The organism is Paraburkholderia sp. SIMBA_053 (assembly GCF_046534895.1).
GTDB lineage: Bacteria > Pseudomonadota > Gammaproteobacteria > Burkholderiales > Burkholderiaceae > Paraburkholderia > Paraburkholderia caledonica.
Genome location: NZ_JAWRXU010000005.1, coordinates 230,687 through 344,462, shown reverse-complemented (window position 1 = coordinate 344,462; position 113,776 = coordinate 230,687). Strand labels below are relative to the sequence as shown.

At 63.0% G+C, this 113,776-nt stretch carries 104 protein-coding genes, 1 tRNA gene and 1 riboswitch (2 of these 106 cut by a window edge); of the genes, 45 read left to right on the top strand and 60 right to left on the bottom strand.

What is annotated here, in order from left to right; translation table 11 throughout:
- Window positions 1-493: the final stretch of an EAL domain-containing protein gene (locus SB753_RS19230; protein ID WP_410801338.1), read on the top strand. It extends 2,618 nt beyond the left edge of the window; the window shows 493 of its 3,111 coding nt (coding positions 2,619-3,111); its start codon lies beyond the left edge, outside the window; the stop codon is at window positions 491-493.
- Between the two features lie 76 nt (window positions 494-569).
- Here the strand turns inward: SB753_RS19230 and SB753_RS19225 are convergent, their stop codons facing one another.
- Window positions 570-1,184: a glutathione S-transferase gene (locus SB753_RS19225; RefSeq protein ID WP_410801336.1), complete on the bottom strand. Its 615-nt coding sequence runs from the start codon at window positions 1,182-1,184 to the stop codon at window positions 570-572.
- 158 nt (window positions 1,185-1,342) lie between these two features.
- Here SB753_RS19225 and SB753_RS19220 point away from each other — a divergent pair, with 158 nt between their 5' ends.
- Window positions 1,343-2,263 (top strand): LysR substrate-binding domain-containing protein, encoded by a 921-nt coding sequence (locus SB753_RS19220; protein ID WP_410801334.1) that lies wholly within the window; start codon window positions 1,343-1,345, stop codon window positions 2,261-2,263.
- Window positions 2,264-2,365: 102 nt separating this feature from the next.
- On the opposite strand, the gene SB753_RS19215 is transcribed toward SB753_RS19220, so the two are convergent.
- Window positions 2,366-2,761 (bottom strand): acyl-CoA thioesterase, encoded by a 396-nt coding sequence (locus SB753_RS19215; protein WP_087750867.1) that lies wholly within the window; start codon window positions 2,759-2,761, stop codon window positions 2,366-2,368.
- A 309-nt stretch (window positions 2,762-3,070) separates the two neighbouring features.
- Between SB753_RS19215 and SB753_RS19210 the strand changes: the two genes are divergently transcribed.
- Window positions 3,071-4,960 carry an ABCB family ABC transporter ATP-binding protein/permease gene (locus tag SB753_RS19210; protein WP_087750866.1) on the top strand — a complete coding sequence of 630 codons (1,890 nt, stop codon included), beginning with the start codon at window positions 3,071-3,073 and terminating at the stop codon, window positions 4,958-4,960.
- A 60-nt stretch (window positions 4,961-5,020) separates the two neighbouring features.
- Here SB753_RS19210 and murU read toward each other — a convergent pair whose 3' ends face one another.
- On the bottom strand, window positions 5,021-5,728 hold the full coding sequence (gene murU / locus SB753_RS19205; RefSeq protein ID WP_392392636.1) for an N-acetylmuramate alpha-1-phosphate uridylyltransferase MurU: 708 nt from the start codon (window positions 5,726-5,728) through the stop codon (window positions 5,021-5,023).
- Window positions 5,729-5,737: 9 nt separating this feature from the next.
- Window positions 5,738-6,850: an aminoglycoside phosphotransferase family protein gene (locus tag SB753_RS19200; protein WP_410801331.1), complete on the bottom strand. Its 1,113-nt coding sequence runs from the start codon at window positions 6,848-6,850 to the stop codon at window positions 5,738-5,740.
- Window positions 6,851-7,071: 221 nt separating this feature from the next.
- Here SB753_RS19200 and SB753_RS19195 point away from each other — a divergent pair, with 221 nt between their 5' ends.
- The 4 genes from SB753_RS19195 (at window position 7,072) to rsmA (ending at window position 12,785) form a co-directional block, all read left to right on the top strand.
- On the top strand, window positions 7,072-9,438 hold the full coding sequence (locus tag SB753_RS19195) for an LPS-assembly protein LptD (protein WP_410801329.1): 2,367 nt from the start codon (window positions 7,072-7,074) through the stop codon (window positions 9,436-9,438).
- 67 nt (window positions 9,439-9,505) lie between these two features.
- Complete coding sequence (locus SB753_RS19190; protein ID WP_020069649.1) at window positions 9,506-10,870, top strand: peptidylprolyl isomerase; 1,365 nt, start codon at window positions 9,506-9,508, stop codon at window positions 10,868-10,870.
- A gap of 5 nt (window positions 10,871-10,875) precedes the next feature.
- On the top strand, window positions 10,876-11,886 hold the full coding sequence (gene pdxA, locus SB753_RS19185) for a 4-hydroxythreonine-4-phosphate dehydrogenase PdxA (RefSeq protein ID WP_410801327.1): 1,011 nt from the start codon (window positions 10,876-10,878) through the stop codon (window positions 11,884-11,886).
- Between the two features lie 68 nt (window positions 11,887-11,954).
- A complete protein-coding gene (rsmA, locus tag SB753_RS19180) occupies window positions 11,955-12,785 on the top strand; it encodes a 16S rRNA (adenine(1518)-N(6)/adenine(1519)-N(6))-dimethyltransferase RsmA (RefSeq protein WP_020069651.1) in 831 nt (276 codons plus the stop codon).
- 115 nt (window positions 12,786-12,900) lie between these two features.
- Here the strand turns inward: rsmA and SB753_RS19175 are convergent, their stop codons facing one another.
- Window positions 12,901-13,827 carry a DMT family transporter gene (locus tag SB753_RS19175; RefSeq protein ID WP_410801325.1) on the bottom strand — a complete coding sequence of 309 codons (927 nt, stop codon included), beginning with the start codon at window positions 13,825-13,827 and terminating at the stop codon, window positions 12,901-12,903.
- 368 nt (window positions 13,828-14,195) lie between these two features.
- Between SB753_RS19175 and SB753_RS19170 the strand changes: the two genes are divergently transcribed.
- The 3 genes from SB753_RS19170 (at window position 14,196) to SB753_RS19160 (ending at window position 16,256) form a co-directional block, all read left to right on the top strand.
- Window positions 14,196-15,308 (top strand): porin, encoded by a 1,113-nt coding sequence (locus tag SB753_RS19170; RefSeq protein WP_204522783.1) that lies wholly within the window; start codon window positions 14,196-14,198, stop codon window positions 15,306-15,308.
- A 122-nt stretch (window positions 15,309-15,430) separates the two neighbouring features.
- Window positions 15,431-15,817, top strand: coding sequence for a lactoylglutathione lyase (gene gloA, locus SB753_RS19165; protein ID WP_020069654.1), 387 nt, complete (start codon window positions 15,431-15,433; stop codon window positions 15,815-15,817).
- Between the two features lie 40 nt (window positions 15,818-15,857).
- Entirely contained in the window at window positions 15,858-16,256 is a 399-nt protein-coding gene (locus SB753_RS19160) for a DUF4440 domain-containing protein (protein ID WP_088173131.1), read from the top strand.
- Window positions 16,257-16,331: 75 nt separating this feature from the next.
- Here SB753_RS19160 and SB753_RS19155 read toward each other — a convergent pair whose 3' ends face one another.
- From SB753_RS19155 to SB753_RS19120, 8 genes are all read right to left on the bottom strand, one after another.
- Window positions 16,332-17,219 carry a M48 family metallopeptidase gene (locus SB753_RS19155; RefSeq protein ID WP_408413402.1) on the bottom strand — a complete coding sequence of 296 codons (888 nt, stop codon included), beginning with the start codon at window positions 17,217-17,219 and terminating at the stop codon, window positions 16,332-16,334.
- A gap of 44 nt (window positions 17,220-17,263) precedes the next feature.
- Window positions 17,264-18,022, bottom strand: a complete 759-nt coding sequence (locus SB753_RS19150) for a lysophospholipid acyltransferase family protein (RefSeq protein WP_410801322.1) — start codon at window positions 18,020-18,022, stop codon at window positions 17,264-17,266.
- 40 nt (window positions 18,023-18,062) lie between these two features.
- Window positions 18,063-18,617, bottom strand: a complete 555-nt coding sequence (gene gmhB / locus SB753_RS19145; RefSeq protein ID WP_027777871.1) for a D-glycero-beta-D-manno-heptose 1,7-bisphosphate 7-phosphatase — start codon at window positions 18,615-18,617, stop codon at window positions 18,063-18,065.
- 10 nt (window positions 18,618-18,627) lie between these two features.
- Window positions 18,628-20,730: a glycine--tRNA ligase subunit beta gene (gene glyS / locus SB753_RS19140; protein WP_410801320.1), complete on the bottom strand. Its 2,103-nt coding sequence runs from the start codon at window positions 20,728-20,730 to the stop codon at window positions 18,628-18,630.
- A 15-nt stretch (window positions 20,731-20,745) separates the two neighbouring features.
- A complete protein-coding gene (gene glyQ, locus SB753_RS19135) occupies window positions 20,746-21,753 on the bottom strand; it encodes a glycine--tRNA ligase subunit alpha (RefSeq protein ID WP_084690169.1) in 1,008 nt (335 codons plus the stop codon).
- 146 nt (window positions 21,754-21,899) lie between these two features.
- Complete coding sequence (locus tag SB753_RS19130; protein WP_288824505.1) at window positions 21,900-23,510, bottom strand: FMN-binding glutamate synthase family protein; 1,611 nt, start codon at window positions 23,508-23,510, stop codon at window positions 21,900-21,902.
- A gap of 179 nt (window positions 23,511-23,689) precedes the next feature.
- Window positions 23,690-24,835: a tRNA 2-thiouridine(34) synthase MnmA gene (gene mnmA, locus SB753_RS19125; protein WP_027777874.1), complete on the bottom strand. Its 1,146-nt coding sequence runs from the start codon at window positions 24,833-24,835 to the stop codon at window positions 23,690-23,692.
- Window positions 24,836-24,905: 70 nt separating this feature from the next.
- Window positions 24,906-25,385 (bottom strand): NUDIX hydrolase, encoded by a 480-nt coding sequence (locus SB753_RS19120; RefSeq protein WP_410801318.1) that lies wholly within the window; start codon window positions 25,383-25,385, stop codon window positions 24,906-24,908.
- A 292-nt stretch (window positions 25,386-25,677) separates the two neighbouring features.
- On the opposite strand from SB753_RS19120, the gene SB753_RS19115 reads away from it, so the two are divergent.
- The 3 genes from SB753_RS19115 to SB753_RS19105 are packed head-to-tail and all read left to right on the top strand — an operon-like array spanning window position 25,678 to window position 28,630.
- Window positions 25,678-26,820, top strand: coding sequence for a Re/Si-specific NAD(P)(+) transhydrogenase subunit alpha (locus SB753_RS19115; protein ID WP_020069664.1), 1,143 nt, complete (start codon window positions 25,678-25,680; stop codon window positions 26,818-26,820).
- Window positions 26,821-26,846: 26 nt separating this feature from the next.
- Window positions 26,847-27,176, top strand: coding sequence for an NAD(P) transhydrogenase subunit alpha (locus SB753_RS19110; RefSeq protein WP_006047931.1), 330 nt, complete (start codon window positions 26,847-26,849; stop codon window positions 27,174-27,176).
- Window positions 27,176-28,630 (top strand): NAD(P)(+) transhydrogenase (Re/Si-specific) subunit beta, encoded by a 1,455-nt coding sequence (locus tag SB753_RS19105; protein WP_087750850.1) that lies wholly within the window; start codon window positions 27,176-27,178, stop codon window positions 28,628-28,630. The genes SB753_RS19110 and SB753_RS19105 overlap by 1 nt, the downstream gene beginning before the upstream one ends.
- Before the next feature lie 111 nt (window positions 28,631-28,741).
- Here the strand turns inward: SB753_RS19105 and SB753_RS19100 are convergent, their stop codons facing one another.
- The 7 genes from SB753_RS19100 to SB753_RS19070 all read right to left on the bottom strand — a co-directional run bounded on the left by SB753_RS19100 (window position 28,742) and on the right by SB753_RS19070 (window position 35,809).
- Window positions 28,742-29,482, bottom strand: a complete 741-nt coding sequence (locus SB753_RS19100; RefSeq protein ID WP_410801316.1) for a helix-turn-helix transcriptional regulator — start codon at window positions 29,480-29,482, stop codon at window positions 28,742-28,744.
- Between the two features lie 71 nt (window positions 29,483-29,553).
- Entirely contained in the window at window positions 29,554-29,937 is a 384-nt protein-coding gene (locus SB753_RS19095) for a VOC family protein (RefSeq protein WP_087750848.1), read from the bottom strand.
- Between the two features lie 335 nt (window positions 29,938-30,272).
- A complete protein-coding gene (locus SB753_RS19090) occupies window positions 30,273-31,562 on the bottom strand; it encodes a class I SAM-dependent RNA methyltransferase (RefSeq protein ID WP_020069668.1) in 1,290 nt (429 codons plus the stop codon).
- A 382-nt stretch (window positions 31,563-31,944) separates the two neighbouring features.
- On the bottom strand, window positions 31,945-32,724 hold the full coding sequence (locus SB753_RS19085) for a PqiC family protein (protein WP_410801314.1): 780 nt from the start codon (window positions 32,722-32,724) through the stop codon (window positions 31,945-31,947).
- Window positions 32,721-34,379 carry an intermembrane transport protein PqiB gene (locus tag SB753_RS19080; protein WP_087750846.1) on the bottom strand — a complete coding sequence of 553 codons (1,659 nt, stop codon included), beginning with the start codon at window positions 34,377-34,379 and terminating at the stop codon, window positions 32,721-32,723. The genes SB753_RS19085 and SB753_RS19080 overlap by 4 nt, the downstream gene beginning before the upstream one ends.
- A complete protein-coding gene (locus tag SB753_RS19075) occupies window positions 34,372-35,022 on the bottom strand; it encodes a paraquat-inducible protein A (RefSeq protein ID WP_020069671.1) in 651 nt (216 codons plus the stop codon). The genes SB753_RS19080 and SB753_RS19075 overlap by 8 nt, the downstream gene beginning before the upstream one ends.
- Window positions 35,023-35,029: 7 nt before the next feature.
- Entirely contained in the window at window positions 35,030-35,809 is a 780-nt protein-coding gene (locus SB753_RS19070) for a paraquat-inducible protein A (protein WP_410801312.1), read from the bottom strand.
- A 375-nt stretch (window positions 35,810-36,184) separates the two neighbouring features.
- Here SB753_RS19070 and SB753_RS19065 point away from each other — a divergent pair, with 375 nt between their 5' ends.
- The 4 genes from SB753_RS19065 to SB753_RS19050 all read left to right on the top strand — a co-directional run bounded on the left by SB753_RS19065 (window position 36,185) and on the right by SB753_RS19050 (window position 39,551).
- Entirely contained in the window at window positions 36,185-36,745 is a 561-nt protein-coding gene (locus tag SB753_RS19065; RefSeq protein ID WP_410801310.1) for a cytochrome b, read from the top strand.
- A gap of 8 nt (window positions 36,746-36,753) precedes the next feature.
- On the top strand, window positions 36,754-37,317 hold the full coding sequence (locus SB753_RS19060) for a YceI family protein (RefSeq protein WP_410801308.1): 564 nt from the start codon (window positions 36,754-36,756) through the stop codon (window positions 37,315-37,317).
- Window positions 37,318-37,380: 63 nt separating this feature from the next.
- On the top strand, window positions 37,381-37,953 hold the full coding sequence (locus tag SB753_RS19055; RefSeq protein ID WP_020069675.1) for a YceI family protein: 573 nt from the start codon (window positions 37,381-37,383) through the stop codon (window positions 37,951-37,953).
- 320 nt (window positions 37,954-38,273) lie between these two features.
- Window positions 38,274-39,551, top strand: a complete 1,278-nt coding sequence (locus tag SB753_RS19050) for an MFS transporter (protein ID WP_020069676.1) — start codon at window positions 38,274-38,276, stop codon at window positions 39,549-39,551.
- 136 nt (window positions 39,552-39,687) lie between these two features.
- Here the strand turns inward: SB753_RS19050 and secF are convergent, their stop codons facing one another.
- The 5 genes from secF to queA form a co-directional block, all read right to left on the bottom strand.
- Window positions 39,688-40,638, bottom strand: a complete 951-nt coding sequence (gene secF, locus SB753_RS19045) for a protein translocase subunit SecF (protein ID WP_020069677.1) — start codon at window positions 40,636-40,638, stop codon at window positions 39,688-39,690.
- A gap of 18 nt (window positions 40,639-40,656) precedes the next feature.
- A complete protein-coding gene (gene secD / locus SB753_RS19040; RefSeq protein WP_410801306.1) occupies window positions 40,657-42,714 on the bottom strand; it encodes a protein translocase subunit SecD in 2,058 nt (685 codons plus the stop codon).
- Window positions 42,715-42,831: 117 nt separating this feature from the next.
- Window positions 42,832-43,161: a preprotein translocase subunit YajC gene (gene yajC, locus SB753_RS19035; protein WP_020069679.1), complete on the bottom strand. Its 330-nt coding sequence runs from the start codon at window positions 43,159-43,161 to the stop codon at window positions 42,832-42,834.
- A gap of 198 nt (window positions 43,162-43,359) precedes the next feature.
- Window positions 43,360-44,550 carry a tRNA guanosine(34) transglycosylase Tgt gene (gene tgt / locus SB753_RS19030; RefSeq protein ID WP_131317799.1) on the bottom strand — a complete coding sequence of 397 codons (1,191 nt, stop codon included), beginning with the start codon at window positions 44,548-44,550 and terminating at the stop codon, window positions 43,360-43,362.
- Window positions 44,551-44,653: 103 nt separating this feature from the next.
- Entirely contained in the window at window positions 44,654-45,721 is a 1,068-nt protein-coding gene (gene queA / locus SB753_RS19025) for a tRNA preQ1(34) S-adenosylmethionine ribosyltransferase-isomerase QueA (RefSeq protein WP_088173121.1), read from the bottom strand.
- A 167-nt stretch (window positions 45,722-45,888) separates the two neighbouring features.
- Between queA and recG the strand changes: the two genes are divergently transcribed.
- From recG to ubiA, 7 genes are all read left to right on the top strand, one after another.
- Window positions 45,889-48,279 carry an ATP-dependent DNA helicase RecG gene (gene recG, locus SB753_RS19020; RefSeq protein ID WP_410801303.1) on the top strand — a complete coding sequence of 797 codons (2,391 nt, stop codon included), beginning with the start codon at window positions 45,889-45,891 and terminating at the stop codon, window positions 48,277-48,279.
- Between the two features lie 147 nt (window positions 48,280-48,426).
- Entirely contained in the window at window positions 48,427-49,386 is a 960-nt protein-coding gene (locus tag SB753_RS19015) for a LysR substrate-binding domain-containing protein (RefSeq protein ID WP_020069683.1), read from the top strand.
- Window positions 49,387-49,604: 218 nt separating this feature from the next.
- On the top strand, window positions 49,605-49,742 hold the full coding sequence (locus SB753_RS19010) for a hypothetical protein (RefSeq protein WP_408200745.1): 138 nt from the start codon (window positions 49,605-49,607) through the stop codon (window positions 49,740-49,742).
- A gap of 82 nt (window positions 49,743-49,824) precedes the next feature.
- Window positions 49,825-51,279, top strand: coding sequence for a catalase (locus tag SB753_RS19005; protein ID WP_410801301.1), 1,455 nt, complete (start codon window positions 49,825-49,827; stop codon window positions 51,277-51,279).
- A 78-nt stretch (window positions 51,280-51,357) separates the two neighbouring features.
- Window positions 51,358-51,519, top strand: a complete 162-nt coding sequence (locus tag SB753_RS19000; protein ID WP_020069686.1) for a hypothetical protein — start codon at window positions 51,358-51,360, stop codon at window positions 51,517-51,519.
- Between the two features lie 278 nt (window positions 51,520-51,797).
- Window positions 51,798-52,286: a Dps family protein gene (locus SB753_RS18995; protein WP_006047907.1), complete on the top strand. Its 489-nt coding sequence runs from the start codon at window positions 51,798-51,800 to the stop codon at window positions 52,284-52,286.
- A 297-nt stretch (window positions 52,287-52,583) separates the two neighbouring features.
- Window positions 52,584-53,447 (top strand): 4-hydroxybenzoate octaprenyltransferase, encoded by an 864-nt coding sequence (ubiA, locus tag SB753_RS18990; protein WP_020069687.1) that lies wholly within the window; start codon window positions 52,584-52,586, stop codon window positions 53,445-53,447.
- Between the two features lie 146 nt (window positions 53,448-53,593).
- Here the strand turns inward: ubiA and proC are convergent, their stop codons facing one another.
- From proC to SB753_RS18960, 6 genes are all read right to left on the bottom strand, one after another.
- Window positions 53,594-54,409 carry a pyrroline-5-carboxylate reductase gene (gene proC, locus SB753_RS18985; protein WP_088173114.1) on the bottom strand — a complete coding sequence of 272 codons (816 nt, stop codon included), beginning with the start codon at window positions 54,407-54,409 and terminating at the stop codon, window positions 53,594-53,596.
- Between the two features lie 108 nt (window positions 54,410-54,517).
- The gene (locus SB753_RS18980; RefSeq protein ID WP_410801298.1) at window positions 54,518-55,216 is read right to left on the bottom strand and encodes a YggS family pyridoxal phosphate-dependent enzyme; all 699 of its coding nucleotides are present in this window, start codon (window positions 55,214-55,216) and stop codon (window positions 54,518-54,520) included.
- A gap of 37 nt (window positions 55,217-55,253) precedes the next feature.
- Window positions 55,254-56,480, bottom strand: coding sequence for a glycolate oxidase subunit GlcF (gene glcF / locus SB753_RS18975; RefSeq protein ID WP_410801296.1), 1,227 nt, complete (start codon window positions 56,478-56,480; stop codon window positions 55,254-55,256).
- A 7-nt stretch (window positions 56,481-56,487) separates the two neighbouring features.
- On the bottom strand, window positions 56,488-57,576 hold the full coding sequence (gene glcE / locus SB753_RS18970) for a glycolate oxidase subunit GlcE (RefSeq protein ID WP_410801294.1): 1,089 nt from the start codon (window positions 57,574-57,576) through the stop codon (window positions 56,488-56,490).
- 136 nt (window positions 57,577-57,712) lie between these two features.
- Complete coding sequence (locus SB753_RS18965) at window positions 57,713-59,206, bottom strand: FAD-linked oxidase C-terminal domain-containing protein (protein ID WP_020069693.1); 1,494 nt, start codon at window positions 59,204-59,206, stop codon at window positions 57,713-57,715.
- Window positions 59,207-59,346: 140 nt separating this feature from the next.
- A complete protein-coding gene (locus SB753_RS18960) occupies window positions 59,347-60,762 on the bottom strand; it encodes an FAD-linked oxidase C-terminal domain-containing protein (RefSeq protein ID WP_408421441.1) in 1,416 nt (471 codons plus the stop codon).
- A 599-nt stretch (window positions 60,763-61,361) separates the two neighbouring features.
- On the opposite strand from SB753_RS18960, the gene SB753_RS18955 reads away from it, so the two are divergent.
- The 3 genes from SB753_RS18955 (at window position 61,362) to SB753_RS18945 (ending at window position 63,455) form a co-directional block, all read left to right on the top strand.
- Window positions 61,362-61,916, top strand: coding sequence for a cob(I)yrinic acid a,c-diamide adenosyltransferase (locus tag SB753_RS18955; protein WP_087750898.1), 555 nt, complete (start codon window positions 61,362-61,364; stop codon window positions 61,914-61,916).
- Between the two features lie 104 nt (window positions 61,917-62,020).
- Entirely contained in the window at window positions 62,021-63,226 is a 1,206-nt protein-coding gene (gene hmpA / locus SB753_RS18950; protein ID WP_410801292.1) for an NO-inducible flavohemoprotein, read from the top strand.
- Window positions 63,227-63,239: 13 nt separating this feature from the next.
- The gene (locus tag SB753_RS18945; protein ID WP_410801290.1) at window positions 63,240-63,455 is read left to right on the top strand and encodes a hypothetical protein; all 216 of its coding nucleotides are present in this window, start codon (window positions 63,240-63,242) and stop codon (window positions 63,453-63,455) included.
- An 8-nt stretch (window positions 63,456-63,463) separates the two neighbouring features.
- On the opposite strand, the gene aroG is transcribed toward SB753_RS18945, so the two are convergent.
- The 4 genes from aroG to SB753_RS18925 all read right to left on the bottom strand — a co-directional run bounded on the left by aroG (window position 63,464) and on the right by SB753_RS18925 (window position 71,684).
- Window positions 63,464-64,537 carry a 3-deoxy-7-phosphoheptulonate synthase AroG gene (aroG, locus tag SB753_RS18940; RefSeq protein ID WP_020069697.1) on the bottom strand — a complete coding sequence of 358 codons (1,074 nt, stop codon included), beginning with the start codon at window positions 64,535-64,537 and terminating at the stop codon, window positions 63,464-63,466.
- A gap of 345 nt (window positions 64,538-64,882) precedes the next feature.
- Complete coding sequence (tldD, locus tag SB753_RS18935; RefSeq protein WP_088173110.1) at window positions 64,883-66,349, bottom strand: metalloprotease TldD; 1,467 nt, start codon at window positions 66,347-66,349, stop codon at window positions 64,883-64,885.
- Window positions 66,350-66,448: 99 nt separating this feature from the next.
- Window positions 66,449-67,225: a carbon-nitrogen hydrolase family protein gene (locus SB753_RS18930; protein WP_288824668.1), complete on the bottom strand. Its 777-nt coding sequence runs from the start codon at window positions 67,223-67,225 to the stop codon at window positions 66,449-66,451.
- Window positions 67,226-67,496: 271 nt separating this feature from the next.
- Window positions 67,497-71,684, bottom strand: a complete 4,188-nt coding sequence (locus tag SB753_RS18925) for a YhdP family protein (protein WP_408484358.1) — start codon at window positions 71,682-71,684, stop codon at window positions 67,497-67,499.
- Window positions 71,685-71,888: 204 nt separating this feature from the next.
- Here SB753_RS18925 and glnE point away from each other — a divergent pair, with 204 nt between their 5' ends.
- Window positions 71,889-74,687 (top strand): bifunctional [glutamate--ammonia ligase]-adenylyl-L-tyrosine phosphorylase/[glutamate--ammonia-ligase] adenylyltransferase, encoded by a 2,799-nt coding sequence (gene glnE / locus SB753_RS18920; RefSeq protein ID WP_408484356.1) that lies wholly within the window; start codon window positions 71,889-71,891, stop codon window positions 74,685-74,687.
- Window positions 74,688-74,812: 125 nt separating this feature from the next.
- On the opposite strand, the gene recN is transcribed toward glnE, so the two are convergent.
- Window positions 74,813-76,483, bottom strand: a complete 1,671-nt coding sequence (recN, locus tag SB753_RS18915) for a DNA repair protein RecN (RefSeq protein ID WP_087750891.1) — start codon at window positions 76,481-76,483, stop codon at window positions 74,813-74,815.
- Window positions 76,484-76,549: 66 nt separating this feature from the next.
- Window positions 76,550-77,452, bottom strand: a complete 903-nt coding sequence (locus tag SB753_RS18910) for an NAD kinase (protein ID WP_027804895.1) — start codon at window positions 77,450-77,452, stop codon at window positions 76,550-76,552.
- Window positions 77,453-77,794: 342 nt separating this feature from the next.
- Here SB753_RS18910 and hrcA point away from each other — a divergent pair, with 342 nt between their 5' ends.
- The 3 genes from hrcA to SB753_RS18895 all read left to right on the top strand — a co-directional run bounded on the left by hrcA (window position 77,795) and on the right by SB753_RS18895 (window position 80,468).
- A complete protein-coding gene (gene hrcA / locus SB753_RS18905; protein ID WP_020069705.1) occupies window positions 77,795-78,814 on the top strand; it encodes a heat-inducible transcriptional repressor HrcA in 1,020 nt (339 codons plus the stop codon).
- Between the two features lie 167 nt (window positions 78,815-78,981).
- Complete coding sequence (gene hemH / locus SB753_RS18900; protein ID WP_214877296.1) at window positions 78,982-80,052, top strand: ferrochelatase; 1,071 nt, start codon at window positions 78,982-78,984, stop codon at window positions 80,050-80,052.
- 8 nt (window positions 80,053-80,060) lie between these two features.
- Window positions 80,061-80,468 (top strand): RNA-binding S4 domain-containing protein, encoded by a 408-nt coding sequence (locus tag SB753_RS18895; protein ID WP_020069707.1) that lies wholly within the window; start codon window positions 80,061-80,063, stop codon window positions 80,466-80,468.
- Here the strand turns inward: SB753_RS18895 and SB753_RS18890 are convergent.
- On the bottom strand, window positions 80,440-80,601 hold the full coding sequence (locus SB753_RS18890) for a hypothetical protein (RefSeq protein WP_006047884.1): 162 nt from the start codon (window positions 80,599-80,601) through the stop codon (window positions 80,440-80,442). The genes SB753_RS18895 and SB753_RS18890 overlap by 29 nt on opposite strands.
- Before the next feature lie 380 nt (window positions 80,602-80,981).
- On the opposite strand from SB753_RS18890, the gene grpE reads away from it, so the two are divergent.
- The 5 genes from grpE (at window position 80,982) to pabB (ending at window position 87,534) form a co-directional block, all read left to right on the top strand.
- On the top strand, window positions 80,982-81,566 hold the full coding sequence (gene grpE, locus SB753_RS18885; RefSeq protein ID WP_027804896.1) for a nucleotide exchange factor GrpE: 585 nt from the start codon (window positions 80,982-80,984) through the stop codon (window positions 81,564-81,566).
- Window positions 81,567-81,655: 89 nt separating this feature from the next.
- Window positions 81,656-82,096 carry a thioredoxin family protein gene (locus SB753_RS18880; protein ID WP_088173104.1) on the top strand — a complete coding sequence of 147 codons (441 nt, stop codon included), beginning with the start codon at window positions 81,656-81,658 and terminating at the stop codon, window positions 82,094-82,096.
- A 152-nt stretch (window positions 82,097-82,248) separates the two neighbouring features.
- The gene (dnaK, locus tag SB753_RS18875; protein ID WP_088173103.1) at window positions 82,249-84,207 is read left to right on the top strand and encodes a molecular chaperone DnaK; all 1,959 of its coding nucleotides are present in this window, start codon (window positions 82,249-82,251) and stop codon (window positions 84,205-84,207) included.
- A gap of 269 nt (window positions 84,208-84,476) precedes the next feature.
- Entirely contained in the window at window positions 84,477-85,619 is a 1,143-nt protein-coding gene (dnaJ, locus tag SB753_RS18870) for a molecular chaperone DnaJ (protein ID WP_020069711.1), read from the top strand.
- A gap of 25 nt (window positions 85,620-85,644) precedes the next feature.
- Entirely contained in the window at window positions 85,645-87,534 is a 1,890-nt protein-coding gene (gene pabB / locus SB753_RS18865; protein WP_408484352.1) for an aminodeoxychorismate synthase component I, read from the top strand.
- Between the two features lie 47 nt (window positions 87,535-87,581).
- On the opposite strand, the gene panB is transcribed toward pabB, so the two are convergent.
- The 7 genes from panB to SB753_RS18830 all read right to left on the bottom strand — a co-directional run bounded on the left by panB (window position 87,582) and on the right by SB753_RS18830 (window position 93,855).
- Window positions 87,582-88,397, bottom strand: coding sequence for a 3-methyl-2-oxobutanoate hydroxymethyltransferase (gene panB / locus SB753_RS18860; protein WP_410801286.1), 816 nt, complete (start codon window positions 88,395-88,397; stop codon window positions 87,582-87,584).
- Window positions 88,398-88,430: 33 nt separating this feature from the next.
- The gene (locus tag SB753_RS18855; RefSeq protein ID WP_020069714.1) at window positions 88,431-89,111 is read right to left on the bottom strand and encodes a deoxynucleoside kinase; all 681 of its coding nucleotides are present in this window, start codon (window positions 89,109-89,111) and stop codon (window positions 88,431-88,433) included.
- A complete protein-coding gene (gene folK / locus SB753_RS18850; protein WP_410801284.1) occupies window positions 89,108-89,641 on the bottom strand; it encodes a 2-amino-4-hydroxy-6-hydroxymethyldihydropteridine diphosphokinase in 534 nt (177 codons plus the stop codon). Before folK ends, SB753_RS18855 begins: the two co-directional genes overlap by 4 nt.
- Before the next feature lie 48 nt (window positions 89,642-89,689).
- Window positions 89,690-91,288, bottom strand: coding sequence for a polynucleotide adenylyltransferase PcnB (gene pcnB / locus SB753_RS18845; RefSeq protein WP_410801282.1), 1,599 nt, complete (start codon window positions 91,286-91,288; stop codon window positions 89,690-89,692).
- Window positions 91,285-91,971, bottom strand: a complete 687-nt coding sequence (locus SB753_RS18840) for an HAD family hydrolase (RefSeq protein ID WP_410801280.1) — start codon at window positions 91,969-91,971, stop codon at window positions 91,285-91,287. Before SB753_RS18840 ends, pcnB begins: the two co-directional genes overlap by 4 nt.
- The gene (gene hda / locus SB753_RS18835) at window positions 91,964-92,707 is read right to left on the bottom strand and encodes a DnaA regulatory inactivator Hda (RefSeq protein WP_020069718.1); all 744 of its coding nucleotides are present in this window, start codon (window positions 92,705-92,707) and stop codon (window positions 91,964-91,966) included. Before hda ends, SB753_RS18840 begins: the two co-directional genes overlap by 8 nt.
- Before the next feature lie 71 nt (window positions 92,708-92,778).
- A complete protein-coding gene (locus tag SB753_RS18830) occupies window positions 92,779-93,855 on the bottom strand; it encodes an AI-2E family transporter (RefSeq protein ID WP_020069719.1) in 1,077 nt (358 codons plus the stop codon).
- A 145-nt stretch (window positions 93,856-94,000) separates the two neighbouring features.
- Here SB753_RS18830 and purM point away from each other — a divergent pair, with 145 nt between their 5' ends.
- A complete protein-coding gene (purM, locus tag SB753_RS18825; RefSeq protein ID WP_410801278.1) occupies window positions 94,001-95,068 on the top strand; it encodes a phosphoribosylformylglycinamidine cyclo-ligase in 1,068 nt (355 codons plus the stop codon).
- A gap of 144 nt (window positions 95,069-95,212) precedes the next feature.
- Here the strand turns inward: purM and miaA are convergent, their stop codons facing one another.
- Together miaA and mutL are read right to left on the bottom strand one after the other, a co-directional pair.
- Window positions 95,213-96,172 carry a tRNA (adenosine(37)-N6)-dimethylallyltransferase MiaA gene (gene miaA, locus SB753_RS18820; RefSeq protein ID WP_410801276.1) on the bottom strand — a complete coding sequence of 320 codons (960 nt, stop codon included), beginning with the start codon at window positions 96,170-96,172 and terminating at the stop codon, window positions 95,213-95,215.
- Between the two features lie 43 nt (window positions 96,173-96,215).
- Entirely contained in the window at window positions 96,216-98,261 is a 2,046-nt protein-coding gene (gene mutL / locus SB753_RS18815) for a DNA mismatch repair endonuclease MutL (protein ID WP_410801274.1), read from the bottom strand.
- A 191-nt stretch (window positions 98,262-98,452) separates the two neighbouring features.
- On the opposite strand from mutL, the gene SB753_RS18810 reads away from it, so the two are divergent.
- On the top strand, window positions 98,453-99,118 hold the full coding sequence (locus SB753_RS18810; protein ID WP_087751566.1) for a DedA family protein: 666 nt from the start codon (window positions 98,453-98,455) through the stop codon (window positions 99,116-99,118).
- A gap of 106 nt (window positions 99,119-99,224) precedes the next feature.
- On the opposite strand, the gene SB753_RS18805 is transcribed toward SB753_RS18810, so the two are convergent.
- The 11 genes from SB753_RS18805 to ydfG form a co-directional block, all read right to left on the bottom strand.
- Window positions 99,225-100,037 (bottom strand): mechanosensitive ion channel family protein, encoded by an 813-nt coding sequence (locus SB753_RS18805; protein ID WP_410801272.1) that lies wholly within the window; start codon window positions 100,035-100,037, stop codon window positions 99,225-99,227.
- A gap of 175 nt (window positions 100,038-100,212) precedes the next feature.
- On the bottom strand, window positions 100,213-100,587 hold the full coding sequence (locus tag SB753_RS18800; protein ID WP_410801378.1) for a hypothetical protein: 375 nt from the start codon (window positions 100,585-100,587) through the stop codon (window positions 100,213-100,215).
- 388 nt (window positions 100,588-100,975) lie between these two features.
- Window positions 100,976-101,051 (bottom strand) — tRNA-Lys (locus SB753_RS18795).
- Window positions 101,052-101,252: 201 nt separating this feature from the next.
- Complete coding sequence (ybgF, locus tag SB753_RS18790) at window positions 101,253-102,002, bottom strand: tol-pal system protein YbgF (protein ID WP_027777926.1); 750 nt, start codon at window positions 102,000-102,002, stop codon at window positions 101,253-101,255.
- 19 nt (window positions 102,003-102,021) lie between these two features.
- Window positions 102,022-102,531, bottom strand: coding sequence for a peptidoglycan-associated lipoprotein Pal (gene pal / locus SB753_RS18785; protein ID WP_013338115.1), 510 nt, complete (start codon window positions 102,529-102,531; stop codon window positions 102,022-102,024).
- A 31-nt stretch (window positions 102,532-102,562) separates the two neighbouring features.
- The gene (gene tolB, locus SB753_RS18780) at window positions 102,563-103,855 is read right to left on the bottom strand and encodes a Tol-Pal system beta propeller repeat protein TolB (RefSeq protein ID WP_087751565.1); all 1,293 of its coding nucleotides are present in this window, start codon (window positions 103,853-103,855) and stop codon (window positions 102,563-102,565) included.
- Window positions 103,856-103,992: 137 nt separating this feature from the next.
- Window positions 103,993-105,021, bottom strand: a complete 1,029-nt coding sequence (tolA, locus tag SB753_RS18775) for a cell envelope integrity protein TolA (RefSeq protein ID WP_410801270.1) — start codon at window positions 105,019-105,021, stop codon at window positions 103,993-103,995.
- Window positions 105,018-105,464, bottom strand: coding sequence for a protein TolR (tolR, locus tag SB753_RS18770; protein WP_025601528.1), 447 nt, complete (start codon window positions 105,462-105,464; stop codon window positions 105,018-105,020). The genes tolA and tolR overlap by 4 nt, the downstream gene beginning before the upstream one ends.
- A 10-nt stretch (window positions 105,465-105,474) precedes the next feature.
- Window positions 105,475-106,152 (bottom strand): protein TolQ, encoded by a 678-nt coding sequence (gene tolQ, locus SB753_RS18765; protein ID WP_006047860.1) that lies wholly within the window; start codon window positions 106,150-106,152, stop codon window positions 105,475-105,477.
- Window positions 106,153-106,309: 157 nt separating this feature from the next.
- Window positions 106,310-106,789: a tol-pal system-associated acyl-CoA thioesterase gene (gene ybgC, locus SB753_RS18760; protein ID WP_410801268.1), complete on the bottom strand. Its 480-nt coding sequence runs from the start codon at window positions 106,787-106,789 to the stop codon at window positions 106,310-106,312.
- A 59-nt stretch (window positions 106,790-106,848) separates the two neighbouring features.
- Window positions 106,849-107,595 carry a bifunctional NADP-dependent 3-hydroxy acid dehydrogenase/3-hydroxypropionate dehydrogenase YdfG gene (ydfG, locus tag SB753_RS18755; RefSeq protein WP_288824428.1) on the bottom strand — a complete coding sequence of 249 codons (747 nt, stop codon included), beginning with the start codon at window positions 107,593-107,595 and terminating at the stop codon, window positions 106,849-106,851.
- A gap of 237 nt (window positions 107,596-107,832) precedes the next feature.
- Window positions 107,833-107,941: riboswitch (ZMP/ZTP riboswitch) on the top strand.
- 166 nt (window positions 107,942-108,107) lie between these two features.
- Here ydfG and glyA point away from each other — a divergent pair.
- The 7 genes from glyA (at window position 108,108) to SB753_RS18720 (ending at window position 112,943) form a co-directional block, all read left to right on the top strand.
- Window positions 108,108-109,355, top strand: a complete 1,248-nt coding sequence (gene glyA, locus SB753_RS18750) for a serine hydroxymethyltransferase (protein WP_020069732.1) — start codon at window positions 108,108-108,110, stop codon at window positions 109,353-109,355.
- A gap of 6 nt (window positions 109,356-109,361) precedes the next feature.
- Entirely contained in the window at window positions 109,362-109,844 is a 483-nt protein-coding gene (gene nrdR / locus SB753_RS18745) for a transcriptional regulator NrdR (protein WP_020069733.1), read from the top strand.
- A 203-nt stretch (window positions 109,845-110,047) separates the two neighbouring features.
- Entirely contained in the window at window positions 110,048-110,608 is a 561-nt protein-coding gene (locus tag SB753_RS18740; protein WP_410801266.1) for a GspH/FimT family pseudopilin, read from the top strand.
- On the top strand, window positions 110,605-111,063 hold the full coding sequence (locus SB753_RS18735) for a prepilin-type N-terminal cleavage/methylation domain-containing protein (RefSeq protein ID WP_410801264.1): 459 nt from the start codon (window positions 110,605-110,607) through the stop codon (window positions 111,061-111,063). Before SB753_RS18740 ends, SB753_RS18735 begins: the two co-directional genes overlap by 4 nt.
- Window positions 111,063-111,872, top strand: a complete 810-nt coding sequence (locus SB753_RS18730) for a PilW family protein (RefSeq protein ID WP_410801376.1) — start codon at window positions 111,063-111,065, stop codon at window positions 111,870-111,872. Before SB753_RS18735 ends, SB753_RS18730 begins: the two co-directional genes overlap by 1 nt.
- A gap of 155 nt (window positions 111,873-112,027) precedes the next feature.
- Window positions 112,028-112,501: a hypothetical protein gene (locus SB753_RS18725; protein ID WP_410801262.1), complete on the top strand. Its 474-nt coding sequence runs from the start codon at window positions 112,028-112,030 to the stop codon at window positions 112,499-112,501.
- Window positions 112,502-112,511: 10 nt separating this feature from the next.
- Window positions 112,512-112,943: a type IV pilin protein gene (locus SB753_RS18720; protein ID WP_410801260.1), complete on the top strand. Its 432-nt coding sequence runs from the start codon at window positions 112,512-112,514 to the stop codon at window positions 112,941-112,943.
- A 100-nt stretch (window positions 112,944-113,043) separates the two neighbouring features.
- On the opposite strand, the gene SB753_RS18715 is transcribed toward SB753_RS18720, so the two are convergent.
- Window positions 113,044-113,517, bottom strand: coding sequence for a DUF3318 domain-containing protein (locus SB753_RS18715; RefSeq protein ID WP_410801258.1), 474 nt, complete (start codon window positions 113,515-113,517; stop codon window positions 113,044-113,046).
- A gap of 185 nt (window positions 113,518-113,702) precedes the next feature.
- On the bottom strand, window positions 113,703-113,776 hold the 3' portion of the coding sequence (locus tag SB753_RS18710; protein WP_410801256.1) for a phage holin family protein. It continues 313 nt past the right edge of the window; the window shows 74 of its 387 coding nt (coding positions 314-387); its start codon lies beyond the right edge, outside the window — the gene reads right to left on this strand; its stop codon occupies window positions 113,703-113,705.

Below are 113,776 nucleotides of genomic sequence, written 5' to 3'. Positions count from 1 at the left end.
TGTGTTCCAGCAGCGCGATATTGCAAAACTCGTCATGCAGGTGCTCGACGAGACCGGCCTCGAGCCGCAATACCTCGAACTGGAACTGACCGAGAGCGCGATCATGCGCAACGCCGAAGAAGCGGTGTCCATGCTCAACGAGCTGCACGCGCTCGGCATTGGCCTTGCCATCGACGACTTCGGCACGGGTTATTCGAGCCTCAGCTACCTGAAGCGTTTCCCAGTGGACCGGCTGAAGATCGACCGCTCGTTCGTATCCGACATCGGCATATCCGGCGACGACGAGACGATTACCTCGGCCATCATCGCGCTCGCTCATTCGCTGAAGCTGCAGGTGATAGCCGAAGGCGTCGAAACGTCGGCACAACTCGACTTCCTGAAGGAGCGTGCTTGCGACGAGATGCAAGGCTTCTACTTCGCGAAGCCTTTGTCCACCGAGGCAATTTACGACTTGATGCAAGGCGGCGCGGCGCGCGAACTCGCGCTGGTTTGAATGCGGCGGCGGCGCGGGCGGTCGCTGCTGCTGGATCGGTCGCGATACACCTACGCCCGCGTTAACGCCGCCGACCTCACACTGCCGGCGTGCTCGCGAAAACCGGCAACTGCTCCGCCGCAGCCGAAAATGCCTGCAAATGCGGATGCGCACTGGCGCGCACGATCTGCGGCAGCATTGCCTGAGTGAAGTTCCACGCGACCGCGAGCGTCACTTCCGCCGCGCCGAGGCGCTCCGCCTCGGTTGGCAACGGCGCGGCCGCGGCTTCCTGTTCGAGTTCGGCATACGCGGCGAGCATCTGCCCGCGCACCCGCTCCATCCACGGCTCGTGCTGCTTGTCCACCGGCCGCAGATTGCGTTCGTAGACGATCTGCACCGTCTTGTCGCACGCGGCGAGCGAGAGGCCCGTCAGGCGCGCGGCGCGCAGGCAGTCGTCGGGACTGGACGGAAATAGCCGCTGCCCGGAACCGGCGAGCGACGCGAGATATTGAAGGATGACCGTCGAATCCATCACCGTCTTGCCGTTGTCGGCGACGAGCGTCGGCGCCTTGACCACCGGGTTGATGGCCGCGAACTGGTCGTAGGTACTGAACACGGAAATGGGCGCGTGTTCGAAATCCAGCTTCAGCATCTTCATGCAGATAGCCACCCGGCGCACGTAAGGCGAGTCCAGCATTCCGATCAGTTTCATATTGCTCCCGTTAGAAGTTCTATCGCGATGCGCGGGCGCTCGCGGTGGCGTGCATGTGGCCGCCGGTGCAGTATGGCGCGCGTCAGGGCAATAGATTAAGCATCTCCGAGCGGCAGAAAAAGCGAAATTAATCGACGGTTTACGTCAGAATCTCTTACATGAAACCGATCCCGCCTTTGACCGCTCTGCGCTGCTTTGAGGCCGTCGCCCGGCTGGGCGGCGTCACCCAGGCCGCGCGCGAATTGCATGTCACGCATTCGGCGGTGAGCCAGCAGATCAAGGTGCTCGAAGATGTAATGGGCGTCGCGCTTTTCGTACGCGAGGCGCGCGGGTTGCGCCCAACCGAAGAAGGCCGCCTCTACGCACTCGATATACGCGCGGCGCTCCGCGACATTACACAGGCCACGCGACGCGCGCAGGCTCGTCCGCATGACAGCGAACTGGTGATCGCGACGTTGCCGTCGTTCGCGCAGCATTGGCTCGTGCCGCGTCTGCAGAACTTTCGTGAAGCGCATCCGTACTATCGCGTGCGTCTTGCCACCGGCTTGCAACTCGAAGACTTGCGCCACGGCGTGAGCGATATCGCCATTCGTATGGGGCAGGGCCATTGGCCCGACGTCGCGCAGCAAAAGCTATTCGACGATGAAATGGTCGTGGTCGCGGCACCGCATTTCGGGCTCGGGCCGGACGGGCGCTTTCCCGTCACCGCCGAAGACGTGGTCGCGTGTCCGCTGATTTCGAGCCCCGACGCGCCGTGGGGCGACTGGTGCGAAGCGGCGAAGGTCGCGCAGCCGGTTGCCGCGCGCATGGTGTTGTCCGCGAACGACTCGAACGTGGTGATCAGCGCGGTGTTGCTGGGCCAAGGTGTCGCCCTGGAGCGGCGCAGTCTCGTCTCGCATGCGCTGAGCCGGGGCGAACTGGTGCAGATCACGTCGATTCGCGTGCCTTATCGCTACCCGTACTGGCTCGTGTGGCAGCAACGCGAAACGCTCACTGCCCAGCAGGCGCATTTTGCGCAGTGGATAGAAGGACAAGTCGACGCATATCTGCGCGCCGATGGTGCGCTGGCGTCTCAATAGCGGCGGGTGCCGGTTCGTGATTGCGCAATACGTGCGCCATACGTGCGCGATACATGCGCTATTGAGCGCCGGCATGCAGTGTCTCAATGAACCCGGTCGAGTTCAATCGAGTGCGGGCAGCGCGCGCGGACGGCGGTCGCTGTCGGTAGCGACGTAGGTAAGGATCGCCTCGGTTACCTTCACGAGATCTTCTGTGAGGCTCATACGTTGCGCGTAGACCTCGACGGAAACGGTGACCGACGTATTGCCCGTCTTGACGATGTCCGCGTAAAAGCTCAGCAGATCGCCGACGAACACTGGTTGCTTGAACACGAACGAGTTGACCGCGATGGTCGCGACACGTCCATTCGCGCGGCGGCTCGCCGGAATCGAACCGGCAATGTCCACTTGCGCCATGATCCAGCCGCCGAACACGTCGCCGTGAACGTTCGCGTCCGACGGTTGCGGCATGACGCGCAGTGCGCATGGCTTTTGCGGGAGTTGGAGAATATCGGTCATTGGTACCCTGGAAACGCGTGTTGATCTGTTTGGCTCTGTCAGCCGGCCCAGCAGGTGGACTACGCGGCAACCGCTCCACGCAAGCTGCGGACATCGCCAGACGGCACGCCCGCTCGGTCAACCTTCGACCGAATGCCCGGATAGCCCACGAAAAGCGGCGCCGGCCGGCTTCTGCGACAATAGGAAGATCAGGAATTGTACGGGAAAGCGCCCAGCGAGGTTGCGCCGCCAGGCGAGGTGCCACGTGCACACAATGGCCGGCGTACCGCTGTGAACTCCGGCATTTCCACCTCCTCCCCAGCCAAATCCATGCGCCGCTCGCTTCCGTCAGAACCCTCGCCCATTTCCACCCAACCGCGCAACGACTGGCAGACCATCCTGTCGCTGCTGCCTTACCTTGCGACCTACAAGTGGCGCGTGATCTTCGCGCTCAGTTGCCTGATCGGCGCGAAGATTGCCAATCTTGGTGTGCCGATCGTGATGAAGCGTATCGTCGACAGCCTCGCGTCGGTGCAGCATCTGACCGCACTCGGCCGCGCGCACGATTCGCCGGGCATCGTGCTGCTCGGCGGCGTCGGCCTGCTGGTGGTCGCGTATGCGGTGGTCCGGCTTTCTACTTCGCTCTTCACCGAATTGCGGGAAATCCTGTTTTCGAAAGTGACAGAAAGCGCGGTGCGGCAGCTTGCGCTCAAGGTGTTCCGGCATCTGCATGGCTTGTCGTTGCGCTTTCATCTGGACCGGCAGACGGGCGGCATGTCGCGCGACATCGAACGCGGCACGCGCGGCATCACGCAGCTCATCTCTTATTCGCTGTACAGCATTCTGCCGACGCTGGTCGAAGTCGGGCTCGTGCTCGGGTTTTTCGTCGTCAAATACGAGGCGTATTACGCGGTGGTCACGTTCGTGGCTCTTGCGGTGTACATCGTGTTCACGGTGAAGGTGACCGAGTGGCGCACGCATTTTCGCCGCACGATGAACGAACTCGATTCGAAAGCGAACTCGCGCGCAATCGACTCGCTGCTGAACTATGAGACCGTCAAATATTTCGGCAATGAAGAGTGGGAAGCGAGCCGCTACGACGAAAATCTGAAGCGCTATCGCACGGCTGCGATCAAGTCGCAGCGTTCGCTGTCGGCGCTGAATTTTGGACAGCAGGCGATTATCGGCACGGGGCTCGTGTTCATTCTGTGGCGCGCGACCGAAGGCGTGATGGCCGGACGCCTCACGCTCGGCGATCTCGTGCTGATCAACACGTTCATGCTGCAGCTTTATATTCCGTTGAATTTTCTTGGCGTGGTCTATCGGGAACTGAAGCAAAGCCTCACCGACATGGACCGCATGTTCACGCTCCTCGGGGCCGCGCAGGAAGTGCCGGACCTTCCCGACGCGCCCGCGTTGCAAGTGAGCGGCGCGCAAGTCCGCTTTGACCGGGTGAACTTCTCATACGAGCCGGCGCGACAGATTCTGCACGACGTGAGCTTTACGATTCCAGCTGGCACCACCACGGCGGTGGTCGGCCATAGCGGCTCGGGCAAGTCGACGCTCGCGCGGCTCATGTTCCGCTTCTACGACCTGGACCGCGCGACGGGCGGCGCAATTACCATCGACGGTCAGGACATTCGTGACGTGGCGCAGGCTTCGCTGCGTGCTTCGATCGGCATCGTGCCGCAGGACACGGTGCTGTTCAACGATTCGATCTACTACAACATCGCCTATGGACGGCCGTCCGCGACGCGCGACGAAGTGATCGCGGCGGCGCGCGCCGCGCACATTCATGAGTTCATCGAAGGACTGCCGAAAGGATATGACACGCCCGTCGGCGAACGTGGGCTGAAGCTCTCGGGCGGCGAGAAGCAGCGTGTCGCGATCGCGCGGACCATCCTGAAGAACCCGCCGATCCTGTTGTTCGACGAAGCCACGTCGGCGCTCGACTCGCGTTCAGAGCGCGCCATCCAGCACGAGCTCGATCAGATCGCACGCGAACGTACGACGCTCATCATCGCGCACCGGCTTTCGACGGTGGTACACGCACAGCAGATCATCGTGATGGACAAGGGGCGCATTGTCGAGCGCGGCACGCACGCCGAACTGTTGCGCGCGAATGGCCTGTTCGCTCAGATGTGGGCGTTGCAGCAGCAACGCGCGGCCGAAGCCCCGGAGTCGGCGGAGATTGTGGGGGCGGGCAATGGCGAGGCGTGAAGCGGCTGGCGGCGCGCGTAGGGCGCCGCGCGGCTGAAGCGCGCTCTCGCTCGGCGTCGCTCAGCGCTCGACCAACCGCTGATTCAGCGCCTGAAGCTGCGCCGGCGTTCCGACGTTTTCCCACAGGCCTTCGTATAGCTCGCCAGTGGCGAGACCGCGCGCGATCGTCTCGCGGTAGTACGGCTTGAGTGCACGCCGCGTACCGCGCGGGAGATCGCGGAACATGCGCGTGTCGTAGAGCCCGATATTGCCGAACGTGAAGCGCGGGTCGGCGTCGAGCGACAACACGCCGTCCGTGAGCGCAAAGTCGCCGTTCGGATGAAACGCCGGATTGGGCACCATCACCAGATGCATGCCCGGCTCCGCCAGCGACTTCATTGCCTGCGCATGCGCATTCAATGCGCGATAGTCGAAATCCGCGTACACGTCGCCGCTTACAGCGAGGAACACCTCGCTCACGCCGTTATCCTCGATAAGCGGCAGCGCGTTGACAATGCCGCCCGCCGTCTCGAGCGCTTCCTGCTCGGGCGAATAACGCAACTGCACGTGCCAGCGCGAACCGTCGCCGAGCGCGGCTTCGATCTGCTCGCCGAGCCAGGCGTGATTGATGACAATCGTCTCGAAGCCCGAGCGGGCGAGCCGCTCGATCTGCCACACGATCAGCGGTTTGCCGCCTACTTCGAGCAAAGGCTTGGGGCACGCGTCGGTCAACGGACGCATGCGCTCGCCGCGGCCCGCGGCGAAAATCATCGCTTTCTTCAGAGACATTGTGTTGGGTCAGAACGTGTAGCCGACTTCGTTCGAGCGGCCTTCGAGATCGTCGAGCAGCTTCGCGAACGGACGCAGCGGCGCATAACGCTCGGCCACCTTGCGCGCATAGCCGATGAAGCGCGGCAGATCTTTCATGTAGTGCGGTTTGCTGTCGCGGTAATTGATGCGGCAGAACAGACCCAGCACCTTGATATGCCGTTGCAGTCCCATCCACTCGATCTGGCGGTAGAACTCTCCAAAATCGGGATCGACGGGCAAGCCGGCTTTCTTTGCGCGCTCCCAGTAATACACGAAGCAATCGAGCTCGAACTCCTCGTCCCAACTGAGGAACGCGTCGCGCAGCAACGACGCGACGTCGTAGGTAATGGGGCCGTACACCGCGTCCTGGAAGTCGAGCACGCCGGGATTGGCCTTGGGACTCGCTTCGCTCGCCGCGTTCGGCGCGGCGCAGACCATCAGATTGCGCGGCATGAAATCGCGCAGCATGAACGCTTGCGGCTGCGCCCGCGCGCTCGCTATCAGCAATGCGAACGTGCGGTCGAGCAGGCCGCGGGTGTTGTCGTCCACCTCGCGGCCAAGGTGCCGGCCGATGAACCACTCGGGCATCAACTCCATCTCGCGGCGCAGGAAGGCTTCGTCGAACGGCGGCAGCGCGTCTTCGCGCGACGTGAGCTGCCAGCGGATCAGCGCGTCGATTGCGTCGCGCATCAATGTGCGGGCGCGGCGCGGGTCGTTGTCGTTTTGCGCGGCGGTGAGTGCGCCGAGGTACGACTCGGTGCCCAGGTCGGTGACGAGCATGAACCCGGCGTCGAAGTCGGCCTCCAGCACGCGCGGCACGTGCACGCCAGCGTCGCCGAGCAGATGCGCGACCTGCACGAATTCCCGGCACTTTTCGGGCGGAGGGGCGTCGACCGCGATCAGCGTGCCGGCGCTTTCTCCTTGCGCCGCCTTACCGGCGAGCCGGAAATAGCGGCGAAAACTGGCGTCGGACGAAGCCGGCGCGAGCGTGCCCAGATCGAGCGAATAGCGCGCCGCGTGGCTTTGCAGCCAGGCCTCGAGCAGTTCGAGGCGGCGGTCGGCGGAGTGGTGTGTGAAGTCTTGGGAAGGGGGCAGCGTCATGAAAACCGGCGGCAAATTCAGGGGGGCAACGTCTTGCCATATAATACCCCACGACTTTTTTGACGCGACTCACGCCAGCTTTCGCGTATTCCGCTTTACCGCCCGCCTCACCGTTCGAAGATTGTAAATATTGATGTGCAGCCGACTGTCACGGTCGTGGTGTGCAGGCGGTGGATCGTGACTGCAGAAGCTGACGGACGGGCCGATTCGCCAAACGATACATGCCGCCTAGACAGCTTTCCCAAACGATTCCCTCTTGTGCCGCGGTGCCGCGCAAAAGGCGGCTCGTCGCGGCGTTGATCGCCGTTCCGGGTCTCATGCCCGCGCTCGCTCACGCCCAACTGGCGGGCGAGGCCGCGCAGCCGCAGCCCATCGACCCGCCCTGGGGCATGCAGCTCGCCCCGCAACTCGAAGATCATGTGCTTCAGCCGGGGCAGAAGCCGGCCACGTTCGTCCTCGGCGATTCGACCAACGGCACGACCGATCAGGACGTGGCCGTCAAGGGCTCGGCTGAAGTGCGCCGCAATACTGTCGTGATCAAGGCCGACGCGCTGCATTACGATCAGGACACGGACATGGCCGACGCATACGGCCAGGTCCGCATGAACAACAACGGCACCACGTTCGCCGGACCGGAAGCGCACATGCGCGTGGATTCGAGCGAAGGCTTCATGACCGCGCCGAAGTACCACTTCAACGTAACGGGCGGTTCGGGCAGTGCGGAGCGCGTCGACCTGCTCGATAACGAGCGCTCGGTGTTCACCAAGGGTACTTACACCGCCTGCGCGTGCGCGGACGATCCGGCTTGGTACATCAAGGGCAGCGAATTCGACTTCGACACCGGCGCCGACGAGGGCGTGGCCCACAACGGCGTGCTGTTCTTCCAGGGCGTGCCGGTTTTCGCGTCGCCGTGGCTGTCGTTTCCGCTGTCCGGCGAGCGGCGCAGCGGTATCCTGCCGCCCACGTTTTCGCTCAGTTCGACGAACGGCTTCGAACTGTCGGTGCCGTATTACTTCAACATCGCGCCAAATCGCGATCTGACGGTTACGCCGCGCATCATTTCGAAGCGCGGTGTGCAGTTGCAGAGCACGTTCCGCTATCTTTCGCCTACGTATTCCGGGTCGATCTCCGGCGAGTTCCTGCCGGACGACCGGCTGACCAAGACGAACCGCTACGCGCTGTACATCCAGCACAACCAGAACTTCGGCAACGGGTTCGGCGGCTACATCTACTACAACAAGGTTTCGGACAACACGTATCCGGAAGACCTGTCGTCGTCGGTCAATCAGTTCATGAACGGCACCCAGCTCCTGTATCAACAGGAAGCCGGGTTGACGTATAACAACGGCCCGTGGTCGGTGCTCGCACGCGAGCAGCACTGGCAGACGCTGACGCCGTCGGTCGCGCCGTATGGCCGCGAGCCGCAGTTGAACGTGAAGTACTCGAAGTACAACGTGGGTGGGTTCGACTTCGGCGCCGAAGCTGACTACACGAACTTCCGCATTACGACCGCGGACATGACCGAAGGTCAGCGGGTGCTGTTCAACCCGTACATTTCGTACTCGGTCGTCGGGCCCGGCTACTTCGTCACGCCGAAGGTGCAATGGCATTTCGCGTCGTATAACCTGCGCAACATCAGCGGCGACGTGCCGGTCGGGACGCCGAAGAATTTCACTGAATCAATCCCGACGCTGAGCTTCGACACGGGGCTCATTTTCGACCGTTCGGTCCGGCTCTTCGGCGAGGATTACATCCAGACGCTCGAGCCGCGTCTGTACTACGTGTACACGCCGTATCGCAATCAGGAGTCGGCGCCGCTCTTCGACACCGCCGAATCGGACTTCGGGCTCGCGGAAATCTTCACGCCGAACACCTTCGTCGGCAACGACCGCATTGCGGACGCGAACCGTCTGACCGCGGCCATCACCACGCGCTTCATCAACCCCGCAACGGGCGACGAACGCGCGCGTTTCGTGATCGCGCAGCAGTACTACTTCCAGGATCAGCGTGTCACGCTGCTCCCGAATCAGACGAGCACGCAAGCCACGCATTCGGACCTGATCGTGGGCGCGTCGCTCAAGCTCGGGGCTGGTTTCGCGTCGGAAACCGCGTTCCAATATAATGCCGACAACAATCAGCTGGTCAAGACGAGCGTCGGTTTCGGGTTCAGTCCGGCGACCGGCAAGGTGCTCAACGTCGGGTATCGCTACACGCGTGCGAACACCACGCTGGAGAATCAGCCTATCAATCAGGTGCTGGTGTCGGGGCAATGGCCGCTCACGCATCGGGTATTCGGGGTCGGGCGGTTCAATTACGATCTGGGGGGGCATCGGATCGTCGACGGGCTCGTGGGCTTGCAATACGACGCGGACTGCTGGACGCTCGGCGCCGGTATCCAGCGCTACGCAAACGGCCTGAATACGTCGGGGCAGCATCAGTCGAGCACGCGTTTTCTCGCGCAGTTGACGTTCAAGGGCTTGTCGAGCGTCGACAACGGGCTGATTTCCGCGTTCCGCAGCAGCGTGGCGGGCTACACGCCGCTGCCGCCTCCGCCGCCGCCCGAGTCGCGGTTCATCAATTACGAATGACGCTCGCCCGGTCGTTCATCGAATGCGAAAAGACGGGCCAGGCGTGCCCGACATCATTGGAGTATCTGTGGCAATCATGAAAAAGCTTCGCTTGGCAACGCTCGCGGCAGGTCTTGCCGCCGCGGCGTCTTTCCTGTCGGTTGCGCCGGTACAGGCGCAGGCGCTGGGCGGCAACCGCGGCGGCCAGACCGTCGACACGATCGCCGCAGTGGTCAACAACGGTGTCATCACACGGCGCGAGCTCGAAGAGCGCGTGGGCCTGATTACCCGGCGTCTGAGCCAGCAGAACGCCCCGATTCCGCCGGCCGATCAGTTGCGTCAGCAGGTGCTCAACCAGATGGTGCTGGAGCGCATCCAGTTGCAGAAGGCGAAAGAAGACGGCATCAATATCGACGACGCAGCGGTGCAGAAAACGCTCGAGCGTCTTGCGCAGGCGAACAACCTGTCGCTCGACGTGTACCGTTCGCGGATCGAGGCGCAAGGCGTGCCTTGGGCCACGTTCACGAGCGACGCGCGCACCGAGCTCACGCTTTCGCGTCTGCGTGAAAAGGAAGTGGACAGCAAGGTCACGGTGTCGGACGCTGAAGTCGCGAACTACATCGCCAGTCAGCGCGGCCCGAATGCCGGCGCGACGAGCGACCTGCACATGCAGCATATCCTGCTGAAGGCGCCGCTGAACGCGCCGCAAACGGATATCGAAGCGGCCCAGAAGAAGGCCGAGGCATTGCTCGCCGAAGCCAAGGGCGGCGCCAACTTCGAGAAGCTCGCGAAATCGAATTCGCAGGCGCCGGACGCATCGAAGGGCGGCGACATGGGTTTCGCCGCGCCGTCGAAGCTGCCGCCGGAATTCGTCAAGGCCGCCTCGGCGTTGCGTCCGGGGCAGGTCAATCCGGAAGTGATCCGCACCAACGACGGCTTTGAAGTCGTGCGCCTTGTCGACCGTCGCAGCGGTCAGGGCACGAGTTCGGACGCGCCGAAGCTCGTGCAAACGCACGTGCGGCACATCCTGCTGCGCGTGGGCGACGGCATGTCCGAGCCGCAAGCGCGCCAGAAGCTGCTCGAAATCAAGAAGGAAATCGCTGCGGGCGGCGACTTCGCGAAGTTCGCTCACACGTATTCGCAAGACGGTTCGTCGTCGCAAGGCGGCGACCTGGGCTGGATCAGCCCGGGCGAGACGGTGCCCGAATTCGAGCGCGCGATGAACACCTTGCAGGACGGTCAGATCAGCGACCCGGTGCGCAGCGAATACGGCTATCACCTGATTCAGGTGCTGGAACGCCGCGAGTCTGAAGGCTCCATCGCGCAGCAAATGGATCTTGCGCGCCAGGCCATCGGTCAGCGCAAGGCGGAGCAGGCTTACGCCGACTGGCTGCGCGAACTGCGCGACACCGCCTACGTCGAAGTAAAGCCCGACCTGTCTCGCGTTCAATAAACCTCATGAATTCCGCCGCCCCGTCAGCCAGCTTGCCGTTGCAGATCGCGATCACGACGGGCGAACCCGCCGGCGTCGGTCCCGAGCTGACCGCGCAGGCGCTTGCGGGCGCGGCGGCACACTGGCCCGGCGCGCGGTTCACCGTGCTGGGCGATGCGGCTCTTGTCGCCGAACGGGCGCGCTCAGTCGGCGTAGATTGGCCGGCGCTCGTGGCCGACGCGTCGCACATTCAGATGCAGCACCGGCCGCTCGGCGCGCCGGCTGTCGCGGGCAAGCTCAACGCGGCCAATGGACGCTACGTGCTGGATCTGCTGGATAGCGCGATCGACGGCGCAATGGCCGGCACATTCGACGCGATCGTTACCGCGCCGCTGCAAAAGAGCACCATCAACGACGCGGGCGTGCCGTTCACCGGCCACACCGAGTATCTCGCCGAGCGCACGCGCACGCCGCGCGTGGTGATGATGCTGGCGGGCACCGGCGAGCGTCCGTTGCGGGTTGCGCTCGCCACCACGCATCTGCCGCTGAAGGACGTTTCCTCCGCGCTTTCGGTGGAGGGCATCGTCGAAACGCTGCGTATTATCGATCACGATTTGCGGCATCATTTCGGGTTGCCTGCGCCGCGCATTCTCGTCACGGGATTGAACCCCCATGCCGGCGAGAACGGTTATCTTGGTCGCGAGGAAATCGACGTGATCTCGCCGGCGCTCAAGCTCGCGAACGGTGAAGGCATCGACGCGCGCGGCCCGTATCCGGCGGACACGCTGTTTCAGCCGCGTTATCTGGACGAGGCCGACTGCGTGCTCGCGATGTTCCACGATCAGGGCTTGCCGGTGCTCAAGTACGCGACGTTCGGCGAAGGCATTAACGTCACGCTGGGCTTGCCGATCATCCGCACGTCGGTCGATCACGGTACCGCGCTTGATCTCGCCGGCACGGGCCGCGCCGACGCGGGCAGCCTGATCGCCGCCATCGACACGGCCGTTCTCATGGCGCAACATCGCCGCGCGGGCTGATTCAACGTCGCATCGGCGCCTCGCGCGTAATCATTTCCAGGCAGTTTTCTTTCTTTAGCGTTTCTTCGATGTCCACCAGCAGACAGCAGCAGGGCCGGCACCAAGGCCATATCGCGCGCAAGCGTTTCGGGCAGAACTTCCTGGTCGACATGGGCGTGATCGATTCGATCGTCGATGTGATCGGGCCGCAGCGCGGCCAGCGCATGGTCGAAATCGGGCCGGGGCTCGGCGCATTGACTGAACCGTTGATCGAGCGTCTCGCGACGCCCGAGGCGCCCTTGCACGCGGTCGAGCTTGACCGCGATCTGATCGGGCGTCTGAAGAACAAGTTCGGCGAGCTGCTCCAGCTGCACGCCGGCGACGCACTCGCGTTCGACTTCGGCTCGCTCGCCGCGCCGGGCGACGAGCCGTCGCTACGTATTGTCGGCAACTTGCCGTACAACATTTCGAGCCCGCTGCTGTTTCATCTCACTGCGTTTGCGCACCGTGTGATCGACCAGCACTTCATGCTGCAGAACGAAGTGGTCGAGCGGATGGTGGCCGAGCCAGGCACCAAGGCCTTCAGCCGTCTCTCGGTGATGCTGCAATACCGCTACGTCATCGACAAGCAGCTGGACGTGCCGCCCGAGGCATTCCAGCCGCCGCCCAAAGTCGATTCGGCAATTGTGCGAATGATCCCGTATGCGCCGCACGAACTCACGCCCGTGGACCAGCGCGTACTCGGCGAAGTGGTGACGGCGGCTTTCTCCCAGCGTCGCAAGATGTTGCGCAATACGTTGGCTGCGTTGCGCGATACCGTCGATTTCGACGCCATTGGCTTCGACCTGCAGCGCCGCGCCGAAGACGTGCCGGTGGCCGAATACGTGCGCGTCGCACAGATCGTGGCGGGTAAGCGTTAAGCGGTGGGCGCGGGGGGTAGAGCGCTGGGGTTCGTGGGCTGAAGCGTCGGCAGGAGTTCCGAGCCGTTGAGCCGGGAGTTCAGGCGCAATGGTTACGGACGAAAGCTCGAGCCGTTCAGCGCTTTCCCGGCGCATTGACCAGCGCGATGCCGGTCAGCACGAGTGCTGCGGCCATCAGAAACCGCAAGCTGAATGACTCGCCGAGCAGCAGCACTCCGAAGGTGACCCCGAACATCGGTGTGAGAAACGAGAACACCGACAGGCGCGAGGCGACATAGCGCGTGAGCAGCCAGAACCACACCAGATAGCTGACGAACGCGACCACCACCGCCTGATACGCGAGGCTCGCGATCGCCAACGGCGTAACCGTGTCCACGTGTGCCTCGCCGAACGCAAGCGCCAGCACAAGCAGCACCACGGCGGATACCGCCAGTTGATAGAAGAGCGTCTTGCTTGCGCTGGAGTGCGCAAGCCGCGTCGCGCGCACCACGACGGTCGTCGCCGCCCAGGCAATGCCTGCGAGCACGCCGAGTGCGTCGCCGGCTACAGCGGCCAGCGACGCGCTGCGCGCCGTTGCGCCATGCAGGAAGCCATCCGCGAAAGCCAGCGTGATGCCGGCAAAAGCCACGAAAATGCCGAGCCATTGAATGCGCCGCATCCGCTCGCCATCGACGAACCAGTGCAAGCCCAACGCCGTAAAGCAAGGTGCGGTGTACAGAAAAACCGCCATGCGCGACGCACTCGTGAGTGTGAGTCCGAGGAAGATGCACACGAACTCGGCAGCGAACAGGACGCCCGCCAGCAGACCAGCGCTCAGCGTGCCGTCGTCGCGGAAAAGCGGCGTGCCGCGCGAGCGCGCCCAGCCCCAGACCAGCAGCGTGGCGATCGCCGAACGCAAGCCCGCCTGGAAAAGCGGTGGCAACGCGGCGTTGGCGCTTTTGATCGCCACTTGCTGGAATCCCCAGATCGCGCACAAGCCGACCATCAGCAGGATGGCGAAGCCGTCGGGGGTGCGTCGCGTGGGAAGGGCAGTGGTGCTCATGGCGTTGTGGTGACGAAAAGGGCAGGACGGGGTTGTCCGGCGCAGCGCGTACGATACCAAACCCGCTCGCGCGTCCATTCGATGACCCCACCGCCTACGCGTGCTTCCGACAAGTCGCAAGTCATTTGCGAATTCCGGGACGCCTGCGCAACTCCCGCGCAACACCTCGCGCAACATCTATTTCTTACCATCCTGATTTCGCGCTAAGGTTCGACGACATGTTCTGTCGGTACTTTCGTACGCGCTGCGTCGCGGAATCGGGCTTCAGCAGCTTCAGTCGCTTCAGTAAGAAGCCGGCCACCGGGCGATGCGTCGCGTGAGCAGACAAACTCCATCCGCGCAAAGCGGAGCCTGTACGAGGAAACGGCATGAAGACCCTCAGCAGAGGCGCGGCGGTCGTGGCGTTGGTATCGTTCGGTTGTCCAGTTGCGCAAGCTCAATCGAGCGTGACGCTTTACGGCGTGGTCGACGAGAGCGTGCGCTACCTGACGCATGCCAACAAAGCGGGCGACTCTTCTCTCGGGCTGGGCACGGGCGGCATGACGCAAAGCCGCTGGGGGCTGAAAGGCGTCGAGGACCTTGGCGGCGGGTGGTCTACCTTCTTCAAACTCGAAAATCGCCTGTACATCAACAGTGGACAGAGCGATCCGACCTTGCCGTTCTTCAACGAAGCGCAGGTCGGTGTGCGCTCCACTTCCTACGGGCAGGTCATTTTGGGCCGTCAGTACAACGTGATGATCGAGGGCATCACGGTAGGCGGTTACGGCAGCAATCCGTGGATTCCTTACGACTTCAGCTTTCAGCCCGAGGTGACGATGACGGGCGGCATCTGGACCAGTAATCAGGTGCAGTACCAGGCAAAGTACAACGGCTTGAGCTTCGCGGCGGGCTACGCGTTCGGCGGCAACGCCGGCAATTCGTACGGCAGCCAGATCGGCGCGGCGGCCGCTTATGCGCCCCCGGGAGGACCATTCACCGTCGGCGGCGCATACGAGGAGTCGAAAGACTCGGTCAACGGAGCCTCGGCCAAAGCGTGGACATTCGGCGGCTCGTACACGTGGAACAAAACGCGCTTTGCGCTGGGTTACATCGTCAATCGGGCCGACGCCGGTTTCTCAACTTTCGCGAACGGACCGTTTACGGCTGCCGCGCTGACCGCGCTGAAATACACGGACTTTTCGCGACGACGCATGTTCATGGGCGGTATCACGCAGCAGGTGGGCGACGCCTGGCACCTCGCGGCCAACGTCTGGCGCACGCTGCAGGACGGCAAGACCGCGGCCAAAGACGGTTCGGCATGGCAATATCAGCTCGTCGCGGACTACAACCTGTCAAAGCGCACTGATGTGTATGTGGAAGGCGATTATTCGCTGTATCGCGGCGATCTGATCGGCGCGCAACTGCAAGGCGTGAATGGCGTCGGGCTCGCGCAAAAAGGCTCGCAAATCGGCTTGATGGCGGGGCTGCGGCATCAGTTCTGACATATGGGTACAAGGCGGCGCGGCGCGCGCTCCACGCCGCCCGCTGAGCGCCGGCGTCCCTGCAACGACGGTCGATTCCGGGTACATTTACGGTCTCGACATCAAGCAACAGGGAGTACACGATGCGCCTGCTTCACACCATGCTCCGGGTCGGCGACCTGGACCGTTCGATCGCGTTCTACACCGAACTGCTCGGCATGAAGTTACTGCGCCGCGAAGATTATCCGGACGGCAAATTCACGCTGGCGTTCGTCGGCTACACGGACGAGCGCGACGGCACTGTCATCGAGTTGACGCACAACTGGGACACGCCGGCCTATGACCTCGGCAACGGCTTCGGGCATCTCGCCGTCGAGGTGGAAGACGCCTATGCCGCATGCGACAAAATCAAGGCGCAAGGCGGCACGGTTGTGCGCGAAGCGGGGCCGATGAAACACGGCACCACCGTCATTGCGTTCGTCACCGATCCGGACGGCTACAAGATCGAGTTCATCCAGAAGAAAAAATAAGCGCCGGCGCCTGCGAGCCGAGGTCTCATTCGATCACGTCATGAACAACAACAATCCCTACTTCAACGAACTCGATGCGATCCACGTCGAAATCGAGGCCTTGTTCGACGGTTCCGCGGACGACCTCGCGCTCGAACGGATCATGGCGCGCTTCGCGCCGCAGTTCACGTTGATCATGCCGTCCGGCGCCGCGCTCGATCGCGCCGCGCTGCGCGAGACGTTCGCGAGGCTGCGCGGCGCGCGGCCAGGCTCGCAGATCGACATTCGCGACAGGGAGATCGTCGTCGAATATCCGACTGGCGCGGTCGTGAAATATCGCGAGTATCAGCGGGACAATGCGGGCAATGCGAACGTGCGGCGCTCAACCGCAGTGATGGACGTCGACGCGCAAGGCAAGGTGACGTGGCGTCATCTGCACGAGACGTTTTGCACGGAGTAGGTCGCGCGGCGTTGATCACTGTCCATGCCGCGTCGGCCATTCACGTGCTGCGGGAAAACACGAGAAACGCCGGCTCTAGAGCGTCGGCAGCAGTTCCGGCGGATGCGACTTCAGCGTCTGCCGCGCTTCGCGGAATTCCGGAAAAATCGATTCGACCGTTTGCCAGAAGCGCGGGCTGTGATTCATTTCCCGCAGATGCGCCAACTCATGCGCGACGACGTAATCGATGATGGAAAGCGGAAAGTGAATCAGCCGCCAGTTCAGGCGAATCTTGCCGTCACTCGAACAACTACCCCAACGCGTGGCCGCTGAAGAAAGCGCATACGCGCGATAGTTGACGCCCAGCTTCTCCGCGTAAATGGCGAGGCGCTCGCCGAACACACGCTTCGCTTCGTTCTGCAACCAGCCTTGCACGCGGTCCTTGATCTGCTGCGGGTCCGCTTGCAGAGGCAGCGGCACTTGCAAGGCGGAGTCGGTCGCGCTAAATGCGAGCGTGCCTTGCGGCGAGCCGAGCGTTACGCGCACCGGCTGCCCGAGATAGGGCACCTCGGCGCCGTCTTTCCAGTCGACCTTCGGCAACGCGCGCTGTTCGACGCGCGTTTGCCATTCGATCAGCTTCGTGAAAATCCAGCGCTGTTTTTCGGTGATCGCGGTTTCGATATCGGCGAGCGTGACCCAACGCGGCGCAGTGATCGTTAGACCGGTGCTGTCGATTGCGAAGCCGATCGAGCGGCGCGCCGAACGCTTGAGCGCGTAATGCAGCGTGCGCGACCCGATGACGAGACTGCGCAGCTTGCTGCCGTCTGGTGCAAGCGGCACCGCGGGCTGCTGACCCTGAGGCGTTGCCGAAGGCGCGGACGGTGAAGGGGACGACGAAGTCGACCCCGGCTCTGCGAAGAGCGGGAGATCGAGTTGCCGGTTATCGAGCGCCGCAGCGGGCTGCGGCGTAGGAGACTTCTGCATCGGATTCGGCTTCGCGCAAGTACGCCTTCGAGGGCGTGGGCGCGTCAGATAGGTGCGGCGGCGGAACTGCTTCCCGCCGCGCGATACGCAGTAGGATCGATGCGACGCATTTCAGCTTCGATCCACTGTTCGACGCGCGTGTTCACTTCGTCGGGCGTGAGCCCCGTGGTCTCGATCGGCTTGCCGATCGACACTGTGACTATACCCGCATATTTGATAAACGAGTTGCGAGGCCACACGCGTCCGGCGTTGTGAGCGATCGGCACGACCGGCGCGCCGGTTGCAATCGCAAAACGCGCACCGCCGGTTTTGTACTTGCCCTGCTTGCCAGTCGGCGTGCGTGTGCCTTCCGGAAACATGATCACCCAGGCGCCTTCCGCCATGCGTGCCTTGCCTTGCCTGATCACCGATTCGAACGCGTACTTGCCTTCTTTACGGTCGATATGAACCATCTTCAGGAGGCCGAGCGCCCAGCCGAAAAACGGCATATACAGCAACTCGCGCTTGAACACGTAGCACAGCGGCCGAGGCATCAAGGCGGGAAACGCCAGCGTTTCCCATGCCGATTGATGCTTCGACAACAACACCGCCGGACCGTTGGGCAGGTTCTCCATGCCCTCGATCTTGTAGCGGATACCGTTGAGCCAGCGCACCGCGTTGAGCGTTGCACGGCACCAGCCGGCCGCCATCCAGTAGCGGCTATCGGCGCGCATGAACGGGAACGCAATGAAGCATGCGGTCGCGTACGGCACCGTGAACACGATGAAGTAAATCAGCAGCAGCAAAGAACGAATGAAGCGCATCGGCGTGGTCAGTAAGAGGTGGGGACTCGCGTGGTACGCATCACTCTTGAGCGTCGGCGAGGAAGTCGAGCGCGAACGCTCGCAGGTCGTCGTGGACGACGGTGCCATCCGGCAGGCCGCCCGCCGTGAGCGTCTTGCGGCCTTTGCCCGTGAGCACCAGATGAACCGGGTGGCCGAGCGCCGCGCCCGCTTGCAGGTCGCGCATCGCGTCGCCGACCACCGGCGTGTTTTCCGGGTCGACCTCGAAACGCTCGTTGATCATCTTCAGCATGCCGGGCTTCGGCTTGCGACATTCGCAGTGGTCTTCCGCCGTGTGCGGGCAGAAGAACACCGCGTCGATGCGCCCGCCTACGGACGCCGCCATGCGATGCATCTTGAGATGCATTGCGTTGAGTGCGTTCATGTCGAACAGGCCCCGGCCGATGCCCGACTGGTTCGTTGCGACCGCTACGCGATAGCCCGCCTGGCTGAGACGCGCAATCGCTTCGAGCGAGCCCGGCAACGCGACCCACTCGTCCGGCGACTTGATGAACGCGTCGGAGTCGGCGTTGATCACGCCGTCGCGGTCGAGGATCACCACTTTTTTGGTCGGCATGGCGTGCGGCTCAGGCGGCGAGTCGGGAAATGTCGGCGACGCAATTCATCTGCTGATGCAGCGCGCCGAGCAACGCCAGACGATTCGCGCGCAGCGCCGGATCTTCAGCGTTGACCATCACGTCGTTGAAGAACGTGTCGACCGGTTCGCGCAACGCGGCAAGCGCGGTAAGCGCGCCCGTGTAATCGCGTGCGGCGAGTTGCGACTGCACGCGCGGCGCTACCTGCTCCAGCTGCGCATGCAAGGCCTTTTCCGCCGGTTCGAAGAGCAGCGTGACCTGCACGCCGCCGGTGGCGGTCGCGCCTTCCGACTTCTTCAGGATGTTCGAGATGCGCTTGTTGGCTGCCGCGAGCGATGCCGCTTCCGGCAATGCCGCGAACTCGCGTACTGCATCGAGGCGCGCGACGATATCGTCGAGACGCGTCGGGTTGAGCGCGAGCACCGCGTCGATTTCGCCCGGCGCGTGACCGCGTTCGCGCAACAAACCACGCAGACGATCCATGCTGAAGTCGTAGATGGCTTGCGTCGAATCGACGACGTTCGGCACTGCGGCAAATTGCGCGTAAGCGGTGCGCAGCAGTTCGACGAAGTCCACGGCCAGTTGCTTCTCGACCAGAATGCGCAGCACGCCGAGCGCGTGACGGCGCAACGCGAACGGGTCTTTCTCGCCGGTGGGTTGCAAACCGATGCCCCAGATGCCGACCAGCGTTTCGAGCTTGTCGGCCAGCGCGACGACCGTGCCGGTTGCCGTGCCCGGCAACGCGTCGCCGGAAAAACGCGGCTGATAATGTTCCGAGCATGCGAGCGCGACTTCTTCCGGCTCGCCGTCGTGGCGGGCGTAGTAGGTGCCCATCGTGCCTTGCAGCTCGGGGAACTCGCCGACCATGTCGGTGATCAGATCGGCCTTGGCCAGACGCGCGGCGCGCCTGGCGAGCGCCACGTCCGCGCCGATCAGTTCGGCGATCGCGCCGGCCAGCGATTCGACACGCTCCACGCGTTGCAGCGCCGAGCCGAGCTTGTTGTGATACACGACGTTCGCAAGCAAGGGCACGCGGTCGGCGAGCGGCTTCTTCTTGTCCTGCTCGAAGAAGAATTTCGCGTCGGCCAAACGCGGGCGCACCACACGCTCATTGCCTTCGACGATATCGCCAGGCGTGGACGTTTCGATGTTCGACACGATCAGGAAGCGCGAGCGCAGCTTGCCGTTCTCATCCGTCAACGCGAAGTATTTCTGGTTCGTCTGCATGGTGAGGATCAGACATTCCTGCGGCACTTGCAGGAATTCGTCCTCGAAACGGCATGCGTAGACCACCGGCCATTCGACCAGCGACGTCACTTCGTCCAGCAGCGATTCAGGCATCACGACCTGATCGCCGTCAGCGTGCGCAAGCAGATGCGTGCGGATGGTTTCCTTGCGGTCGGCGAAGTTCGGTACCACACGGCCTTTGTGCATCAGCGTGTCGGCATATGAATCCGCGTGCTGAATCTGCACGAAGCCTTCGGACAGGAAGCGATGACCAAGCGTGGTGTCGTCAGCGTCGATGCCGAGCGCACTGACCGGAACGATCTGCTCGCCATGCAGCGCGGTCAGGCGATGCGCCGGCCGCACGAACTGCACGTTCGTGCCGTCGGGGCGCTGGTAGGTCATGACCTTGGGAATAGGCAGCTTGGCAAGCGTTTCGTCGAGCGCAGCCTGCAGGCCTTCTGCCAGCGTGGCGCCCGGCGCGGCGTAGCGCAGGAAGAAGGCTTCGGCCTTACCGTCCTGCGCGCGCTCCAGGTCGTTCACTGAAAAGTCGGGGAAGCCGAGCGCAGCGAGCTTTTTCGCGAGCGGCGCGGTGGGCTGACCGTCTTTATCGAGCGCGACGGAAACCGGTAGAACCTTTTCGCGCACATGCTTTTCCGGCGCAACCGTACGCACGTTTTTGATTGTGACTGCGAGGCGGCGCGGCGTCGCATAACGCTCGAATGACAGCTCGCCTTCGATCAGATCGCGCGCCGCGAGGCGCTCCGCAATACCTTCCGCGAAGGCGTCGCCGAGACGGGCAAGCGCTTTCGGCGGCAGTTCCTCGGTCAGCAGTTCGACCAGCAGCGTAGCTTGATGGGATTGAGTCATTTCTTGATGTTCTCGTCAGTCCGGGTCGATCTTGCGTTCGACTTTCAGCGGCGGCGCCCACGCGGGCATGGCGGCGTCCTGCTCGTCGGTGGTGAGGCCGGGCACGGCGTGCACCGGATTGCCGAGCATCGGGAAACCGAGCTTCTCGCGTGAATCGTAGTAGGCCTGCGCGACCAGGCGCGACAGCGCGCGAATCCGGCCGATGTAGGCCGCGCGCTCCGTGACCGAGATGGCGCCGCGCGCGTCGAGCAGATTGAATGTGTGGCCGGCCTTCAGCACGAGCTCATAGGCGGGCAGCGCGATCTGCGCTTCGATCATGCGCTTCGCTTCGGCTTCGTAGCTGTTGAAGAACGTGAACAGAAGATCGACGTTCGCGTGCTCGAAGTTATACGTGGACTGTTCCACTTCGTTCTGGTGGTACACGTCGCCATAAGTGAGGCGGCGCGTTTCCGGGCCGTTCGGGCCTTGCTCCTCCCACTCGGTCCAGACGAGGTCGTAGACGTTCTCGACCTTTTGCAGATACATCGCGAGGCGCTCGAGACCGTACGTGATTTCGCCGAGCACCGGCTTGCAGTCAAGGCCGCCGACCTGCTGAAAATAAGTGAACTGGGTCACTTCCATGCCGTTCAGCCACACTTCCCAGCCGAGTCCCCACGCGCCGAGCGTGGGATTTTCCCAGTCGTCTTCGACGAAGCGCACGTCGTTCTGCTTCAGGTCGAAGCCGAGTGCTTCGAGCGAGCCGAGATACAGATCGAGGATGTTCTCCGGCGCCGGCTTCAGCACCACCTGATACTGGTAGTAATGCTGCAGGCGGTTCGGGTTCTCGCCATAGCGGCCGTCTTTCGGGCGGCGCGACGGCTGCACGTAGGCGGCGCGCCACGGTTCCGGGCCGACCGCGCGCAGGAAAGTGTGGACGTGCGAGGTGCCCGCGCCGACTTCCATGTCGATCGGTTGGAGCAACGCGCAACCCTGCTTATCCCAATAGGATTGCAGTGTCAGAATGATTTGCTGAAACGTGAGCATGAAGTGCCTTTCGGGCATGAGGCCGCGCCGCGAGCGCGTGAGCGCGCGAGGCGGCCGTGGAGCGAAGTGCTAAACCTGCGATTTTAACGGAAAGGCGGGGGGGCGTCCGGTTTTGGGGAGGGACTGGCAGGACGAGCGGCGCTCCCTCACGCCACCGCCAACTCCGCCTTCGGCGAAAACGAATCGCTTTGTGCCACCGGCCACCACTTCTCATACAACGAGTAGCGGTATTTCCCGTTGAGCAGATCGTCCGGTTCGAGATACTTGAGCAACTCGGACATCAACTGCACCTCATGCGACGACACTCGCCGCACGATGTGATGCGCGCGCAACTCGGCGGGGTGTTTCAACCCGGCGGCCTGAATGATTTCCTTCAGCGCATGCAGCGTGTTGTGGTGGAAGCTGAACACGCGGTCGGCCTTGTCCGGTACGACGAGCGCACGCTGGCGCACCGGGTCTTGCGTCGCGACGCCGGTCGGGCAGCGTCCCGTGTGGCAGGTTTGCGCCTGAATGCAGCCCACCGCGAACATGAAGCCGCGGGCCGCGTTGACCCAGTCCGCGCCGATTGCGAGTGTCTTCGTGATGTCGAACGCGGTGATCATCTTGCCGCTCGCGCCGATGCGAATCCGTTGCCGCAAGCCGATGCCGACCAGCGTGTTGTGCACGAGCAGCAGGCCTTCCTGCAACGGCACGCCGACGTGATCGGTGAACTCGAGCGGCGCTGCGCCCGTGCCGCCTTCCGCACCGTCTACTACGATGAAGTCCGGCAGAATGCCCGTCTCCAGCATCGCCTTGGCAATGCCGAAAAATTCCCACGGGTGCCCGATACATAGCTTGAACCCGGTCGGCTTGCCGCCCGATAACGTGCGTAAGCGGTCGACGAATTCGAGCAGCCCGCGCGGCGTCGAAAACTCCGAGTGCGTGGCCGGCGAAATGCAGTCGCGGCCCATCGGCACGCCGCGCGTCTCGGCGATTTCAGGTGTGATTTTGGCGGCCGGCAACACGCCGCCATGACCCGGCTTCGCGCCTTGCGACAGCTTGACCTCGATCATTTTTACTTGGGGTTCGGCCGCCTGCTTCGCGAATTTTTCCGCGCTGAAGGTGCCGTCGTCGTTACGGCAGCCGAAATAGCCCGACGCGATTTCCCAGATGATGTCGCCGCCGTGCTCGCGGTGATACTTCGACATCGAGCCTTCGCCGGTGTCGTGCGCAAAGTTGCCTTTCTTCGCGCCGAGGTTCAGCGCCATGATCGCGTTCGCCGACAGCGAGCCGAAGCTCATTGCCGAGACGTTGAAGATCGACATCGAGTAAGGCTGCGCGCGTTCGGCGCCGACGACGATGCGGAAATCGTGACTATCGAGCGTGGTGGGCGCAAGCGAGTGGCTGATCCATTCGTGCGCGACGGCTTTGACGTCGACCTCGGTTCCATACGGGCGGCTATCGACGTCGTTTTTCGCGCGCTGATAGACGATGCTGCGTTGAGCGCGCGAAAACGGCTTTTCGTCGGTATCGCCTTCGACGAAATATTGGCGGATTTCCGGGCGAATGAACTCGAACAGAAAACGAAGATGGCCCCACAGCGGATAGTTGCGAAGAATTGCGTGCCGCTGCTGACCCAGATCGAAGAGGCCGAGCGCGACGAGCGCGAGCGGCACGGCGATCCACAGCCACGACATATGATGCGTCGCGGCGAGCGCCGCGCAAACGGCGAGGAGCGCGACTGCGCTCCACATGGCCAGATAACGTCGAGCAAACATGGGGACTCCGGTGCAGTGAAGATCGTCGCGGAGGGATCGCCGGCGCCGGCGGCGCGGACGGATCCACCGCGAAAGAAAACGAGCGACTGCCCGTCGGGAAAAGCGGACTGCCGGGAAAAGCGGACTGCCGGGAAAAGCGGACTGCCGGGAAAAACGGACTGCCGGAGACGCGAGCGGCTTTAACGCACGCTCAGCAACGCCGCTTTTTGCGGCTCGCTCGCGGTCGGCTGCGCAGTCGCAGCATGTTCGATGATGCCGCCGCCGAGGCACACGTCGCCATCGTAGAGCACCGCCGATTGCCCCGGTGTGACAGCCCATTGCGCATCGTCGAAATTGAGTTCGAAGAGGCTTTCGCCGTAGTTCGCTGTGGTGAACGTGCAGCGTGCATCTGCCTGCCGGTAGCGGGTCTTCGCGCCGCAGGCGAAGCCTTCCGCCGGCGGTTCGCCCGCGACCCAGCTCGTGTTGCCCGCGCTGAGCGTATGACTCAGGAGCCATGGATGATCGTGACCTTGCGCGACGTACAGCGTATTCGACGCGATGTCCTTACCCGCCACGAACCACGGCTCGCCGCTGCCTTCCTTGCTGCCGCCGAGACCGATGCCCTTGCGCTGTCCGAACGTGTAAAACGCGAGTCCGATATGCTCGCCGACTGTTTTGCCGTCGGTGGTTTTCATCGGGCCCGGCCTGGTCGGCAGATAGCGGTTCAGGAAGTCGCGGAACGGCCGTTCGCCGATAAAGCAGATGCCGGTGGAATCTTTCTTCTTCGCATTGGGCAGCGCGATCTGTTCGGCGATTTCGCGCACCTTCGTTTTGGGAATTTCGCCGAGCGGAAACAGCGTCTTCGACAACTGCGCCTGGTTCAACCTATGAAGAAAGTACGACTGATCTTTCGTATGGTCGAACGCCTTCAGCAGTTCGAAGCGGCCATTGTTCTCACGCACGCGCGCGTAGTGGCCGGTCGCGATGGTTTCCGCGCCGAGCGACATAGCGTGGTCGAGAAAGGCCTTGAATTTGATTTCGGCGTTGCACAGCACGTCCGGGTTCGGCGTGCGTCCCGCGGAATATTCGCGCAGGAACTCGGCGAACACGCGGTCTTTGTATTCGGACGCGAAGTTGACCGCTTCCACGTCGATGCCGATCAGGTCCGCGACCGACACCACGTCGATCCAGTCCTGGCGCGTCGAGCAGTACTCGCTGTCGTCGTCGTCTTCCCAGTTCTTCATGAACAGGCCGACCACGTCGTAGCCCTGTTCCTTGAGCAGCCACGCGGTAACCGACGAATCGACGCCGCCCGACATGCCTACTACGACTTTCTGCTTGCTCATAAGATGCTCACTGGGTACTGCGAAACTTCATGGATCGTGGGTCGATGCTGACGCGCGGTTTTATCCGCGGTTACCTTTTCGGCCCGACCGAATGCGTATGCACGAAGTCGAGCGGGAAACGCCGGCCTGCCAGGTAATCGTCGATGCATTGCATGACGAGCGGCGTGCGGTGCCGTTCGGGGCAGGCGCGCAGTTCGTCGGCGCTCATCCACAACGTTCGCACAATGTCGGGATCGAGCGCGCGTGTTGCCTCGCGTTCGCCGCCGGTGCCGCAATAAGTGAAGCGCAAATACGTGACGCCTTCACTGTCCGGCCGCTCGAAATGCGTCATGTACATGCCGACCAGTGCCTTGGGCGTGAACGGGTGCGCGGTTTCTTCGAGCGTTTCGCGGACCACTGCTTCCAGCAACGTTTCGCCGGCTTCCAGATGGCCGGCCGGCTGATTCAGGCGCAGACCGGCCGCCGTGTGTTCCTCGACCACGAGAAAGCGCCCGTCACGCTCGACGATGGCCGCGACGGTCACGTGCGGCAGCCAGGTTTCCGGTTTCATGGGTGCGCATTTTACCGTTTATAGGCACTCGCTGCCGGGAAGCGGGCGGCCGGCACGCCGGGCGGTTGGATCGCAGGCTGCGGGGCGCGCGGCTCGGACGCGACCCAGAACGGCCGCCGAACCCCGACACGCACGGTCCCGGGCGCGCCAGGCCACCGGCACCCCCGGATTGTCCCCGATTTCTGCGGCCCCCCATGTTTCGGGTAAAGTGAGGCGTTAGCCGTTGCACTTGCAAGCCGGCGTGCCTCGTCGGCCGATCTGTCGTCAAACAGTAAGTCGAGGAGGAAGCACGATGCACATCGGAGTGCCAGCCGAGACGCGCGCGCACGAAACCCGCGTCGCCGCGACGCCCGAAACGGTCAAGAAGTACGTGAGCCAGGGCCATCGGGTCACCATCCAGAGCGGCGCCGGTGCTGGCGCCAGCTTTCCCGACGACGCCTTCACAGCCGCCGGAGCGGAAATCGTCGACGCCGCCAGCGCGTTCGGCGCCGAGCTCGTCCTCAAAGTGCAGTCTCCAACCGAAGCCGAACTGCCGCTTCTCAAGCGCGGCGCAGTGCTGGTCGGCATGCTCGATCCGTTCAACGCAGAGAATGCGCTAAAACTGGCTGCGGCCGGCGTTACCGCGTTCGCGCTCGAAGCCGCGCCCAGAACGACCCGCGCGCAAAGCCTCGACGTGCTGTCGTCGCAGGCGAACATCGCCGGATACAAGGCCGTGCTGCTCGCGGCGACGCTGTACCCGCGCTTCATGCCGATGCTGATGACCGCGGCCGGCACCGTGAAAGCCGCGCGCGTGCTGATTCTCGGCGCGGGCGTGGCGGGCCTGCAGGCAATCGCGACGGCCAAGCGCCTCGGTGCCGTGATCGAAGCGTCCGACGTCCGTCCGGCTGTGAAAGAGCAGATCGAATCGCTTGGCGCGAAGTTTCTCGACGTGCCTTATGAAACCGATGAAGAGCGCGAAGCCGCCCAAGGCGTCGGCGGCTATGCGCGTCCCATGCCGCCCTCGTGGCTGCAGCGGCAGTCGGCGCTCGTCCACGAGCGCGCGAAGCAGGCCGACGTGGTGATCTCCACGGCATTGATTCCCGGCCGCGCGGCGCCGACGCTGATCTCAGTCGAAACCGTGCAGGCGATGAAACCCGGCTCCGTGCTGGTCGACCTTGCCGCGGGCCGCGGCGCGGACTATGAAGGGCAGCGCGGCGGCAACTGTCCGCTGACCGAAGCCGACAAGGTGGTCGTCAAGCATGGCGTGACGATTGTTGGCTACACGAATCTGGCCTCGATGGTGCCCGCCGACGCTTCGTCGCTCTATGCGCGCAATCTGCTCGACTTCCTGAAGCTGATCGTGACGAAGGAAGGCGCGCTGAATATCGACCTCGCCGACGACATCGTCGCCGCCACGCTGCTTGCCCGCGACGGCGAAGTCGCGCGCAAGGCATAAAACGAATCCACCGAGGAGAAACGGCGATGGAAGTGCTCAACCACACCGTCATCAACCTGATCATTTTCGTGCTGGCGATTTACGTCGGCTACCACGTGGTCTGGAACGTCACGCCGGCTCTGCACACGCCGCTCATGGCCGTGACGAATGCCATTTCGGCGATCGTGATTGTCGGCGCGATGCTGGCAACCGGCCTCACGCTCGGCACGCCGGGCAAGTTTTTTGGCACGCTCGCCGTCGCGCTCGCGGCGGTCAATGTGTTTGGCGGCTTCCTCGTCACGCGGCGAATGCTGGAGATGTTCCGCAAGAAAGAGCCGAAGAAGCTGATCGCCGACAAGAGCAAGGAGAACGCGTAATGAGCCTGAACGTCGTCACGCTGCTTTATCTGGTCGCGTCCGTCTGCTTCATTCAGGCGCTCAAGGGGCTGTCGAATCCGAAGACCGCGCGCATCGGCAATACGTTCGGCATGGTCGGGATGGCGATTGCGATTCTCACGACCATTGCCTTGATCGCGAAGCAGGCCACCGCGCTCGGATCGAATCTTGGCCTGGGTCTTGGACTGCTGCTGGTCGCTTTGATCATTGGCGGCGCTATCGGCGCGTTTGTCGCCGCGCGCGTCGAGATGACCAAGATGCCGGAGCTCGTCGCGGCCATGCACTCGCTGATCGGTCTCGCGGCGGTCTGCATTGCGTATGCGGTGGTGTCGGAGCCGGCCGCATTCGGTCTCGTCGATCCCGAGTACCCGGTGCCGGGCTTTCTGCCTTACGGCAATCGCGTCGAGCTGTTTATCGGCACGTTCGTCGGCGCAATTACTTTTAGCGGTTCGGTGATCGCGTTTGGCAAGCTCTCGGGCAAATACAAGTTTCGCCTCTTTCAGGGCGCACCGGTCGTGTACGCAGGCCAGCACCTGATCAACCTGATGCTCGCCATCGCGATGCTCGGCTTCGGCATCATCTTCTTTTTTACGCAGTCGTGGCTGCCATTCATTGTCATGACGGCGATCGCGTTCGTGCTCGGCGTGCTGATCATCATTCCGATCGGCGGCGCGGATATGCCGGTCGTCGTGTCCATGCTCAACTCGTACTCGGGCTGGGCGGCGGCAGGGATCGGCTTCTCGCTCAACAATCCGATGCTGATCATCGCGGGCTCGCTGGTTGGGTCCTCGGGTGCGATTCTGTCGTACATCATGTGCCGCGCGATGAACCGCTCGTTCTTCAACGTCATTCTGGGCGGCTTCGGCAATGAGGCGGGCGCGGCGGCAGCGGGCGGTTCGGCCGAGCAGCGTCCGGTGAAATCCGGTTCCGCCGACGATGCGTCGTTCATGCTCGGCAACGCCGAAACGGTCGTGATCGTGCCGGGTTATGGCCTTGCGGTGGCGCGCGCGCAGCATGCGTTGAAGGAACTGACCGACAAGCTCGTCGAGAAAGGCATTGAGGTCAAGTACGCGATTCACCCGGTGGCGGGACGGATGCCCGGCCATATGAACGTGCTGCTTGCCGAAGCCGAAGTGCCGTACGACATGGTGTTCGAGATGGACGACATCAACGGCGAGTTCGGCCAGGTCGATGTGGTGCTCGTGCTCGGCGCGAACGACGTGGTGAACCCGGCCGCGAAGAACGATCCCAAATCGCCGATTGCGGGCATGCCGATCATCGAGGCTTACAAGGCACGCACTGTCATTGTGAACAAGCGCTCGATGGCGGCGGGTTATGCCGGGCTCGACAACGACCTGTTCTACATGGACAAGACGATGATGGTGTTCGGCGACGCCAAGAAGGTGATCGAAGATATGGTGAAGGCGGTCGACTAGAAGCGCGTGGGAGTCTCGCGGATTTTTGACCGTTGACGCGGGACTCCGTCCACACCGGAAGTCTGTATTTTTAAAATCCGGCCGCCGCGACGCATCGCTCGCGTTGTCGCGCTAGCGCGGCTTTGCGTTGACGTGCCGCAACAGGTCCGCGAGCCGCCTGCCTTGCTGGTCCGGATAAGGTTCGTGCACTTCCAGTTCCTGAATCCGCTCCAGTCCAAAGTTGCGGAAGTCGCCGCGCAATTCACACCACGCGCCTAGCGTCCAGCGCGCACCCCAATACGCGAGCGCGAGCGGCCACACGCGGCGCTCGGTTGCCGCGCCGTTTGCATCGGTGTACGAAAAGCTCACCACTTGCCGGGTGTCGATTGCTCGATGCAGCGTGTCGAGCTGTGCCGAGAAATCACTCCTGATATGGAACGACGGCGCGAAGACAGCGAGTCTTTCGAGCGACGCGCGCTTGTCCGCCGGCATCGCCGAGGCAATCTTGGCGAGCGCGCCGCGCGCTCCGCTTGCAAAGTCGGCGCCGCCCCAGGATTCCAGCATGCGCGCGCCGGCGGCGAGTGCTGCGAGTTCGTCGGCGGTGAAGGTGAGCGGCGGCAAACTCGCCGCACGGCTCAGCCGGTAGCCAATGCCGGCCTCGCCCTCGATCGGCACGCCCGACAATTGCAGATCGCGCACGTCGCGATAGACCGTGCGCAGCGAGATGTTGAGCCAGTCGGCGAGTTGTTGCGCGGTGGTCAGGCGCCGGCCGCGCAGCAGTTCGGCGATCTGGAACAGGCGGTCGGCGCGGCGCGTCATCGTGGGCGTCTTGTAGAAGAGGACTGGGACAGTCCCGCGATGATAGCGCCGCATGCCGCGCTCCGGTCAGCGTTTCGGGCGCTGTGCGCGTGGTGTGGAGTGCCGCGCTGCGTACGCTTTGCGACCTAGCCGTTGGTCCGCGAGTGCAGGCCGAGGCGGTTGCCTTCGGTATCGGTGAAGAACGCGATATAGCCGATATCCTGCGGCAGCTTGACGACCGGACCGTCGGTCTTGCCGCCGGCTTCTTCGATGCGGGCGAGGGCGGCGTCCACGGTCGGCTGCGCGTTCAGATAGACGAGCACGCCGTCGCCGTTCGGCGTCATCGACGGACTATGGACGATCGCGCCGCCCGTCGCCGGTTCTTCGTAGCCGAACACGGCAATCGGCTGCCCGCCTATTTCCTGGCGATTCAATTTGACGTCGAGCGCGATTTCATAGAAGCGGACGGCGCGATCGAAATCGACGGACGGGATCTCAAACCATGCAACAACTTTCGACGATGCAGACATGACACTCTCCTGTTGACCCGAGCCAGTGCTTCAGCGCTTGCTCTGGTCCCATGCAAGATGGTTCGGTGGATGGACGGCGGATAAGCCGTATAAAGCGCCGGATGGCGTGAGGAGAAGTGTGCGGGCGTGCTGCTGACAGCGTGGTGTCAGTAGGGTGCGAGAAGGAGGAGTCGGGCGTGCGGTTTCGGCGACGCGAAAAAAAACCGCGGGAGTCGGTTCCGCGGTTTCTTTGGCCTGCTTCTGCTTTTACTTGTGCTTCGGTCTGTGCTCGGGTTTATGAGGTGCGCAAGCCGCGCCTCTACGCCGGAAAAACGGTGCGTGGCGAGCGGCTGGCGTCAGTCGGCGGGCGTGTCGTTCTGCGGCCGCTGGCGCACGCTGCCTGCGATGAGGTCGAAGCGGAACAGTCGGCATTCGAGCGCGCCGTTGAAGAGCGGCGTCTTGGTCGATTCGCGCAGACGCAACTGGCCGGGCAGCTTGCGGTCCGAAGTCAGGATGAACGCGTGCCAGCCGGTGAAGCGCTGCTTGAGCGCGTCGCCGAGCGACTGGAAAAATTCGCTGTCCGGCGTTTCTTCCTGGGCGCGGCGGAAGCTGTCGTCATCGCGATTATCGCGGTTGCGCGGCTCGCGGATTTCGCCGCGCGCGTTACGTCCGCGCACTTCGATCCGTTCGCCGTACGGAGGATTCGCGACGAGAATGCCCGGCTCGGAGCTCGGCGGCGTCATGCCGCGAGCGTCGACCTGTTTGAGCGGGATCGACGGCAAGCCTGCGCGCTGGAAATTCGCACGCGCTTTGTCGAGCATGTCGCCGGAAATATCGCTGCCAAATATCTGCAGATCGGCGCGCGAGGTGCGAGCGGCGTGCTTGGCGTCGAGTGCGGCGGCCTTCAGTGTTTGCCAGGTTTTGCTGTCGTATTGCTTGAGCTTTTCGAAGCCGAAGCGGCGTTCCGCGCCCGGCGCGATGTTCAGCGCGACTTGCGCGGCTTCGGCGAGGAATGTGCCGCTGCCGCACATCGGGTCGTACAGCGGCGTGCCTGCATTCCAGCCCGTCAGACGCAGGATGCCCGCCGCGAGATTTTCGCGCAGCGGCGCGGCGCCCTTGTCGAGGCGCCAGCCGCGCTTGAAGAGCGGATCGCCGGACGTGTCGAGGTAGAGCGTGCAGTCGGTCGCGGTGAGAAACGCGAACACGCGGACGTCGGGCGTCGCGGTGTCAATGTTCGGGCGCGCGCCGCTGACTTCGCGCAGCCGATCGCAGATGGCGTCCTTTACGCGCAGCGTGGTGAATTCGAGGCTGCGCAGCGGCGACTTGATCGCGGTAACGTCGACGCGCAAAGTTTCGTTCGCGGAGAACCACTGCTCCCAACGTTGTTCGACGGCGAGCGCGTAGATGTCCTGTTCACTGCGATACGGGCGATGCGCGATTTTCAGCAACACGCGGCTCGCGATGCGCGAATGCAGATTGGCCGCCATGCCGGCTGCCCAACCGCCGCGGAAGTGCACGCCGCCGGGGACTTGCGACCCCGCCGAGAATGGCGCGCCGTTCAGATGTTTCGCGGCGATTTCGGCGAGTTCAGTGGCGAGCGAGGCTTCGAGGCCGCGCGGGCAGGGGAGGAAGAAATCAAAGGACATGGGGTGGGGCGAGCCGGTGGGCGTTGGGTAAGGGCGTATTGTACGCGGTTGGCTGGCGCGTTTTTTCGCTGACGGAATGAAGGCGAGCGGTTCGAGAGCAGACCTTTCCGACGAGCACGCAGTGCGAGGCGGGAGGTATGACTGCCTTGTCACAAACGCGGAGTGTGCGAGGGCACAGATTCCAGATGCACCGCTACCCCCTCCGAGCCAGGGGACCCGCTTATGAGCTAGCGGTGCAAAGCCGCTTTCGTTGCTTACTTTCTTTGCGGCATGCAAAGAAAGTAAGTGCCGCCCCGCACAGGGGCAGTGCCAATAGACCACCGTGAAATCAAGGAAAGGCCAAGGGGTTCAAACGGCGAAGGAACCCACGCACCTTCGAAACCTACCCCGCAGCAACAGCTGCCCCGTCGGAAGGACAAGCCGGCACATTGACCCGCGCCGCCCCCTTTGCCTGCGAAGCAGAAGCGCCAGCAGCAGCTGCACCGGAAGAAGCAGAAGAAGCAGCCATCGCCCGCAAAGCCCCCGCCACCTGCTCAGAAACCCGCTGCAAAGCCCTCCGATGCCCATCGACAAGCGAATCGTACCCACTCCCGACCTGCTCGCTCACGACACTGCGACAAGTCATCACAGCAGTACTCCGAACAGCCCGCACACTCCACACCGCGTCGATCAGCGCATGCGACCCCGGCCACGATTCGAACCGCTGCACATTCACGCTGACCCGGTACACGGGCGTCGTATCCGAATAAGCGGTGCCATACACATCGATCGTATTCAACTGCTGCGTGAGACTTGTCGACAACGCCCGGCGCAGTTCGTCGCCCGGCAATGACGCCCAGCGCTCCTCTTCAAGCACCTTCACCTGCGTCGGGCCTGTTTGCACGACCAACTGCGTCTTGGCAACTTGCGGCGGCACGTCGATCGGTGCGACTTCGATCAGCCACGCCGGCGCCGCCGCCGTACGCACGCTCGACGCGCCCGCTGGCGTGTTCCCTGAAGCGCCCACAATTGCGCCGCCGAGCGTATAGAACCGGCTACTCGGCGATGCACACGCCGCCAGTGCGAGCACGGCGACGAGTGCACCGGCTTGGAAAGCGTTGCGCGCGGGCCCCCCCGGCAGGCGCGAAAGCCGGGACAGTCTGGAAAGGCGGGCAAACATCATGGTTTATCTCCTGCTTTACCGCGCAACAACGATTCGGGGTGACGCTCCAGATAATCCGACAGCGCATTCAGCGACTGCAACGTCCGCGTCAATTCCTGCAACGCCTGATGCACGTCCGACTGCAACGGCGAGTCCTGCTGCAACGTCGCCTCCGCCGAGCCGAAGGTCTGCTTCGCCGCCGCCAGGGTGTCGCGGGCTTGCGGCACGACTTCCGTGTCGAGGCGCTTGAAGAGCTGATCGGCATTCTTCAGCGCGCTGTTCAGGTTGTTGCCGATCTGGTCGAACGGTACCTTGTCGAGCTTCTTCGCGATGTCCGCCACCTGGAGCTGCAACTCGTCGAGCGTGTTCGGGATCGTCGGCAATTCGAGCGGATCGCTTGCTACGTCGACGGTGGCCGGCGGCGCCTTCGGGAAGATATCGAGCGCAACATAGAGCTGGCTCGTGATCAGATTGCCTGTGCGCAACTGGCCGCGCAGACCGTGTTTGACCAGCTGTTGCAACAGGTTCTGACCAGCAAGGCTGCCCGGCGCCGGAGCCGTTTCGCGGAAGCGCTTGCCGAGGCGGTCCGGGTAGATGTTCATGGTCACGGGCATCGTGAAGCTGCGCGTTTTCGGATCGTAGTCGATGCCGATGTTCGTCACCTGACCTAGCACGATGCCGCGGAAGTCCACCGTAGCGCCGACCGACAGCCCACGCAGCGACTGGTTGAAGTTCATTACGACGCGTAGCGGCTCGCCGTCCGGCTCGCGCATCGCGTCGCCCTCGTCCGAGCCGAGGCGGAACGTCATGTTGTTCGGCGCCTGCGCGCCCACGCCCTGGCCGGGCGGCGACTGGAACGACAAACCGCCGACGATCACCGTCGCGAGCGACTGCGTATTCAGCTTGAAACCGCTCGAATCGAGCCGCAGATCGACGCCACTCGCATGCCACCAGCGTGAATTGGTGCCGACGTACTGGTCGAACGGTGCGGACACGAACACCTGCATCGTCACGCCGGTGCCGTCCTTGTCGAGCGAGAAGCCCACCACCTGGCCGACCTGCACGCGACGGTAGAAAATCGGCGAACCGATGTCGATCGAGCCTAGCGAATCGCCGTGCAGGATGAACTGGTGGCCCTTCTGGTCGCCGGTAATAGGCGGGGGCGTCTCGAGGCCGACAAAATTTTTCTCGCTGTCGGGCGAATGGCCGGCGTCCGCGCCGATATAGGCACCCGAAAGGAGCGTGGTGAGCCCGGACACGCCGCTTGCGCCCACCCGCGGGCGCACGACCCAGAAGCGGGAGTCCTTGACCGCGAAGTCTTCGCCTTCCTTCGTCAACTGCACCTGCACGAGCACGTGAGAAAGATCTTTCGACAACGTGATCGACTTCACCGCGCCGACGTCGACGTCCTTGTATTTGACCTTGGTTTTGCCGGGCTCGAGCCCTTCGGCGCTGACGAAACTGATCGTGATGGTCGGGCCTTTCTCCGTCGCCGACTTGATGACGAGCGCAATACCGATCAGCGCGGCGATCAACGGAATCACCCAGACGAGCGACGGCAGCCAGCGGCTGCGCGGCTCGATCTGGGGGTCTGGGAGTTGGGGCGGCAACTGCGGTCCGTTCGAATCGTTGCGCGGCGCATCGGGGGCGGGCGTCGGTCCTGGCGGGCTAGTCATGTTCGAGATCCTGAGGTTTTTGAGTACTGCCGTCCACGTCGTCCCAGATGAGCCGTGGATCGAATTGCATGGATGCCATCATCGTGAGGATCACCACCGAGCCGAACGCGATCGCGCCCGGTCCAGCCGTGATGACTGCAAGCGACTTGAAGCGCACCAGCGCGACCGTCAATGTGACCACGAACACGTCGAGCATCGACCAGCGGCCGATCCGTTCGACCATCCGGTAAAGCGTGGTGCGTTGCTCCGGACGCCAGCGCGAGCGGCGCTGCGCGGTAATGGTGAGGAGCGCGAGCACGCTCAGCTTGAGCATCGGCACCATGATGCTGGCGACGAACACGATTACCGCAAGCGGCCAGTCGCCGGACGTCCAGAAGTACACGACGCCGCTCATGATGGTGTCGTCCTCCGAACCCAGCAGCGACGAGGTATGCATGACCGGCAACAAATTTGCCGGAATATACAGCAACGCCGCCGCGATCAGCAGCGCCCACGTGCGCATGAGGCTGTCCGGATTGCGCGAGTGCAGGCGCGAGCCGCACCGTGAGCAATGCTGCGGCGTGATCGAGCGGATGCGCGGTTCGACACGTCCACACGCGTGGCAGGCGACGAGGCCCGCGCGTCTTGCGGTGATGTATTTCATGCGCGGGTCACCCTCGATGCGGCGCCGGCGGTACGCCGGGGCTTGCGTCGGGGGCCTGGCCGCGGTCTACGCCCGGCTCCGCGTCGACTAGCAGCGCGGGCGGAGCGGGCGGGCCGGCAACCGCGCCGACGGCGAGTGCCGCGCTATCGGCCGAACTGCGCGGCAGTGGCCGCTGACTGCGTGCGCCGAGTTCGTCCGCGAGATCCCACAGAATGCGCGGGTCGAAGGTGACGACCACGGCGAACATCAGTGTCAGCGCGCCGAACGCGAAAAGCGCCGCCTCGGGTATCACGCGCGCGAGACTGACCATCTTCACGATGGTGATCAGCACACCGAGCATGAACACTTCGATCATCCCCCAGGGACGGACGAACTGGATAGCGCGCAAGACGCGGTTGAAGCCCGCAGGCACATAGCCGGAGCGCAGCGGAATCAGAACGTAGAGCAGCGCGACGAGTTCGGTGAGCGGAAACAGAATGGTCGAACAGAACACCATGACCGCGACGATCTGCATGTCCTCGTTCCAGAGGGCGACGAGCGCGCCGAACAGCGTGGTCTGCGAGGTAATGCCATTGGTTTCGAGTTCGACGATGGGAAATCCCTGCGCGATCAGGAATGTGATCAGCGCGGCAAGAGTCATGGCGCTGATGCCCTCCAGCTTGCGCGACACGCCGCTGTAGAGCGTCGCACGGCAACGCGGACAGCGCGCGAGTTTGCGCCCGGCAAGCCGCGGCTTGCGGAATAGCGTATCGCACTCGTGGCACGCAATCAGGTTGTCATTTTCCATACGGCAGCGGGCCAACGATATGTGAGTAAGCGTGCAATGCCGGTCGCAAGTGTGGGCGAATAACGCAGTTCGAAAAAATTTGTGCAGCAATAGTACCAAACGCGTTGCAGGCGCGCGCGTGGGCGCTGCGCCTTGTGAATGAAAGCTCTGACAGCGTCCGTCCCCAATTGTTCAACGGCGTGGCGAGGCGCGCCCCAGGTCGCCTTTCGGTAAATTTCGCGTTGCCGCAGCCAGCTTTTTCCGCTTCGGGTAGCATGGCGGCCTGGCGTGTCTCGAAGGCCGCGGCACCGGGTTATCCGCCGATAGACTTTGCATCGGCACGGAATAGCCGGGCCTGCCGCACCGTTAACCTCTCTTAGCAAGCGTTCACCTGTCATGGCACACAATCCTTCATTCGGTGGCCGGGAGTCGTACACGCGGACTGCCATTGCCTTTCATTGGCTGATCGCATTGCTGATCGTCTGCGGCTTTGCGCTCGGCTGGGTGATGACCGACATCCCTGGCTTCACGCCGACCAAACTGCGCTATTTCTCGTGGCATAAATGGATTGGCGTGACGGTATTTGCGCTGGCCATCGTGCGCATCCTGTGGCGCGCGACGCATGGCGCTCCGGCGATGCCGCGCCGCATGCCCGCCTGGCAGCGCGGCGCCGCGCACTTCGTGCATTTGCTCCTCTATGCATTGATGATCGCCATTCCCGTCTCCGGCTATCTGTACAGCTCGGCGGCAAATGTGCCGGTTGTCTATCTCGGGTTGATTCCGCTGCCGCGTCTGATCGCGCCGGACCCGCATCTGAAGGAATTGCTCAAGAACGTCCATATCGTGCTGAATTACACATTGCTGGTGCTGGTCGGGCTGCATGTAGCGGCGGCGCTCAAGCATCAGTGGCTGGACCGCGACGGCTTGCTGTCGCGCATGCTTCCCTTCCTCAAATAAGGACAACCATGAAGGTCTCGATTTATCGCTATATGCTCGCCGCATTTGCCGCGGTTTCGCTGACCGCAACTGGCAGCGCGCTGGCCCAGGTCGATGTCGCAAAGAGTTCGGTGACGGCCACGTCCAAGCAGATGAACGTGCCGGTGGAAGGCAAGTTCGGCAAATTCAGTGCGCAGATCAAGTTCGACCCGGCCAAGCCGACCGAGGGCAGCGCTCAGCTGAACATCGACGTCGGCAGCTACGATCTCGGCGACGAGAGCTACAACGATCAGGTGCGCGGCAAGGAATGGTTCGACGCAAAGACCTATCCCAGCGCCACGTTCGTTTCCAGCGCCATTGCGCCGGCCGGCGGCAACCAGTACAAAGTGACTGGCAAGCTGACCATCAAGGGCAAATCGCAGACGGTGGTGGTGCCGGTCACCGTCACGCAGCAAGGTGCGACGCAAACGTTCGACGGTTCGTTGCCGATCAAGCGCTCGCAATTCGACATCGGCACGGGCGAATGGAAAGACACGTCGGTTGTTGCCGATGACGTGGTCATCAAGTTTCATATCGTCGCCGCACATAAATAACTTGCGCTGCGCGGTTCAGTGCAGCCGTTTTTAACTGACTGGGAGCATGAATTGAAGACATCCATGTTGATCGCCGCCGGTGCATTGGCCTCCTGTGTTTCGCTCAGCGCATTCGCCGCCGCCGACACTTATCAGCTCGACCCGACTCACACCTATCCGAGCTTCGAAGCAGACCACTTCGGCGGACTGTCCGTATGGCGTGGCAAGTTCACTAAGAGTTCCGGCACTGTCACGCTGGACCGCACCGCAAAGACGGGTACCGTCGAAGTGAACGTGGATCCCGCTTCGATCGCCACCGGGAACGGCAAGCTCGACGACCATCTGAAGTCGGCTGAATTCTTCGACGTGTCGAAGTTTCCCGCCGCGACCTACAAAGGCACGGACATCAAGTTCGACGGCGACAAGCCTTCGGAAGTGATCGGCACCTTGACGCTGCACGGCGTGACGAAGCCGCTGAACCTGAAGGTCGAGTCGTTCAAGTGCATGCAGCACCCGGTGCTTAAGCGCGAAGTGTGCGGCGTGGAAGCGAGCGGTCATTTCGACCGCGCGGACTACGGTATCGACTTCGGCACAAAGTACGGCTTCAATATGGACACCAAGCTGCACATTCAGGCTGAAGGCATCAAGCAACAGTAACCGCTGAGGTGCGTGCATGCGCACCGATTCACAATGACGCGATGACGCCGCCGTTGCGGCGCAGCACGAACAGCGCTTCGCGTCTCGCTGAATATATGACCGCTTCGTTCGCTTCCGCGACGAAGCGGTTTTTTCATGGAGCAGGCCGCGCATCGCGCCGTGCGAGCGTTATGCGGCGCGGGCGCGTAATTTGCCGCTCGCCTCGGTTTAATTTTTCGGGTACATAGAGCGCTGGCACCGCGTTGGTTGTGCGCGCATCCAATACGGCGAGATGGGACCTGAGTCCGCATCCATAATATTCGCGCAAACTGGAGATCTGCATGAACGCAACGACAGCAGCAAGCCTTGCGGGAAGCCGGCGAAATTCGTGGCGGGCGGTGATCGCCGCATCGATCGGCAACGCGCTGGAGTGGTTCGATCTGGTCGTCTACGGCTTTTTCGCCGTGGTCATCGCCAAGCTGTTCTTTCCCGCCGGCAACGACACCGTTTCGCTGCTGCTCACGCTCGGCACGTTCGGCGTGTCGTTCTTCATGCGTCCGCTCGGTGCAATCGTGATTGGCGCATATGCGGACCGCGCCGGGCGCAAGGCCGCGCTCACGCTGTCCATTCTGCTGATGATGGGCGGCACGCTGATCATCGCGGTTTTGCCGACTTACAGGAGCATTGGCATTGCCGCGCCCGTGATTCTCGTCATCGCGCGATTGATGCAGGGTTTTTCGGCGGGCGGTGAGTTCGGCAGCGCCACCGCCTTCCTCGCGGAACATGTGCCGGGGCGGCGCGGCTTTTTCGCAAGCTGGCAGGTCGCAAGCCAGGGGCTCACCACGCTGCTTGCCGCGGGTTTCGGCGTCGCACTGACGGGCAATCTGACGCCGGACCAGATGGCGTCTTGGGGATGGCGCGTGCCGTTCTTCTTCGGGCTCCTGATCGGACCAGTCGCCTGGTACATCCGCACGAAGCTCGATGAAACGCCGGAGTTTCTCGCTGCCGAAACGACGAGCACGCCGCTGCGCGACACGTTCACGAGTCAGAAATTGCGGCTACTGATAGCAATCGGCGCGGTGGTGCTTGGCACCGTATCCACTTACCTCGTGTTGTTCATGCCGACGTTCGGCGTGAAGCAACTGGGGCTTGCACCTTCGGTCGCGTTCTCCGCCATCGCGCTGACGGGCTTGATTCAGATGGTGTTTGCGCCGGTGGTCGGGCATCTGTCGGACCGGCATGGGCGCACCACGATCATGCTGATTTCGGCAGTGCTGCTTCTCGTGCTGATTTATCCGGCGTTCGTGTATCTCGTCGCGCATCCAACCTTTGGCACGCTGATCGCACTCCAGGTGGTGCTCGGCTTTCTCATGACAGGCTATTTCGCGGCGTTGCCGGGTTTGCTGTCTGAGATGTTTCCGGTGCAAACACGCACGACCGGCATGTCGCTTGCCTATAACATCGCGGTGACGGTGTTCGGCGGCTTTGGGCCCTTCATCATCGCGTGGTTGATCGGCTTTACGGGTTCGAAGGCCGCGCCCAGTTACTACCTGATTTTTGCCGCGCTCCTGAGTGTCGCAGCGCTGATTGCGGCGCGGCGCAAATTGGGCTTTCGGTAGATGTCTACGGTTTCAGTCAGCCGGCGGACCCGGCGAGCCGGGCAATGAAGCGCTGAGGACAACGCCACAAACAGAAAGGCCGGTTCGCGATGAACCGGCCTTTTTTGTTGCCAATGCGTTACTTACTTTAGCGCGATCAAACCTGAGCGCCCGCGTTCGGATCGTTCGGATCGACGCGATCTTTCTTGTCCTTGATCAGATCGTCGCGCTTCACGCCGAACCACATGGCAAGCGCCGCGGCAACGAACACCGACGAGTAGATACCGAACAGGATACCGACCGTCAGCGCCAGAGCGAAGTAGTGCAGTGTCGGGCCGCCGAACAGGAACATCGACAGCACCATCATCTGCGTACATCCGTGCGTGATGACGGTTCGCGACATGGTGCTGGTGATTGCGTGGTTGATCACTTCGATCACGGTCATCTTGCGCTCGCGGCGGAACGTCTCACGAATCCGGTCGAAAATAACCACCGATTCGTTCACCGAATAGCCGAGCACCGCGAGCACGGCGGCCAGCACCGACAGCGAGAACTCCCACTGGAAAAACGCGAAAAAGCCGAGAATGATCACGACGTCGTGCAAGTTCGCGATCACGCCCGCCACCGCGTACTTCCATTCGAAGCGGAACGACAGATAGATCACGATGCCCGCGACCACGCAGGCGAGCGCAAGCAAACCGTCGGTGGCGAGTTCCTTGCCGACTTGCGGGCCGACGAACTCGACGCGCTGCAACTGCACCTGCGGCGTTTCGGTTTTCAGCGCGCTCATGACCTGATCGCTTTGCTGCGCGGACGTCAAACCCTGCTTGAGCGGCAAACGGATCAGCACGTCGCGTGAGGTGCCGAAGTTCTGCACCTGCGCGTCGGCGTAGCCGAGCTTGCTCAGCGTGCCACGCACCGGATCGAGCGGCGCGGCACCCGGATACTGGACTTCGATCACGGTACCGCCGGTGAACTCCACCGACAGATGCAGTCCCCGGTGCACGAGAAAAAACACCGCGGCGAGGAACGTCAGCAGCGAAATTGCGTTGAAGATCAACGCACGCTGCATGAACGGAATGTCTTTACGAAAGCGGAAAAATTCCATGGTCTTGTTCTCCGGGACTCAGCGGGATGAACCCGGTTTCTGCGGCGTGTTCGGCGTGCCCTGTGCATTGCGGCGGCGTACGGTCGGCTTGCCCGCGCGCGACTGCGCGGCAGCGACCGGCGCCTTTGGCTTCGCGGCGGCCGATGCGGCACGCATGGCCTGCGCCGTGTCGGTCGGTGCGTCGTCGGTGCCGAGATAAGCAGCGGAGCCCGCAGGCGCCGTTTCCGGACGCCACACCTGGCCGATTGCCAGCGACTTCAGTTTCTTCTTGCCGCCGTACCAAAGGTTGACGATGCCGCGCGAGAAGAACACTGCCGAGAACATCGACGTCAGAATGCCGATACAGTGCACGATCGCGAAACCGCGCACAGGGCCTGAGCCGAATGCGAGCAGCGCGATACCGGCGATCAGCGTGGTGACGTTCGAGTCGAGAATCGTCGCCCATGCATGCGCGTAGCCGTTCTGAATGGCCAGTTGCGGCGGCGCGCCGTTGCGCAGTTCTTCACGCACGCGTTCGTTGATCAGCACGTTGGCGTCGATCGCCATACCGAGCGCGAGCGCGATTGCGGCGATGCCGGGCAACGTGAGCGTGGCCTGCAGCATCGACAGCACCGCGATCAGCAGCAACAGGTTCACGGACAGGCCGATCATCGAGATCACGCCGAACAGCATGTAGTACGCAATCATGAAGACGGCGATCGCCGCGAAGCCCCACACGACCGAGTGGAAGCCCTTCTTGATGTTGTCGGCGCCAAGGCTCGGGCCGATCGTGCGTTCCTCGATGATGTCCATCGGCGCGGCCAGCGAACCGGCGCGCAGCAGCAGCGCGAGGTCGGCGGCGCCTTGCGGCGTGGCCTGGCCGGTGATCTGGAAGCGATCGCCGAGTTCCGACTGGATCGTCGCGACCGTCAGCACTTCGCCCTTGCCTTTTTCGAACAGCACCATTGCCATCGGCTTGCCGATGTTGTCGCGCGACACGCTGCGCACCGCGCGGCCGCCGGCCGAGTCGAGGCGAATGTTGACGGACGGACGCTGATGTTCGTCGAAGCCCGCCGACGCGTCGATAATGCGGTCGCCGGTGAAAATGATCTGCTTCTTGAGCAGCACCGGCGTCTGGTTGCCGTGCGTGAACAGCTCGTCGCCCGGCGGAACCGGGTCGGACGGATTCGGATGCGTGTTGACCGGATCGGCGAGGCGCGCTTCGAGCGTTGCCGTGCGGCCGATGATGTCCTTCGCCTTCGCCGTGTCCTGCACGCCCGGCAGTTCGACCACGATGCGGTCGGCGCCCTGTTGCTGGATCACCGGCTCGGCCACGCCGAGTTCGTTCACGCGGTTATGCAACGTGGTGATGTTCTGCTTGAGCGCTGCGTCCTGCACGGCTCTTTGCACAGCCGGCGTGAAGGTGCCGACGAGCTGCACGGAGCCGTCAGTGCCGTTCTGCGACGTCCACTGGAGCTCGCTGATACTGCGGCTCAGTTGTTTCACTGCGTTGTCCGCCGTGGCCTGGTCGGCGAAATTGATCACCACCGTCTGGTTGACGCGGTTCACGCCGCCGTCGCGAATGTTGTTGTCGCGCAGGAGCGTGCGCGCGTCCGACGCGTCGGAGTCGAGCTTCTTGTTCAGCGCGCCCGCCATGTCGACCTGCAGCAGGAAGTGCACACCGCCGCGCAAGTCGAGACCGAGGTACATGGGCAGCGCGTGCAATGCGGTCAGCCAGCGCGGCGACGCACTTTGCAGGTTGAGCGCCACGATGAACTGCGGGTCGGTGGGGTCGCTGTTCAGCGACTTCTGCAGCAGGTCTTTCACGCGCAATTGCGTGTCGGTGTCCGGCAGGCGCACGCGAATGTTTGCGTTGGCCGACGTGTTGTCGAACGTGACGTCGTCTGCTTTGATCTGATTGGCTGCGAGCGCGGCTTCGACTGCCGACAGCGTGGTCGAGTCGAGCTTGACCGTTGCCTTGCCGCTCGACACCTGCACCGCCGGCGCTTCGCCGAACAGGTTGGGCAGCGTGTACACGAGGCCGATGACGAGAGCCACCAGCATCACGGCATATTTCCAGAGGGGGTAACGATTCATGAGTAGTCCAACGGAAGGTTGGCTTGAAAGCGATGCGCCCGGCGATGAGCGCGGGCGATCCGGCGTCTGCTTGCCTGATCGCCGGCGAGGCCGCGCCGGACGCGAGAGAGCAGGCCTTTACAGCGACTTGATCGTGCCCTTCGGGAGAATCGTCGTGACCGACGCTTTTTGCACGGTGATTTCCGTGCCTTCCGAGATTTCGACGCCGACGTAAGCCTCGCCCACCTTGGTCACCTTGCCGACGATGCCGCCGTTCGTCACAACTTCGTCGCCCTTGGCCATGGCGGCGAGCATGTTGCGATGTTCTTTCTGGCGCTTCATTTGCGGGCGAATCATGATGAAGTACAGCACGCCGAACATCAGGATCAGCGGCAGGAAGCTCATCAAGTTCGATTCGATGCCACCTGCGGCTGTGCCTTGGGCGAAGGCATTGGAAATGAACGACACGTTGGTCTCTCCGTTATAGATCAATTCAATCAAAAAAATCAGCCGGTTATTCTACCACCGGCATTGCGCGCGTCGGCGCGGCGATTCGGCTTTGGGATCAATCGTTTAAAGCCGTTTTTCGCCGTCCGCGAAAGTAGATTGTAAGGTTTTCCGCAAGCATCTGACGGATTCTTCCGCCGAATCCGACGAACGAGGCGATCAAGGCGCCTCGTCGATGCCGCGCGCGCGGTTCTCGTGAAAGCGCTTGCGGAATGGTTCGAACATTTTCGCGTCGATGGCGTCGCGCATTTCCTGCATCAGTTCCAGGTAGTAGTGCAGGTTGTGAATCGTATTCAGTTGCGCGCCGAGAATTTCCCCCACGCGATGCAGATGATGCAGGTAGCCGCGAGTGAAATTTCGGCACGTGTAACAACCGCATTGCTCATCGAGCGGACGCAGCGAATTCTTGTGCGTGGCGTTGCGGATCTTGATGTCGCCGAAGCGCGTGAAGAGCCAGCCGTTGCGCGCGTTGCGGGTAGGCATCACGCAATCGAACATGTCGACGCCTGCAGCCACGCCGGCCACCAGGTCTTCTGGCGTGCCGACGCCCATCAGATAGTGCGGCTTGTCGGCCGGCAGCTTCGGGCCGATGTGATTCAGCACGCGCATCATGTCTTCTTTCGGCTCCCCGACCGACAAGCCGCCGATCGCGAGGCCGTGGAACTCTTTCTCCGCGAGACCCGCGAGCGACTCGTCGCGCAGGTCCTCGAACATGCCGCCCTGGACGATACCGAAGAGCGCGTTCGGATTGCCGAGCCGCTGGAATTCGTCGATCGAGCGCTGCGCCCAGCGCATCGACATGCGCATGGAGTCGGCCGCTTCCTTGTGCGAAGTCGGCACGTTGTTCGTTGCGTAGGGCGTGCATTCGTCGAACTGCATGACGATGTCCGAGTTCAGCACCTTCTGGATCTGCATCGACACTTCCGGTGACAGGAACAGCTTGTCGCCGTTGATCGGCGACGCGAACGTGACGCCGTCTTCGGTGATCTTGCGCAGGTCGCCGAGCGAAAACACCTGGAAGCCGCCGGAGTCGGTCAGGATCGGCTTTTTCCAGCCCATGAAACCGTGCAGGCCGCCGTGCGCGCCGATCGTTTCGAGGCCCGGGCGCAGCCAGAGGTGAAACGTATTACCGAGGATGATCTGCGCATGCATTTCCTCGAGTTCGCGCGGCTGGACGGCTTTCACGGTGCCGTAAGTGCCGACGGGCATGAAAATCGGCGTTTCGACGACGCCGTGATTCAGCGTGACGCGGCCGCGGCGCGCCTGGCCGTCGGTGCCGAGCAATTCGAAGTGGAGGCCGTTGGCGGGGCGCTCGGTGGTTGTCTGTTGCGAGTGGTGACCGGAGGTCATTGAGGTAACTCCATGGGCAACCGGAAAACAGTCCGGCGCAAACAATGAAACGCCGCCGAAGATGTTCGGCGGCTGAGGAAACTGCAAACTCGTGGACGGCGCGTCAGACGGCTCGGTCGTCGCGCCGCGTCAACAGCATCGCGTCGCCGTAACTGAAAAAGCGGTAACGCTCTTCGATCGCATGGCGATACGCGGCGCGAATTGTCTCGACGCCCGCGAATGCCGACACCAGCATCAGCAGCGTCGACTTTGGCAAATGAAAGTTCGTCACCAGCCGGTCGACGACGCGAAACCGGTAGCCCGGCGTGATGAAAATGTCTGTCTCGGTGCTCGCCGCAGCAAGCGGGCGGCCGGCCGCTTCGGCGTCGCGCGCGGCGGCTTCGAGTGCGCGCATCGACGTCGTGCCCACTGCTATCACGCGGTTGCCGCGCGCCTTCGTCGCCGCGATTTTGTCGGCCAGAGACTGCGGCAAGTGATACCACTCGCTGTGCATCTTGTGCTCGGCCAGATTCTCGACGCGCACCGGCTGGAACGTGCCGGCGCCGACGTGCAGCGTCAGTGTGGCTCGCTCAACGCCCGCAGCGTCGAGCCGCGCGAGCAGCGCGTCGTCGAAGTGAAGGCCCGCCGTGGGCGCCGCGACCGCGCCGGGATTTTGCGCGAAAACGGTCTGATAGCGGGTTTCGTCCGTTGAGTCGGGGTCGTGCTCGATGTACGGCGGCAGCGGCAAACGCCCGAACTGCTCGATCAGCGTCAGGCAGTCGTCGGGGAAATGCAGCGTGTAGAACGGCTCGACGCGCTCGCCGACGGTCACGTCGAACGCATCGGCGAGACGAATCGTCGTGCCCTCCTGCGGGCTCTTGCTCGCGCGGATCTGCGCGAGCGCCGTGCGCTCGCCGGTGAGGCGTTCGACCAGAACTTCGATCTTTCCGCCACTGGCCTTCTGGCCGAGGAAGCGCGCCTTCAGGACTTTGGTATCGTTGAAGACCAGCAGGTCGCCGGCCGAAATGCATTCGGGCAGTTCGGCGAAGCGGCGGTCGACGAGACGCGCGGCGCCGTCGGCATCGGCCGCGTTGTCCACCTGGAGCAGGCGACTGGCGCTGCGCTCGGGTAGTGCGACTTGCGCGATCAGCTCAGGCGGCAGATCGAAATCGAAATCGGAAAGCTTGAACATGCGAACGACTGGAAGCGAATGGAGACTGAATTGAGCCGAAGGCCGAGCCGGGCGGCTATGATTGCGGGGCGCCGCAGCGTGCCGCGAGCCCGCGCTTGCGCGCCAGCCAGATAGCGACGCGCCCTTCGATACTTTTGACAGCCGATATTGTACTTGCGAAGCAGCCCATGCCTTTGTCCGACCGCCGATTGCCCTCCGCTACCGATGAAGTCAGCGCCGAACCGGCAGCCCCGGTCGCGCGAGGCGGCACGGCGGCGGATGCAAGCGGGCAGGCCGACGGCGCGGCGCAACCCAGGCGGACGGCGCGCGCTGTGAAGCGAGCGGACCAGACATCTGGTGACGAGCCTGATGAAGCGTCCCGGCGAACATCTCAGCAAGCGCGTCAGCAAACACCAGACGGAATGACCGCCCCCGCACCGCAGGCGGCGGCTGGAAAAGCGAGCGCGTCGGCGAAATCGGCGGCGAAGTCATCGGCGAAATCGTCCGCCAAGCCCGCCGCCAAACCCGTCGACAAGCTCGCCAAACTCGGCCTCACGCGCGACATCGACCTGGTGCTGCATCTGCCGATGCGCTATGAAGACGAAACCTCGTTGACGCCGATCGGCCACCTGCTGCCAGGCGGCATTGCGCAGACCGAGGGCGTCGTGTTCGACAACGAGATCGCCTATCGACCGCGTCGGCAGTTGCTCGTCAAATTGCGCGACGACGCGGGCGACGAACTCGTGCTGCGCTTTCTGAACTTCTACGGTTCGCAGGTCAAGCAGATGGCGATCGGCGCGCGGCTGCGCGTGCGCGGCGACGTGCGCGGCGGCTTCTTCGGCATGGAGATGGTGCACCCGGCGGTGCGTGTGGTCGACGAAGACACACCGCTGCCGCAAGCGCTCACGCCGGTCTATCCCAGTACAGCCGGCGTGACCCAGGCGTATTTGCGCAAGTCGATCGACAACGCGCTGTCGCGCACGTCTTTGCCGGAACTGCTGCCCGAGGCTGTCGCGCGGCAATGGTTGCAGCCGCTCGGCGTGCCCTCGCTGATGGACGCGGTGCGCACGCTGCATCATCCCGGCGCGCAATCCGACGAAACCGCGTTGATCGACGGCACGCATCCGGCATGGGTGCGCATCAAATTCGAGGAATTGCTCGCGCAGCAGATGTCACTCAAGCGTGCGCACGAAGAGCGCCGCACGCGCTCCGCGCCGCCCATGCCGCGCCGCAAGCTAGGCGACGAATCCGCCTTGGTCGCGCGTCTGCTCAAGGCGTTGCCGTTTTCGTTGACCCGCGCGCAGGAGCGCGTCGGCGGCGAGATCGCGCTCGATCTGACGCAGCCGCATCCGATGCAACGGCTCTTGCAAGGCGACGTCGGCAGCGGCAAGACAATTGTCGCCGCGCTGGCCGCCGCGCAGGCTATCGACGCCGGTTATCAGGCCGCGCTGATGGCGCCGACCGAAATCCTCGCCGAACAGCACGCACGCAAATTGCGCGGCTGGCTGGAGCCGCTCGGCGTGAACGTCGCGTGGCTCGCCGGCAGTCTGAAGGCCAAGGAGAAACGCGCCGCGATCGAAGCCGCGGCGCTCGGCACTGCCCAGCTCGTGATCGGCACGCACGCGATCATTCAGGACGCCGTGGAATTCGCGCGTCTCGGGCTCGTGATCGTCGACGAACAGCACCGTTTCGGCGTCGCGCAGCGGCTCGCGTTGCGCGCAAAAGCGAAGAACGCCGCCGACGGGGCGCGCGACTTCCAGCCGCATCAACTGATGATGTCCGCCACGCCGATTCCGCGCACGCTCGCCATGACCTACTACGCGGATCTGGACGTATCGACCATCGACGAATTGCCGCCCGGGCGCACGCCGATCCTGACCAAGCTCGTGTCCGACGCGCGCCGTGAAGAAGTGATCGGCCGGGTGCGCGAGGCCGCGCTGACCGGGCGTCAGGTCTACTGGGTCTGTCCGCTGATCGAGGAAAGCGAAACGCTGCAACTGCAGACCGCAGTCGAGACGTACGAAACTCTGGTCGCGGCGCTGCCTGAACTGAACGTCGGACTCGTGCACGGCCGGCTGGCACCGGCTGAAAAAGCGGCTGTCATGGACGCCTTTACGCGCAACGAAGTGCAGTTGCTGGTCGCGACGACGGTGATCGAAGTGGGCGTCGACGTGCCCAATGCGTCGTTGATGGTGATCGAGCACGCCGAGCGCTTCGGCCTCGCACAGTTGCACCAGTTGCGCGGGCGTGTGGGACGCGGCAGCGCGGCGTCGGTGTGCGTGCTGCTGTACACCGGACCGTTGTCGATGACGGCGCGCGCGCGCTTGCAGACCATGCGCGAAACGACGGACGGCTTCGAAATCGCGCGCCGGGACCTCGAAATTCGTGGTCCGGGCGAGTTCCTCGGCGCACGGCAATCCGGCGCGGCGATGCTTCGTTTTGCCGATCTGCAGAACGATCAATGGCTGATCGAGCCCGCGCGCGAAGCAGCTGCGGCTTTGCTGGAGACGTATCCGGATGTCGTCACGCAGCATCTGGCGCGCTGGCTGGGGGCTCGCGAGCAATATCTGAAGGCATAAACGAACGCACCGGCCGTCGGCCTTCGCCTGGTGCCGCACCCATGGCGCGTTTCGCGGATATTGAAAGCCCGCGTACCGGGTTGGCGAACCGACCCTATGGGTGTATAACTGAAACCTATCGAATCCACCGCACTGATTGGTCCCCCAATGACGCTCACCGAATTGAAGTACATCGTTGCCGTTGCCCGCGAACGGCACTTCGGCCGGGCCGCCGAAGCGTGTTTCGTCAGCCAGCCGACCTTGTCGGTGGCCATCAAGAAGCTCGAAGACGAGCTCAACGTACAGATTTTCGAGCGCGGTACCAGTGAAGTGAGCGTCACGCCGATCGGCGAGCAGATCGTTACGCAAGCTCAGCGGGTGCTGGAACAAACGCTCGCCATCAAGGAAATCGCGAAGCAGGGCAAAGATCCGCTCGTCGGACCGCTGCGCCTCGGCGTGATCTACACGATCGGACCGTATCTGCTGCCCACGCTCGTCAAGCAGATGATCAAGCGCGTTCCGCAAATGCCGTTGATGCTGCAGGAAAACTACACGCTGAAGCTGATCGAACTGCTCAAGCAGGGCGAGATCGACGTTGCAATCATGGCGCTGCCGTTTCCCGAAACCGGACTGATGCTGCGTCCGCTCTACGACGAGCCGTTCGTCGTCGCGCTGCCGTCGGGTCACGCGTGGGAAAACCGTCAGAAGATCGACGCCGACGATCTCAAGCAGGAAACCATGCTCCTGCTCGGCAGCGGCCATTGCTTCCGCGATCACGTGCTGGGTGTTTGTCCGGAATTGATGCGTTTCTCGCAGAACGCCGACGGCATCCAGAAGACGTTCGAAGGATCGTCGCTGGAAACAATTCGCCACATGGTCGCAAGCGGCGTGGGCATCACCGTGTTGCCGCGCATGTCCGTGCACGAGGTCAAACCGCACGCGGGCGGCATCGACTCGGGGCTTTTGTCGTATGTCCCGTTCGGCGAACCGGTGCCGGACCGCCGCGTCGTGCTCGCGTGGCGCAAGAGCTTTACGCGGATGCCTGCCATCGACGCGATTTGCGATGCAATCAGCGCCTGCGACCTGCCGGGCGTCAAAAAGCTGGATTTGCCGGTCGCCGTGAACTGAACGGCGGCAAGGCGCACGGGCGCTGACGGCTTCGCGCCGCAGCCGCCGCTTCGCCTGGCGGCGGCGCGCCAATCTGCGCCGCGCCAATCTGCGCCGCGGTGCGCCGGGGTGCGCCGGGGTGCCTATTGGATAGATTAAATTTATAAAACGCGTGTTTCCAATAGTATTGATATAGTGTTTTCCATGGATCGCAAGATCCCCAAGGCCCGGAGAACACCATGACTCAATCAGACTCGCCGCAAACTCAGACATTCGCCGCCAACGCAGCCGGCGCCAACACCGGTTTTGCCGCCGCCTTGCTCGGTATGCGCATGGTCGCGCTTTCTCTCCTCGTCGACCGCGCTCTGTCGGCCTGATTGTTCGCATAAGCCTTCGGCATTGCTTTGCCGCGCTTCTCCCCACATTCCTTTCCAACGAAAAACCATCCAGGAGTTCCGCATGTCAGAACAGAAGCTCACCAATGCCGCCGGCGCGCCCGTCGCCGATAACCAGAATTCGATGACAGCCGGCGTGCGCGGCCCGGTCGTCCTGCAAGACGTATGGCTGATCGAAAAACTCGCTCACTTCGACCGCGAAGTGATTCCCGAGCGCCGCGTTCATGCAAAGGGCTCGGGCGCGTTCGGCACGCTGAAGGTGACCCACGATATTTCGCGCTACACGAAGGCCAAAGTGTTCGCCGAAGTGGGCAAGGAAACGCCCTTGTTCATGCGGTTTTCGACGGTCGCGGGCGAACGCGGCGCGGCCGATGCGGAACGCGACGTGCGCGGCTTCTCGATCAAGTTCTACACCGAAGAAGGCAACTGGGACGTGGTGGGCAACAACACGCCGGTGTTCTTCATTCGCGATCCGCTGAAGTTTCCGGACTTCATCCACACGCAAAAGCGTGACCCGTACACCAACCTGCGCAGCAACATCGCCGCGTGGGATTTCTGGACGCGTCATCCGGAGTCGATGCATCAGGTCACGATCCTGATGAGCGACCGCGGCATTCCGAAAAACTACCGTCAGATGCACGGTTTCGGTTCGCACACGTACTCGTTCATCAACGCGAACAACGAGCGCTTCTGGGTGAAGTTCCACTTCAAATCGCAGCAAGGCATTGCAAATTTCACCGATGGCGAAGCGTCGCAAGTGGTCGCGCAAGACCGTGAAAGTGCGCAGCGCGATCTGGTGGGCAACATCGACGCGGGCAACTTCCCCAAATGGCGCTTTGCGATCCAGGTGATGCCGGAGGCGGAAGCCGCAGCGTATCGCTTCAACCCGTTCGACATCACGAAGGTGTGGTCGCAGAAAGACTATCCGCTGATCGACGTTGGCACGATCGAGTTGAACCGCAACGCGGCCAACTATTTCTCGGATGTGGAGCAGGCAGCGTTCACGCCGGCCAACGTGGTGCCAGGCATTGGCTTCTCGCCGGACCGGCTGTTGCAGGGGCGTCTCTTCTCGTACGGCGACACGCAGCGCTATCGTCTCGGCATCAATCACCACCAGATTCCGGTGAATGCGTCGCGCGTGCCGAACCCGCACTCGTTCCATCGCGACGGGGCAATGCGTACGGACGGCAACCTCGGCGGCAACGTGAACTACGAGCCGAACCGCTTCGGCGACTTCGCGCAGGACACCAACGCATTGGAGCCCGCGCTCGCAGCAGGTGCGGTCGATCGCTACGACCATCGCGCGGACGACGACTACTACACGCAGCCGGGCATGCTGTTTGCGCTCTTTGACGCGGCGCAACGCGAGCGTTTGTTCGGCAACATCGCGCGTCACATCAACGGCGTACCGCAAGACATCGTTGCGCGCGCGGTTGAACATTTCCGCCGCATCGATCCCGCCTATGCCGAAGGCGTGATCGCCGCGATGGCAGAACTCGCGGAAGGCGGCAAGAAGTAACGAGGCAGCACGAGCGGGACGCGTAGGCGTCCCGCGATAGGTGAACGGAGTGAACGGCGCTAACCGAGGAGCACGCTGATGATCGAGATGATGAAAGCCACTGCGGGCAAATCACGAACCGCTCATCGCGCGCAGTTGCACTACGCGCTGGGATTGCGCAGAGCCGTGGGTTTCGCGATCGTGACGAGTGGGCTCGCGGTTATCGCGGCGCAGGTGCTGCAGCATGCAGTGGGCGGGTAAGCGGGCAATGGCAGGCAGCGACATGCAACTGCGGGCGCGAGTGGGCGCGTAGCAGTGTGTGAAGGGCGAGTAGGGCGGGCAGGGCAAGCCACCGTTGCCAGCTGCGCAACACGGCGCGCCCGCTAGTGCGCGCCGTAGTGACCACGCGTCACACGAGTCCGGCACTTTTCTACGATAAACTGTCGAGCGCCCGTTTTAACGGCTTCGTCGTCAGTCAGTCAGTCCATAGCACGCCGTTACTTTGCCACCGGTTCGTATCACTCTTCAAAGGAGTCATCATGGCCAAAAAAGAAGCTGTACAACACGTCAATATCGGAATCAGCGACAAGGACCGCAAGAAGATTGCGGAAGGTCTGTCGCGTTTGCTCGCTGACACCTATACGCTGTACCTGAAGACCCACAACTTCCACTGGAACGTGACGGGTCCGATGTTCAACACGCTGCATCTGATGTTCGAAACGCAATACAACGAACTGGCACTCGCCGTCGATTCGATCGCTGAACGGATTCGCGCGCTTGGCGTGCATGCGCCGGGCAGCTACAAGGATTTCGCGAAGCTGTCGTCCATTCCCGAAGCGGACGGCGTGCCGGCTGCAGAGGAAATGATCCGCCAGCTGGTGGAAGGTCAGGAAGCCGTGGTGCGTACCGCGCGCGCAATTTTCCCGTCGACGGAAGCCGCGAACGACGAGCCGACCGCCGACCTGCTGACGCAGCGCATGCAGACGCACGAAAAGACCGCTTGGATGTTGCGCTCGATGCTGGCCTGATTTCGCGCTGCGGCCGTTCGTTTGCCGGTCCGTCGCCCGGCCGGAGCACGATCTGATTCCGGTTCCAGGAACCGGAATCGGCCGGGGGCACGGGCGAAAACGTCCAGACGCGCTCAGATACAGCCGGACATATCAAAGCCTCCCTCGCGGGAGGCTTTGTTTTTTCCGACGCCGCTTTCGCAACCGCAGTTGCGGCATGAGCGTTCACCGCGCGGGCCGCACGACGCTGGACGCCGGCTGCATCCCGTAAAATGTCGGCACTGTTTCCGCATTCCGCCCGCTTTTACAGAGTCCGCCATGTTTGCCCGACTTCCGCTCTATCTGCGCCTTGTGCGTATGGACAAGCCTATCGGCAGTCTGCTGCTGCTGTGGCCGACGCTCAACGCGCTGTGGATCGCGTCCGACGGTCGTCCGTCGTGGCCGCTTCTCGTCATCTTCACGGTCGGTACCGTGCTGATGCGCTCGGCGGGATGTGCGATCAACGACTACGCCGATCGCGATTTCGACCGTTACGTCAAGCGCACCGAAAATCGTCCGATCACCTCAGGCAAGGTCAAAGCATGGGAAGCGGTGGCGCTCGCCGCCGGCTTGTCCTTGCTGGCTTTTCTGCTGATTCTGCCGCTCAATGCGTTGACGAAAGAGTTGTCGGTGGCCGCGCTGTTCGTCGCCGGCTCGTATCCGTTCACCAAGCGTTTCTTCGCGATTCCGCAGGCGTACCTGGGTATCGCATTCGGATTCGGCATTCCGATGGCGTTCGCGGCCGTGCAGAACCACGTGCCGATGCTTGCCTGGGTCATGCTGCTGGCGAACGTGTTCTGGTCGGTCGCTTACGACACCGAATATGCAATGGTCGATCGCGACGACGACATCAAAATCGGCATCCGTACTTCGGCGCTCACTTTTGGCCGCTTCGACGTTGCCGCGATCATGCTCTGCTATGCGGTGACGCTTGGAATCTACGTCGGCATCGGCGTGATGCTGGGTTTCGGCGTTCTGTACTGGTTAGGCTGGGTTGCTGCGGCGGGCTGCGCGGTCTATCACTACACGCTCATTCGCAACCGTGACCGGATGGCGTGCTTCGCGGCGTTCCGGCACAACAACTGGCTGGGCGGCGCGTTATTCGTGGGCATTGCCGCGCACTATGCGGTGGCGTCGTTCTGAGTTTTGGTGCGGTCTGTCCATTGCCCGCGTGTCTCTTCTTGCGCTGGACGCGGAGCGGGTTGACCCGACTCCGCGTCGCACGGCTTATCCCATTGCAGCAGGCAGTAAGCGATAGACAGTAATCAGCGAACCCGCGATAACCGCGCTCACTGCTTACCGAACTCGTCGCCCATTTCTTTCGCGCGCGCATCGGCGGCCAGCGCGCCGCGAACGATTGCTTCCTTCACGCCGCTTGCGTCGAACGACGCGAGCGCCGCCGCGGTAGTGCCGCCCTTCGACGTCACGCGTTCGCGCAACAGGCTCGGCGGCTCGTCCGAATTCGCTGCCAGTTGCGCGGCTCCCGTGAAGGTCGCCACGGCGAGTGCGCGGCCTTGCGCTTCATTCATGCCGAGCTGACGCGCGGCTTCCTGCAGCGCTTCGATGAAATAGAACACGTAGGCCGGGCCGCTTCCCGAAATGGCGGTGACGGCGTCGATTTTCGCTTCGTCGTCGAACCATACCGTTTCGCCCACGGCGCCTAGCACCTGCGATGCAAGCGCGCGGCCCGCTTCGTCGACACTCGCGGTTGCGGCTAATCCGGCAACGCCCATGCCGATCAACGCCGGCGTATTCGGCATGACGCGCACGATCCGCGTATGGCCGTTCAGCCAGCGCGACATGTCGTCCATGCGAATGCCGGCGACAATGCTGATTGCCAGTTGCGACGCCTTGAGATGCGGCGCGAGCGATTCGGCAACGCTCTTCAGAATTTGCGGCTTCACCGCGAGCACGACGGCGTCATACGCAGCGAGCGCCGCGTCGGCGGCGGCGCCGGTATTGATACCGAACTGTTCTTCGTTACGCTTGCGCGCGTCTTCGTTAGGATCGATCGCATAGAGATCGGCGGGCGCGACGCCACGCTTGATAAGGCCGCCGATCAACGCCGCAGCCATGTTGCCGCCGCCGATAAAAGCAATTTTCATGATGGTCCGGAAGGTTTGATTGAGCGTATGAATCCGCGCTTACAAATGAGCTTGCAGCCGTAGTTGAAACCACGTTTGCAACCGCGCTTGCAACCACGTTTGCAACCGCTAGTTCGAGTAATCGCGCGCGCCGAAGATGGCGGTGCCCACCCGCACGATGGTCGCGCCTTCGAGTACCGCAGCCTCGAGATCGCCCGACATGCCGATCGAGAGCGTATCGAGCGTGAGACCTTCTTCGCGCAAACGCTCGAACAGTTCGCGCAACCGGCGATGCGGCACGCGCTGTTCGTCGATGCTGCCCACCGGTTCGGGAATTGCCATCAGGCCGCGCAATTTCAGCTTGGGCAGCGTGGCGATTTCCCGGGCGACTTCGGCGGCTTCCTCGACGCTCACGCCGCTTTTCGAGCTCTCGCCGCTGATGTTGACCTGCAGGCAGACATTCAGCGCAGGCAGATCATCAGGCCGCTGTTCGGAAAGCCGCTGTGCGATCTTCAGGCGATCGACCGAATGCACCCAGTCGAACTGCTCGGCCACCGGACGGGTCTTGTTCGACTGCAACGGCCCGATGAAATGCCATTCGAGCGAGCGGCGCAAATCGGCGAGCGCTTCGATCTTCGTGAGGGCTTCCTGCACGTAGTTTTCACCGAATGCGCGTTGACCGGCGGCGTGCGCCGCGCGCACGTCTTCGGCGGGGAAAGTTTTCGAGACCGCGAGCAGCGCGATGGAACGCGCGTCGCGCCCGGCCACGTGTGCGGCCATTGCGATGCGCTGCTTAACCGCTTCGAGGTTATGAATCAGATCTGGCATGGAGCGAACGGGGAACGGACGGAAGTCGATGCCCCGATTATACGGACAGCATGTGCTCCACCAGTTCGATCCAGTGCGCGACCGGTGTGGACGTGCCGCTCTGCAGGTGAGAAATACAGCCCACATTCGCGGACACGATCATTTGCGGCTCCTGCGCGTGCAGCCGCTCGAGCTTCTGATCGCGCAACGCATACGAGAGCCTCGGCTGCGTGAGCGAGTAAGTGCCGGCGGAACCGCAGCAAAGGTGGTTGTCGGCGGGCAGGCGCACTTCGACGCCCAGTCGCGTCAGCAGATGTTCCACTGTGCCGCGCACCTGCTGTCCGTGCTGCAACGTGCAGGGCGGATGAAACGCGACCGTGTGGATCGCGCGGCGGCGCGTGATCGACGCGAGTTGTTCCTCGAAGTCCGGCAGGATCTCGGCAATGTCGCGTGTCAATTCGACGATGCGGCGCGCTTTGTCCGCATACGCCGGGTCATGGCGCAACAGATGCGCGTATTCCTTGACGGTCGCGCCGCAGCCCGATGCGTTCATCACGATCGCCTCGACGCCCTGTTCGACATACGGCCACCATGCGTCGATGTTGGCGCGCATGTCCACGAGCGCTTCGTCGTTATAGCCAAGGTGCAGGCGCACGGCACCGCAGCAGCCGGCGTCGGGCGCGACGAGCGTTTCCACACCGAGCGCATCGAGCACGCGCGCGGTGGCGACGTTGACGTTGGGCATCATCGAAGGTTGCACGCAGCCCGCGAGCATCAGCATCTTGCGCGTGTGTCTTGCGGTCGGCCACTCGAGCGGACGCTGTCGCGCGGGCACCTTGTCGCGCAATTTTCGCGGCAGCAGCGCCCGGAAATGCTGGCCGAGACGCATGGCCGGCGTGAATAGCGCGCTGTTCGGCACGAAGCTCGCAAGGAAGCGGCGCGTGAGACGCTGGCCGAGCGGACGCGTCACTTTTTTCTCGGTGATCTTGCGGCCAATCTCTACCAGCTTGCCGTACTGCACGCCGGACGGGCAGGTCGATTCGCAATTGCGGCAAGTAAGGCAGCGGTCGAGGTGAACCTGCGTGCTACGCGTGACTTCGGCGCCTTCCACCATCTGCTTGATCAGATAGATGCGGCCGCGCGGGCCGTCGAGTTCGTCGCCGAGCAGTTGATAAGTCGGGCACGTGGCCGTGCAGAAGCCGCAGTGAACGCAATTGCGCAGAATGGCGTCGGCTTCGTCGCCGTCGGGTGTGTTGCGAATGAAGTCCGCGAGATTGGTTTGCATCGCGCGCTCAGAAGTCGGGGTAGAGACGGCCGCGATTGAAGATGCGGGCCGGGTCGAAAGCGGTTTTCAGGCCGCGATGGATTTTCATCAGCGGCGCGGGCAGCGGTGTGAACACCCCGGCTCCGCGGTCATAGCCATGGCCGGTGCGGAAGATGGTCGCGTGACCGCCGGCTTGCTTCGCGCTGATGCGCACCGTTTGCGCGTCGGTGTCCGTGATCCACCAGCGCTGCGCGCCGCCCCATTCCATCAATTGAGCACCGGGCAATTGAAGCGGCTCGGTGATGGACGGCAGCGCAAGCCGCCACAGCGCGGCTTTCGGCGGAATTGCGGCGAAGAATGTGTCGGTCTGCTCGCGCAGGCCTGCCCAGAAGCGTTCTGCCTCGACCGCATCGACAACCTCGCCTCCCAGCGACGCACGCGCCGTCTTGACCGCGCTCTCCGCGCCCGCGAGACGCACGGCAAGCGTGCCGTGACGCCACGCGCTCGCGGTGATCGGCAATGGGCGGCCGCCCCATTCGTTGAGCTTACGGACAGCGTCGGTGCCGTTCACGTCGAACTTGAGCGTGGCTTCGGCCTGCGGCTGCGGCAGCACCTTCACCGAGAGTTCGAGGATGAGCCCCAGCGTGCCGAGCGAGCCCGCCATCAAGCGTGAGACGTCATAGCCGGCGACGTTTTTCACCACCTGGCCGCCGAAATGCAGCGCTTGTCCCTGGCCGTTCATAACGACCGCACCTAGTACGAAGTCGCGCGCCGCACCGGCCGACGGACGGCGCGGGCCGGCGATGCCCGCGGCGATGCAGCCGCCGAAGGTGGCTTGCGGTCCGAAGTGCGGCGGCTCGAAGGCGAGCATCTGATGGTGTTCGGCGAGCGCGGCCTCTATTTCGAGCAGCGGCGTGCCGGCGCGCGCGGTGATGACCAGCTCCGCCGGGTCGTAAGCGATGATGCCGCGATAAGCGCGCGTGTCGAGGATCTCGCCTTCCAGCGTCTGACCGTACCAGTCTTTCGTACCGCCGCCGCGAACGCGCAACGCGCGACCTGCGGCGCTGGCGGAACGCACGCGTTCCGACCACATGGCGACGATGTCGTCCTCTTCCATGATGCCCTGCTTCGTTATGTTTCGATCGATTGTACCGGGCGGGGGCTCGCTGACAACCCGGAGCGGACCCGCATCGGGTAATCAGGGTGGGATGGCGGCAAACGCCGCCGCGGCGGGCTATGCGTATTGCCTGGTGCTAGAAGCGCGGTAGCTCCGGATGCGGCAGCAGACCGCCGCGCACGTGCATCTTGCCGTACTCGGCGCACCGCGCTCGCGTGGGAATACCCTTGTCCGGGTTCAGCAGACCGGGCGGATCGAACGCACGTTTGACTGCGTGAAATGCATCGCGCTCTTCCGGCGAGAATTGCACGCACATCGAGTTGATCTTCTCGATGCCGACGCCATGTTCGCCCGTCACCGTGCCGCCCAGCTCGACGCATGCTTCCAGGATGTCGCAGCCGAATGCCTCGGCTCTGTGCCATTCATCCTGGTCATTGCCGTTAAAGAGAATCAGAGGATGCATGTTGCCGTCGCCCGCATGAAAGACGTTGATGCAACGCAGCGCGTACTTCTTCTCCATCTCCTCGATGCGGGAAAGCAGCGGTCCGATACTGCGGCGCGGCACGGTTCCGTCCATGCAGTAATAGTCCGGCGAAATCCGTCCCGCAGCCGGAAACGCGTTTTTGCGACCGGACCAGAAGCGCAGCCGCTCGTTTTCCGTGCGCGAAATCTGGATGCGGGTTGCGCCGTGCTCGCGCAGCACCGCGGTCATGCGGACGATTTCGTCGGCGACTTCCTCGGGCGTGCCGTCGGATTCGCACAGCAAGATTGCCGCTGCGTCGAGATCGTAGCCCGCGTGGACGAATTCCTCGACCGCGCGCGTGGCCGGCTTGTCCATCATCTCGAGGCCGGCCGGAATGATGCCCGCGGCAACGATGCCGGCGACCGCATCGCCGCCTTTTACGACGTCGTCGAAGCTGGCCATGATGACCTGCGCCGTTTGCGGTTTTGGGATCAGCTTGACGGTGACCTCGGTGACGATCGCGAACATGCCTTCGCTGCCGATCAGCACCGCAAGCAGATCGAGGCCGGGCGCGTCGGGCGCGAGCGAGCCGAATTCGACGATTTCGCCTTCCATTGTCACGGCCCGCACGCGCAGCACGTTGTGCACGGTGAGGCCGTACTTGAGGCAATGCACGCCGCCCGAGTTCTCCGACACGTTGCCGCCGATCGTGCAGGCGATCTGCGACGACGGGTCCGGCGCATAGTACAAACCGTAAGGCGCGGCAGCTTCGGAAATCGACAGATTGCGCACGCCCGGTTGCACCGTGGCGGTTCGCGCGTAAGAGTCCACCTCGATGATCTTCCTGAAGCGTGCGAGCGATACCACCACGCCGTGGCGAATCGGCATTGCACCGCCGGACAGGCCCGTGCCCGCGCCGCGCGGCACGATGGGCACCCCGAGACGATGGCAGATCTGCACGATGCGCTGCACTTGCGACTCCGTCTCCGGCAATGCGACGGCGAGCGGCAGACGACGATAGGCGGCGAGGCCGTCGCAGTCGTACGCGACGGTATCTTCGTCGCGATATAGCAGACAATGGTTTGGCAACACCGCCATCAGCGCCTGCACGACTTCGCGCTGGCGCTGGGCGAGAACCTCTGCTGACAGTTCGGCGGGTGCATTCATGTGAGTCGTCTCCTCCTGTTTCCACCCAGCGCTATCCGGCGCTTGCGTGGCGGCCCGTTTGCGGCCGCCGCGGCTCGATAACGCTCAGCCGCGTTCAGTCCTGCTCAATCGTTGCCGACAACGCGCCTTGAAACGACGCGTCAGGCGGCCCAGCTAAAAATCTTGCCGGGGTTCATCAGATTGTGCGGATCGAGCGCGTGTTTGATAGAGCGCATGGTGTCTACCGCAACGTCGCCATGTTCTTCCAGCAGAAAACCCATCTTGTGCAGACCGACTCCATGCTCGCCGGTGCAGGTGCCGTCCATGCGCAGCGCGCGCTGCACGATGCGATGGTTCAATCGCTCGGCTTCCGCGAGTTCTTCCGGCTTGTTCGGATCGATCAGGATCGCGACGTGGAAATTGCCGTCGCCGACATGGCCGACAATCGGGCAGGGCAGCGGCGACGCCTTCAAGTCCTGCTCCGTTTCGACGACGCATTCGGCAAGTCGCGAGATCGGCACGCAGACGTCGGTCGTGACGGCGCGGCAACCGGGCTTCAGTTGCAGCATGGCGAAATAGGCATTGTGACGCGCGTTCCACAGACGGCTGCGGTCTTCCGGACGCGTCGCCCATTCGAATCCTTCGCCGCCGTTCTGCGCGGCGAGTTCCTGCACGAGTTCGGCTTGTTCCTTGACGCTGGCCTCGGTGCCATGGAATTCGAAGAACAGTGTGGGCGCCTCGCGCAGCGTGAGGTTCGAATGCCGGTTAATCGAGCGGATCGCGAGCGCGTCGACGAATTCCACGCGCGCAATCGGCACGCCGATCTGAATTGTTTCGATGACGGCGCGAACCGCATCGCCCATCGACGGAAATGCGCAGACCGCGGCGGACACGGCCTCCGGCTGCGGATAAAGGCGCACGGTGACTTCGGTGATCACGCCGAGCGTTCCTTCCGAACCGACGAACAGACGCGTGAGGTCGTAGCCCGCGGACGATTTGCGAGCCCGCGTGCCCGTCTTGATCACGCGGCCGTCGGCCAGCACCACGGTGAGCCCGAGTACGTTCTCGCGCATCGTGCCGTAGCGCACGGCGTTGGTACCGGACGCACGCGTGGCCGACATGCCGCCGATGCTCGCGTCCGCGCCCGGATCGATCGGGAAAAAGAGGCCGGTGTCGCGTAGCGCTTCGTTCAACTGCTTGCGCGAAATGCCTGGCTCGACGGTGACCGTGAGATCTTCGGCGTTGATGGACAGCACGCGGTTCATTTCCGACAGATCGATCGACACGCCGCCCTGCACCGCAAGCAGATGCCCTTCCAGCGACGAGCCGTTGCCGTACGGAATGATCGGTACGTTGTACTGGCCGCACAGCTTGACGGCGGTCTGCACGTCTTCGGTGTTGCGTGCGAAGACGACGGCGTCGGGCAGTTGGGGATCGAACGGCGATTCGTCGCGGCCGTGGTGTTCGCGCACGGCTTGCGCGATCGACACGCGCTCACCGAAGGCGTTGGTGAGCGCGCTCAGCAATTCGGCAGGGAATGGCCGGCGCAACGCGGCCGGCGAAACGGAATGATTCACGCATGTCTCCTGTGTCGACCGGCGTTAGTGCTTCAGCACTTACGCCGGTCCCATCAATAATATGCATTCACGTTAGTGCTTCAGCACTTACGCCGGTCCCATCAATAATGTGTCTTCACGTTAGTGCTTCAGCACTTACGCCGGTCCCATCGATAATGTGCATTCACGTTAGTGCTTCAGCACTTACGCCGGTCCCATCAATAATGTGCATTCACGTTAGTGTTTCAGCACTTACGCCGGTCCCATCAACGATGTCGACCGTTAGCGCTTAACACTTACGCCGGTCAGCCGCATGAAAAGGTCTGTTAGTACTTGTCAGGCGAAGCTGCTTTTTGCAGCAGGCACTTCATTTTACGCCGATCGCTTTCTGCCGGGGGGGGCCGCTTCCATTGCTTCGGAGGCGTCGCGCCGGCTATCGCTCCTATAATGGCGGCGGCTAGTGGCTCCGCGCAACATGGTTAACGCGGTGACAAGACAGAGATAACGCGGCAGATGATGCGCTAACGATCTGCCGCCACCACAGTGCAAGAAACCGGGACTGCAGTCGGCGACCGATGCGCTATCGACGCGGGCTTCATCATTGAACGCAGGGAGAAATCATGGGTAACCGTCTGAGCAAGATTGCCACTCGTACCGGCGACGACGGCACCACCGGTCTCGGCGACGGCCGGCGCGTCCGCAAGGACAGCGCGCGCATTGCGGCGATCGGCGACGTCGACGAACTCAATTCGAATCTTGGCGTGCTGCTGTGCGAGCGCCTGCCAGATGACGTGCAAGCGGCGCTCATCTCGATCCAGCACGACTTGTTCGATCTGGGCGGCGAACTTTGCATTCCCGGTCACACAATGATCACCGACCGCCATCTCGCGCAACTCGACGGTTGGCTTGCCGACTACAACTCTGCGCTTCCGCCGCTGAAGGAGTTCATCTTGCCGGGCGGCTCGCGCGCGGCGTCTCTCGCCCACGTTTGCCGTACGGTTTGCCGCCGCGCCGAACGCTCCATCGTCGCCCTCGGTGACGAGGAGGCCGTCAACGCCGCGCCGCGTCAGTATGTGAACCGTCTGTCGGACCTTCTGTTTGTCCTCGCACGCGTGCTCAATCGCGCTGACGGCGGCGCGGACGTGCTCTGGCAGCACGATCGCGGGCAAAACTAGGCGCACGGCCGGCTTTCAGCAGTCGGCAGTGGCCTGCGACAATCTGTCAGAGCAAGTCGCGGCTTAAAGATGTATCGTATTTGCATCTTTAAGGAGAAGTACAAATGACCGCCCTGACCGCCGAACAGATTGCCCGCGTCAAAGCCACGGTGCCCGTGCTTGCTGAACATGGCACGACCATCACGAAGCACTTCTACAAGCGCATGTTTGCGCATCATCCCGAGTTGAAGAATCTGTTCAACCAGACGCATCAGCAAAGCGGCAATCAGCCCGAAACGCTGGCGCGCGCGGTCTATGCGTACGCAGCCAACATCGACAATCTGGGCGCGCTCGGCCCGACTGTCTCGCGGATCGCCAATAAGCACGCGAGCCTGAACATACGGCCCGAGCATTACCCGATTGTGGGCCGCCACCTGCTGGGTGCGATCGTCGACGTGCTCGGCGACGCGGTCGATCAACCCACGCTCGACGCCTGGCAAGTCGCGTATGGTCAGCTTGCGAACATCTTCGTGGGCACCGAGGCGAAGCTGTATGAAGGCGCGGCGTGGAGCGGCTTCCGTCCGTTCAAGGTGGCGCGCAAACAGGTGGAGAGCGACGAAATCACGTCGTTCTATCTGAGGCCAGCCGACGGTTCGGCCGCGTGTGACTTCGAACCGGGTCAGTACGTGAGTGTGAAACGTTTCGTCGACAAGCTGGGTGTCGATCAGCCGCGTCAGTACAGCTTGTCGGACGCGCCGCATGGCAAGTGGCTGCGCATCTCCGTGAAGCGCGAAGACGGCCGCGAAGACATAGCGCCCGGCCACGTGTCCAACCTGCTGCACGCAGATGTCGAAGAGGGCACCGTCGTGCATGTGAGCGCGCCGATGGGCGACTTCACGCTCGATCGCAAGAAAACCACGCCCGTGGTGCTGATGAGCGGCGGCGTGGGCGTGACGCCCATGACCTCGATGCTGTCAACCATCCTCGCCGACGGCAGCGAGCGGAGCGTGACTTTCGTTCACGCATGCCGCAACGGCCGCGTGCACGCGTTCCGTCAGTGGCTCAACGAGACGGTCGCGTCGCATTCGAACGTGAAGCGCGTGGTGTTGTACGAAGCGGTCGGCGAGGGCGACCGGCAGGGCGTCGACTACGATTTCGACGGTCGTCTTGACCTGTCAAGAATTGCCGGTCAGGTTATCGTGCCGGATGCCGACTACTACATCTGTGGACCGGTGCCGTTCATGCGCGCGCAGTGCGATGCGCTGGCGGCGCTCGGCGTGGACCCGGCGCGGATTCACACTGAAGTCTTCGGTTCGGGCGTGGTCGAGTGAAACGTAGGCGTGCATGGCAAGCTCCAAAAAGAAGAAGCGAGTCATGCCCGACATCGCCAACGTAACCGGCGGCTTCGGCCTAACGCAAGTCATGCTGAGAGCGATCATGACTTGTCACGGTACCGAGGCGGCCCATCCAGCACCATTCATCCGTTTCGCCACCCAAACAAAAAACCCGGCTCGACGAGCCGGGTTTTTCATCTGCCGATTGCGTCACACGACGCAATAGAACAGCAATCAGTTGCCGCTTCCGCGCGCCACGCGCCGTTGCTTGACGGCGTCGGCGAGACCTTCGAGTACGGCAACGCTTTCGTCCCAGCCGATGCATGCATCGGTCACGCTCTGCCCGTACGTGAGTGCGCAGCCTTCCTGCAAGTCCTGGCGGCCGGCCACCAGATGCGATTCCAGCATCACGCCGATAATTCGTTCGTCACCCGAAGCAACTTGCCGGCCGATGTCCGCGCACACCGGAATCTGGTTCTCATGCTTCTTCGAACTGTTCGCGTGGCTCGCGTCGATCATCAGGCGCGCGGCGAGACCTGATTTGCCGATGTCCGAACACGCCGCGTTGACGCTGTCCGCGTCATAGTTCGGCGTCTTGCCGCCGCGCAGGATGATATGGCAATCCTCGTTGCCCGCCGTCGATACGATCGCCGAGTGGCCGCCCTTGGTGACCGACAGGAAATGGTGCGGCTGCGACGCGGCTTTGATCGCGTCGACGGCGATCTTCACATTGCCGTCGGTGCCGTTCTTGAAGCCGACCGGGCACGACAGTCCCGAAGCGAGTTCGCGGTGCACTTGCGACTCGGTGGTCCGCGCGCCGATCGCGCCCCACGAGATCAGATCGGCGATGTACTGCGGGCTGATCATGTCGAGATACTCAGTGGCGGCCGGCAGACCCAGTTCGTTGATGCGCAACAGCAGCTCGCGCGCCGTGCGCAGCCCTTCGTTGATCTTGAAGCTGTTGTCCATATGCGGGTCGTTGATAAGACCCTTCCAGCCGACCGTCGTGCGTGGCTTTTCGAAGTACACGCGCATCACGACTTCGAGCTCGCCCGCGAAGCGCTTGCGCTGTTCGACGAGGCGTCCCGCGTATTCCAGCGCCGCCTTCGTATCGTGAATCGAACACGGCCCGACGATTACGATCAAGCGGTCGTCCATGCCGTGCAGAATGCGATGCATGGCGGTGCGTGAGTTGTAGATCAGGTCGGACACCGCTTCGTCGCAGGCAAATTCGCGGATCAGGTGCGCGGGAGGAGTGAGCTCTTTCAATTCGCGAATGCGGACATCGTCGGTGTTGTGCGGGGGCATGTTGTTCTCCTGAATCGGTTCGTAGCGTGTTCGCGCAGGCGGTGCGTGCAAAACATAATGTTCAAAGACGGAAGGCGAAAAAAAACCGCCAGACTCGCTGGCGGTTTTTCGGGAATTCTCGGTGTTCTACGTGCACTAACACCCCTCTCGATCCGCCAGCGGTCTGAGATACCAGAAAAAGTAAAAATAAAACTTGGCGGACATGGCGAAATGGAGTCGCTGGTCAAAAAGGGTGAGTGACTTTATAACCCGGCTAAGCTCGACTGACAAGCTGTAGGGCGAGAAAATGCGGAAAACCCGCATGATTCATGCAATCGATGCACGAATCATGCGGCGAGTTCAGTTTTAAGCCGTGCCGCCAACCGTCATCCGGTCGATGCGCAACGTCGGCTGCCCGACCCCTACCGGCACGCTCTGGCCTTCCTTGCCGCACACGCCGACGCCTGAATCGAGCTTCATGTCGTTGCCGATCATGCTGACGTATTTCAGCGATTCCGGACCGCTGCCAATCAGCGTCGCGCCCTTGACCGGGTACGTGATCTTGCCGTCTTCGATCATGTAGGCCTCGGAGGCCGAGAATACGAACTTGCCGTTGGTGATGTCGACCTGGCCGCCGCCGAAATTCACCGCGTACAAACCGTTTTTCACGGATTCGATGATTTCCTGCGGGTCCTTGTCGCCGTTGAGCATGTACGTGTTGGTCATGCGCGGCATGGGCAGCGCCGCGTACGACTCACGGCGTGCATTGCCCGTGACCGGCATCTTCATCAGACGCGCGTTGAGCGTGTCCTGAATATAGCCCTTGAGAATGCCGTCTTCGATCAGCGTCGTGCACTGCGTCGGATTGCCTTCGTCGTCGATATTGAGCGAGCCGCGCCGGTTCGGCAGCGTGCCGTCGTCGACGACGGTCACGCCCTTGGCCGCGACCTGCTCGCCGATGCGTCCCGCGAACGCCGACGATCCCTTGCGATTGAAGTCGCCTTCCAGACCGTGGCCGATCGCTTCGTGCAGCAACACGCCGGGCCAGCCCGGTCCGAGCACGACAGTCATCGCGCCGGCCGGAGCCGGGCGCGCTTCGAGGTTCACGAGCGCTGCGTGCACCGCGTCGTCGACGTAACGCGACAGCACTTCGTCGGTGAAGTAGCTGTAGTCGAAGCGGCCACCGCCGCCGCCGCTGCCGATCTCGCGTCGACCGTTCTGCTCGGCGATCACCGTGACCGACACCCGCACGAGCGGACGGATATCTGCTGCGAACCCGCCGTCGCTGCGCGCGACCAACACGACGTCGTATTCACCGGCGAGGCCCGCCATGACTTGCTGGATGCGCCGGTCGCGACCGCGCGCCATGTGTTCGATGCGTTCGAGCAGCTTGACCTTGGCGGTTGCGTCGAGCGAATGCAGAGGATCGGCGGGCAGGTACAGATCGCGCCCGGCAATGCCGGTCAACGACGACGCCACCTTGATCTTCTGCTTGCCGCCGCCGGCCTTGGCAATTGCACGTGTGGCAATGGCCGCCTGGCGGATCGCTTCGGGCGACAGGTCGTCCGAATACGCGAAAGCCGTGCGGTCGCCCGACACGGCGCGCACGCCGACGCCCTGGTCGATGCTGAAACTGCCCGACTTCACGATGCCTTCTTCCAGACTCCATGCTTCGCTGCGGGTTGCCTGGAAGTACAGGTCCGCGTAGTCGACGCGATGCGTGAAGATCTCAGCCAGCGTGCGGGTGAGCAGGGACTCGTCGAGACCGTAGGGCGTCAGGAGGATGTCCTTGGCGGTGGCGAGATTACGGATACCGGGTTCGATGATATTCATGCGAAGTATGTTCTGCTCGATACGAAGGATTCGGTTAGCGCCACCAACACTACCAACACTATATGGGTGAGGGGCGCCGCAGTTTCAATGTCAATGAGTCTAGCTCAGCACCCGGTGACGCCAGGCGGGCAGGCTCTGCCGCACTTCGTCGATACGTGTGCGCTCCAGCGTGCCGGCGACCACGCCGGCGCCTTCGTCACGCACTGCCACGATTTCGCCCCACGGGTCGATCAACATGCTGTGGCCCCACGTACGGCGGCCATTCTCGTGCTTGCCGCCTTGCGCCGCGGCCAGCACATAGCACTGGTTTTCGACGGCGCGGGCGCGCAGCAGCATCTCCCAATGCGCGCGGCCGGTCGTGTAGGTAAACGCCGATGGCACCACGATCAGCGCGCAATCGCCCATGCGCCGGTACAGCTCGGGAAAGCGCAAATCGTAGCAGACCGACAGACCGACACGGCCGAAGGGCGACTGGAAAGCACGGACCTCGTCACCGGGGCAGATGGTGCGCGCCTCGTCGAACGATTCCTCGCCTTTTTCGAAGTTGAACAGATGAATCTTGTCGTAGCGGGCCGCCTCGTGTCCTTGCGGGTCGAATACGAGTGTGGTGTTCAACACTCGCGACGGTTCGGGCGCCGTGACCGGCAGCGTGCCGCCGATCACCCACAGCTTGTGACGGCGCGCGGCATCCGCGAGAAAGCGCTGAATCGGGCCGTCGCGGTAAGCCTCGCGCACGGCGAGCTTGTCCGTGTCCTTGAAGCCCATGAAGCAGAAGTATTCCGGCAGGAGGACAAGCTGTGCGCCATCGGCCGCGGCTTCAGCAATCAGGCGCTCGGCGTCGGCCAGATTTCGATCGCGATCCGGCGTGCTCACCATCTGCAGCGCCGCGACGCGGAACGTGCTCTGTGTGCCGTTTGCCTGCCCAAGCTGTGAATCGCCAGGTGCTGCGGCCGACAAAGCAGGGGACGAAGATGAAGAGACGTGTGTTTCGCTCATGAGCGTTTCGAGAAACTCCCGGCAAAGGCGGCGGCGCGAATTGCTGGCGCCGCGTACGTCGTTGTGGCTGGCTCGGGCACTCCGTAACCCACCGACAGCGTCGAATCCGCCGCCGACTTGAAGCTCGAGCCAACGCTTCAACCGAAGACACTTACTGCGCGACCGCGGTCGAAGCTGGAGCGTCCATCTTACCCCGATCGTTCTTGACCCGCTCGATGTGCGGTTTCGACCACGAACCGGTGATCGCGTACTCCCGCGCGAACGCGTGCGAGATCGACTGGCTGAACGCCAGATCCGCCACCAGCGCGCCTAGGCCGAGCAATGGATTGATTACCGCGGCCGCGACGACCGCTGCGCCGGCGCTCACCGTCGGCACGATCTGGACATGCAGATCCTGCGTTTCCTGAGCCAGATCGACGGAGCCTTTCATTTCGGCGCGGGCCGGCGCGGTCACCATCTCGAAGTTGTCGGTGTGGCCGATGCCGTTGTGAATCTGCGCGGTTCCCGTGACGTGCTCGAACGGCAGACCTTCGCCGATCACGTCGCGAAAGTTCAGCGTCGCGAAGCGCGCGAGGCTTTGCAGACTGAGCACGCCGAGCAGCTTGGCGACGCCCGGATCGACCTTGAGAATCTGGCCGTGACGAAGATCGACGGCCATATTGCCGTTTAGCGTCGGGTAGTCGATCGCGGTCGGGCCACCGCGCCACACCATCTTGCCCGATAGCGTGCCGCTGCCCGCCTTCAGCGTGCGCGGCTGGCCGAAGCGCTGGAGCAATCCGCCCGCGTCCTTGATGTCGAGCTTGAAATCGAACACGGTGCGCCGCGACGTGGTGTCGTCGGCAGAGTTGGCCAGTTCGGCTGAGGTGCGCCAGTTCGCCGTCGCGGTGAGCGTCGCCGAGGGGTTCGCAATGTCCAGCTTGTCGAGTTGCCAGACGGGCACGCCGTCTTCGTTGAAATTGTGCGCCAGCACTTCGAGCCGGCCGATATCGCGGTCGCGCACGATCAGTTCGTTCACGACCAGATCGATCGACGGCATGTTCTGCGCTGGAGCAGAGATAGCTTGACCAAGCAGATCCTTGTCGGCCACCGACGGAATCACGACGCGCGCAAAGCGCGCCTGCAGCGTCCCCGGCGACGCCTTGTCGGCGCCCGGCAGCCACGAAACGTGACCCGACACCTGATTGGACGCGATATTCGCCTGCCATTTGCCGTCCGCGTGCGAAGCGCCGACGATTACGCTGTCCCAATGGCGCTTGAGCAGCGTCAAGGTGCCGATGTGGAGCGCGAAGCGGCTCGGCAGGAATTGCGCGACAGTCGGGTTGGGGGTGGAAGGCGTGGCCGATGCGGCGGGCGCTTCCTTGTTGCGCATCTGTGTAACGAGCGCGCGCCATGCGTCGGCATCGAATGCTTCGAGGTCGACCGCGGCGATTACCCCTTCCGAAGGCAGGTCGGCCGGCCGGTTCACGCCGATTGCGCCGCGCAGCACCGTCGGCGGGCTCTTCGGCTTGTAGTCCAGCAAGTAGCGCGCGGCGATCGGACCAAAGTTGAGTTCCGCACGCTCCAGCCCGCTTTCGCCGGCAACCGTGGACGGCCCGGCGGCGAGCCGCAGCGGCATCGGTGCGCCGACCGGCTTGTTGAACGGTGCCGGGAAGTCGAGCGCGAGGCCGGTCAGGTCCGAGTTCATGGTGAGTTGCGGCAGCCTGCCTTTTGCGCCGCTCACATTGAGCGCGTAAGGGGCGCTGCCGCTCATGCGCGAGAGCACCTGAGCCGCCGGACCATGCAGGCCGAGACCGCGCGCCGCATCGACGGCGAGATGGCCGTCCAAGTCGAGTGCGTAAGTGCCGTCCTGCTTCAGTCCGCCGCTTGCCCGCAAGTCGCCGCCAAGAAACTGCGCGGTGAGCCGGTCTGTCTGCGCGCTGCGTTCGGTAAAGTGCACTTTGCCCCTTACCTGCGACAACGGCGGCACGTTTTCTACCGTCAGTCGATTATTCTCGAAGCCAATCGCGCCTTCCACGCCGATATGCGGCTTGGGCGTGCGCGGAACCGTCAGCTTGAGCGCGAGCGAGGCCGGGCCTTCGGCACGGATCTTCTCGGTCTGGTGCCGCGCCATGATGCCGAGCGAGCTTTCGTTCACGTAGTCGAGCATGTCGGCGAGCGGCCCGAGCCCGTCGCCCTTGATCACGAGGTTCGACTCGCGCGTGCCGAGGTCCTCGATTCTGCCGTTCACGCCATGCAGCGCCACGCGTTTATAGCGTGCGCGGTCGATGTCGAAGCGCAACATCTTCTCTTTGAGTTCGAACACGCCGTCGATGCCGTCGAGCGGCGGCCACACGTTCGGCGTGCCGTTCCTCATCTTGCGCGGCGGGTATGGCGAAGGATCGAATTTGCCGCCCTTGAACGGCGCGACAATGTGAAAGACGCCCGCGTCGGGATCGCGCGAGTAGGGGAATTTCGTCAGATCGCCATGTATCTCGATCGTCGCGCCGCGCGACATGCCGGCCTGCAAGCCGTGACCGAGATAGATGCGCAGCTTTTCGCTGATGCTGGTCGGAAGATAGCGGGCGATGCGCGAGACCTGCGCGCGCTCGAAGTCCGCTTTCAGGTCGAGCGAGCCGCGGCCGTGGCCGGGGTTGCTGTAGTCGGCGGTGGCGCTCGCCGCGACGTCTGCATTCGAGACGCCGAAATCGGCCAGTTTCACTGTGAACGCAGGGTGGTTGTCGCCGGGAGCTTTCTTGCCGATGGTCCAGTCGGCGCGACCGTGCAGATGGTCGAGCTTGAGGCGCGGATCGTCGAAGACGCCTGGCAGCGTGATCGCTACGTTGGACGTGTCGAGCAAAGCCGTACCGTGACGTTGATCGGCGTCGACAGTGCCCCAAAGATTTTCGATACCCGGAATGCCCGCACGCGGGTGATTGCGCGCGGTGAGCCCAGGCGGCGGTTCTTGTGCGGCGAAGCTGATGCCTTGCAGATCGCCCTTGAAGCGATAACGCTCGACTGGCTCGGCGCCCGTCGCGTGCCGGTCGCCGCCAGGCTCGCCCGATTCCGGCTTGCCGCGTTCCACTTCGATCAGATAGTTGGCGACGATGCCGCGCGGGTTGAACCGCACCAGACCGTTCAGAAGGGGCCGCGGCAGCGGCAACGCGCGGCTGAATTCCGCGAGAATGCCCAGGTCCACGCGGTCGCCCGACACGCTCATGAGCTGTCCGTTTTGCTGCGAAGCTTTGCGATAGCGTCCGTCGAGCGTGTCGAACGTCAGTGTGCGCGTAAGCGGCGTGCCGTCCTCGAGCGGCGGCTGGCCGAGTTCGGCGCGCATGTCACTCAGTTGAAGCTTGTAGTCGCCCTGATCGGCTTCCATGCGCCACCCGAAATGGGCGACCGGCACAAGCAGCTTCGGCTGCGTGGGCCGCACGCGTAACGCGACATCTGCGCCGGCCATCTGGCCGCTGGCCGACTTCATGCGGCCGTCGGCGAAATCGACCCAGATTGCGTTGTCGATGCGGCCTGCGAACGTTTCGATCGGAAACCTGACGTAACGCGCAAGCGTCGGCAGATCGACCGGCCCGGTCGACACATAGGCCTGTCCCTTCCAGTTAATCGGCTTGCCGATCGCCGCGAGCGGCGCGTGCCGGAAATGCGTGCGGAAATCGATCGGGCCGTGTAGCAACCGGCCGTCCGGCGGCGCCTGCAGCGCAAGACGGTGATCGTAGCCGTCGTTCAGGATCGCTATGCGGATGTCGCGCAGCGCGAGTTCCGGTTCGTCACGCTGGACGTCACGCCAGCGCAGCACACCGCCGCGCACGACGATCGCCTGTTGTCGCACGAGCCACGTCGACAAGGTGTCGTTGCCGCTGTGACGTGTCGGCACCGGCACGCCGGCGACCGAGAGTTCTCCGTCGCCGCCGCGCGCAATCAGCACATCCGGTTGATCGACGATCAGACTCGAGAGCGTCGGATAGAACTGCCAGAGCGAGCGCCACGACAAGCTCGCGGTGGCGTGCGGTATGGTGAGCGCGGGTTTGCCTTCACGATCTCGAATCACCAGGTTAGTGATGTCGAGCCCTGGCTGGAACCCGCTCCAATGCGGCGCCAGCTTGCCGATGGTGAACTGCGCGTGCAGCTTTTCGGAGACGGCGGCTTCGATGCGCGGGCGGAAAGCGTCGGCGCGCGGCAACACCACATAGCGCAAGCCGAGGTACAGTCCCGCCGCGATGAAATAGAGGACGAGCGCCAGCGCCAGAACGACGTGAAGAGTCCGGCGCAGCACGACGTGGTCGCTTCCGCTCAGAGGCCGGGCCTGCCCGGTTTCCTGCGGGTCGGCGGATTCGTTTCGCTCGGACATGCTGCGGCGGGTGGGCGTATGGTAGTTTTGCGATTTAACGACGAAATGTAACACACGGGAAAGCGTCGGCAGGACTTCGTGCAGGCCCTGTCAGCACGCCGCCGCGCGAGCTTCATCGGCGTGCGCGAAGACGTGGTGCGCCGAAGCGGTCATGCCTCTGGGCACAGTCCCCGACAATCAAGCAACGAGCGAGCCAGACCTTTGATGACTCACGCTACTCTTCTGAGTTCCGACTATTCGCACTACGCGGCGCGCGCCGCCGCGGCGCATCCCAAACTCGCCGTGCAGGTGGCGGAGCTTGCGTCCGCGCCGCTGACCCGCGAGCGCATTGACGCCCGCTTTGACATGCTCTGCGCGGAGGCCGCCGGCGGCGCTGCCGCTCCCTTGACCGAAGAGGCACTGAAACGGGCGCTGCGCCGGTTGCGCACCGAGGTGTTTTGCGCCGTGATGGAGCGCGACCTGGCTGGCGAGGCGGACGTCGCCGAAGTTACCGGAGCGATGACCGATCTGGCCGAGACGACAATCCAGCGCGCGCTTGCCGTGCTTTCCGCCGAACTCGAGGCGCTCTTTGGCGAGCCGCGCGGCCCGCAAGGCGAGCGGCTTACTCTGGGCGTGGTCGGCATGGGCAAGCTCGGCGGTCGGGAACTGAACGTGTCGTCGGACATCGACCTGATCTTCATATATGAAGAGGACGGCGAGACCGCCGGCGGGCAGCGCGCGGCGATCGCCACCCAAGACTTTTTTACAAGGCTCGGCAAGCGGTTGATCGGCGCTCTCGCTGAAGTCACCGCCGACGGCTATGTGTTTCGCGTCGACATGCGTTTGCGCCCGAACGGCGATTCGGGGCCGCTCGTCTGCAGCCTCGGCATGCTCGAAGAGTATTTCTACGTGCAGGGCCGCGAGTGGGAACGCTATGCGTGGATCAAGGGGCGGCTCGTTTCCGAAGCCACGAGCGAGGCGGCGCGGCGTCTCTCGAAACAGCTCGATGCGATCGTCACGCCGTTCGTCTATCGCCGCTATCTCGACTTCGGCGTGATCAGTGCGATTCGCGCGCTGCATCTGCAGATTCGCCAGGAGGCGCAGCGCCGCGCGTCGATGCGCCCTGACAAGGCCGACGACATCAAGCTAGGGCGCGGTGGCATCCGCGAAATCGAATTCAGCGCGCAGGTGTTCCAGTTGATCCGCGGCGGCCAGGACGCCGGTTTTCGTGTGCGTCCGACGCTCGCCGTGTTGCGGCACGCCGCGACGCACGGGTTGATCGACACGTCGGTCTGCGTGAAGCTTTCGCAGGCGTATCGGTTCCTGCGCGAACTGGAACACCGGCTGCAATATCGCAACGACGCGCAAACTCACGCGATGCCCGTCGATCCCGAGGACCGTGCGGCGCTCGCCCGTGCCATGGGCTGCGACGACTATTCGACGTTGATGGCTCGGCTCGACGCACATCGCGAGTTTGTCGAACAGCAGTTCGATCAGATATTTGCCGACAAGGTAAGCGGCCGCGATGGCTGCGGCGCCCCCGAAGACGGCGCGGCGGCCTGGGTCTGGAGCAGCGCACTCTCGGACGACAGCGCCGAAGATGCGTTGCGCGCGCGTATCGTCGAACTGGGTATCGCGGAGCCGGGCGATCTGCTCGCGCGGCTGCGCGGCGTGTGGCAATCGTCGCGTTATGCGGGGCTCGCGGAGCGCAGCCGGCAGCGTTTCGACATCGTCGCGCAGCGCGCCCTCGAAGCCGCGCGCACGCTGGAGCCGCCCGAGCGGCGCGGCGATACGCTCGCACGTCTTTTCGATCTGCTCGAAGCCGTGAGCCGGCGCGGTGCGTATCTGGCGCTGCTGACCGAATATCCGCAAGCGCTGCATCGGGTGTTGTCGGTGCTGGGCGCCTCGCGCTGGGCGGCCGGCTATCTGATCCGCCATCCGCAATTGCTCGACGAGCTGCTCGACGACGAAGCGATCAACAGTCCATTCGACTGGCCCGAGTTCAAGCGCACGTTGCGCTTGCGGCTTGCCGCCGCGGACGGCGTCGAGCAGCAAATGGACTTGCTGCGCCACGCGCACCAGGCAGAAGTGTTCCGTATTCTGCTGATCGACCTTGCAGGCAAGCTGAGCGTCGAACATGTGAGCGACCGCCTGTCCGAACTCGCCGATGCTGTGCTCGATGTAACGCTCGAAGCCGTGTGGAACCAGTTGCCGAAGCGCCACCGCGAGGTGCCGCGTTTCGCGGTGATCGCATACGGCAAGCTGGGTGGCAAAGAGTTGGGCTATGCGTCCGACCTCGACGTCATCTTCCTCTACGACGATCCCGACGACGCCGCAGCCGATATTTATTCGACGTACACCCGCCGGCTGATTACGTGGCTGACCACGGCGACCGGCGCAGGCACATTGTTCGATATCGACCTGCGCCTGCGGCCGAACGGCGAGTCGGGTTTGCTCGTCACCGATCTGGACGCGTTCCGCCGCTATCAGTTGCGCGAGGGCGACGCAGCCAACACCGCATGGGTCTGGGAGCACCAGGCACTGACCCGCGCGCGTTACTGTGCGGGCGACGCGCACATTGGCGCGCAGTTCGAGGCGATCCGTGAACAGGTGCTGACCACGCCGCGCGACGCCGCGCAGCTTGCCGCCGAGATTGTCGAGATGCGCGAGCGGGTGATCGCCGGGCACCCTAACCATACGACGCTGTTCGACCTCAAGCATGATCGGGGCGGCATGGTGGATATCGAATTCACTGTGCAGTACTGGGTCTTGCTGCACGCGGCGCGCGATCCCGAGTTGATCCGCAATACCGGGAACATTGCTCTGCTGCGCGAAGTGTCGCGCCTCGGGCTGATGAGCGAGGCCGAAGCCGAGACGGTCGGCGCGGCTTATCGCACGTACCGGAAGCTGCAGCACAAGCTGCGACTGGATGGGATGGAGAAGGCGCGCGTGGAGCCGGCTCTCGTCGCGACGGAACGCGATGCCGTGCTCGGACTTTGGGAGCGGGTGTTTGGCGAGCGTTGAAGGAGACGTGCGTTATGGCGGGCCGCGGCACAAGCGCGTGTTGCCGGCGCTTTGTCTGGTGCCGCTGCGGCGGTAAAGACCTGTGTCCGCGCTGAAGGCCGGCCTTCGCCGCAGCCTTGGGACGACTAAGCCGCCAGCATTTCCTTCGCGTGCTTGCGAGTGGTCGGCGTGATTTCGAGCCCGCCGAGCATTCGCGCGACTTCTTCCACGCGGCTCGCCTTGTCGAGGGAAACGACGCTGCTTACCGTACCGCCCTTGCCGTTGCCGGTCTTCGCGACCTGGAAATGATGATCGCCCCGTGCGGCGACCTGCGGCAAATGCGTCACGCAAAGCACCTGGCGCGCTTCTCCGAGTTGATGCAATAGCCGTCCGACCACTTCGGCGACGCCGCCGCCGATGCCCGTATCCACTTCGTCGAAGATCAGCGTGGGCGTCGGGCTTGCGGCGCTGGCAATCACGGCCAGCGCAAGGCTGATCCGCGCGAGTTCGCCGCCCGATGCGACCTTAGCAAGCGGCCGCAGCGGGACGCCTGCGTGCCCCGCGACGCGGAACTCGACCTGCTCCAGCCCATGCGCGCCGCCTTCCGGCAGCGGCACGAGCGCTACTTCGAAGCTGCCGCCTTTCATCGACAGTTCCTGCATGCCCGTGGTGACCGCCGCGCCGAGGGCCTTGCCGGCCTTTGCGCGTGCCTTGGACAGCTTTTTAGCTTCCGCGACGAATACCTCACGCGCCTTCGCTTCTGCTGCATGCAGACTATCGAGGTCGGCGGCAGCGTCTAGCGCGGCAAGCTGCGCACGGCGTGTTTCATGTTCGTCGGGCAGCGTTTCGGGCTGCAAACGGAACTTGCGCGCCGCCGAATGCAATGCGTCGAGGCGCTTTTCGACCTGGGCGAGCCGGTCGGGATCGAGTTCGAGCTTTTGGGCGTAATGGCTCAGCGAGTACGCAGCTTCCTGAAGTTGAATCTCTGCGGGTTCGAGCGCGGCCAGCACGTCGTTCAAGGCCGGATCGATTTCCGCGAGGTCGCGCACCTTCGACACGATCGACGCAAGATGCGTGATCATCGCTTCGTCCGATTCGGATAACGCAGTCAGCGCACCTTGCACGCCGTCGATCAGATTCGCCGAATGCGACAGCCGCCGATGCTCCGCGTTAACTTCTTCCCACTCGCCCGGCTGGGGCGACAGCTTGTCCAGCTCCGCAAGCTGCCAGGCAAGCCGCTCGCGTTCCAGTTGCAACTCGCGATCGCGCGTTTGCGCATGCTCGACCGCCTGAACCTTCTCGCGCCATGTGCGCCACGCGCGCGTGACGCCCGCGGAAAGTTCGCTCAGACCCGCGTGGGTATCGAACAGCTCGCGCTGGGCGTCGGGACGCATCAGCAACTGGTGCGCGTGCTGGCCATGAATGTCCACCAGCATTTCGCCGACCTCGCGCAGTTGCGCCAGTGTCGCAGCCGTGCCGTTGATGAAAGCGCGCGAGCGCCCATTTGCATCCACCACGCGGCGCAGCATCACCGTGCCGCCGTTCTGGCCGTCGGCTGCCGACGCGGCGAACGCCTGCTCGTCGAGCCACTGATCCACCTGCGCGTGCGTGTCGAATTCCGCGGTGATGTCGGCGCGGCTCTCGCCGGTGCGAACGACGCTCGCGTCAGCGCGCGCGCCGAGCGCGAGCGCCAGCGCGTCGATGAGGATCGACTTGCCGGCGCCGGTCTCGCCGGAAAAAACGGTAAAGCCGCTGTCGAATTCAAGATCGAGCGCGGCGACGATGACGAAGTCGCGTATCGAGAGGTGGCGAAGCATGAAGGTGGTCTGTGAGCCTGATATTCGGGTTTCTCTAGCGGCGCTTGTATCCCGGCATTCTGCGGGTCAGAGCTTGCCGTCTTCTTCGTGCGACGGGTATTCGTTCCAGTGCAGTTTCTTGCGCAGCGTCGCGAAATAGCTGTAGCCGACCGGATGCAGCATGGGCACCGTATGACGCGAGCGGCGCACTTCGATCGCGTCGCCCAGTTCGAGCGATGTGAACGACTGCATGTCGAAATTGACGTTGACCTCGCGCCCCGAAACGATCTGGATACTGACCTTCGAATCGTCCGGCAACACGATGGGCCGGTTTGACAGCGCGTGCGGCGCGATCGGCACGAGTACGATGCCCTGCAGCTGCGGATGAAGAATCGGCCCTTGCGACGACAGCGCATAAGCCGTCGAGCCGGTGGGCGTTGCTACGATCAGGCCGTCCGAGCGCTGGTTGTACATGAAGCGCCCGTCCACCGAAACGTGCAGTTCCGCCATGCCGGAGAAGCCGCTGCGATTGACCACCACGTCGTTGAAGGCAAGCGCGTGATAGATCGGATTGCCCTGGCGCATGATGCGCGCTTCCAGCAGCACGCGCTCCTCGCGTTCGAAGTTGCCCGCCAGCATTTGCGGCACGATCTCGCTCATGTCCGAGATCGGGATGTCGGTAATGAAGCCCAGCCGTCCGTGGTTGATGCCGATGAGCGGAGTGCGGTAAGGCGCCAGCTGCCGCCCGATGCCCAGCATCGTGCCGTCGCCGCCCAGCACGATCGCCACATCTGCACGCGCGCCGATCTCGGCCGGACGCAGCGCCGGATACTCGGTAACGCCGATTTCCGCAGCGGTGTCGGCCTCGAAAAAGACTTCGAAGCCGCGCTTCGCGATGCAGGAGGCGAGCGCCGTCAGGGGCTCGCGAATGCCCGGGGTGTTGTTGCGCCCGACGAGCGCCACGGTCTTGAACTGGCTGGTTACTTGCATGCCGGCATTACACCATAGGTAAGGCCCGAAAAGAACCGCGCGCGGACCCGGTGGCCCGCCGGCACGGGCAGGCCGCCAGCGCAGTTAGGGATTATCGTTAGAATGGTGAAGCCTTGATGACATGCGCGCCCTGCAAACTGCAACGGCGCGCTGCGGGCGGGGCCGTCGGCAACAGGGCTGGCGGCGCACCGGACCGAATGCGGCACCGGGCGCTGAGGCCGGCGCTGAAACCGGCGCTGAAACCAGCGCAAGACGCAGTCCTGGCGAGCGGCGGTTGATCCGCCGGTGTTGGGCGCCGTTAGTGCTCGCGGTAGTCTCACCATTGAGCTAAAATTTTCCGTCATGCTAGATCCTCGCGCACAAACCCTCCTAAAAACTCTGATCGAGCGCTACATTGCCGAAGGTCAGCCGGTCGGCTCGCGCACGTTGTCGCGCTATTCCGGCCTGGAGCTGAGTCCGGCGACCATCCGCAACGTCATGTCGGACCTCGAGGATCTGGGCCTTGTGATCAGCCCGCATACTTCGGCTGGACGCATTCCCACGCCGCGCGGCTACCGGCTTTTTGTCGACACAATGTTGACTGTCGAGTCGGCCGCAGACGAAGAAGCAGTCACGCGTACCGTCAAGACTACGCTGCAGGCCGGTGAGCCGCAGAAAATCGTCGCTGCGGCGGCGAGCGTGCTCTCGAATCTGTCGCAGTTTGCCGGGGTCGTGCTCACGCCGCGACGCAGCCACGTGTTCAAGCAGATCGAATTCATGCGCCTGTCGGACAAGCGCATTCTGCTGATCATCGTTACGCCCGAAGGCGACGTGCAGAACCGCATGATGGCGACCCAGCGCGACTTCACGCCATCCGAACTGGTCGAAGCATCCAACTACATCAACGCCCACTTCGCCGGTCTTTCTTTCGACGAAGTGCGCCGCCGCCTGCGCGAAGAGATCGACCAGTTGCGCGGCGACATGACCACGCTCATGCACGCGGCCGTCACCGCAAGCACCGACGAATCGGACACCGGCGAGACCGTGCTCATTTCGGGCGAGCGCAATCTGCTCGAGGTCGCGGATCTTTCCTCGGACATGGCGCGCTTGCGCAAGCTCTTCGATGTGTTCGATCAAAAGACCAGTCTCCTTCAGTTGCTGGATGTGTCGAGTCATGCGGCTGGCGTGCAGATCTTCATAGGCGGCGAGTCGAACCTCGTGCCTATCGAGGAAATGAGCGTCGTTACCGCGCCGTACGAGGTGAATGGCAAGATCGTCGGCACACTTGGCGTGATCGGACCCACGCGAATGGCCTACAACCGCGTGATCCCGATCGTGGACATCACCGCGAGACTGCTCTCGCTGACGCTCAGTCAGCAGTAGCGCGTCGCCGCTGCGGCGTTTCGTCCAGTACATGATGCGCGAGCCGGCGCCGCCTGCCAATTGGCCGAACGGCCAGGGGTCTCCAGGGCGCGCGGCCACGAGGCGCGCCGCTATAATGAATCTCACCTGATTCCACTTCCCGCCTTGAGCGGTTATCCCTGCTGCCTATGCGCTTCGACCTCGAGCGGCCCTCGCAGAACGCCACGTCGCACCGCGTTGCCGTGCTGCTGATCAATCTCGGCACGCCCGACGCGCCAACGCCTCGAGCGGTTCGCCGCTATCTCGCGCAGTTCCTCTCCGATCCTCGCGTGGTGGAAATTCCGGCGCTGCTGTGGCAAATCATTTTGCGGCTTTTGATCCTGCCGTTCCGGGGTCGCGCATCCGCGAAGAAATATGCGGCCGTGTGGATGCCCGAAGGCTCGCCGCTACGCGTCTATACGGAAAAGCAGGTGGAAGGTTTGCGCCACCTGCTGCAATTGAATGACTACACGGTGCTCGTCGAGTACGCCATGCGCTACGGCACGCCCGGCATCCCGGCCATGCTCAATCAGCTGAAGCTCGCCGGTGCCGAACGGGTGCTGCTGGTGCCGATGTATCCGCAATACTCGTCGTCGACCACGGCGACCGCGTTCGACGACGCATTCTCCGCCTTGAAGCGCATGCGTAACCAGCCCGAGATCCGCACGGTGCGCCAGTACGCCGATCATCCCGCGTACATTTCAGCGCTCGCTGCGCAGGTGCACCACTACTGGCATCTGCATGGTCGTCCGGATTTCGCTGCCGGCGACAAGCTCGTTCTCAGTTTTCATGGCGTGCCCAAGCGAACACTGGATCTTGGCGATCCGTACCACGAGCAGTGCCAGACGACAGGCGCGCTGCTGATGCAGGCGCTCGGCCTCACGCCGGTGGAATGCCGGATCACGTTCCAGTCGCGTTTCGGCAAGGCGGAGTGGTTGCAGCCGTACACGGCACCCACGCTGAAGGAGCTCGGGGCAGCAGGCGTGCGACGTGCTGACGTATTTTGTCCCGGCTTCACCGCTGATTGCCTCGAGACGATTGAAGAGATCGGCATGGAAGTGCGCGACGAGTTCCTGCATGCCGGCGGCAAGGAGTTTCATCGCATTCCTTGCGTGAACGCGTCGCAGGCGTGGGTTGCCGCGCTTGGCGAAATCGTCGCGCAGAATCTGCAAGGCTGGCCCGTGCAGGCGGTCCCCGTGCCGCATCACACTCCGGCTTGAGCACGCTTATGAACTACCGAATTTCGACGGAACCGGGCGCGAAGCTGCGCATCGACAAGTGGCTTTGGGCAGCACGCTTCTTCAAGACGCGCTCGCTTGCCGCGGACGCGGTCGAGAAGGGACGTGTGCGCATAGGCGGAGCCAACGTGAAGCCGGCCAAGGACGTGCGGGTCGGCGATCTCGTCGAGATCGAAATCGAGCGGTTCGTATGGCAGGTGCAGGTGCTGGGCGTATGCGACGTGCGCGGCCCAGCGAGCGTCGCGCAGACGCTTTACGCCGAGACGGACGAAAGCCGGCAAAAGCGGCAGGCCGAGCACGAGCGCCGCAAGACCTATCGCGAGCCGGCCGAGGCACTACACGGCCGCCCCACCAAGCGCGACCGCCGGACTATCGACAGATTTTCAGGTGGGGATTGAACAGTTGTTCCATGGTCGCGTTCACGCCGCCGTATTCGGTTGTGTGATCGTTGACCGCCCCAGACATACAGATGGTCGTGGTGCCCGCAACGAGTACCAGTGCGACCACCGAGATTGCAAAGGTCAGTTTCACGGTACCCCCTTTTGGGATGGTGCGGAAAAGAAACGAGCTAGCCAGGTGGAAATTGCAAAAAGGCGGAAAGGTTTATGTCAGATTAGGGTTAACGCTGTTTTTCCGCCGCGTAAACTGGAGCATAGGTCACTTGCACGCCGCGCTCAATCTGAATCTGATCGCCGCGCACTCATGGTTGTAACCGCGCGTTTCGGCCGGCTGCTGCCGGTTTGAAAATTTCGGCGAAGGCGCTTGAAATGGCGCATTTGCGGCCCCAACTGCCGTTTCGATACGTGGTAGCGCGCCTGGATAACTGTCGCGATTTTGCAACGCACAAATCGCGTTGGTGTCATGCGCCGTTGCTGCCGTTGGCTTTTAATTTTTTAACGACTTTCAGCGACATGGAAAACACGCAAGAGAACCCGACGAGCCAGAATCCCACGCCCGCGGACGAAACCGCGCGCCAGGCCGCCGAGGCGGTCACGCCCGAGCAGGAAGCCGCTGCGAGCGTCGCCACGGACACGCCGGCAACGGGTGCGGAAGCTGCATTGGCCGAAGCGCAGGCGAAGATCGCCGAATTGCAGGAAAGCTTCCTGCGCGCGAAAGCCGAGACGGAAAACGTGCGCCGCCGCGCGCAAGAAGACGTTGCGAAGGCACATAAGTTTGCAATCGAGAGCTTCGCGGAGCATCTGCTGCCGGTGATCGATAGTCTGGAAGCAGCCGTCGCTCACTCGACCGACGACCTGCAGAAAGTGCGCGAAGGTGTCGAGCTTACGCTGCGTCAGCTCACAGGCGCGCTGGAGAAAGGCCGCGTCGTCGCGCTGAATCCGGTGGGCGAGAAGTTCGACCCGCACCGCCATCAGGCTATCTCCATGGTGCCGGCCGACCAGGAGCCGAACACGGTTGTCGCCGTGTTGCAAAAGGGCTTCGTGATTGCCGATCGCGTGCTGCGTCCGGCGCTCGTCACTGTCGCCGCACCGAAGTAAGGCCGGTTTGCTCCGTATTCCGTTCGAGTTTCGCTGGCGTTCGCTAGACACAGCCGTAGACAACGAGTAGGCACCAAGTAGGCATCGTCATGGCCAAAATTCCCGTCGACGCAACCGCGTTTTCGGCGTTTGACATGCAGGAGCTAAGCGCCGAGTCATTCGACGCCAGTCTTGCCGAAGCGGGTGACCAACTCGCGGTGGTGTTCTTCTGGGGACTCGACTGCTTCAACTGCGAGATCGCCAAGAAGGCCATGCTTGCGCAACCGGACGCGATTCGTGCGCTCGGCTTGCGGTGGTTTCACAGCAATGTCTACGAGCACCGCGAGCTTGGCCGGCGTTTCATGCTTCATGGTGTGCCGACGTGGTTTTTCTTCCACCGCGGCAAACGGCTGGGTCGGGCGACAGGCTGGCACGGTCTCGCGCAATTCGAGGCGGCGGTTGCCGCGGCGCGCGAGAAGATCCGCCCGGCCAATGCCGCAGGCGGTTCGCAAGCCGACGGAGCGGATTCGGGCAAAAGTTCGGTCGATTGAAAAAAATTAAAGACCGCATCGCAAAAGAGGTCTTGAAAACGATGCGGACGCACTTATGTTGAGTGCAGGTATGAATTTAGGGCGGATTGCCTTGCCGCCGGACGGCAAACAGGGCGATTCCCGCAGCGATCAAAGTCAGGAGATTAGTAAAAATGGGCAAAATCATCGGTATCGACCTCGGCACGACCAACTCGTGCGTGGCGATCATGGAAGGCAATTCGGTCAAGGTGATCGAGAACTCGGAAGGTGCACGCACCACGCCGTCGATCATCGCCTACATGGAAGACGGCGAGATTCTCGTCGGCGCGCCTGCCAAGCGTCAGTCGGTCACGAATCCGAAGAACACGCTGTACGCGGTTAAGCGCCTGATCGGCCGCCGCTTCGAAGAGAAGGAAGTTCAGAAAGATATCGGCCTGATGCCGTACAAGATCATGAAGGCCGACAACGGCGACGCATGGGTCGAAGTACGCGATCAGAAGCTCGCTCCGCCGCAGATCTCCGCGGAAGTGCTGCGCAAGATGAAGAAGACCGCTGAAGACTACCTCGGCGAGCCGGTCACCGAAGCTGTGATCACGGTTCCCGCGTACTTCAACGACAGCCAGCGTCAGGCAACCAAAGATGCAGGCCGCATCGCCGGTCTGGAAGTCAAGCGCATCATCAACGAACCGACCGCAGCCGCGCTCGCGTTCGGTCTCGACAAGAACGAGAAGGGTGACCGCAAGATCGCCGTGTATGACCTGGGCGGCGGTACGTTCGACGTGTCGATCATCGAAATCGCCGATGTCGACGGTGAAAAGCAGTTCGAAGTGCTGTCCACGAACGGCGATACGTTCCTCGGCGGTGAAGACTTCGACCAGCGCATCATCGACTACATCATCGGTGAGTTCAAGAAAGAGCAGGGCGTCGATCTCTCGAAAGACGTGCTCGCATTGCAGCGCCTGAAGGAATCGGCTGAAAAGGCAAAGATCGAACTGTCGTCGAGCCAGCAAACCGAAATCAACCTGCCGTACATCACGGCCGACGCGTCGGGTCCGAAGCACTTGAACCTGAAGATCACGCGCGCCAAGCTCGAAGCGCTGGTTGAAGAACTGATCGAACGCACGATCGAACCGTGCCGCGTCGCTATCAAGGACGCAGGCGTGAAGGTCGGCGAAATCGACGACGTGATTCTGGTCGGCGGTATGACCCGCATGCCGAAGGTGCAGGAAAAGGTTAAGGAATTCTTCGGCAAGGACCCGCGCCGCGACGTGAACCCGGACGAAGCCGTGGCCGTTGGCGCCGCGATCCAGGGTCAGGTGTTGTCCGGCGACCGCAAGGACGTTCTGCTGCTCGACGTGACCCCGTTGTCGCTCGGCATTGAAACGCTCGGCGGCGTGATGACGAAGATGATCAACAAGAACACCACGATCCCGACCAAGCATTCGCAGGTCTACTCGACGGCTGACGACAATCAGAGCGCCGTGACGATCAAGGTGTATCAGGGCGAACGCGAAATGGCGGCGGGCAACAAGCTGCTGGGCGAGTTCAACCTTGAAGGCATTCCGCCGGCACCGCGCGGCACGCCGCAGATCGAAGTGAGCTTCGACATCGACGCGAACGGCATTCTGCACGTCGGCGCGAAAGACAAGGCGACCGGCAAGGAAAACCGCATCACGATCAAGGCGAACTCGGGTCTGTCCGAAGCCGAAATCGAGAAGATGGTGAAGGACGCCGAAGCGAACGCGGAAGAAGATCACAAGCTGCGTGAGCTGGCGGACGCCCGCAACCAGGGCGACGCGCTCGTCCACAGCACGAAGAAGGCGCTCACCGAGTACGGCGACAAGCTGGAATCCGGCGAGAAGGAAAAGATCGAAACCGCGCTGAAGGACCTGGAAGACGCACTGAAGAGCGGTTCGACCGACAAGGCTGCACTCGAAGCCAAGATCGAAGCGGTGGCGACTGCCTCGCAGAAGATGGGCGAAAAGATGTACGCCGACATGCAGGCTGCGCAAGGTGCCGAAGCTGCGGCAGCAGGCGCGGCGGGCGCGAGCGCGGGCCCGTCGGCTGGTGGCGCGAGCCAGCAGCAGGACGACGTGGTCGACGCTGACTTCAAGGAAGTCAAGAAAGACTAAAGCCAGGTCGCATTCCGACCGTAAAGCCGCACACGGGTCATGTGTGCGGCCCGGCTGCACGAAGTACTGCGGGCATCTGAACGCGGGAACGTGCAAGAGCGGTTATCACGCCTGGCGAGCCTTTTAGGCTCTCCGGGCACATTTGTTTTATGGAGGCCGTTGTTTTGAACCGCATTCACGCGGCACGAAACACGACCGGACGAGTCGTGAGACTCCAGCATTCAAGAGGAGCCACCGCGCGGCACTCTCGCGAGGGGCGTTGAACCGATATGGCGAAACGGGATTACTACGAGGTTCTGGGCGTCGCAAAGAACGCGAGCGACGACGAAATCAAGAAGGCTTATCGCAAGCTGGCGATGAAGCACCACCCCGACCGCAATCCGGGCAACAAGGATGCGGAAGAGCATTTCAAGGAGGTGAAGGAAGCCTATGAAATGCTCTCGGACTCGCAAAAGCGTGCGGCATATGACCAGTATGGTCACGCGGGCGTCGATCCGAACATGGGCGGCGCCGGTGCGCAAGGCTTCGGCGGCTTTGCCGATGCGTTCGGCGATATTTTCGGCGACATCTTCGGCCAGGCGGCCGGCGGCGCGGCGCGAGGCGGCGGCGGACGCGCGGGCCCGCAGGTGTATCGCGGCGCCGATCTGCGCTACAGCATGGAAATCACGCTGGAACAGGCGGCGCACGGTTACGACACGCAGATTCGCGTGCCGAGCTGGGTCTCGTGCGAAGTCTGTCACGGTTCGGGCGCGAAGCCCGGCACCAAGCCGGAAACCTGCCCGACCTGTAGCGGTTCGGGTGCTGTGCGGATGTCGCAAGGCTTTTTCAGCATCCAGCAAACCTGTCCGAAATGTCACGGCACCGGCACCTATATTCCTGAGCCGTGCGCGCACTGCCACGGCGCGGGCAAGGTAAAGGAAACCAAGACGCTCGAAGTAAAGATCCCGGCAGGTATCGACGACGGCATGCGCATCCGTTCGGCCGGCAACGGCGAACCGGGCATCAACGGCGGGCCGTCAGGCGATCTGTACGTCGAGATTCATATCAAGCAGCATTCGGTATTCGAGCGCGACGGCGACGATTTGCATTGCCAGATGCCGATTCCGTTTACCACGGCGGCGTTGGGCGGCGAAATCGAGGTGCCCACGCTCGCGGGCCGCGCGAGCTTCACGGTGCCCGAAGGCACGCAGTCGGGCAAGACGTTCCGGTTGCGCGGCAAGGGTATCAAGGGCTTGCGTTCGAGCATTGCCGGAGATCTGTATGTGCATGTGCAGGTCGAAACGCCGGTCAAGCTCACGGAACCGCAACGCGATCTGCTCAAGCAGTTCGAAAAAGCTTTGGTGGAAGGCGGCGCGCGGCACAGCCCGCAAAGCAAGAGCTGGTTTGATCGGGTGAAGAGCTTCTTCGATTAACGGCAGTTAGAAGTTGGCGGTACGCATGACGGCAGATGAGCGCGGCGCTGTGTTTGCATTGCTCGATGATTGCGACGCGTCGGCGGCGCGCCGCTCGAGCAGGCTGTACACCGGTTTCGCGCATGAGCGGGTATGCGCCGACCCCGCGCAGCTCGAAGCCGTTTGCGAGGCCGCCGAATCGGATGCACGGCACGGCCTGCACGCTATCGTGCTCGCCGACTACGAGTTCGGCCGGCATCTTCTCGGCGGGGCATCAGATCCGTCGTTCAAAACGCAGCATGGCGACGCCACGCTGCGTTTTTTATTGTTCGAGCGTTGCGAGAAACTCTCACGCGACGAAGTCGACGCGTGGCTCGTAAAACAAGATGGCGACCTCGCAGAGCCGTCTGTGGCGGGCACAGCCAATGTGCGCGAGAGCGTCGAACCCGCGGAGTTCAATGCGGCCATCGGCGCAATTCGTGCCGCCCTGCGCGACGGCGAGTCCTATCAGGTCAACTACACATACCGGCTCCGCTTCGACGTATTCGGCCCGCCTATCGCGCTTTATCGGCGGTTGCGGGCGCGTCAACCCGTTCGGTACGGCGCATTGATCGCAATGCCTGGTAACGGGTGGGTGCTGTCATGTTCGCCGGAGCTTTTCGTCGAGAAGCAGAATGCAACATTGCGCGCGCGCCCGATGAAAGGCACCGCGCCACGTTCAGCCGATCCGTCAGCGGATCGCGGCGCCGCTGAATTCCTCGGCAACGACCCCAAGAATCGCGCCGAAAACGTGATGATCGTCGATCTGCTGAGGAACGATCTTTCGCGCGTCGCTCAAACGGGCTCCGTCAAAGTGCCCGCGCTCTTTTCCGTCGAGCCGTATGCATCGGTCTGGCAGATGACGTCGACGGTTGAAGCCGCTTTGCGGCCCGGCACGTCGTTCGCCGCGATAGTGCGCGCGCTCTTTCCTTGCGGCTCGATCACCGGTGCGCCGAAGCATCGCACGATGCAGTTGATCGACGAACTGGAGAGCACGCCACGCGGCCTGTACACCGGTGCGATCGGCTGGCTGGACGCGCCCGCGCCCGAGCCGGCGGCGAATGAAAATAGCGGTGGAGACTTCTGCATGTCCGTCGCGATTCGCACGCTGACCTTGAAGCCGTCCGCGCCCACGGGAGAATTGCGCGGCACGATGGGCATAGGCGCGGGCATCGTGCTCGACAGCGTCGCCGAAGACGAATATGCGGAGTGTCGATTGAAAGCGCGTTTCCTGACCGGTGCGGAACCCGGCTTCGAGCTGTTCGAAACCATGTACGCGACGCGGGAAGAGGGCGTGCGCCATGTGTCGCGCCATCTCGCGAGGCTGTCGGCGAGTGCAGCGACGCTAGGCTTTCAATTCGATGCGGCAAGCATTCGCGCGCAGATCGCGGAGCGATGCTCATCGTTGCCCGCAGCCACACCGCACCGCATGCGCGTCGCGCTAGGCAAGAGCGGTGTGACGCAAATTACGGCCGCGGTGTTGGTGCCGTTGGCCGATTCGACGGTCAACGTTCTGCTCGCAACGGATCACGATTTTGCATCGACCCAATCCGGCGATCTACTGCTGCGTCATAAGACCACGCACCGAGCACAGTACGATCGCGGCTGGCGCGAAGCCGAGGCAAAAGGCGCTTTCGACACGTTGTTCTTCAACGAACGAGGCGAGTTGACGGAAGGCGGGCGCTCGAACGTATTCGTGAAGCTGGCGGGGCGGTGGTGGACGCCGCCGCTCGCGTCGGGCGTGCTGCCCGGTGTGATGCGAAGCATCCTGCTTGAAGACGACGCTAATCTGCAGGCGGCTGAAAAGGTGCTGACAGAGGCTGACGTACTGAGCGCCGAAGCGCTGTTGATCTGCAATGCATTGCGCGGCGCGCTGCCGGCCCGGATCGTCCGCTAGAAACACCGAAGCGCGGCCACGCTAATATCGCCCCCGCGAAAGCACTCTCAGAACGAGTGCTCAGGCCCAGGAAAAGTCCCGTCCTTCACGGCCTGCACATACGCTTCCACCGCAGCAAGAATGCTTGGCTGCCCGACCATGAAATCCTTCACGAAACGCGGCCGTTTGCCGGGAAAGATGCCCAGCATGTCGTGCAATACCAGCACCTGACCTGAGCAGTCGAGGCCCGCGCCGATGCCGATGGTTGGAATCCGCAACTGCTTCGTGACTTCGCTCGCGAGGAGCGTCGGAATCGCTTCCATCACGATGAGCTGCGCGCCGGCCGTTTGCATGGCAAGCGAGCCGCGCAGCAACTGGTTCGCGCCTTCCTCGGTCTTGCCCTGCACCTTGAAGCCGCCAAAAGCATGCACCGACTGCGGCGTCAGCCCGACATGCGCACACACCGGAATTGAGCGTTCCACGAGAAAACGGACAGTATCCGTGAGCCATTCACCGCCTTCGAGCTTCACCATCTGCGCGCCCGCGCGCATCAATTCGACGGAGCTTCTATACGCTTCTTCCGGCGTGCCATACGTGCCAAACGGCAAGTCCGCGACGATCAGCGCAGACGGTCGCGCGCGCGCCACGCTCGCCGTGTGATAGGCGATGTCGGCGAGCGAAACCGGCAGTGTGGTGGTCTGTCCTTGCAGGACGTTGCCGAGCGAGTCGCCGATCAGCATGACGTCGACACCCGCGCGATCCAGCAGCGCGGCGAAGCTGGCGTCGTAACAGGTGAGCATGGCGATTTTCTCGCCAGCATCGCGCATTGCCTGCAGTTTCGGCACGGTGACGGCGCTGCGGCTCGTCTCCTGCAAATAGGTCATGGTCGATCCGTTGAAGAGAGAGGCGCGCGCCGCTCAGAGCGACGTGCCCTTGACAAAGAATTCCTTGCGTCCGCGCATGGTTTCGATGCGCTCGGCGAGCAGCGCAAGGTCCGCGTCGGAGTCGAGCGGATTCAGATGTTCGGCGTTAACCGTCAGCACCGGTGTGCGGTCGTAGTGATAGAAGAATTCGTTGTAGGCGTCGCAAAGGGCATGCAGATACGCATCGGAAATCTGCAACTCCATCGGCACTGCGCGCTTTTGAATGCGCGAGAAGAGCACTTCGGGACTCGCTTGCAGATACACGACGAAGTCCGGTGCCGGCGCGCTCACTTCCAGCCGCGCGGCGAGCGCGCGATACAGATGCCACTCGTCTTCCTGCAGCGTGAGGCGCGCGAAGATGTCGTTCTTTTGCGTCATGAAATCGGCGACGAGCGGCGTGCCCGCCACTTGCGCCGCGTTCACTTCCTGCGCCTGCTGCGCGCGTTGCAACGCGAAGTGCAATTGCGCGGGCAACGCATAACGCGCGGTGTCGCGATAAAAGCGCTCGAGGAAAGGATTGTCCTGCGGCCTCTCGAAGAGTTCCTGCATCGACCAGCGTTGCGCAAGACGCCGCGCGAGCGAGGTCTTGCCGACGCCAATAGGTCCTTCGATCGCCAGATAGCCGAATGGAGGCCGCAATTGCGGCGCGGTGACGGTAAGCGGAGTGGAATTCATTCGCAGCGGCCCTTGCCCGCGGCGAGTGCGTTCAGCATCGGGCACTGGCAGGGTCCTTTCACTTTCTCGATGCGCTGATCGCGCACGGCGTCGAGCAGCGCGTCGGCGCGCCCATGTCGCGGAATGATCAGCGCAGCGTCGATTTCGACAAGCGGCACCAGCGCGAAAGCACGCTCGACGAGGCGAGGATGCGGAACGATCAGATCGGCTTCGTCGATCGGTTGATCGCCGAAAAGCAGGATGTCGAGATCGAGCGTTCGCGGTGCATTGCGAAAGGGCCGCTCCCGGCCGAACTGATGCTCGATCTTGTGGCACAGCGCGAGCAGATGCCGCACGGGTAGCGTTGTGTCGATCTTGACGACGCAGTTGAAATAGTCGTCACCGCCCGCGTCGATCGGGGCCGTGCGATACAGGCTCGACTTGGCGAGCACGGTGATGGTGTGCTGTTGTGCGAGGCACACCACTGCGTCTTTCAGGGTCTGGCGCGCGTCCCCGAGATTCGCGCCGAGGCCGAGATAAGCAACCGTCATGGCATAACTTCCTGCAACTATCGTTCGACGGCTTCAGCGAACGCCGCGTCAGTCTTCGTGCGGGCCTTCATGGCCCGCTTCGGCGTCTGTGCGTTCGGCTGGCGTGCCGCCCTCCATTCCGTCGCCCGATTTGCGGTTTCTCGCGCCACTGCTGCGTCTCCGTCGTTTTCTGGGGCTTCGGTCCTTCCCGCCTTGCGTAAGCAATGTTTCACGCGCCGCGATGTCTCCTTCAATGAACTCCGTCCACCACGCTCCGACCGACTCGTCGAGTTCGCCTGATTCGCAGCGCAACAGGAGGAAATCATACCCCGCTCTAAATCTTTGGTGTTCCAGCAGCTTCAGCGCGCTTCTTCCCGAGCGTTTTTCGAGGCGCAGCTGCAGGCCCCAGATCTCGCGCATGTCGGACGAGAAGCGTTTGTGAATAGCAAGCTTTTCCGTCTGCATGTCGAGGACTTCGTCCATCGCGCGATGCAGCGCCGGCACCGGATATTCACCGTTCGCTTCAAACTTCTGCCAGCGCTGTTGCACGTCGTGCCAGAGCAGCGTGGCGAACAGGAAGCCTGGCGATACCGGCTTGCCGGCGCGCACACGTGCGTCCGTGTTGGTGAGCGCGAGCGTGATGAATTTTTCGCCGGTGGGCTGCTCGAGCACGACGTCGAGCAGGGGCAGCAAACCATGATGCAGGCCTTCCTGACGCAGGCGCTTCAGGCAGGCGAGCGCGTGGCCGGACAGCATGAGCTTCAGCATCTCGTCGAACAGACGCGCGGCCGGCACGTTGTTGATCAGGTCGGCCATTTCGGCGATCGGCGCGCGGGTCGCGTCTTCGATCTCGAAGTCGAGCTTTGCCGCAAACCGCACCACGCGCAGCATCCGCACAGGATCTTCGCGATATCGCGTGGCCGGGTCGCCGATCATGCGCAGCAGACGCGCGCGCACGTCCGCCATGCCGTTGTGGTAGTCCAGCACCGTTTCGGTGGCGGGATCGTAGTACATCGCGTTGATCGTGAAGTCGCGGCGCGTGGCGTCTTCGTGCTGCTCGCCCCACACGTTGTCGCGCAATACGCGCCCGCTTGCATCGACCGCGTGCGTGCGGCGGTCGAGCTCGTCGCGTTTCAGGCGCCGCGGCGGCGCGGCGTCAGCGGCGGGTGGATCGACCAGCGCGCGGAACGTGGAGGTTTCGATGATTTCCTGGCCGAACTGCACATGCACGATCTGAAACCTGCGGCCGATGATGCGCGCGCGGCGGAACAGCTTCTGCACCTGTTCGGGCGTGGCGTCGGTCGCCACGTCGAAGTCTTTCGGCTTGATGCCGAGCAGCAGGTCGCGCACCGCACCGCCGACGATAAACGCCCGGTGCCCCGCCTGTTGCAGGCCTTCGGTCACGCGAATCGCGTTGCGCGAGATCAGCGTGGGGTCGATGCCGTGTACGTCGTGCGGAATGATGACCGGCACGTCTGGGTCGCGCACTGTCTTTGCGGGCGCGCCATTGCGAGTCGGCTTGCGGCGCGCGCGGCCGGTTCCCGCGGCGCCTGCTGCATTGCGTGCCGGTGCGCTGCCGGGTTCGTCTGAGTCGGCTTCAGCCGGCACGGTGTCGTCGGCGGACGCTGTGTCCTGGCCGAATAGCTTACGGATGAGTTTTTTGATCACGTGGGTTGAAAGAGTTCGAGGATGCGCCAGCCTTTGGCCTGCGCATGGGCGCGCAATGTGTCGTCGGGATTCGTTGCGATCGGATCGGTGACTTTTTCGAGCAGCGGAATGTCGTTGTGCGAATCGCTGTAGAAGTAGCTGCGCTCGAAGTCGCTCCAGCTTTTGCCGAGCGATGCAAGCCATGCCTCGGTGCGCACGATCTTGCCTTCCTTGTAGCTCGGCGTGCCGGTGGGGCGGCCGGTGTAGGCCGAATGCGGCTGGCCGTCGACGGTTTCCGCTTCGCAGGCGATCAGCGTGTCGACGCCGAACGCGCTCGCGATGGGACGGGTGATGAATTCGTTGGTCGCGGTGACCACGCAGCACAGGTCGCCGGCTTCGCGGTGCCGCTTGACCAGTTCGACGGCCGCCGGAAGGATGGCCGGCGTGATCACTTCGTGCATGTACTGCGCGTGAAAGTCCGCGAGTTGCGCGCGCGTGTATTTCGCGAGCGGCGTGAGCATGGCGATCAGATAGGCATGAATGTCCAGCTTGCCGGCTTTGTAGTCGGCATAGAAGCGGTCGTTTTCACGAGCGAAATTTTCGCCGTCGACCAGACCGTGTTTCACCATGAAGCGGCCCCATTCGTGGTCGCTGTCGGTGGGAATGAGAGTGTGATCGAGGTCGAAGAGTGCGAGATTAGCCATGGGGATCTATTTTACTTGAAGCGGCGGACGACGCGGCGGGCCCGTCCGCGCCCGGCGAAGCCAGCATCGTGCGCAAAAGCGGCAACGTAACCGCCCGCTTCTGTTCGAGCGAAAAACGGTCGAGCGCGTCGAGGAGCGCCATCAGGCTTGGCATGTCGCGACGAAAGTGCGTGAGCAGATAGGCCGGCACGTCGTCGGCCAGCATGATGCCGCGCTCGCGGGCCGCGTGCTTGAGCACCGCTGCCTTGCCTTCGTCGGGCAGCGGCGCGAGGTGGAAAACGAGTCCCCAGCCGAGCCGCGTGCGCAGGTCTTCGCGCACCGTCATGCCGATCGGCGCCGCGTTGCCGGTGGCGACGAGCGCGCTCGTCGGATGCGCGCGCACTTCGTTGAAGAGATTGAACACGGCGATCTGCTGCGCGGCCGACAGGCCGTCGCAATCGTCAATGGCATACAGCGCCACGCGCGGATCGAAACTGAACGCGGCAAGGCTGCTTTGCGGACCCGCGAAGCGCGCGTGGCCCGGCGGCGCTTCGTGCACGAGCGCTTGCAACAGGTGAGTGCGGCCGCTGCCTGCTTCGCCCCAGATATAGAAGGTGCGATCGGCGACAGGCCCGGCCGCGAGCGCGCCGTCGAGTTCACGCAGGCGCGTCACCAGCTCGGCGTTTGCGCCAGCGAAAAAATTATCGAATGTCGATGGCGGCGGAGTGCCGAGATCGAGCGTCAGTTGACGAAGCACAGTAGGTTGATGCCGAAAGTAGGGCTGAGGCTGCCGATGGTCCTGGCGAGCCGGGTCACTGGAGCAGAAGGTCAATTGTTGTACAGGGTGCTTTCCAGATAGCTTTGCCGCAATTCGCGCACCGCCACGGACAAAATCGCACTCACGGGCAACGCAAGCAGCACGCCGAAAAAGCCGAACAGTTGCCCGAACGCGAGCAACGCGAAGATGACCGCGAGCGGGTGCAGCCCGATCCGCTCGCCGACGAGGCGCGGCGTCAGGAAAAAGCTCTCCACGATCTGACCGACGCCGTAGATCACAGCCACCGCACCAAAGCCGTACCAGTTGCCGAACTGCAGCAATGCCGCAAGAAGCGCCAGCGCGAGCCCGGTCGCAAAGCCAATGTACGGGATGAACACTGCGAGCCCGGTGAAGATGCCCACCGGCAGCGCGATCTCGAAGCGGGCAATGCTGAGCGCCACCGCATAGAAGGCTGCGAGCACGCCCATCACGAGCAGCTGGCCGCGCAGATATTGCGACAGCATCTGATCCATGTCGCGCGCGAGTTGCAGCGTCTTGTCGAGCCAGCGGCGCGGCACCACGCCCTGTACGCGCAACAGCATGCGGTTCCAGTCGTACAGCAGATAGAACAGCACGAGCGGCACCAGCACGAGATTGCCGATCACGGTCATCATGACGTTGCCGCTCGTCACGATCGAGGTCCACGCATAACGCGCGACGGTCTGCGCGCTGCCTTCCAACTGGCCCATCACGAGATCGCGCACGCTCGCGAAATCCAGCGAATCGGCGAGCCCCAGCATGGCCAGCTTGGGCTGCAGCCACGCATTCACATGGGCGAACAGTTGCGGCACCTGCTGCCGCAGCTGGGGGCCTTCCTTCTGGATGACGGCGAAAACCAGCAGCGCGAGCATTGTCACCAGCAACGTGAAAAGCAGCATCATCAGCAAGGCAGCGATCGCGCGCGGCACGCGCCGGCGCACCATCCACGCGACGCCCGGCTGCAGAATGTACGCGAGAATCGCGCCGAGCAGAAACGGCGTGAGGACGGGGCTCAAGAGCCACAGCAGAATGCCCACGCCGAGCGCGATGGCTAGCCAGATGAAAGCGCGGCGCTGGACCGGAGTCAGTATCGAGGAGTTCTGTTGCAAAGTTGTTTCCCTGGTGTCGCCGGAACGGATGATTCGAAATCCAGCCGGCCGGCAACTCTGTATGGGACCGGAGTAAGCGCTGAAGCGCCAACTCTGGATCGGCATCGGGTAAAATCGCATTTTACCGACCTTCGAGCTCTCCCCCATGAATCAACCGAAATCCGCCCCGAATTCAACCGGTTCGGCCCAAGGTCTGTCGTACCGCGACGCCGGCGTGGACATCGACGCGGGCGACGCCCTTGTCGACGCGATCAAGCCCTTTGCCAAAAAGACGATGCGCGACGGCGTGCTGGGCGGCATTGGCGGATTCGGCGCGCTGTTCGAAGTGCCGAAGAGGTACAAGGAACCGGTGCTGGTATCGGGCACAGACGGCGTTGGCACGAAGCTGCGCCTCGCGTTCGAGTTGAACAAGCACGACACCGTCGGCCAGGATCTGGTCGCCATGAGCGTGAACGACATTCTCGTGCAAGGCGCCGAGCCGCTGTTTTTCCTCGACTACTTTGCCTGCGGCAAGCTGGACGTGAACACGGCGGCAACGGTCGTCAAGGGTATCGCCTACGGCTGCGAACTGGCGGGCTGTGCCTTGATCGGCGGCGAAACGGCTGAAATGCCGGGCATGTATCCGGACGGCGAATACGATCTCGCGGGCTTCGCGGTCGGTGCGGTGGAAAAGAGCAAGATTATCGACGGCAGCACCATTGCTCCCGGCGACGTGGTGCTGGGCCTCGCTTCGAGCGGCATTCATTCGAACGGTTTTTCGCTGGTGCGCAAGATCATCGAGCGCGCGCAGCCCGATCTGAATGCGGATTTCGACGGCCGTTCGCTAGCCGACGCTCTGATGGCGCCCACGCACATTTACGTCAAGCCGCTTCTCTCGCTGATGCAGCAAATCGCGGTGAAGGGCATGGCGCACATCACCGGTGGCGGGTTGGTCGAAAATATTCCGCGGGTTCTGCGCGAAGGCCTGACGGCCGAACTGGATCATCGCGGCTGGCCGCTGCCGCCGCTCTTCTCGTGGCTGCAAAAGCACGGCGGCGTGGCGGATGCGGAAATGCATCGCGTATTCAACTGCGGTATCGGGATGGCGGTGGTTGTCTCGGCTGCTGACGCGGACGCTGCAATCGGTCTGTTGTCCGCAGCCGGCGAGCAGGTCTGGAAGATCGGCACGATTCGCGAGAGCGCACCGGATGAAGCACAGACGGTAGTGGTGTAAGGATTGGCAGCCTGCGCGGCGTGAATACTAAATGCCGCGCAGGCTCGCAGTTTCAAGGTTTTCTGAGGTCTCGTAGTTCCCCAGCGTGCTCGCCATCGAGTTTGCTCAAAAGCGCAGCACTTTGGCGTGCTTCACCAAAGCGCATCAAACAGGCTGCGAAACCAGCGCGTCGATCAAATCAATTACCCGCGCGCTCGCGTTTGGGTCGCAACAGTCCACTACCACCCGCTCGTTCATGCTGCGCAGCCATGTGAGTTGCCGTTTGCACAATTGGCGCGTCGCAAACACGCCCTTGTCACGCATGGTCGGATAGTCGACGGTTCCATCGAGATATTCCCAGACCTGCCGGTAGCCGACGCAACGCATCGACGGCATCTCGGGCGATAAATCTCCGCGTTCGCGCAGCTTCACCACTTCATCGACAAAGCCGTTCGCCAGCATGGCATCGAAACGCTGCTCGATGCGCGCGTGCAGCACGCTTCGGTCCGACGGCTCGAGTGCGATCGGCGCGAAGCGCCACTGCGCCGCGGCGTCGTCGATGCGAGCGGGCGCGGCCAGCAATGCGGACATCGCTTGACCCGTTAGCAAGAAGACTTCGAGCGCGCGCTGGATTCGCTGCGAATCGTTGGGCGCAAGACGCGCGGCAGTCGCCGGATCGACGGTAGCCAAACGTGCATGCAGCGCGGGCCAGCCATCGCGCGCGGCGTCCGCGTCGAGTTGCGCGCGTATATTCGCGTCGGCTGCGGGCAAGTCGTTGAGCCCTTGAGTCAGCGCCTTGTAGTACAGCATCGTCCCGCCGACCAGCAGCGGCAGCCGGCCGCGCGCAGTGATCTCCGCGGTCAACCGGAGCGCGTCGGCGCGAAATTCCGCGGCGGAGTAGGCGTCGGCGGGATCGACAATGTCGATCAGGTGATGCGGCGCTACCGCGCGCTCGTCGGCAGTCGGTTTTGCGGTGCCGATGTCCATCTCGCGATACACGAGCGCCGAGTCGACGCTGATGATTTCGACCGGCCGCCGCGCGGCGAGAGCCAATGCAGCCGCGGTCTTGCCCGACGCAGTCGGGCCGAGCAGGCATGGAATGGGCGTGGCGGTGCGTGCGTTCATGAACGTGCCGGCGCCCGGCAATCGAGCCTCAAAAAACGCACCGTCACTGTCCGCGCATGAAGAGGCGGTCGAGGTCGGAGAGCGTCAACTGATACCACGTGGGACGCCCGTGATTGCACTGGTCGGCGCGCTCGGTCGCTTCCATCTGACGCAGCAGCGCGTTCATTTCGTCCAGCGTGAGACGCCGGTTCGCGCGCACCGCGTGATGGCAGGCGAGCGTGCCGAGCAGTTCGTGCTGACGCTCGGTCAGGACACGCGAGCCGCCGTAAGCGTGCAGATCGGCTAGGACCGCGCGCGCCAATGCCTGAAGGTCTGTATCTTTCAGCAGCGCCGGCACCGCGCGGATGGCGAGGGTAGTCGGCGACAAAACAGCCAGGTCGAAGCCGAGTGCGTCGAGCGTGTCGCGCTCTTCTTCCACCGTGCCGATTTCGACAGGGTCCGCCTGCATCGTCTGCGGAATCAGCAACGGCTGCACGGCGATCGTGCGGTCGGCGAGCGCGTTCTTGAACTGCTCGTAAAGGATGCGCTCGTGCGCCGCGTGCATATCGACGATCACGAGCCCGTGCGCGTTCTGCGCAAGCACGTAGATGCCGTGAATCTGGCCGAGCGCGAAGCCGAGCGGCTGGTCGTCGGCGGGATTGAACGCGGGCGGCGCGTAGGACGCTGAGGCGTTATAGGGCGACGGACCTTCGGCGGCGGAATCGCGCGCTTCGAAGAGCGTCGCGCCTTGCGCGGTTCCCGCGCTGGCGTCCTTGCGGCCGAACAACGCGTCATAGAATGCGAGCGGTTGGGCGACCGGCAGCGTGCCCTGAGTCATGCGCGACTGGCGCATCCACGTATTGCCCGCTTGCGACGCGCTGAAGCCGCTACCCGTCGATCCAGGCGTGCCGTTGGAACCCAAGCCGCCGACAAAGCTTCCCGCAGCGGAACCGCCGAACCCTGCGACGCCGGCACCGCCCGGCGACGTTCCGAACGAAACCGCTCCGTCTGCCGACGCTTGCAGATGTGCCGCGTGCCCGCCCGCGGTCGTCTCCGGCGACGCGCCCGCATGGCGCGCCAGCGCACGCTGGACCGCGTGGAAAACGAACTGATGAATCGAGCGTGAATCGCGGAACCGAACTTCGATCTTCGAAGGATGAACGTTCACGTCGACCGCTTCGGGCGGCAGATCGAGAAACAGCACATACGACGGATAACGGTCGCCATGCAGCACGTCTTCATAAGCGGCGCGCACCGCGTGCGTCAGCAGCTTGTCGCGCACGAAACGGCCATTGACGAAGAAGTACTGCTGATCGGAGCGTCCGCGGCTTGCGGTCGGCAAACCCGCGCAACCGTAGACGGCGAGCGGACCTGCGGATTCATCGAGCGGCAGATGAGCCGTCGCGAAAGTTTCGCCCAGTATCTTCGCGACTCGCGCGGGCGGTTCGCTGGCGTTCCAATGCTCGACGGCCTTGCCGTTGTGCAGGACCGAAATGGCGACGTCCGGTCGCGCCAGCGCGGCACGGCGAATCTGTTCAAGACAATGGCCGAGTTCGGTCTGTTCGCTTTTCAGGAATTTGCGGCGCGCGGGCGTGTTGAAGTACAGCTCGCGCACTTCGATGGTGGTGCCTTGCGTGCCCGCAGCCGGGCTCAGCACCCCGGTTTGTGCATCGACGCGCACTGCATGCGGCGCGTCGGCAGTGCGGCTCGTGATGGTCATCTGCGCGACCGACGCAATCGACGCCAGCGCCTCGCCGCGAAACCCGAGAGTCGCGACGGCCTCGAGCTCGGCGAGCGAGCGGATCTTGCTGGTGGCGTGGCGCATCAACGCGAGCGCAAGTTCGTTCTCGGGAATGCCGCAGCCGTCGTCGGTGATCGAAATACGTTTGACGCCGCCCTCGTCCAGCATGATGCGAAGCGTCTGCGCGCCCGCGTCGAGCGCGTTTTCAAGCAACTCCTTCACCACCGATGCGGGCCGCTCGACCACTTCGCCGGCGGCAATCTGGCTGATGAGCTGATCGGGCAGCGGCAGGATTGCCCGCAGCGGGCGCACGGCCGGTGTAGCGGCGGCGGCCGTGGCGTCGACGGGCGTTTCGGAAAATTCGGACATGGCGAAATTATAGCGATTCGCGCGGCGGCCCTCGAATGGCGGAAACACGCCGGAGATTTTCGAAGTTCGCCCGGGCACTTTCTGTATCATGACGCGGTCAATTCGGGCGGCGAGCGAGCGCTCGCCGTTATCCCGCGGGTCTGCTGCCGACCCTCCCACCACGTTCACTCTTGCCTTATAAAGGACGCTTTTTGGACACGCTGCTACATCTAGCCAATCTTGTGCTGCACATCGACAAGTTCCTGGGAGAATTCATCCACGTGTACGGCGCCTGGGTCTATGCGGTGCTGTTCCTGATCGTGTTCTGCGAAACGGGGCTCGTGGTTCTACCGTTTCTTCCGGGCGATTCGTTGCTGTTCATCGGCGGGGCTTTCTGCGCGTCTGGACAGATGAATCTCGGTCTGCTGATCCTGTTGCTGTTCGTCGCGGCGACCACGGGCAATACCGTCAACTATATGATCGGGCGAGCGATCGGGCCGAAGGTTTTCAATTCGCGTATTCCAGTGCTCGAGCGTTTTCTCGACCGGCGCGCGCTGCAGAAAACACATGACTTCTACGAGAGGCATGGCGGCAAGACCATCGTGCTTGCGCGTTTCATTCCGGTTGTGCGGACGTTTGCGCCGTTTGTCGCGGGCGCTTCGGAGATGACGGTTAGCCGGTTTCAGCTGTTCAATGTAGCCGGCGCGCTGTTCTGGGTATTGCTGCTTGTTCTGCTCGGCTATTTCTTCGGCAATATTCCGTTTATCCGCCAATATCTGAATGTGATCGTGCTCGTCGGGATTGGCGCTGCGATTGTGCCGGTCGTGCTCGGCGCGCTCTGGAAGATGATGCGCAAGAGTGCGTCGAAGCCTGGCTAACGTGGCGCGGGCACTTAGTCCGCTGACCTACTTGCATGAGCAAATGGCGTCGCGTAAATTGCGACGCCGTTTTTTTGCGTGCGCGGCCACACGCCTGCGTGCGCGTTCACGTGACTGCACGGGGCGCGAGCGGTGTTTCGGGCGTTGGGTAACCGGCCTCGCGGAATGTCTGGATGATCGCGCGGTTGGTGTCGAAGTACACCTGCCAGTAATGCTCATTGTGTGCGTAGGGTCGCACGCAAAGCAGCGGTCCTTCGGGCGTGAAGCTCAGCACTTCGACATCGGGCGCGGGGCTTTCCGCAACGTTCGGTATTTCGGCGATGGCAGCCTTCAGCCGGTTCATCGCGTCCGTCGCGTCGACGCCGTTCGCGATCTTCGCTGTCAGTTCGACCCGTCGCACCGGCAGCGCGCTGTAATTGGAAATCGTGTCGGAGAAAATCTTGTTGTTGCCGATGATTGTCGTCACGTTATCTGGCGTGACGATGGTCGTGCCGAACAAACCGAGTTCAGAGACCGTGCCGGTGACGCCGCCCGCGGTCACGAAGTCGCCGACCTTGAACGGACGCAACACCTGCATGAAGATGCCGGCCGCGAAATGCGCGAGCAGTCCGCCCCACGCCGTGCCGATCGCGAGGCCGAGCCCGGCGAGCAGCGCCGCGAACGAAGTGGTTTGCACGCCGAATACCTGCAAGATCGCGAGGATCAGAAGCAGGTTCAATAGCGCGCCGAGAATCGAGCCGAGGTAATGCGCGAGTGTCGGATCGACGCGGCTGTTACGCGTTAGCACCGCACGCAGCAAGCGGGTAATCAGTCCAATGACCCAGCGGCCGACGATCCACAAGACGATCGCACCGAGCACTTTGACGCCGAGGTCGATGCCGCGGGTCATCATGAAAACGCGTACGGTTTCGAAATCCAAGATGTTCCCCAATCGGTGAACTTGCTTTGACTGATTACGACGTGACGCGATGCTGCGGGCGGCGCCTGGGTGGCTGAATCCAACCGGATGCTGCCTGGTCTTGGGAAGTTATAGGTGAAGGCGCGAGGGTGTGCAAGGACCGTTCCCGCCGCGCCTCGCGCTCGCACGACGCGTTTTACATCGGCAGGTGAGAGTCTGAGTAGGGCGATGTCGGAATGACCAACGTCTTGCCTAACGTCGATCTGGCGGGGCAGTTTCGGCGACCAAAACTGCGCCACGCAACTGCCGCAACGATTGCGAGCGCATATGCGGCGCTGCGTACGAAGAACGCGGTCGGCGTGCTGAACTGGCCGTAACGTGTGCGGGCGTCGGCAAAGACAAGGAAAGTGAGGGCTGCATCCAGCAGCATTGCGGTGAGCGCCAGCGCGGAAAAAACGCGAGAGCCGTCTATCGCGGCGCCGGATATCAGGCGATTGCACCCATTGCACGCGACAAGCACGATCGCCAGCAACGCAAGATTCGAAGCGAGATCGAACAGAAAATTGGTCATATCGATGGAATGAAAGCGCCGCAGGTTGCGGTGTTGCGAGAGCGTCTGCGTCCGTCGGTTCTCGGCGGATTGACAGACGGCGGCGATCATTGCACGTCTTTATGTCTCAATAAATGCTCACGTTCGCAGTCCGTAGCGTTGTCGGAATGTGCGAGGTATCGCGTGAGAAAAGTCAGGGGCGTAACGAGAAATCGCGGCGAGTTGTGGGCTGTTTTGCTTTGGACTTCGCCGTGTTCGCCGTGTGGTGTGCGCTAATTCTTCTTGACGAGAAGAATGTTGCCAGGAGACGTAGGGGAGCGCGCGCTGAAAAGAAACAGCGACGAAAAGAAATCAGCGACAAAAAAGAAAAGGGCTTACGGCGCTGACGCGTGTAAGCCCTCGAATCTTTTGGTAGGCCGTACGGGATTCGAACCTGTGACCAACGGATTAAAAGTCCGCTGCTCTACCAGCTGAGCTAACGACCCAAAAGAGAAGCGAAATTATAGCGATAGCCCCGGAGGACTGTCAACCCGTTCCGAGCAATCCGATATACACGTTAGTGCAGCCCAGATAGTGAAAAGCCCGGGGCGTGAAGACCCGGGCTTTTCAGCGAGAGGCGCGCGTGACCATCTTTTTGGCGCTCACGGACACTGCGCGTTACTGCCAACTGCTCGACACTACTACGACTACTTGATCTGCGACAGCTTGCTTTGCGCCGACTGCGCGACGTCCGAGCCGCCGTATTGCGCGACGATCTGCTCGAGCGTCTTCTTGGCCGCGGCCTTCTGACCTTGCTCGAGCTGATTGTTCGCGATTGCCATCAATGCTTCAGGCGCTCGCGGATGCTGCGGATAATTCTTCACCACACCCTGCCAGGTCGCCGTCGAGCCCTTGTAATCGCGCAACGCATACAGCGCATTGCCGAGCCAGTACTGCGCGGTCGGCTGATAGGGGCTGTTCGGATACTTGGAGATGAAGCTGCGGAACGACGCCGCCGCATTCTTGAAGTCGCCGTTGCGGAACTGCTGTGAGGCCGCATTGAACGACTCCGTTTCGCCCGGCTGCACCTCGCCCTGAACGCCATCCACCGTTTGCTGCTGCGGCTCGAATTTCTTCAGGCGCGTGTCCAGATCGGTGTAGTAGTCCTTCTGCTGTTTTTGCAGCGTGGCGAGCTGATTGGCCATGTCCTCGTTCTGCCCGCGCAGCGTCGCGACCTGTTGATTCATCTGGTCGAGACGGTTGGACTGATCGAGGATCGTGCGCTGTGCTGCCGACAACTGGCTCGACAGGCTGTCAGTCTTCGACCGAAGATCGAGAATGGCCTGGCGGGCCTGATCGTCGTCGAAGATACCGGCGTGCGCGGGCACAGCCATGAAGACCGTGCCCGCGACGCAGGCCGCTGCGGCAAATCGCAGCCAGGAGAAACGATGCGTCATTCGGCTCATCACCTGTTACTTACTGTTGGTACACGAGATCGGCGCGGCGGTTCTGTGCCCACGACGATTCGTCATGACCGGTAGCTTGCGGCTTTTCCTTGCCGAGGCTCACGGCTTCCATTTGCGAGTCGGTCACGCCCATCAGCGACAGCGAACGACGCACTGCTTCAGCACGCTTCTGGCCGAGTGCCAGGTTGTACTCGCTCGTGCCGCGCTCGTCGGTGTTGCCCTGGATCAGCACGTGGCGTTGCGGATGGCTCTTCAGATACTGCGCGTGTTGTTGCAGCAGCGACTGGTAGTCGTCCTTCACCGAATAGCTGTCGAAGTCGAAGTAAATGCTGCGCTTTGCGAGCGGGCTGTTCGGATCGTTCAGCGGGTCGACGTTCACTTGCGCAACATCGTTCGGGTTCGGTTGCGTCGAAACGGCGCCGCCCTTGTTTGCGTTTTCGTCGAGCTTGACGCCCGAGTGACATGCGGCCAGTGCACCGACCATGAGGACTGCGAATGCGAAGCGAAGTTTAGACATCATTTTTTACTCTCCTTGTGTTATTGCATCAACGTTATTGCATGAAAGGGCCCCAGGACGGCTCACGTACGCTGCCGCCCTGCACTGACAGGACCTGCCGGGTGCGACCGTCGGTCGAAACCGCAGCCAATACGCCACGGCCGTTCACCTGAGTGGCGTAAAGAATGTACTGACCGTTCGCCGCGAAACTTGGCGATTCGTCATGTGTCGTGTCCGTCAGGCCCGTGGCCGTTCCGCCTTGCAGGTCCTGGATATACAGCTTGAAACCGCCGCCGACGCGCGAAATATACGCGAGTTGCTTGCCGTCCGGGCTCACGCGCGGACTGGTGTTGTAGCTGCCGGTGAACGTGACCCGTTGTGCCGCGCCGGCGCTTTCACCCTGCGCCGACATCTTGTAGATCTGCGGTTGACCGCCGCGGTCGCTCGTGAAATAGATCGTCTGGCCGTCTGGCGAGAAAGTCGGCTCCGTGTCGATCGAGCTGCCTTGCGTGAGACGGCGCATGCCAGTGCCGTCCGCATTGACGGCGAAGATTTGCGTGTTGCCCGTGCGCGAGAGCGCCACGGCGAGCGTGCGCCCGTCCGGCGACCATGCAGGCGCGCTGTTATTGCCTTTCTGGTCCGAAACGACAATACGCCGACCCGTAGGCAGATCGTGGATATAGACGATCGGTTTCTTCTTTTCGAACGATACGTAAGCCACCTTGGTGCCATCGGGCGACCATGCCGGCGAGATGATCGGCTCCGGGCTCGACAATGCGATGTGCGCGTCCTGACCGTCCGAATCCGAGATCTGCAACTGATAACGGTTGCCGGTCTTGATGACATACGACAGCCGCGTCGCGAACACGCCGCGGCCGCCCATCAGCTTCGCGTATATGTAGTCGGCCACCTTGTGCGCGCTCATGCGCAGGCCGCTTTCGGGGCTGACCAGCACGAGGCCGCCGAGGCTCTCGCCCTTGACCGTGTCGTACAGCTTGAAGCGCACTTCGTACTGGCCGTTCGGCAGGCGGTTCACGCTGCCGGCTACGAATGCATTCGCGCCTTTGGCCTTCCAGCTACCGAGGTCGACCGAGGCCGTTTCGGGAACCGGCGTCGAGCCTGCGTCGATATTGGTGAATTTGCCGCTGCGTTGCAGGTCCTGACGCACGATGGTGCTGACCTGTTGCGGCGAGTTCGCTTCGTTGGCGAAGTTCGCCGTTGCGATCGGGAACTGGGTGGACCCGACGCCCGTCACGAGGACGTTGAGTTGTGCGTTCGCGGCGCCACCGACGGCGATCAGGCACGACGCTACAAGTGTCCGCAGGCCTAGCTTGGTCATCAAACTCATGCTGTATCAATTCCCCAAAAAACGGTTTTACTAAAGCTTCGCGACAGCAGACAGACCGGAAAAGAGCTAATTCGTTCCCGAGCACGCCGCGCCGGGCGGGGCGCTCGGTCTGCTGTCAAGGTACTGTCAGGCTTTCATCAACCTGCCGGTCGCAACGTAATTCTGAAGCTCGCCGGCGTCTTGCCGTCGATGTCCTGAGGCATTGGGTCCGAGCGCTGAACGGCTCGCAACGCCGCGTCGTCCCACGCGGAATTGCCGCTGCTGTGAGCGATCGTTGCGCTCAACAGGGTGCCTGTTGGTGAACAACGAACGGCGATCACCGTCTCGAGACCCTCCGTCTCACCGCCCCACGAAATGTTTGGCCGCACCACGCGACGCACCTTGTCAGCGTAACCCGGCGATGCCGCGCTACCACCCGAGCCGCTGCCCGTGCCGCTCTTGCCGAGGCCATTGCCAGTCGAGCCCGGAGGCCCGGCCATGCCTTGCATCTGCGCAAGCCGCGCACGGCGTTCGGCGTCAACCTTCTTCGCTTGCGCCGCTGCTTCGGCTTGTGCGGCTTGTGCTTTCGCCTTCGCCGCCTTTTGCGCCTCCGCCTTTTTCTGCGCTTCGGCCTCAGCCTGCTTTTGCTGTTCCTGCTGCTTTTCCTGCTGTTGTTCCTTCAACTGCTGCTGCTTTTGCTGCTCGGCCAACTGCTGTTGCTTCAGCTTTTCCGCCTGCTGCTGTTGTTGCTTCTGCTTCGCGGCCGCCGCTTTCTGGGCAGCCAGTTGCGCCGCCTGTTCGGCCAACTGTTGCTGACGCTTCGCCTCGGCTTCCTGCTGAGCCTGCAGCTTTTCCTGACGTTGCTGCTCCGCAAGTTGCGCCTGACGAGCCGCTTCCTGTTGCTTGCGTTTCTTCTCCTGCAGCGCGATCTCGGCCTGTTCGTCGGCCACGGGCGGAGCAGGGACCACAGGCGCGGGCGGCGGCGGCGCCACGCGCGGGATCGCGGTGTCCGGCACTTCGGTCCACAGTTCCGCTTCGGCGCCTTCGGGTGTGCTGTTCTGCCACTGAATGCCGTGATAGAGGAAGAACCCGAGCAGCGCATGCATCACCAGCGCGAACGCAAAGGCGCGGCCGGTGCCGCGTTCACGCGGTGGCTGGAGCGGATAGTCGGTGTTCTTACGGATCATTGCGATTTGACGAGCAATCCAACGCGTTTGACGCCCCGTGCCTTCAGTTCGGACATCACGTTCATCACGGCTTCATACTTCACGGTCTTGTCGGCGGCGATCACGACGGGCTGATCGGGATGCGACTGCGCGCGGTCGGCGATAAAGCCGTTGAGGCCCGCTTTCGTCATGTCCTCCTGCTGCTGCGCGCCGGAATCGTCCTTGTATTTGACGCTCATGTTGCCGTCCGCGCGAATGTTGACGATCACAGGCGGCGTTTGCTGCTGCGGCGCTGCGCCGCCGACAGTCGGCAGATTGACGATGGACGGCGCGACGAGCGGCGCGGTCACCATGAAGATGACGAGCAGCACGAGCATCACGTCGATATACGGCACGACGTTGATGTCGGACATCGCGCGGCGCGAGCGGCCGCCGCGCATGCTGGAGGAGCGAGAGCCTGCCATCGTGGCCTCCTTAGTGCGCCTGGCGCTGCAAGATGTTCGAGAACTCTTCGATGAAGGTCTCGAAGCGGATCGCCAGACGGTCGATGTCGTGCGCGTAGCGGTTGTATGCGACCACGGCCGGGATCGCGGCGAACAGGCCGATCGCGGTCGCGGTCAGCGCTTCGGCGATGCCAGGCGCCACGTTCGCAAGCGTGGCCTGCTGCACGTTGGCGAGTCCGCGGAACGCATTCATGATCCCCCACACCGTACCGAACAAACCGATATACGGGCTGACCGAACCGACCGACGCCAGAAACGCGAGGTTCGCTTCGAGCACGTCCATTTCACGCTGGAACGCCGCACGCATTGCACGGCGCGCGCCGTCGAGAATCGCGCCCGGGTCGTTCAGGCGTTTTTCCTTGCCCTTGAGGAATTCGCGCATGCCCGACTCGAAAATCCGCTCGAGCGCGCCGATGGTGTGACGGTTATTGGCAGCGCTCTGATACAGCGCCTGCAAGTCGCCGCCCGACCAGAAATCACGTTCGAAACGCTCAGTCTGCGCGCGGGCGCGGCGGATCGCAAACCACTTGCGGAAGATGAAAGTCCACGACAGCAGTGACAGCAACAGCAGGAGCGCCATGACGGCCTGCGCCAGCAGGCTCGCGTTGAGTACGAGAGAAACGATCGACAGATCTTGTGTAGTGTTCATAAAGGTTCGTTTTATCGTCCCGAAAGGGGCGTCCGGCTTTGCAAGGCCACGCGAAGCTTTCCGTGAGCAAAACGGAAGCATCGGCGGTGCTGCAAGCCGAACCATGCTTTTGTGCTGCTTGGTCGATGCGAGTTCACTGGCCCCGTAACAACGAGAGTCAGCATGCGTTCGTTGACACGCCGCCGTCGCGCACGCCTGGTCCGCGCCGCAAAGCTGCCAGAACCTGCGGCGGAATCGCGGCGGGGCGCAGCGCTGTACGCTCGACGCAACCGACCCGGATCGAGCCGGTAGCAAGCAACGTGCCGTCGCGCCACGCTTCTTGCGCGAAGTTGACGGAAGCTTTGCCGAGCCGCTCGATCCGGCTCACCACTTTGACGACGTCGTCGAGACGCGCGGGCGCCCGATAGTCGACTGCGGTGCTGCGGACGATGAAGATCACCCCCGTTTCATCGGCGAGCCGGTTCTGGTCGATGCCGCACGCGCGCAGCCATTCGGTGCGCGCCCGTTCAAAGAACTTCAGGTAATTCGCGTAAAACACGATGCCGCCGGCGTCGGTATCTTCGTAGTACACGCGGATGCCCCACGAATGGCCGATTTCCGTGCCTGGCTGGCTGGTCGTCATATTCATGCGGCGCATTTTACCGGATCGCACACTGCGAGGTCTGTTTCAAGATGTGCGCGCCGTCTGGCGGGCGTTTAGCCCCGATGAACGGACAAACCCGCGAACGATTGCGCCACCGGCATCAGTTCGATCGTGTTGATGTTGACGTGTGCCGGGCGCGTGGCGATCCAGTAGATCGAATCGGCGATATCTTCTGCCGTCAGCGGCTGGACGTTTTCGTAGACCTTGCCGGCCTTTTCGTCGTCGCCCCGAAAGCGTACGTTCGAAAATTCGGTGCCGCCGCACAGACCCGGTTCGATGTCCGTCACGCGAAGCGAAGTGCCCGCCAGGTCCGCGCGCAGGTTCAGGCTGAACTGGCGCACGAACGCCTTGGTGGCGCCGTAGACGTTGCCGCCCGCATAAGGCCAGCGGCCCGCTACCGAGCCGAGGTTGAAGATATGGCCGCGGTTGCGCTCGACCATGCCGGGCAGCAGCGCGTGCGTGACCTGAACGAGGCCGGTGCAGTTCGTTTCGATCATCGTCTGCCATTCGTCGAGGCTCGCCTTCTGCGCCGGCTCGACGCCCAGTGCAAGGCCGGCGTTGTTCACGAGCACGTCGATCGCGGCGAAGTCGGCCGGCAACGCTGCTGGGACCGCTTCCACCGCCGCGCGATCGCGCACGTCCAGTTCATAGGGCAGGAGGGCGTCGCCGAGTTCGGCGGCGAGCGCATCCAGACGGTCTTTGCGGCGGGCCGTGGCGACGACGCGATGGCCGCCCTTGACGAAGGCACGAGCGATGGCGGCGCCGAATCCTGCGGACGCACCGGTGACGAACACGATCATTACAGTTCCTGGTCGGTAGAAGACAAAGGCCCCAAGCCTACTTCCAATGCGGCGCTGCGGCAAGGATAGGCGAGCCGGATGGATCGCGTCGCGAGACCCCCGCACACGCTTCCCGGCGGGCCTTCACGGGACGGCTGTGCGCTGTGTTTCGCGCCCTCGGGTGCCGTCGTGCCGGTGCCTTGCGCGACGGGGGAAACCTGGTTGCCTATTCGATCCTCTTCCAATAAACTAACGCGCTCATCCCTGCGTGACTGGCGATAGAACCGATCCAACCAATCGGGTTCAAGGTGGAAAAACCCACCGTGAAGCGCAGGGTGCCGTTTTGCCGTTCGCCTGGGCAGCCGTGATCCGCGCGCATCAATCTGCGCTGACGGTGGCTGTCCTGCCTCGCGTGTGCGGCGACTCTCCTCTCGCCACGTCAGGGCTGGCCCAGCCGCCAGCAGCGCCGCGTACCCTCTACGCAAGATTCGGCGCACGATCCGGTCAACCTGAACACACTCAACGGAATCCGTATGTTTGACAGAGCCCAAAGCACCATCGCCAACGTCGACCCTGAACTCTGGAAGGTGATCGAACAGGAAAACCGTCGTCAGGAAGAGCATATCGAACTGATCGCGTCGGAAAACTACACGAGCCCGGCTGTGATGGCTGCACAAGGCTCGCAACTCACGAACAAGTACGCCGAAGGGTACCCGGGCAAGCGCTACTACGGCGGTTGCGAATACGTCGACGTGGCGGAGCAGCTCGCGATCGACCGCGTGAAGCAGCTGTTCGGCGCCGAGGCTGCCAACGTGCAACCGAACTCGGGCTCGCAGGCGAACCAGGGCGTGTTCTTCGCCATGCTCAAGCCGGGCGACACGATCATGGGCATGAGCCTCGCGCACGGCGGCCACCTGACTCACGGCTCGCCCGTCAACATGTCGGGCAAGTGGTTCAACGTCGTGAGCTACGGCCTGAACGAAGCCGAAGACATCGACTACGACGCTGCCGAGAAGCTGGCCCAGGAACACAAGCCGAAGTTGATCGTTGCCGGTGCGTCCGCGTTCGCGCTGCGCATCGACTTCGAACGTCTGTCGAAAATTGCGAAGTCGGTCGGCGCGTACTTCATGGTCGACATGGCCCACTACGCGGGTCTGATCGCTGCGGGCGTGTATCCGAACCCGGTGCCGCATGCAGACTTCGTCACCACCACCACGCACAAGAGCCTGCGTGGCCCGCGCGGCGGGGTGATCCTGATGAAGGCCGAATTCGAAAAGCAGATCAACTCGGCAATCTTCCCGGGAATTCAGGGCGGCCCGCTGATGCACGTGATCGCCGGCAAGGCGGTTGCGTTCAAGGAAGCGCTGTCGCCGGAATTCAAGGCTTACCAGCAACAAGTCGTTGAGAATGCCCGCGTGCTGGCCGAGACGCTCGTCAAGCGCGGTCTGCGCATCGTGTCGGGCCGTACTGAAAGCCACGTGATGCTGGTCGACCTGCGCGCGAAGAAGATTACCGGCAAGGCTGCGGAAGCCGCGCTCGGCGCCGCTCACATCACGGTCAACAAGAACGCGATTCCGAACGACCCGGAAAAGCCGTTTGTGACGAGCGGTATTCGTCTGGGCTCGCCGGCCATGACCACGCGCGGTTTCGGCACCAAGGAAGCCGAGCAGGTGGGTAACCTGATCGCCGACGTGCTGGACAACCCGGAAGACACGGCCACGATCGACCGCGTGCGCGGCCAGGTCGCCGAGTTGACGCAGCGTTTCCCGGTCTACGGCTAAGCCGCCATGCATTGCCCTTTCTGCCGTCACGCCGATACGCAGGTTGTCGACTCGCGTGTCTCCGAAGACGGCGCGACGATTCGCCGGCGCCGCCGCTGCCCGGCCTGCGACAAACGTTTTACGACGTATGAGCGGGTCGAGCTGGCGTTGCCGTCGGTCGTCAAGAAAGACGGCAGCCGTACCGAATTCGATCGCCGCAAGATTGTCGCGAGCATGCAACTGGCGCTGCGCAAGCGCCCGGTTGCAGCAGACGCAATCGACGCGGCCGTCGCCCGGATCGAGTACCAACTGCTCGGCAGCGGCGAGCGCGAAGTGCGCAGCGAGCGCCTCGGCGAACTCGTAATGAACGAGTTGCGCGCGCTCGACACCATTGCCTACGTTCGTTTCGCCTCCGTTTACCGGCGCTTTGAAGACGTCTCTGAATTTGAAGACGTGATCGAAGAGTTCCGCCACGCTTCCTCTCCTCCCAAGCCGTCGCGCAAGCGCTGAGCGCCCACGCCCCTCGCGTCGCGTCCGACTATTCGTGTTGTGCCGCGTCGCTTCGAGTCTCTGCATTTCCCGCTCCCTCATCGTTCGTCGCGTGAATTCTTGCGCGCAATAGCGTCTGAATGCCACCTGGCCATTCGGCCGATTGTTGAGCCGTCCTTGAACCGCTAGATTGGCCGCATTCTTTGAAGTATTCAGGGATGCAAATGAAACAGCATGCAATCGCTTCGCCGCCGTGCGGCGGAATTACGCTTGTCGAAACGCTGGTCGTGGTCGCGCTGCTGGCGGTGGTCGTGCTATGGGCGACTCCTTCGTTCGTAGCGTGGCAGGTGCGGGATCAGGTCGATGCCCGCGCAAAGGCGCTCGTGTCGACGCTCGGCTATGCGCGCAGCGAGGCTTTGCGTCGCGGCGCTCGCGTGACCGTATGCCGGGCAGATGCGGCGCGGCACTGCCTGGCCGCCGGGCAACCGTGCGGCACGGGCCCGACCGACTGGTCTTGCGGCTGGGCGGTACTGGCGGATCGAGGCGGCACTCTTACGTTGCTGCGCGCCCATCCCTCGCTTCCATCGGTGAGCATTGTGGGTACGCAGACGAATCTGACGTTCACGCCGCCCGCGGGTCAGTTGATCGGCACTTTCCGCAGTTTCGACATTGCGCCGCGTGCGCCATCGAAAGCGACTCAGGGCGATAAGTGGCGGCGCTGCATTCGCATTGCTGCGGGTGGTCGGACGCGGATTGCAGAAGGTGCGTGCGGGGCGGCGTCATGAGTCGGCTCATCGAACCATCTTTGGCGCAAGCACCATCGCAGCGTTGCCGCAGCAAGTGCGGCGGCAGCTCGTTGATCGAAGTGATGCTGGCCGTCGCAGTGCTCGCGGTCACGGCACTCGGTTTGATCGCCGGGCAGTTGTGGACAGCGCGCGAGGCCCGGGCAATGTCGATGCGGGAACAGGCCGCGTGGATAGTCGATTCGGTGGCTGAGGCGATGTCTGCGCCGTCAGGCAACGAGGCGGCGCTCGCGTGGTGGAACTCGCGCGCGGCAACAGTGTTGCCGCGCGGCGACGCGTCGGTCGTCGCGACAGGTGGCGTGTCGGCGGCTCGCGTGACATGGTCGGCTTCGCAGAACTTGCCGCGCACAAACGACGTGATCGACAAGACCGAGCCGTGTGGCGGAGTGAGCGCGCCCGTGGGCTTCTCGTGCATCGCACTGGCGTTCGTCAAATGATGTCGCGCTTGCATCGTGCGTGCGGTCATACGTTGGTCGAGTTTGTTATTGCCGTCGCGCTGGGGCTCGTGGTGACCGCAGGGACGGTGTCGCTCTATACGACGCAGCGCGCAGCCTTTGAGCGCGCGAGCAACGGGCTGCGAATCCGCGAGGCCGGTTGGACGGCGCTGACCGTTGTCGGGCAGCAGTTGCAAATGGCAGGGTTCGTGCCGGCAGACGCTTCGCAATACCGCGCACCGGCGCCATTGTTCGGCTGTTCCGGCGGTCACCCCGCCGGCACGGATGACAGCCGTCTGACCTGCGAGACATTGCCTGGTAAATCAGACGGCGTCGCGGTGCGATATGTCGGCGATAGCGTGTCGACGTGGCCGTCATCCACGGGACAAACAACGGACTGTCTCGGACAAGCCGTGACCAGCAGCAGTGCTGCGCTTGGCGAGCGCGGCGTGCCGGTGGTCAATCGCTTCTACGCCAAGGCGAGCGGCTCGACCGGCGAGCCGGAGCTCTATTGCGAAGGCAATGGCAAGACAGGCTCTGCGCAACCGCTGGTCGAAGGCGTCGAGCGGCTGCGCATCAGGTATTGGCTGGCCGGCGCGGTGAATTCAATCGACGCGTCGGCGGTAATGCCCGACCAGTGGGCGAGCGTTGTCGCGGTCGATCTGTGTGTGCTCGTGCGGGGCGCGTCCCAAGGGCAGCGCTCGCGCTATGCGGATTGCGATGGCGTCAGCAGCATTGCGAGCGACCTGCGTCCGCGGCAGGCATTCTGGCGACGGATCGCGCTGCGTAACTACGTGGAGGCTGTTTCGTGACTGACACACCCGGCAGAACGGCGTGCCGCTGCGTCGCTCATGCGTTGTGCGGCTGCTCGCAGCAATTGGCGACGTTGCAGGTGGCGCGTGCTAGCCCGAGGCGTCGTGCTTCGCGTCCACACCGCCACGCGCATCGCACGCGTTGCCGCGGCGCCGTGCTGCCCATCGTTTTGCTGATTTCGGCGATGCTGCTGGCGACATCGGTGGCCTGGTTCGAAGCATCGGTCGCGGCTGCGCGTAGCGCCGTCAATGTGCGCGACTGCTTGCAGGCATTCCATGCTGCCGACTCGGCATTGAGCTTGTGTGCCCGCAGCGTCGTTGCAGGTACGGGCATCGGCGCATTGGCATCGCCGCCAGTCGCCCACGAGCCGACTCAGTGGAAAGTCGAAGCTACGTTCGAGGCCGCAGCCGCGACACCCGTCGCTCAGTGGCCCGGGGCACTGCGCGCGCCGCAATGCATGGTCGAAGGATGGAGTCTGCCGGCTCGCCCCGACGCGCGGGCGTACCTGCTGACATCGCGCGGGTATGGCATGAACAAGGACTCGCAGGTATGGCTGCAAATGGAACTTGTTATCGACGGCGACAGGATCGAACGCCATTGGCGGCGCGTCGCCGCGCGGCCATTTTAGTGAGGCATAGATGAGAAGGGCGCACGTATCCGCATTCACCTTGCTCGAGCTGATTATCACTCTCGCGATAGTCGCGGTGCTGGCCGTCCTTGCCGTGCCGTCGTATCGCAACCACGTCGTACGAACGCATCGGGTCGACGCGGCATCGGCGCTGTTTCGGGCGGCGCAGTTCGTCGAAGGTGCAGCAAGTGACAGCATTGCCGCGTTGCCGCCGGGCCTCGATCAGGCTCCGCAATTCGGCACGGCTGTCTATCGGCTGCATGTACTGCCGGCGGACGATGCTAACGGCGGTTATTCAATTGAAGCGGCCCCGGACGAATCGGGGTCGATGCGCGATGACCCGTGTGGCGTCTTCACGCTCGACGCAACAGGGATGCGAAGTAACAAGAATGTCGCGAACGGGTCGGCACCGTCCACCGGGCAGTGTTGGGGCACTGGCTAGCAAGAGCTACGAAGTCGCCACACGCGGCAGTGCGTTCGTTGACGGCCAGGAGAGCAGGCAACCACTGGGCGCTCAAGTAATCAGCCAACAACCCGGCACGTCACCTTTCGTCGCCCGAACCGCCCGAACCATACGATGCACGCGACTCCCCCTTGATCTGCTGCCACACGCGGTACGCTTCCCACGCGGCAAGCGCAAGGCCACCCCATTTCAGCGCGGGTTTTGCGCCAGCAGCAACGGTCGCACGCAGCGGCTTCGCGAGGACGAGCGAGGCGAACGAACTGACTAGCGGATATTGTTTGAGGAGCGCGCCGATGGTCCCGGCGTTCAGGAAATTCGCTTTAGAGCCTGTGCCCATGCGCAATCCGCCGAAGCCCGGCACGATGAACTTGAGCCAACTGAAGTGTGTGACGGCTTCGCGCAATTCGATCGTCGCCTGGGCCAATTCCATGCGCTCGACGTCCGCGCGCACGAGCAGCAATTCCTTGCGTAGCGCTCGCAAGTGCGGCGCGCTAAGGTCTCTCGCCGGCTGGCGCTTGTTGCGGAATGCGGAACTTGAATGGCTCTGGCTCATGGCGTATCGGCATTATGGAGGGCTAGGAACAGCGCACGGAACGGCACAACGAGCGGCGCAAAGAACGGCACAAAGAACGGCATGAGAAGAGTGGGTGCAACCAAAGCGCTTCACATGCGCTACACAACCGGTTCACGAACTTGCCAATCGACAAAAAACGTCTCGCGCTCCGTGCGCTCGCGCTGCTACGGTCTACGAAATACGTCGCGGTCTTTTTCGAATTCGGCGATGGTGGACTCGAAGACCATCGGCGCATTAC

Excerpts from the sequence above, each read along its gene's own strand:
- murU (WP_392392636.1), bottom strand. The coding sequence starts at position 5,728 with ATGTCTCTGAAGAAAGCGATGATTTTCGCCGCGGGCCGCGGCGAGCGC.
- hmpA (WP_410801292.1), top strand. The coding sequence starts at position 62,021 with ATGACCGCCCTGACCGCCGAACAGATTGCCCGCGTCAAAGCCACGGTG.
- SB753_RS18715 (WP_410801258.1), bottom strand. The coding sequence starts at position 113,517 with ATGAGCCAGAGCCATTCAAGTTCCGCATTCCGCAACAAGCGCCAGCCG.
- SB753_RS18880 (WP_088173104.1), top strand. The coding sequence starts at position 81,656 with ATGGCCAAAATTCCCGTCGACGCAACCGCGTTTTCGGCGTTTGACATG.
- SB753_RS19000 (WP_020069686.1), top strand. The coding sequence starts at position 51,358 with ATGATCGAGATGATGAAAGCCACTGCGGGCAAATCACGAACCGCTCAT.
- tolB (WP_087751565.1), bottom strand. The coding sequence starts at position 103,855 with ATGAGTTTGATGACCAAGCTAGGCCTGCGGACACTTGTAGCGTCGTGC.
- SB753_RS18910 (WP_027804895.1), bottom strand. The coding sequence starts at position 77,452 with ATGCAAGTAACCAGCCAGTTCAAGACCGTGGCGCTCGTCGGGCGCAAC.
- grpE (WP_027804896.1), top strand. The coding sequence starts at position 80,982 with ATGGAAAACACGCAAGAGAACCCGACGAGCCAGAATCCCACGCCCGCG.
- tldD (WP_088173110.1), bottom strand. The coding sequence starts at position 66,349 with ATGAATATCATCGAACCCGGTATCCGTAATCTCGCCACCGCCAAGGAC.
- gmhB (WP_027777871.1), bottom strand. The coding sequence starts at position 18,617 with ATGCCGACCAAAAAAGTGGTGATCCTCGACCGCGACGGCGTGATCAAC.
- recN (WP_087750891.1), bottom strand. The coding sequence starts at position 76,483 with ATGCTTCGCCACCTCTCGATACGCGACTTCGTCATCGTCGCCGCGCTC.
- SB753_RS19070 (WP_410801312.1), bottom strand. The coding sequence starts at position 35,809 with ATGGAAAATGACAACCTGATTGCGTGCCACGAGTGCGATACGCTATTC.
- SB753_RS19195 (WP_410801329.1), top strand. The coding sequence starts at position 7,072 with ATGCCGCCTAGACAGCTTTCCCAAACGATTCCCTCTTGTGCCGCGGTG.
- glyQ (WP_084690169.1), bottom strand. The coding sequence starts at position 21,753 with ATGCTCACGTTTCAGCAAATCATTCTGACACTGCAATCCTATTGGGAT.
- SB753_RS19115 (WP_020069664.1), top strand. The coding sequence starts at position 25,678 with ATGCACATCGGAGTGCCAGCCGAGACGCGCGCGCACGAAACCCGCGTC.
- proC (WP_088173114.1), bottom strand. The coding sequence starts at position 54,409 with ATGAAAATTGCTTTTATCGGCGGCGGCAACATGGCTGCGGCGTTGATC.
- hemH (WP_214877296.1), top strand. The coding sequence starts at position 78,982 with ATGCGCTTCGACCTCGAGCGGCCCTCGCAGAACGCCACGTCGCACCGC.
- gloA (WP_020069654.1), top strand. The coding sequence starts at position 15,431 with ATGCGCCTGCTTCACACCATGCTCCGGGTCGGCGACCTGGACCGTTCG.
- SB753_RS18730 (WP_410801376.1), top strand. The coding sequence starts at position 111,063 with ATGTCGCGCTTGCATCGTGCGTGCGGTCATACGTTGGTCGAGTTTGTT.
- rsmA (WP_020069651.1), top strand. The coding sequence starts at position 11,955 with ATGTCCACCAGCAGACAGCAGCAGGGCCGGCACCAAGGCCATATCGCG.
- SB753_RS18895 (WP_020069707.1), top strand. The coding sequence starts at position 80,061 with ATGAACTACCGAATTTCGACGGAACCGGGCGCGAAGCTGCGCATCGAC.
- tolQ (WP_006047860.1), bottom strand. The coding sequence starts at position 106,152 with ATGAACACTACACAAGATCTGTCGATCGTTTCTCTCGTACTCAACGCG.
- glyS (WP_410801320.1), bottom strand. The coding sequence starts at position 20,730 with ATGACTCAATCCCATCAAGCTACGCTGCTGGTCGAACTGCTGACCGAG.
- SB753_RS18800 (WP_410801378.1), bottom strand. The coding sequence starts at position 100,587 with ATGACCAATTTTCTGTTCGATCTCGCTTCGAATCTTGCGTTGCTGGCG.
- hrcA (WP_020069705.1), top strand. The coding sequence starts at position 77,795 with ATGCTAGATCCTCGCGCACAAACCCTCCTAAAAACTCTGATCGAGCGC.
- SB753_RS19200 (WP_410801331.1), bottom strand. The coding sequence starts at position 6,850 with ATGACGCTGCCCCCTTCCCAAGACTTCACACACCACTCCGCCGACCGC.
- SB753_RS19160 (WP_088173131.1), top strand. The coding sequence starts at position 15,858 with ATGAACAACAACAATCCCTACTTCAACGAACTCGATGCGATCCACGTC.
- SB753_RS18925 (WP_408484358.1), bottom strand. The coding sequence starts at position 71,684 with ATGTCCGAGCGAAACGAATCCGCCGACCCGCAGGAAACCGGGCAGGCC.
- SB753_RS19085 (WP_410801314.1), bottom strand. The coding sequence starts at position 32,724 with ATGATGTTTGCCCGCCTTTCCAGACTGTCCCGGCTTTCGCGCCTGCCG.
- SB753_RS19225 (WP_410801336.1), bottom strand. The coding sequence starts at position 1,184 with ATGAAACTGATCGGAATGCTGGACTCGCCTTACGTGCGCCGGGTGGCT.
- mutL (WP_410801274.1), bottom strand. The coding sequence starts at position 98,261 with ATGTCCGAATTTTCCGAAACGCCCGTCGACGCCACGGCCGCCGCCGCT.
- glnE (WP_408484356.1), top strand. The coding sequence starts at position 71,889 with ATGACTCACGCTACTCTTCTGAGTTCCGACTATTCGCACTACGCGGCG.
- SB753_RS18740 (WP_410801266.1), top strand. The coding sequence starts at position 110,048 with ATGAAACAGCATGCAATCGCTTCGCCGCCGTGCGGCGGAATTACGCTT.
- ybgF (WP_027777926.1), bottom strand. The coding sequence starts at position 102,002 with ATGACGCATCGTTTCTCCTGGCTGCGATTTGCCGCAGCGGCCTGCGTC.
- SB753_RS18955 (WP_087750898.1), top strand. The coding sequence starts at position 61,362 with ATGGGTAACCGTCTGAGCAAGATTGCCACTCGTACCGGCGACGACGGC.
- ubiA (WP_020069687.1), top strand. The coding sequence starts at position 52,584 with ATGTTTGCCCGACTTCCGCTCTATCTGCGCCTTGTGCGTATGGACAAG.
- SB753_RS19095 (WP_087750848.1), bottom strand. The coding sequence starts at position 29,937 with ATGTCTGCATCGTCGAAAGTTGTTGCATGGTTTGAGATCCCGTCCGTC.
- tolR (WP_025601528.1), bottom strand. The coding sequence starts at position 105,464 with ATGGCAGGCTCTCGCTCCTCCAGCATGCGCGGCGGCCGCTCGCGCCGC.
- SB753_RS19105 (WP_087750850.1), top strand. The coding sequence starts at position 27,176 with ATGAGCCTGAACGTCGTCACGCTGCTTTATCTGGTCGCGTCCGTCTGC.
- ybgC (WP_410801268.1), bottom strand. The coding sequence starts at position 106,789 with ATGCGCCGCATGAATATGACGACCAGCCAGCCAGGCACGGAAATCGGC.
- SB753_RS19075 (WP_020069671.1), bottom strand. The coding sequence starts at position 35,022 with ATGAAATACATCACCGCAAGACGCGCGGGCCTCGTCGCCTGCCACGCG.
- dnaK (WP_088173103.1), top strand. The coding sequence starts at position 82,249 with ATGGGCAAAATCATCGGTATCGACCTCGGCACGACCAACTCGTGCGTG.
- SB753_RS19005 (WP_410801301.1), top strand. The coding sequence starts at position 49,825 with ATGTCAGAACAGAAGCTCACCAATGCCGCCGGCGCGCCCGTCGCCGAT.
- tolA (WP_410801270.1), bottom strand. The coding sequence starts at position 105,021 with ATGATCCGTAAGAACACCGACTATCCGCTCCAGCCACCGCGTGAACGC.
- SB753_RS19170 (WP_204522783.1), top strand. The coding sequence starts at position 14,196 with ATGAAGACCCTCAGCAGAGGCGCGGCGGTCGTGGCGTTGGTATCGTTC.
- panB (WP_410801286.1), bottom strand. The coding sequence starts at position 88,397 with ATGACCTATTTGCAGGAGACGAGCCGCAGCGCCGTCACCGTGCCGAAA.
- SB753_RS18930 (WP_288824668.1), bottom strand. The coding sequence starts at position 67,225 with ATGGTGAGCACGCCGGATCGCGATCGAAATCTGGCCGACGCCGAGCGC.
- SB753_RS19175 (WP_410801325.1), bottom strand. The coding sequence starts at position 13,827 with ATGAGCACCACTGCCCTTCCCACGCGACGCACCCCCGACGGCTTCGCC.
- SB753_RS19080 (WP_087750846.1), bottom strand. The coding sequence starts at position 34,379 with ATGACTAGCCCGCCAGGACCGACGCCCGCCCCCGATGCGCCGCGCAAC.
- pdxA (WP_410801327.1), top strand. The coding sequence starts at position 10,876 with ATGAATTCCGCCGCCCCGTCAGCCAGCTTGCCGTTGCAGATCGCGATC.
- SB753_RS19220 (WP_410801334.1), top strand. The coding sequence starts at position 1,343 with ATGAAACCGATCCCGCCTTTGACCGCTCTGCGCTGCTTTGAGGCCGTC.
- dnaJ (WP_020069711.1), top strand. The coding sequence starts at position 84,477 with ATGGCGAAACGGGATTACTACGAGGTTCTGGGCGTCGCAAAGAACGCG.
- SB753_RS18720 (WP_410801260.1), top strand. The coding sequence starts at position 112,512 with ATGAGAAGGGCGCACGTATCCGCATTCACCTTGCTCGAGCTGATTATC.
- mnmA (WP_027777874.1), bottom strand. The coding sequence starts at position 24,835 with ATGAGCAAGCAGAAAGTCGTAGTAGGCATGTCGGGCGGCGTCGATTCG.
- aroG (WP_020069697.1), bottom strand. The coding sequence starts at position 64,537 with ATGCCCCCGCACAACACCGACGATGTCCGCATTCGCGAATTGAAAGAG.
- pabB (WP_408484352.1), top strand. The coding sequence starts at position 85,645 with ATGACGGCAGATGAGCGCGGCGCTGTGTTTGCATTGCTCGATGATTGC.
- SB753_RS18945 (WP_410801290.1), top strand. The coding sequence starts at position 63,240 with ATGGCAAGCTCCAAAAAGAAGAAGCGAGTCATGCCCGACATCGCCAAC.
- SB753_RS19010 (WP_408200745.1), top strand. The coding sequence starts at position 49,605 with ATGACTCAATCAGACTCGCCGCAAACTCAGACATTCGCCGCCAACGCA.
- secF (WP_020069677.1), bottom strand. The coding sequence starts at position 40,638 with ATGGAATTTTTCCGCTTTCGTAAAGACATTCCGTTCATGCAGCGTGCG.
- SB753_RS19065 (WP_410801310.1), top strand. The coding sequence starts at position 36,185 with ATGGCACACAATCCTTCATTCGGTGGCCGGGAGTCGTACACGCGGACT.
- nrdR (WP_020069733.1), top strand. The coding sequence starts at position 109,362 with ATGCATTGCCCTTTCTGCCGTCACGCCGATACGCAGGTTGTCGACTCG.
- pal (WP_013338115.1), bottom strand. The coding sequence starts at position 102,531 with ATGATGTCTAAACTTCGCTTCGCATTCGCAGTCCTCATGGTCGGTGCA.
- SB753_RS19090 (WP_020069668.1), bottom strand. The coding sequence starts at position 31,562 with ATGTCCTTTGATTTCTTCCTCCCCTGCCCGCGCGGCCTCGAAGCCTCG.
- SB753_RS18735 (WP_410801264.1), top strand. The coding sequence starts at position 110,605 with ATGAGTCGGCTCATCGAACCATCTTTGGCGCAAGCACCATCGCAGCGT.
- SB753_RS18840 (WP_410801280.1), bottom strand. The coding sequence starts at position 91,971 with ATGGCTAATCTCGCACTCTTCGACCTCGATCACACTCTCATTCCCACC.
- SB753_RS19120 (WP_410801318.1), bottom strand. The coding sequence starts at position 25,385 with ATGAAACCGGAAACCTGGCTGCCGCACGTGACCGTCGCGGCCATCGTC.
- SB753_RS19015 (WP_020069683.1), top strand. The coding sequence starts at position 48,427 with ATGACGCTCACCGAATTGAAGTACATCGTTGCCGTTGCCCGCGAACGG.
- ydfG (WP_288824428.1), bottom strand. The coding sequence starts at position 107,595 with ATGATCGTGTTCGTCACCGGTGCGTCCGCAGGATTCGGCGCCGCCATC.
- SB753_RS19215 (WP_087750867.1), bottom strand. The coding sequence starts at position 2,761 with ATGACCGATATTCTCCAACTCCCGCAAAAGCCATGCGCACTGCGCGTC.
- SB753_RS18995 (WP_006047907.1), top strand. The coding sequence starts at position 51,798 with ATGGCCAAAAAAGAAGCTGTACAACACGTCAATATCGGAATCAGCGAC.
- SB753_RS19150 (WP_410801322.1), bottom strand. The coding sequence starts at position 18,022 with ATGCGCTTCATTCGTTCTTTGCTGCTGCTGATTTACTTCATCGTGTTC.
- SB753_RS19110 (WP_006047931.1), top strand. The coding sequence starts at position 26,847 with ATGGAAGTGCTCAACCACACCGTCATCAACCTGATCATTTTCGTGCTG.
- SB753_RS19050 (WP_020069676.1), top strand. The coding sequence starts at position 38,274 with ATGAACGCAACGACAGCAGCAAGCCTTGCGGGAAGCCGGCGAAATTCG.
- recG (WP_410801303.1), top strand. The coding sequence starts at position 45,889 with ATGCCTTTGTCCGACCGCCGATTGCCCTCCGCTACCGATGAAGTCAGC.
- folK (WP_410801284.1), bottom strand. The coding sequence starts at position 89,641 with ATGACGGTTGCTTATCTCGGCCTCGGCGCGAATCTCGGGGACGCGCGC.
- glyA (WP_020069732.1), top strand. The coding sequence starts at position 108,108 with ATGTTTGACAGAGCCCAAAGCACCATCGCCAACGTCGACCCTGAACTC.
- SB753_RS18855 (WP_020069714.1), bottom strand. The coding sequence starts at position 89,111 with ATGAATTCCACTCCGCTTACCGTCACCGCGCCGCAATTGCGGCCTCCA.
- SB753_RS19100 (WP_410801316.1), bottom strand. The coding sequence starts at position 29,482 with ATGCGGCGCTATCATCGCGGGACTGTCCCAGTCCTCTTCTACAAGACG.
- SB753_RS19060 (WP_410801308.1), top strand. The coding sequence starts at position 36,754 with ATGAAGGTCTCGATTTATCGCTATATGCTCGCCGCATTTGCCGCGGTT.
- SB753_RS18965 (WP_020069693.1), bottom strand. The coding sequence starts at position 59,206 with ATGAATGCACCCGCCGAACTGTCAGCAGAGGTTCTCGCCCAGCGCCAG.
- SB753_RS18980 (WP_410801298.1), bottom strand. The coding sequence starts at position 55,216 with ATGCCAGATCTGATTCATAACCTCGAAGCGGTTAAGCAGCGCATCGCA.
- SB753_RS19055 (WP_020069675.1), top strand. The coding sequence starts at position 37,381 with ATGTTGATCGCCGCCGGTGCATTGGCCTCCTGTGTTTCGCTCAGCGCA.
- queA (WP_088173121.1), bottom strand. The coding sequence starts at position 45,721 with ATGTTCAAGCTTTCCGATTTCGATTTCGATCTGCCGCCTGAGCTGATC.
- SB753_RS19130 (WP_288824505.1), bottom strand. The coding sequence starts at position 23,510 with ATGTTTGCTCGACGTTATCTGGCCATGTGGAGCGCAGTCGCGCTCCTC.
- purM (WP_410801278.1), top strand. The coding sequence starts at position 94,001 with ATGAATCAACCGAAATCCGCCCCGAATTCAACCGGTTCGGCCCAAGGT.
- SB753_RS19155 (WP_408413402.1), bottom strand. The coding sequence starts at position 17,219 with ATGCAGAAGTCTCCTACGCCGCAGCCCGCTGCGGCGCTCGATAACCGG.
- miaA (WP_410801276.1), bottom strand. The coding sequence starts at position 96,172 with ATGAACGCACGCACCGCCACGCCCATTCCATGCCTGCTCGGCCCGACT.
- SB753_RS19210 (WP_087750866.1), top strand. The coding sequence starts at position 3,071 with ATGCGCCGCTCGCTTCCGTCAGAACCCTCGCCCATTTCCACCCAACCG.
- secD (WP_410801306.1), bottom strand. The coding sequence starts at position 42,714 with ATGAATCGTTACCCCCTCTGGAAATATGCCGTGATGCTGGTGGCTCTC.
- glcE (WP_410801294.1), bottom strand. The coding sequence starts at position 57,576 with ATGGAAGAGGACGACATCGTCGCCATGTGGTCGGAACGCGTGCGTTCC.
- glcF (WP_410801296.1), bottom strand. The coding sequence starts at position 56,480 with ATGCAAACCAATCTCGCGGACTTCATTCGCAACACACCCGACGGCGAC.
- tgt (WP_131317799.1), bottom strand. The coding sequence starts at position 44,550 with ATGACCTCCGGTCACCACTCGCAACAGACAACCACCGAGCGCCCCGCC.